Origin of the sequence: Pseudomonas neuropathica (genome assembly GCF_015461835.1) — a bacterium.
Lineage (GTDB): Bacteria > Pseudomonadota > Gammaproteobacteria > Pseudomonadales > Pseudomonadaceae > Aquipseudomonas > Aquipseudomonas neuropathica.
Genome location: NZ_JACOPX010000008.1, coordinates 226,442 through 330,557, shown reverse-complemented (window position 1 = coordinate 330,557; position 104,116 = coordinate 226,442). Strand labels below are relative to the sequence as shown.

General features: G+C 59.9%; 81 protein-coding genes and 9 tRNA genes. 66 read left to right on the top strand and 24 right to left on the bottom strand.

Annotation, left to right across the window (positions count from 1 at the left end):
• Positions 1 to 171 precede the first annotated feature (171 nt).
• The 5 genes from H8F23_RS14235 to pvdM all read right to left on the bottom strand — a co-directional run bounded on the left by H8F23_RS14235 (position 172) and on the right by pvdM (position 8,104).
• Entirely contained in the window at positions 172 to 2,652 is a 2,481-nt protein-coding gene (locus tag H8F23_RS14235; protein ID WP_194934782.1) for a TonB-dependent siderophore receptor, read from the bottom strand.
• Positions 2,653 to 2,766: 114 nt separating this feature from the next.
• Complete coding sequence (locus H8F23_RS14230; RefSeq protein WP_194934781.1) at positions 2,767 to 4,416, bottom strand: cyclic peptide export ABC transporter; 1,650 nt, start codon at positions 4,414 to 4,416, stop codon at positions 2,767 to 2,769.
• A 109-nt stretch (positions 4,417 to 4,525) separates the two neighbouring features.
• Positions 4,526 to 5,413: a dihydropyoverdine dehydrogenase gene (pvdO, locus tag H8F23_RS14225; RefSeq protein ID WP_194934780.1), complete on the bottom strand. Its 888-nt coding sequence runs from the start codon at positions 5,411 to 5,413 to the stop codon at positions 4,526 to 4,528.
• Between the two features lie 37 nt (positions 5,414 to 5,450).
• Positions 5,451 to 6,737 carry a pyoverdine-tailoring periplasmic protein PvdN gene (gene pvdN, locus H8F23_RS14220; protein ID WP_194934779.1) on the bottom strand — a complete coding sequence of 429 codons (1,287 nt, stop codon included), beginning with the start codon at positions 6,735 to 6,737 and terminating at the stop codon, positions 5,451 to 5,453.
• A complete protein-coding gene (gene pvdM / locus H8F23_RS14215) occupies positions 6,734 to 8,104 on the bottom strand; it encodes a pyoverdine-tailoring dipeptidase-like protein PvdM (RefSeq protein ID WP_194934778.1) in 1,371 nt (456 codons plus the stop codon). Before pvdM ends, pvdN begins: the two co-directional genes overlap by 4 nt.
• A 207-nt stretch (positions 8,105 to 8,311) precedes the next feature.
• Here pvdM and pvdP point away from each other — a divergent pair, with 207 nt between their 5' ends.
• On the top strand, positions 8,312 to 9,937 hold the full coding sequence (pvdP, locus tag H8F23_RS14210; protein ID WP_194934777.1) for a pyoverdine maturation tyrosinase PvdP: 1,626 nt from the start codon (positions 8,312 to 8,314) through the stop codon (positions 9,935 to 9,937).
• 180 nt (positions 9,938 to 10,117) lie between these two features.
• On the opposite strand, the gene H8F23_RS14205 is transcribed toward pvdP, so the two are convergent.
• From H8F23_RS14205 to H8F23_RS14195, 3 genes are read right to left on the bottom strand one after another with little or no spacing between them, the layout of a single operon-like run.
• Entirely contained in the window at positions 10,118 to 11,512 is a 1,395-nt protein-coding gene (locus H8F23_RS14205; protein ID WP_194934776.1) for an efflux transporter outer membrane subunit, read from the bottom strand.
• Between the two features lie 7 nt (positions 11,513 to 11,519).
• Positions 11,520 to 13,493, bottom strand: a complete 1,974-nt coding sequence (locus H8F23_RS14200) for a MacB family efflux pump subunit (protein ID WP_194934775.1) — start codon at positions 13,491 to 13,493, stop codon at positions 11,520 to 11,522.
• Positions 13,494 to 14,657, bottom strand: a complete 1,164-nt coding sequence (locus tag H8F23_RS14195) for an efflux RND transporter periplasmic adaptor subunit (protein ID WP_194934774.1) — start codon at positions 14,655 to 14,657, stop codon at positions 13,494 to 13,496.
• A gap of 322 nt (positions 14,658 to 14,979) precedes the next feature.
• On the opposite strand from H8F23_RS14195, the gene H8F23_RS14190 reads away from it, so the two are divergent.
• The 19 genes from H8F23_RS14190 (at position 14,980) to H8F23_RS14100 (ending at position 42,080) form a co-directional block, all read left to right on the top strand.
• The gene (locus H8F23_RS14190) at positions 14,980 to 15,462 is read left to right on the top strand and encodes a sigma-70 family RNA polymerase sigma factor (protein ID WP_267464098.1); all 483 of its coding nucleotides are present in this window, start codon (positions 14,980 to 14,982) and stop codon (positions 15,460 to 15,462) included.
• A gap of 131 nt (positions 15,463 to 15,593) precedes the next feature.
• Positions 15,594 to 16,928 carry a lysine N(6)-hydroxylase/L-ornithine N(5)-oxygenase family protein gene (locus tag H8F23_RS14185; RefSeq protein ID WP_194934773.1) on the top strand — a complete coding sequence of 445 codons (1,335 nt, stop codon included), beginning with the start codon at positions 15,594 to 15,596 and terminating at the stop codon, positions 16,926 to 16,928.
• A gap of 593 nt (positions 16,929 to 17,521) precedes the next feature.
• Positions 17,522 to 20,221 (top strand): magnesium-translocating P-type ATPase, encoded by a 2,700-nt coding sequence (mgtA, locus tag H8F23_RS14180; RefSeq protein ID WP_194934772.1) that lies wholly within the window; start codon positions 17,522 to 17,524, stop codon positions 20,219 to 20,221.
• Between the two features lie 135 nt (positions 20,222 to 20,356).
• Positions 20,357 to 21,073 (top strand): MgtC/SapB family protein, encoded by a 717-nt coding sequence (locus H8F23_RS14175; RefSeq protein ID WP_007913384.1) that lies wholly within the window; start codon positions 20,357 to 20,359, stop codon positions 21,071 to 21,073.
• Positions 21,074 to 21,386: 313 nt separating this feature from the next.
• Complete coding sequence (locus H8F23_RS14170) at positions 21,387 to 21,920, top strand: fimbrial protein (RefSeq protein ID WP_194934771.1); 534 nt, start codon at positions 21,387 to 21,389, stop codon at positions 21,918 to 21,920.
• Between the two features lie 147 nt (positions 21,921 to 22,067).
• Positions 22,068 to 24,449, top strand: coding sequence for a fimbria/pilus outer membrane usher protein (locus H8F23_RS14165; protein ID WP_324187887.1), 2,382 nt, complete (start codon positions 22,068 to 22,070; stop codon positions 24,447 to 24,449).
• 29 nt (positions 24,450 to 24,478) lie between these two features.
• Positions 24,479 to 25,213 (top strand): fimbrial biogenesis chaperone, encoded by a 735-nt coding sequence (locus H8F23_RS14160; protein ID WP_194934770.1) that lies wholly within the window; start codon positions 24,479 to 24,481, stop codon positions 25,211 to 25,213.
• Positions 25,210 to 26,232, top strand: a complete 1,023-nt coding sequence (locus H8F23_RS14155; protein ID WP_324187886.1) for a fimbrial protein — start codon at positions 25,210 to 25,212, stop codon at positions 26,230 to 26,232. The genes H8F23_RS14160 and H8F23_RS14155 overlap by 4 nt, the downstream gene beginning before the upstream one ends.
• Positions 26,233 to 26,347: 115 nt before the next feature.
• The gene (locus tag H8F23_RS14150; RefSeq protein ID WP_194934769.1) at positions 26,348 to 27,535 is read left to right on the top strand and encodes an EAL domain-containing response regulator; all 1,188 of its coding nucleotides are present in this window, start codon (positions 26,348 to 26,350) and stop codon (positions 27,533 to 27,535) included.
• A 149-nt stretch (positions 27,536 to 27,684) separates the two neighbouring features.
• On the top strand, positions 27,685 to 28,311 hold the full coding sequence (locus H8F23_RS14145; protein ID WP_194934768.1) for a response regulator transcription factor: 627 nt from the start codon (positions 27,685 to 27,687) through the stop codon (positions 28,309 to 28,311).
• A complete protein-coding gene (locus tag H8F23_RS14140; protein WP_228759229.1) occupies positions 28,312 to 31,947 on the top strand; it encodes a transporter substrate-binding domain-containing protein in 3,636 nt (1,211 codons plus the stop codon).
• Positions 31,948 to 32,077: 130 nt separating this feature from the next.
• Complete coding sequence (locus H8F23_RS14135) at positions 32,078 to 32,491, top strand: DUF4398 domain-containing protein (protein ID WP_225919925.1); 414 nt, start codon at positions 32,078 to 32,080, stop codon at positions 32,489 to 32,491.
• A 10-nt stretch (positions 32,492 to 32,501) separates the two neighbouring features.
• Complete coding sequence (locus tag H8F23_RS14130; RefSeq protein WP_095124838.1) at positions 32,502 to 33,275, top strand: OmpA family protein; 774 nt, start codon at positions 32,502 to 32,504, stop codon at positions 33,273 to 33,275.
• A gap of 229 nt (positions 33,276 to 33,504) precedes the next feature.
• Positions 33,505 to 35,697, top strand: coding sequence for an autotransporter outer membrane beta-barrel domain-containing protein (locus H8F23_RS14125; protein ID WP_194934767.1), 2,193 nt, complete (start codon positions 33,505 to 33,507; stop codon positions 35,695 to 35,697).
• 166 nt (positions 35,698 to 35,863) lie between these two features.
• Positions 35,864 to 36,274 carry a hypothetical protein gene (locus H8F23_RS14120; RefSeq protein ID WP_194934766.1) on the top strand — a complete coding sequence of 137 codons (411 nt, stop codon included), beginning with the start codon at positions 35,864 to 35,866 and terminating at the stop codon, positions 36,272 to 36,274.
• Between the two features lie 73 nt (positions 36,275 to 36,347).
• Entirely contained in the window at positions 36,348 to 37,556 is a 1,209-nt protein-coding gene (locus H8F23_RS14115; RefSeq protein WP_194934788.1) for an EAL domain-containing response regulator, read from the top strand.
• Between the two features lie 89 nt (positions 37,557 to 37,645).
• Positions 37,646 to 38,089: a chemotaxis protein CheY gene (locus H8F23_RS14110; RefSeq protein WP_194934765.1), complete on the top strand. Its 444-nt coding sequence runs from the start codon at positions 37,646 to 37,648 to the stop codon at positions 38,087 to 38,089.
• 135 nt (positions 38,090 to 38,224) lie between these two features.
• Complete coding sequence (locus H8F23_RS14105) at positions 38,225 to 38,851, top strand: response regulator transcription factor (RefSeq protein ID WP_194934764.1); 627 nt, start codon at positions 38,225 to 38,227, stop codon at positions 38,849 to 38,851.
• A 10-nt stretch (positions 38,852 to 38,861) separates the two neighbouring features.
• Positions 38,862 to 42,080: a transporter substrate-binding domain-containing protein gene (locus tag H8F23_RS14100; protein ID WP_194934763.1), complete on the top strand. Its 3,219-nt coding sequence runs from the start codon at positions 38,862 to 38,864 to the stop codon at positions 42,078 to 42,080.
• Positions 42,081 to 42,091: 11 nt separating this feature from the next.
• Here the strand turns inward: H8F23_RS14100 and dkgB are convergent, their stop codons facing one another.
• Positions 42,092 to 42,895 carry a 2,5-didehydrogluconate reductase DkgB gene (gene dkgB, locus H8F23_RS14095; protein ID WP_194934762.1) on the bottom strand — a complete coding sequence of 268 codons (804 nt, stop codon included), beginning with the start codon at positions 42,893 to 42,895 and terminating at the stop codon, positions 42,092 to 42,094.
• Between the two features lie 156 nt (positions 42,896 to 43,051).
• The gene (locus H8F23_RS14090; RefSeq protein WP_116255277.1) at positions 43,052 to 43,960 is read right to left on the bottom strand and encodes a LysR substrate-binding domain-containing protein; all 909 of its coding nucleotides are present in this window, start codon (positions 43,958 to 43,960) and stop codon (positions 43,052 to 43,054) included.
• Positions 43,961 to 44,064: 104 nt separating this feature from the next.
• Here H8F23_RS14090 and H8F23_RS14085 point away from each other — a divergent pair, with 104 nt between their 5' ends.
• The 3 genes from H8F23_RS14085 to H8F23_RS14075 all read left to right on the top strand — a co-directional run bounded on the left by H8F23_RS14085 (position 44,065) and on the right by H8F23_RS14075 (position 47,527).
• The gene (locus H8F23_RS14085; RefSeq protein ID WP_194934761.1) at positions 44,065 to 44,931 is read left to right on the top strand and encodes a pirin family protein; all 867 of its coding nucleotides are present in this window, start codon (positions 44,065 to 44,067) and stop codon (positions 44,929 to 44,931) included.
• A gap of 317 nt (positions 44,932 to 45,248) precedes the next feature.
• Positions 45,249 to 45,875 carry an isochorismate family cysteine hydrolase YcaC gene (ycaC, locus tag H8F23_RS14080; protein WP_194934760.1) on the top strand — a complete coding sequence of 209 codons (627 nt, stop codon included), beginning with the start codon at positions 45,249 to 45,251 and terminating at the stop codon, positions 45,873 to 45,875.
• Positions 45,876 to 46,084: 209 nt separating this feature from the next.
• Positions 46,085 to 47,527 carry a mechanosensitive ion channel family protein gene (locus H8F23_RS14075; protein ID WP_194934759.1) on the top strand — a complete coding sequence of 481 codons (1,443 nt, stop codon included), beginning with the start codon at positions 46,085 to 46,087 and terminating at the stop codon, positions 47,525 to 47,527.
• A 4-nt stretch (positions 47,528 to 47,531) separates the two neighbouring features.
• Here H8F23_RS14075 and H8F23_RS14070 read toward each other — a convergent pair whose 3' ends face one another.
• Positions 47,532 to 48,107 (bottom strand): GNAT family N-acetyltransferase, encoded by a 576-nt coding sequence (locus H8F23_RS14070; protein WP_194934758.1) that lies wholly within the window; start codon positions 48,105 to 48,107, stop codon positions 47,532 to 47,534.
• Between the two features lie 129 nt (positions 48,108 to 48,236).
• On the opposite strand from H8F23_RS14070, the gene xth reads away from it, so the two are divergent.
• Positions 48,237 to 49,031 (top strand): exodeoxyribonuclease III, encoded by a 795-nt coding sequence (gene xth, locus H8F23_RS14065; protein WP_194934757.1) that lies wholly within the window; start codon positions 48,237 to 48,239, stop codon positions 49,029 to 49,031.
• 102 nt (positions 49,032 to 49,133) lie between these two features.
• Complete coding sequence (locus H8F23_RS14060) at positions 49,134 to 49,967, top strand: arylamine N-acetyltransferase family protein (RefSeq protein ID WP_194934756.1); 834 nt, start codon at positions 49,134 to 49,136, stop codon at positions 49,965 to 49,967.
• Here H8F23_RS14060 and H8F23_RS14055 read toward each other — a convergent pair.
• Positions 49,964 to 50,284 (bottom strand): BrnA antitoxin family protein, encoded by a 321-nt coding sequence (locus H8F23_RS14055; RefSeq protein WP_194934755.1) that lies wholly within the window; start codon positions 50,282 to 50,284, stop codon positions 49,964 to 49,966. The two genes, H8F23_RS14060 and H8F23_RS14055, sit on opposite strands and share 4 nt — an antisense overlap.
• A 3-nt stretch (positions 50,285 to 50,287) precedes the next feature.
• The gene (locus tag H8F23_RS14050; protein ID WP_194934754.1) at positions 50,288 to 50,572 is read right to left on the bottom strand and encodes a BrnT family toxin; all 285 of its coding nucleotides are present in this window, start codon (positions 50,570 to 50,572) and stop codon (positions 50,288 to 50,290) included.
• A gap of 254 nt (positions 50,573 to 50,826) precedes the next feature.
• On the opposite strand from H8F23_RS14050, the gene H8F23_RS14045 reads away from it, so the two are divergent.
• Entirely contained in the window at positions 50,827 to 52,350 is a 1,524-nt protein-coding gene (locus tag H8F23_RS14045) for a nucleobase:cation symporter-2 family protein (RefSeq protein ID WP_007913403.1), read from the top strand.
• Between the two features lie 228 nt (positions 52,351 to 52,578).
• Here the strand turns inward: H8F23_RS14045 and H8F23_RS14040 are convergent.
• Positions 52,579 to 52,654, bottom strand: a tRNA-Asn gene (locus H8F23_RS14040).
• 10 nt (positions 52,655 to 52,664) lie between these two features.
• On the opposite strand from H8F23_RS14040, the gene H8F23_RS14035 reads away from it, so the two are divergent.
• Positions 52,665 to 52,877, top strand: coding sequence for a hypothetical protein (locus H8F23_RS14035; protein ID WP_194934792.1), 213 nt, complete (start codon positions 52,665 to 52,667; stop codon positions 52,875 to 52,877).
• Positions 52,874 to 53,104, top strand: coding sequence for a hypothetical protein (locus H8F23_RS14030; RefSeq protein WP_194934753.1), 231 nt, complete (start codon positions 52,874 to 52,876; stop codon positions 53,102 to 53,104). Before H8F23_RS14035 ends, H8F23_RS14030 begins: the two co-directional genes overlap by 4 nt.
• On the opposite strand, the gene H8F23_RS14025 is transcribed toward H8F23_RS14030, so the two are convergent.
• Together H8F23_RS14025 and H8F23_RS14020 are read right to left on the bottom strand one after the other, a co-directional pair.
• Entirely contained in the window at positions 53,101 to 53,301 is a 201-nt protein-coding gene (locus H8F23_RS14025; protein WP_095047664.1) for a hypothetical protein, read from the bottom strand. The two genes, H8F23_RS14030 and H8F23_RS14025, sit on opposite strands and share 4 nt — an antisense overlap.
• A gap of 226 nt (positions 53,302 to 53,527) precedes the next feature.
• A complete protein-coding gene (locus tag H8F23_RS14020; RefSeq protein ID WP_194934752.1) occupies positions 53,528 to 54,724 on the bottom strand; it encodes an amino acid aminotransferase in 1,197 nt (398 codons plus the stop codon).
• Positions 54,725 to 55,061: 337 nt separating this feature from the next.
• Between H8F23_RS14020 and uvrB the strand changes: the two genes are divergently transcribed.
• A complete protein-coding gene (gene uvrB / locus H8F23_RS14015; RefSeq protein ID WP_007913411.1) occupies positions 55,062 to 57,077 on the top strand; it encodes an excinuclease ABC subunit UvrB in 2,016 nt (671 codons plus the stop codon).
• A gap of 113 nt (positions 57,078 to 57,190) precedes the next feature.
• On the opposite strand, the gene H8F23_RS14010 is transcribed toward uvrB, so the two are convergent.
• Positions 57,191 to 58,681: an MDR family MFS transporter gene (locus H8F23_RS14010; protein ID WP_186624677.1), complete on the bottom strand. Its 1,491-nt coding sequence runs from the start codon at positions 58,679 to 58,681 to the stop codon at positions 57,191 to 57,193.
• Positions 58,682 to 58,730: 49 nt separating this feature from the next.
• Positions 58,731 to 59,780, bottom strand: a complete 1,050-nt coding sequence (locus H8F23_RS14005; RefSeq protein WP_194934751.1) for an HlyD family secretion protein — start codon at positions 59,778 to 59,780, stop codon at positions 58,731 to 58,733.
• Positions 59,781 to 60,008: 228 nt separating this feature from the next.
• On the opposite strand from H8F23_RS14005, the gene gltX reads away from it, so the two are divergent.
• The 12 genes from gltX to H8F23_RS13945 all read left to right on the top strand — a co-directional run bounded on the left by gltX (position 60,009) and on the right by H8F23_RS13945 (position 69,612).
• Complete coding sequence (gltX, locus tag H8F23_RS14000; protein WP_194934750.1) at positions 60,009 to 61,490, top strand: glutamate--tRNA ligase; 1,482 nt, start codon at positions 60,009 to 60,011, stop codon at positions 61,488 to 61,490.
• Positions 61,491 to 61,745: 255 nt separating this feature from the next.
• Positions 61,746 to 61,821: transfer RNA gene (locus H8F23_RS13995), tRNA-Ala, on the top strand.
• 79 nt (positions 61,822 to 61,900) lie between these two features.
• Positions 61,901 to 61,976: transfer RNA gene (locus tag H8F23_RS13990), tRNA-Glu, on the top strand.
• 53 nt (positions 61,977 to 62,029) lie between these two features.
• Positions 62,030 to 62,105: transfer RNA gene (locus H8F23_RS13985), tRNA-Ala, on the top strand.
• Between the two features lie 80 nt (positions 62,106 to 62,185).
• A tRNA-Glu gene (locus H8F23_RS13980) sits at positions 62,186 to 62,261 on the top strand.
• A gap of 182 nt (positions 62,262 to 62,443) precedes the next feature.
• Positions 62,444 to 62,983: a TetR/AcrR family transcriptional regulator gene (locus tag H8F23_RS13975; protein WP_007913421.1), complete on the top strand. Its 540-nt coding sequence runs from the start codon at positions 62,444 to 62,446 to the stop codon at positions 62,981 to 62,983.
• 30 nt (positions 62,984 to 63,013) lie between these two features.
• Positions 63,014 to 63,847: an alpha/beta fold hydrolase gene (locus H8F23_RS13970; protein ID WP_194934749.1), complete on the top strand. Its 834-nt coding sequence runs from the start codon at positions 63,014 to 63,016 to the stop codon at positions 63,845 to 63,847.
• 46 nt (positions 63,848 to 63,893) lie between these two features.
• Positions 63,894 to 64,343, top strand: coding sequence for an acyl-CoA thioesterase (locus H8F23_RS13965; protein ID WP_194934748.1), 450 nt, complete (start codon positions 63,894 to 63,896; stop codon positions 64,341 to 64,343).
• Positions 64,344 to 64,501: 158 nt separating this feature from the next.
• Positions 64,502 to 65,461, top strand: a complete 960-nt coding sequence (locus H8F23_RS13960; RefSeq protein ID WP_194934747.1) for a tRNA dihydrouridine synthase — start codon at positions 64,502 to 64,504, stop codon at positions 65,459 to 65,461.
• A 121-nt stretch (positions 65,462 to 65,582) separates the two neighbouring features.
• A complete protein-coding gene (locus tag H8F23_RS13955; protein ID WP_007913433.1) occupies positions 65,583 to 66,029 on the top strand; it encodes an Hsp20 family protein in 447 nt (148 codons plus the stop codon).
• A 188-nt stretch (positions 66,030 to 66,217) separates the two neighbouring features.
• Positions 66,218 to 66,913, top strand: coding sequence for a DUF1266 domain-containing protein (locus H8F23_RS13950; protein ID WP_194934746.1), 696 nt, complete (start codon positions 66,218 to 66,220; stop codon positions 66,911 to 66,913).
• A complete protein-coding gene (locus H8F23_RS13945) occupies positions 66,910 to 69,612 on the top strand; it encodes a J domain-containing protein (protein ID WP_194934745.1) in 2,703 nt (900 codons plus the stop codon). Before H8F23_RS13950 ends, H8F23_RS13945 begins: the two co-directional genes overlap by 4 nt.
• Here the strand turns inward: H8F23_RS13945 and H8F23_RS13940 are convergent.
• From H8F23_RS13940 to H8F23_RS13930, 3 genes are all read right to left on the bottom strand, one after another.
• The gene (locus H8F23_RS13940; protein WP_194934744.1) at positions 69,609 to 71,300 is read right to left on the bottom strand and encodes a molecular chaperone HscC; all 1,692 of its coding nucleotides are present in this window, start codon (positions 71,298 to 71,300) and stop codon (positions 69,609 to 69,611) included. The genes H8F23_RS13945 and H8F23_RS13940 overlap by 4 nt on opposite strands.
• An 86-nt stretch (positions 71,301 to 71,386) precedes the next feature.
• Positions 71,387 to 74,665, bottom strand: a complete 3,279-nt coding sequence (locus H8F23_RS13935) for a sensor domain-containing protein (RefSeq protein ID WP_194934743.1) — start codon at positions 74,663 to 74,665, stop codon at positions 71,387 to 71,389.
• A 74-nt stretch (positions 74,666 to 74,739) separates the two neighbouring features.
• Positions 74,740 to 75,624 carry a LysR family transcriptional regulator gene (locus H8F23_RS13930; RefSeq protein WP_093432075.1) on the bottom strand — a complete coding sequence of 295 codons (885 nt, stop codon included), beginning with the start codon at positions 75,622 to 75,624 and terminating at the stop codon, positions 74,740 to 74,742.
• Positions 75,625 to 75,764: 140 nt separating this feature from the next.
• On the opposite strand from H8F23_RS13930, the gene leuC reads away from it, so the two are divergent.
• The 23 genes from leuC to H8F23_RS13815 all read left to right on the top strand — a co-directional run bounded on the left by leuC (position 75,765) and on the right by H8F23_RS13815 (position 100,946).
• Positions 75,765 to 77,183: a 3-isopropylmalate dehydratase large subunit gene (gene leuC / locus H8F23_RS13925; RefSeq protein ID WP_016984527.1), complete on the top strand. Its 1,419-nt coding sequence runs from the start codon at positions 75,765 to 75,767 to the stop codon at positions 77,181 to 77,183.
• Positions 77,184 to 77,194: 11 nt separating this feature from the next.
• On the top strand, positions 77,195 to 77,839 hold the full coding sequence (leuD, locus tag H8F23_RS13920; RefSeq protein WP_007913445.1) for a 3-isopropylmalate dehydratase small subunit: 645 nt from the start codon (positions 77,195 to 77,197) through the stop codon (positions 77,837 to 77,839).
• 135 nt (positions 77,840 to 77,974) lie between these two features.
• A complete protein-coding gene (locus tag H8F23_RS13915; protein ID WP_194934742.1) occupies positions 77,975 to 78,742 on the top strand; it encodes a class I SAM-dependent methyltransferase in 768 nt (255 codons plus the stop codon).
• Between the two features lie 54 nt (positions 78,743 to 78,796).
• Complete coding sequence (gene leuB / locus H8F23_RS13910) at positions 78,797 to 79,879, top strand: 3-isopropylmalate dehydrogenase (RefSeq protein ID WP_003226430.1); 1,083 nt, start codon at positions 78,797 to 78,799, stop codon at positions 79,877 to 79,879.
• Between the two features lie 66 nt (positions 79,880 to 79,945).
• Positions 79,946 to 81,058 (top strand): aspartate-semialdehyde dehydrogenase, encoded by a 1,113-nt coding sequence (gene asd / locus H8F23_RS13905; RefSeq protein WP_007913448.1) that lies wholly within the window; start codon positions 79,946 to 79,948, stop codon positions 81,056 to 81,058.
• 248 nt (positions 81,059 to 81,306) lie between these two features.
• On the top strand, positions 81,307 to 82,317 hold the full coding sequence (locus H8F23_RS13900; RefSeq protein WP_194934741.1) for an aspartate-semialdehyde dehydrogenase: 1,011 nt from the start codon (positions 81,307 to 81,309) through the stop codon (positions 82,315 to 82,317).
• 208 nt (positions 82,318 to 82,525) lie between these two features.
• On the top strand, positions 82,526 to 85,168 hold the full coding sequence (locus H8F23_RS13895) for a FimV family protein (RefSeq protein ID WP_194934740.1): 2,643 nt from the start codon (positions 82,526 to 82,528) through the stop codon (positions 85,166 to 85,168).
• Between the two features lie 267 nt (positions 85,169 to 85,435).
• A complete protein-coding gene (gene truA, locus H8F23_RS13890) occupies positions 85,436 to 86,260 on the top strand; it encodes a tRNA pseudouridine(38-40) synthase TruA (RefSeq protein WP_034152768.1) in 825 nt (274 codons plus the stop codon).
• Positions 86,261 to 86,325: 65 nt separating this feature from the next.
• Positions 86,326 to 86,952 carry a phosphoribosylanthranilate isomerase gene (locus H8F23_RS13885; protein WP_194934739.1) on the top strand — a complete coding sequence of 209 codons (627 nt, stop codon included), beginning with the start codon at positions 86,326 to 86,328 and terminating at the stop codon, positions 86,950 to 86,952.
• Positions 86,953 to 87,156: 204 nt separating this feature from the next.
• The gene (accD, locus tag H8F23_RS13880; protein ID WP_007913458.1) at positions 87,157 to 88,077 is read left to right on the top strand and encodes an acetyl-CoA carboxylase, carboxyltransferase subunit beta; all 921 of its coding nucleotides are present in this window, start codon (positions 87,157 to 87,159) and stop codon (positions 88,075 to 88,077) included.
• Entirely contained in the window at positions 88,074 to 89,381 is a 1,308-nt protein-coding gene (gene folC / locus H8F23_RS13875; protein ID WP_194934738.1) for a bifunctional tetrahydrofolate synthase/dihydrofolate synthase, read from the top strand. The genes accD and folC overlap by 4 nt, the downstream gene beginning before the upstream one ends.
• Complete coding sequence (locus H8F23_RS13870) at positions 89,365 to 90,015, top strand: SPOR domain-containing protein (RefSeq protein WP_194934737.1); 651 nt, start codon at positions 89,365 to 89,367, stop codon at positions 90,013 to 90,015. The genes folC and H8F23_RS13870 overlap by 17 nt, the downstream gene beginning before the upstream one ends.
• A 98-nt stretch (positions 90,016 to 90,113) precedes the next feature.
• Positions 90,114 to 90,674, top strand: coding sequence for a CvpA family protein (locus tag H8F23_RS13865; RefSeq protein ID WP_007913461.1), 561 nt, complete (start codon positions 90,114 to 90,116; stop codon positions 90,672 to 90,674).
• A gap of 41 nt (positions 90,675 to 90,715) precedes the next feature.
• Positions 90,716 to 92,221 (top strand): amidophosphoribosyltransferase, encoded by a 1,506-nt coding sequence (purF, locus tag H8F23_RS13860; RefSeq protein ID WP_016984539.1) that lies wholly within the window; start codon positions 90,716 to 90,718, stop codon positions 92,219 to 92,221.
• A gap of 73 nt (positions 92,222 to 92,294) precedes the next feature.
• The gene (locus H8F23_RS13855; RefSeq protein WP_194934736.1) at positions 92,295 to 93,506 is read left to right on the top strand and encodes an O-succinylhomoserine sulfhydrylase; all 1,212 of its coding nucleotides are present in this window, start codon (positions 92,295 to 92,297) and stop codon (positions 93,504 to 93,506) included.
• Positions 93,503 to 94,279 (top strand): SDR family oxidoreductase, encoded by a 777-nt coding sequence (locus H8F23_RS13850; protein ID WP_194934735.1) that lies wholly within the window; start codon positions 93,503 to 93,505, stop codon positions 94,277 to 94,279. Before H8F23_RS13855 ends, H8F23_RS13850 begins: the two co-directional genes overlap by 4 nt.
• Before the next feature lie 216 nt (positions 94,280 to 94,495).
• A tRNA-Val gene (locus H8F23_RS13845) sits at positions 94,496 to 94,571 on the top strand.
• Positions 94,572 to 94,627: 56 nt separating this feature from the next.
• Positions 94,628 to 94,704 (top strand) — tRNA-Asp (locus H8F23_RS13840).
• Positions 94,705 to 94,797: 93 nt separating this feature from the next.
• Positions 94,798 to 94,874: transfer RNA gene (locus tag H8F23_RS13835), tRNA-Asp, on the top strand.
• A 497-nt stretch (positions 94,875 to 95,371) separates the two neighbouring features.
• Positions 95,372 to 98,203, top strand: a complete 2,832-nt coding sequence (locus tag H8F23_RS13830; RefSeq protein ID WP_194934734.1) for a xanthine dehydrogenase family protein molybdopterin-binding subunit — start codon at positions 95,372 to 95,374, stop codon at positions 98,201 to 98,203.
• The gene (locus tag H8F23_RS13825) at positions 98,196 to 98,735 is read left to right on the top strand and encodes a (2Fe-2S)-binding protein (RefSeq protein ID WP_038369461.1); all 540 of its coding nucleotides are present in this window, start codon (positions 98,196 to 98,198) and stop codon (positions 98,733 to 98,735) included. Before H8F23_RS13830 ends, H8F23_RS13825 begins: the two co-directional genes overlap by 8 nt.
• A 2-nt stretch (positions 98,736 to 98,737) precedes the next feature.
• Complete coding sequence (locus H8F23_RS13820; RefSeq protein WP_194934733.1) at positions 98,738 to 99,973, top strand: c-type cytochrome; 1,236 nt, start codon at positions 98,738 to 98,740, stop codon at positions 99,971 to 99,973.
• A gap of 1 nt (position 99,974) precedes the next feature.
• Positions 99,975 to 100,946, top strand: a complete 972-nt coding sequence (locus H8F23_RS13815; protein WP_194934732.1) for an XdhC family protein — start codon at positions 99,975 to 99,977, stop codon at positions 100,944 to 100,946.
• Positions 100,947 to 100,993: 47 nt separating this feature from the next.
• Here the strand turns inward: H8F23_RS13815 and H8F23_RS13810 are convergent, their stop codons facing one another.
• Entirely contained in the window at positions 100,994 to 102,277 is a 1,284-nt protein-coding gene (locus tag H8F23_RS13810) for an NAD(P)/FAD-dependent oxidoreductase (RefSeq protein ID WP_093432114.1), read from the bottom strand.
• Between the two features lie 183 nt (positions 102,278 to 102,460).
• On the opposite strand from H8F23_RS13810, the gene H8F23_RS13805 reads away from it, so the two are divergent.
• Positions 102,461 to 102,537, top strand: a tRNA-Val gene (locus tag H8F23_RS13805).
• A gap of 415 nt (positions 102,538 to 102,952) precedes the next feature.
• On the opposite strand, the gene H8F23_RS13800 is transcribed toward H8F23_RS13805, so the two are convergent.
• Complete coding sequence (locus H8F23_RS13800; RefSeq protein ID WP_194934731.1) at positions 102,953 to 103,165, bottom strand: hypothetical protein; 213 nt, start codon at positions 103,163 to 103,165, stop codon at positions 102,953 to 102,955.
• Between H8F23_RS13800 and H8F23_RS13795 the strand changes: the two genes are divergently transcribed.
• Positions 103,154 to 103,609: a DUF2214 family protein gene (locus H8F23_RS13795; protein ID WP_194934730.1), complete on the top strand. Its 456-nt coding sequence runs from the start codon at positions 103,154 to 103,156 to the stop codon at positions 103,607 to 103,609. The two genes, H8F23_RS13800 and H8F23_RS13795, sit on opposite strands and share 12 nt — an antisense overlap.
• A 224-nt stretch (positions 103,610 to 103,833) precedes the next feature.
• Here H8F23_RS13795 and csrA read toward each other — a convergent pair whose 3' ends face one another.
• Positions 103,834 to 104,028, bottom strand: a complete 195-nt coding sequence (csrA, locus tag H8F23_RS13790; RefSeq protein WP_003179932.1) for a carbon storage regulator CsrA — start codon at positions 104,026 to 104,028, stop codon at positions 103,834 to 103,836.
• Between the last annotated feature and the right edge of the window lie 88 nt (positions 104,029 to 104,116).

Sequence of the window (104,116 nt, the reverse complement as noted above, 5' to 3'; positions counted from 1 at the left end):
CCCTTGCCTCTGGCTAACACTTCCCCTTGCCGGGTGTGTAGAGGACTTCCACCTCCAAGTCACCAGCGTGGCCACCACAGCCAAGCTGGTTGCGCTTGCGCGCAACGCGCCATGCCTGGCGCACCCAAAAAAAAACCCCGCCAAAGCGGGGCTCTCTCACAACACACCCAATCAGAAGTCAGCCTTGACCGACATCACGAAGTTACGCGGATCACCATAGAAGTTACCGAACCCTTCGGTACCAATGGTCGAGTAGTAACGCTTGTCAAACAGGTTGTTCCCGTTAAGCGCCACCGACCAAGTGTCATCGATACGGTAGCCAATGCGACCGTTCCAGACCGCATAACCGGCACCGTCAATGTTGTCACCGCCCAAAGGCGAAGTGCGGTAGTTGCCCGTCTGCGCGTTGACACCCGCACCGATCGTCACGCGATCCAGCGGCCCGCTCAGGCTGTAGTCACCCCAGACACGCAGCAAATGGCGCGGCACGTAGGAGTTGTAGACCACGCCATCCTGCGTGGCGTCGGCATCTTCCAGCACCTTGGTCTGGGTGTAGGTGTAACCGGCGAGCAATTGCAGGCGATCAATCACCTCACCGCTGACTTCAGCTTCGAAGCCCTGCGCGCGAACCTTGCCGGAGTTGATCGAGCAAGAACTGTCTTCGCAGCGCGGGTCATCCTGGGCGGCATCTTTCTGGATGGTGCGGAACAGGTTGAAGGAGCTGTTCAGACGACCGTCGAACCACTCACCCTTGATCCCCAGCTCGTAGCTCTGGCCAACCAGTGGCTTGAGGGTGCTGCCATCGATGGTCTTGTAAGCGCCTTGCGGGGTGAAGATGTCGGTGTAGCTGGCGTAGGCGGTCAGGTTGTCGTTGAGGTCGAACAGCACACCGGCGAACGGCGTGACCTGGCCGGTTTCGGTGGACTTGGTGTCGACCTGGGTACCTTCGCCACGGAAGTACTGCACCGAATCGGTGTCGGACTTGTACCAGCTGACACGGCTGCCCAGTACCAGGGTCAGCGGATCAGCCAGTTTCAGGCGGGCGATGGAGTAAGCGCCGTATTGTTTGATGTGCATGTCCACCGGGCCGCCACGGGAGGCGTTGGCCAGGTAGTAGCTTTCGTCCGGTTGCGGGATGTGGTGGTTGGGGTCGAGCACGTTCTGCCGTTGGGGCAGGGCGGCGACGGCGTAGAAGTCATCCTTGTGCGAGCGGCTGGCGTTGGCGCCGATGGTCAGCTCGTGTTGCTGACCGAAGGCGTCGAATTTGCCGTCGACATAGGCATCGAAGCCGTAGTCGCGCTGGTCGTAGTCGTAAATACTGCCCAGCATCAGGGTGTTGGTGGCGGTGGCACCGACCGGCACGGCGCCGCTCGGGAAGGCGTATTCCATGTCCTGGGTGTTGCGCGAGTACACCCCGGCGACCTTCAGCGACCAGTCGTCGTTGAACTGGTGTTTCAGGTCGGCGAAGTAGGTGGCGCGTTTGCTGCGCTGGTTGTTCCACGCGGTGTTCAGGCAGGTGGAGCGCTTGAGGTGCAGGTCGGAGCCGTCGGCGTAACGCGGCAGACCGCCCCAGCATGGCGTGGCGTCGACGTCTTCCCAGGCGAAACCCAGCCCCAGGGTGGTGTCGGGGCTGAGGTCGAAGTCCAGGGCGCCGTAGTAGATCTGGTCCTTGCGGCTGGCCACGTCATAGAAATATTGACGGGTCTGTTCGGTGACCACGGCGCGACCACGGATGGTGCCGGAATCGTTGAGCGGGCCGCCGGTATCGACCTGGCCACGATAGTTGTCCCAGGTGCCTGCCGACAATGAGAGCTGCGTGTGCGCAGTGTCCTGGCCGCGTTTGCGTACGAAGTTGACGCCACCGGCGGTACCGCCTGCGCCTTTCATCATGCCGGCTGCGCCACGCAGAACTTCCACGCGGTCATAAATGGCCATGTCGCTGTTGAAGCTGTCGGCCTGCACGTAGCTGCTGCCGATATCCAGCGGCACGCCGTCGTACTGGTATTGGCCAGTCATACGGAAACCACGGGAGTAGAAATACTTGCCGCCCATGGGCGAGTCATACACGGTGATGCCCGGGGTCTTCTCCATCACCTGTTCGATGGTGTTGAGGTTCTGGTCATCGAGCATCTTGCGGGTCATCACCGTGACCGACTGCGGGGTTTCCTTCAGCGAGTGCACGCCCTTGCCAATGGTCACGCCGCCGGTGGTGTAGGAGTTGCTGCCCTCAGTGGTGGCGCCCAAGCGGCTGGCATTGACGTTGGTCGGGGCCAGTTCCATCGCGCTGCCGGTGGCCGGGCCGAGCACGGTCACGGTGTTGCCGTCACGCTGGTAGCGGATGCCGGTACCGTTGAGCATCGCCTTGAGCGATTCATCATCCTGGTAGCGGCCGTTGAGCGCGCTGGAGCGCAGACCTTGCAGGTTTTCCGGGCTGTAGATGATTTGCAGACTGGTCTGCTGGCCGAGGGTTTGCAGCGCCTGCGCCAGTGGCTGCGACGGGATGTTCAGGGTCCATTCCTGGGCCTGGACATACGGGGCTGCCGTGAGTGTCAGTGCCAGACCAAGGCCGGTGCCGGCCAGTCGAGTGCGTGTCGCGCCGTGCATCAGCAGGGCTCGAGTCAGAGGGCGAAGCATGAAACGGGATGCGGACATGAGGTTAAGACCTTGGCAGGTATAGTTGTTAATGGTTCTTATTCATCTCATTAAGACGAGGAAGCCGCGGCAAACCGGAAAATTATTTTTCCGGCCTGGCCGCGGCCTCGTCGATCAAGCGGTTTGCAGTTCGCTTCTGACCTTGCCGGCCTCCATGCGCACCAGTTGATCGGCGACGTCGAAGTAACGGTCATCGTGGGAAATGACGATGATGGTCTTGCCCAGACGTTTGAGGTCAGGCAGCAACTCGGTGTAGAAAATCCGCCGGAACGTCGGGTCCTGATCGGCCGCCCATTCATCGAACACCAACACCGGCCGCTCTTCGAGCCAGGCGTTGACCAGGGCCAGGCGCTTGCGCTGACCGGTGGACAAATCGGTGGTGCTGAACGCGCCGTCGCGCACGCTGACCTTGTGCGCAATCTCCAGGCGTTCGAGGTAGCGGGTCGCGTCCTGCGGGACTTCGCGGTCGCCCTGAATCAGATCGTCGAACAGGTAGTAGTCGGCAAAAATCGTGGTGAAATTCTGCCGGTAGTCATCGCGGTTGAGCGCGGTGATCGGTTGATCGTTGACGCGGATTTCGCCTTCGGTTGGCGCGTACAAGCCCAGCAGCAGTTTGATCAGCGTGGTCTTGCCGCAACCGTTTTCACCGACGATAAACACGATGTCGCCCTGTTCGATGCGCAGGTTGACCGGCCCCAGACGGAACGGTTCGCTGCCTTCCACGGGTGGGAAGGCGTAACGCACGTTGTGCAGTTCCAGGCTGTTGACCGCACCGGGTTTCTTGCCTTGGTCTTCCAGCAGCAGATGCGGTTCGGGCGAGGAGAATTGCTCGCTCAGTTCGGCGATGCGGCGGAAGGCAATCTGCGCACGGCTGATGATCGGCAAGGTGCTGACCAGGTGCTCCAGCGGCCCCTTCATGTACAGCAGCACCAGGACGAATCCGCTCATCACCGCTTTGTCGCCGCTGGGCCAGAAGGATTGCAGGGCCAGGGCCATGCCGATGACCACGAAGAACAGCATCGAGCCGAAGGACTTGGCGATCACAAAAGTGTTGATGGATTTGATCTGGGTGTCGCAGATCTTCTCGGCGGTTTTCTGAATACCGGCGACAAACATGCGCTGGCGACGCGGACGGTGAATGCGCAGTTCCTTGGCGCCCTCGGCAATCGCGTTGTAGTGCTTTTGCAGTTCATCCTCAGAGTCGCGTGCAGCGTAGAAACCGCGCATGCCCTTGGCCCGGGCAATCGCCTGAATGGTCGTACCGATCGCAATCGCCACCAGCATCATCAGGAACATCGGCCAGGACAGCAGCGCCAGATAGCCGAGGCAGCCGAGAGTGACAGTCATGGAAATCGCCAGCGGGGCAAAGGCGAAGGCGAAGTCGCTGATGGTGTCGACGTCGTGGGTCAGCACCGGGATCAACCGATGGCTGCGGTAGCGTTCGATCTGGTCGATCGGCGCCGACAGGACCTTCTCCCCCAGCTCTTTGCGCAATTTGGCGATGATGTGCTGGCCGACGTAGTTGGTGCCGATGTCGGACAAAATCGTCGTCAACAAGGCCAACGCACAGAGGCCAGCGAAGATCATTACCACGGTGCGAGTCAGGCCGTCGTCGGAATGCAGGGCGTTGTTGATGGTCGCCAGCAGCACGGTGACGCTCAGGCCGCCGATCATGCCGAGCACGATGGACACAGAGACGATCAGGCGGAAGGGCTTGAGCAAGGCGAACAATTCGTTGATCGCCCCACGCGTAGGCTTGGTCATGGAGGATTCCTGCTTCGGTGCGGAGGGAGTGCCGGTACTTAAGGAAAACGAATGGTCACGGACTTTCTTTAAACGACCGCAGGCGGGGCTGCGGTCGTGGCGGGCAGGATCAGAGGTCGCGCACTACGCGAAACCCGAGCCAGTCGCCTTTGCTGGTCGGCCAGCTGCTGTTGCGGTTGCCGGAGCGCGAGAACACCGGCGCCTCGCCCCAATCGTTACCGCGCATGACCTGACGCTCGCAGTTTTCCTGGGTCCACGGGCGACCGTCGTTGGGTACGCCAGAGTAGTCCTTGTGATAACAGTCGGCGGTCCATTCGTAGACGTTGCCGTGGGCGTCGTAAACGCCGAAGGCATTGGCCGGGAAGGTGCCGGCAGGGGAGGTGAAGTTGTAGCCGTCGGCGGCGCCATAGGTGTTGGCGTGTTTGGAGATCTGGTAGTTGTTGCCTTCATCGAACGGGAAAGGGAAGGGCCCGGTGCTGCCGCCGCGTGCGGCGTACTCGCGGATCGATTCGCTTTGCAGGCGATAGGCATGACCGGTTTTTTTCGACAACCAATCGATGTACCCCTGGGCTTCGGCGACGTTCATGCACACGGCCGGGTCGCGGGCGGTCTGTTTGAATTCCGGTTTGCCTGCGGTGCAGCGGCGACCCGGGCGATCATCGAAGTCGTAAGGCTTGTTGCCGGTTTCGCGCACATACGCGTCCCACTCGCCGACCAGCACCTGAAAGCGGCTGATGGCGAAGGGTTTGCTGAAGGTCACTGCGTGGCGCGGACCTTCGTCCGGTTCGCGGCCGACTTCGTCATCCGGAGTGCCCATGGTGAAGGTGCCGGTCGGCAGCACGACCATTTCCGGGCAGTCTTTGCAGTCCTTGAACACTTTGCCCGGCGCCGGCGCTGTCGCCGCTTGAGCTGCACCGGGCAACAGGCCGGCGCACAGCGCGGTCAGGGCCAGCGCGGGCAAGGCCTTGAAGGTGAAACAGGCGTGAGGCTTTTTCATGAGTCGTCTCTGTGAAAGGAAAACGGGAGGCGAAGGATCAGGCGCGCAGTTTTTTGCCGAGGATGGCTATGAAACGGTCCACTTCGGCTTCGTTGTTTAGCAGGCCGGGCGCGGTGCGAATCACCGGGCCGACATCACGGCTGACCGCATCGCAGATCACCCGGTTTTGCATCAGGTAGGCGGCGACTGCATCACTGTCCTGACCCTTGACCCGGAAGAACGTGAAACCGGCGGAAAACTGCGGATCGAGCGGGGTCACCAGTTCGATGTTCGCGTGTTCGCGCAGGCGCTGCTTCAGGTAGCTGTTGAGCTGATGAATGCGCGCCTGAACGTCAGCCTTGCCCAGTTGCAGGTGCAACTTGAACGCTTCGTCCACCGCCCAGCGATGCTCGAAAGCGTGATAACCGCCCGGGGTCATGATCGTGGCGAAAGAGGTGGCTTCGGAGAACGTCGGCACGCTCGGGCTGACGTATTTCAGCTCTTCGCTGCGGCTGCACACGATGCCGGTGCCGCGCGGGCCGAACATCCACTTGTGGGTGCCGGCGATAAAGAAGTCGCAGTTCATCTGCGGGAAACTCAGGTCGTCGACACCGAAACCGTGCACGCCGTCGACCACGTAAATCAGCCGATCCTTGTCGTCGCGTTGACGGTTGTGTTCATCGACCAGCCGCGAGATAGCGCTGATCGGCAATTTCACACCACTGCCCGAATGCACCCAGGTCATGCCGAGTACGCGGGTCTCAGGGCGAATGTTGCGGTTGATGGTGTCGAGCACCTGATCCAGGGAAATGCTTTGCGGGTTGTCGAACAGCCTGAGTTTACGCACCCGCGTGCCATCGCGGCGGCTGCGGAAATCGAGGATGTTGCGGGTGGAATAGTGCTCGTGTTCGGTGGTGAGGATTTCCTGATCCGCGCGCACTTGCACGCTGCCGTAAATCATCGCCAGGCCTTCGGTGGTGCTGCCGGTGAGGGCGATCTGGCCGGGCCTGGCTTGCAGGTATTGGCCGGCCCAGACTCGCACGTTCTGCTGCAATTGTTCGTTGCTGCCCAGGTCCCAATCCATCGCCAGTCCCGGATTGCGGTCGAGCGTCGCACGATGGCGTTCGATGGCTTCGCGCACGGGTTTTGGGTGGGAGGTGATCAGGAAGTTGGCGAAGTGGATCGCCTGCGGGTCCTGATCGAACAACTGGCGCAATTGCGTCCATTTGTTCGCAGAAGCCACTGGCGAAGTCGTGGCCATTGCCGGCGCCGCGAGGCTGGCGCCGAATGGCAGGGCAGCCGCCATCACACCGGCCTGTTTCAGAAAAGTCCGGCGGTCAGTCATGGCTTGGCAGTGTCCTGACGGGAAATCAGTGCCGGTTTTGCGGCTTTTTGCACCTGATCCCAGACGCGCATGAAGTTGCCGCCCCACAGCTTGGCGATGTCCGCTTCGGAGTAGCCGCGCTGGATCAGTTCGGCGGTGACGTTGCGGATTTCGCCAACGTTTTCCCAACCCTTGATGCCGCCGCCGTCGTTGAAGTCGGACGAGATGCCAACATGGTCGATACCGATTTTGCGCACGGTGTAATCGATGGCGTCGCCGAGATCCTTGAGGGTGGCTTTCGGCTCTTCTTCAAGGATGCCGTAGAGGCCGCTGGCGTACTGACCGAGTTTCTGTTCCGACCAGGCCGTGATGATCGGATCGCCCGGCATCAGCGCCATGGCCAGGTTTGGCAGTGGCGGCAGATCGAAGCGTGCGCGCAGGGCATTGAGTTTGTCCTGCGTGCCCTGAGTCAGCGGTTTGAGGTACTGCGAGAAACCAACCACCTGGACCACGCCGCCGCTGTTCTTGATCAGCTGCAGTTCCTTGTCGCTGAGGTTGCGCGGAATATCCACCGCCGCACGCGGCGCCGAGTGCGAGGCCACCAACGGTGTGCGGCTCAGCTGTGCAACCTGTTCCAGGCCTTTGGTCGACATCTGCGAAACGTCGATGATCACGCCCAGGTCGTTCAAGCGCTGTACGGCTTGCTTGCCGATATCGGAGAGACCGTCGAGGGCGTCCGGCGAGTCATTGAAGAACGGCAGCGGGCGCGAGGAGTCCGCCCAGCTGTTGTTGCCGATGTAGCTGAAGCCGAACATGCGCATGCCGCGCCCGGCCCACAGGTCCAGTTTGCTCAGGTCGTTGCCCAGCGGATAGGCGTTGAGCATGCTGATGAAAATTGCAAACTTGCCTTCGCCATGCAGGCGGCGGAAATCATCCGGGGTGTAGGCGATGCCGACCTGATTGGGGAAGTCGCGGACCATGCCGGTGATGATCTTGTAACGGACTTCCTGTTGGTTGCGGGCTTCTTCGACAAAACCTTCGGTGGGGCGATGCGGAGCGTTCGGGCCGTTCCACATTTCCGGCCAGCCGAACACCGTCAGCGCAGCGCCCGACAAGCGCCCGCGATTGGCCTTGATCAGGTCGAACTGGCCGGAGCCGTCCTTGTCGGCTTCGTTGCCGTGGGCACCGAAACTCAGCGGTACGGTGATGTGGCTGTCGAAGGAGAGAATGCGATCCTGGAACTCGGTCGCCTGTTTCATCACTTTTACCGGGTAGCCAGGGTTGTCCCGAAACCAGTAATCCCAAGCCAGAAACCCTGCGCCGGCGCTGATCGCCAAGGCCAGCGGCAGGCCGATAAATAGAGCCTTTTTCGAACGCGGTTTTGTCATTGCCATCTCATTCAGGTTCGCCGTCGAGGTGCAGGCGCAGGGGCCTTTGCTATCTGGGAAGAACGAGTGGCCGGGCGGGTAATTTAGTCGCGCGCAGGAAAAGCGCTGACGGCGCGCAGCGATCTTTTGCCGGGGCCGTAAATTTCCCCGGCGAGCAAACGTTCTAGCTTGGATAAAGCCTGCTTCATGGCTGACACAGGTAGGGCAATGACGATCTCTCGACGCTGGTTCATGGCGGGCATGGCACTCACGGGCGCCGCGCTGCCTGCCGCTTTTTATGCACATCGTGAGCTGACCCGCGAGGAGTTTCCGATCACCCCGGGCGAGGCCACGGTCGATCTGGCTGATACGGCTGGTCAACAGTTGGCGGACAACCTGCGCGGCGTCTGGGATATCCGTTTCAGTGGATCTGTGGCCGGGCTTGATGGCTTGCCACGCGACGGCCTCGAGTTGTTTCTCGACATTGCCCACCGGGGGCGCGGTTTGCGCGGGTTTCTCGATACCGGTGCCAACCTGCGCTCTGAAGCGCCTGCGCGTTACCAAGTGATCGGCGATCTGGCACCAGGCAACGGCGCCGAAATGTACTGGCGTCTGCTGCGCACCGATGCGCCGCACGCGCCGCCGGTCTACGAATTCAAAGTCAAACTCGACGAAGTCTGGGCGGCGTTCGGCAATGCCGGCAGCGGCACGTTCACCGGACAAGTGTTGCGCCTGGACCGGCCCCTGGCGCTGCCCGAACTGGACAATCATTTCATCGCCATCAAGCGGCGTTTTCCCGAAGCCCGCGAGCGCACCGGTTTGAACCCGACGCTGTTGGCGTGGCTGGTGGCGCCGGAACATCGCCTGTTCCACCAGCTCTGGCACGCCAGCCGCGACAAGTGGCACAAGCTCTCGGAGAAAAAACGCGACGCCCTGCGCGGTATTGGCTGGCAACCCGGCCCCCGTGACAAGGAGCGCGATGCCCGTGGGCCCAGCAAGGATCGTAACGGCTCTGGCATCGATTTTTTCTTCATGCACCGGCACATGCTAGGCAAGGCCCGTTCGATGCAGGATCTGCCGTCATGGCAGGCCTTCCCGATGCCGCAGCCGGAGCTGGAACGCGACCGCCAGGGCTTCGCCCGCTACTTCGACAATCACGACGGCGATGCACTGCCACCGACGTGGCTGACCGAAGGTGATGACGAATACACCAAGTGGGTCAGCGATATCAAAGCGGCCGAGACCTATCACAGCAATTTCCAGGTCTGGGAATCGCAGTACCGCGACCCGCGCTACTTGGCGAAACTCAGCCTCGGCCAGTTCGGCTCGGAAGTCGAACTGGGCCTGCACGACTGGTTGCACATGCGCTGGGCGTCGGTGGCGCGGGATCCGTCCAACGACATTCCGGTGCCGATGGCGCGCGATCAGGCGGATTTTGCCGCGCGTTGGTATGCCCCGGAAAACGACTTTCTCGGCGACCCGTTTTCCTCCCATGTGAACCCGGTGTTCTGGCGTTTCCACGGCTGGATCGATGATCGCATCGAAGACTGGTTCCGCGCCCACGAGCGTTTTCATCCGGGCGAGGTCAGCCGGCTGGAGGTCAACGGCGTGCCGTGGTTTGCGCCGGGGCGCTGGGTTGAGGTCGATGACCCGTGGCTGGGGCCGGACACCCATGGCTGCAGCACCGTGCCGGGGTTGCAGATCGGACGCTCGGTGGAGATGGATCCTGAGACGATGAAGCTGGCGTTGCGCATCACCTTTGGCGATGAAGACAACATGGCCGACCTGTTCCGCAAAGTGCCGCAGCGACCGTGGTACGCGCGGCATCTGAAAGTGAAAGGGCGGCAACTCTGAGCGCAAAAAAATCGCAGCCCGGTGCTGCGATTTTTTTTGCCCCGAGAATTCAATCAGTCACGACACGATCCCCGTGTAGGAGCTGCCGAAGGCTGCGATCTTTTGATCTTGACTCTTAAAAGCAAGATCAAAAGATCGCAGCCTCGTTGCACTCGCCAGCTCCTGCAGGAGATGTTGCTGTCAGATAACCTGCCAACCCCCGCCCAGCGCCTTGTACAGAGCAATGCTGGCCTGCAGTCGCGACAAGCGCAATTGCACATTCATATCCTGCGCCGCATACAAGGTGCGCTGGGTTTGCAGCACCGTCAGCAAGTCTTCGGCACCGGCCTGATAACGGCTCTGGGCGATGTCGAACGCGGTCTGCGCCTGGCTCAGTTCTTCGCTTTGCCACTGGCGTTGTTCATCGAGGCCGCGAATGCTGCTCAGGGCTTTTTCCACGTCGGCAAAGCCATTGATGATCGCCCCTCGATAGGTTTCCAGCAGTTCGTCCTGACGCGCGTTGGCCTTGTCACGCTCGGCGCTCAGGCGACCGTTGTTGAAGATTGGCGCGGTCAAGCCGGAAGACAGATTGTAGAACGTTGTGCGCATCAGGTCCGCCGCCAGATCGGCGCCGGTGCCGAGGCTGGCGGTCAGGGTGATTTTCGGCAGCATGGCGGCGCGGGCCACGCTGACGTCAGCCTGTGCCGCTGCCAGTTTGGCTTCGGCGCTGGCGATGTCCGGGCGCCGGCTCAGCAGATCGCTGGGCACGCCACTGGCGATGTTCGGCCATTGCAACTGTTCGAACGACTGTTGCGGTGCGGACAATGCCTGCACCGGTTGGCCGAGCAGGGCGGCGAGGGTGATCAAGGCTTCGCGGGCCTGTTGCTGCACCAGCGGCAGTTTGCGCTGTTGTTCGGCGACCAGGCTTTTTTGCTGGGCCAGTTCCAGTGCGGTGGCGCTGCCGGCGTCGAAACGGGTTTGCACCAGGTGCAGGACGTTCTGCGCGTTGGCCAGATTGAGCTCGGCAATGCGTGCCTGTTCGCGCAACGCCAAGGTTTGGGTGTAGCTGCTGGCCACGCCGCTTTGCAGGGTCAGTTCGACGGTGGCGCGGTCGAATTCGCTGGCCTGTACGCCGAACACGGCGCTGTCGCGGGCCGCGCGTTTGCCGCCCCAGAAGTCGATTTCGTAACTGGCGCTCAGCTCGGCGTCGTAATAATCCAGCGAGCGATTATCCGGGCTGACATCGAGTTGGCTGTAGCCTTTGCCGTGCAACAGTTTCTGCCGATTGGCATTGAGACCGGCCTTGATTTCGGGGAGCAGCGGGGCGCCGGCAATCGTCGCGCTGGCCTGGGCTTGCCTGACCCGCGCAACAGCGGCGCCGAGGTCATGGCTGCCCAGTCGCGCCTGTTCGACCAGTCGATCCAGCTCGGGGCTGCCGAACTGCGTCCACCACTGGCGGTTGTTCTGCACGGCGCCGGGATGGTCCGGTGATTGCCAGGCGGCCGGTGGCTGCACACCGCTGTCGGGGCGTGGCGCAGGGCTGTTGCAGGCTGCCAGCAACAGGCTGGCGGCAAGGATGGTCAGTGGCGCTTTCATAGGTCGATCATTCACTGGTAAGGGCCGTGACCGGGTCGAGCCGGGCAGCCTTGCGGGCAGGCATGAAGCCGAAGAGGACGCCGGTGGCCAGCGCGCAGGCGAACGCACCGATCACGGCCAGCCATTGAAACGCGATCGCCACGCCGCTGAACAACAGCACGCCGCCGACCAGCATCGCCAGGCTGATGCCGGCAATGCCGCCGACCACCGAGAGCATCACCGCTTCAGTGAGGAACTGGCGCAGGATGTCGCGCTGTCGTGCACCCGTGGCCATGCGGATACCGATTTCCCGGGTGCGTTCGCGCACGGTCATGAGCATGATGTTCATCACGCCGATACCGCCGACCAGCAAAGAGATTGCAGCAATGGCGCCGAGCATCAGCGACAGCGTGCCTTGCGTGCGTGCTTCGGCCTGAATCATTGCGGCGTTGTTGGTCAGTTCGAAATCCTTCTTGCCGTTGTGGCGCCGCAGCATCGCCTGTTCGATCGCCTGCTCGGCGTCTTTGACCTTGCGTGCGTCCTTGGCGGCGATCACCACGTATTCCGGATTACGGCTGCCGAACAGGCGCGTGCTGGCCGCCGAGTAGGGCACGGCGATGCGGTTGTCGCTGTCGGAATCGCCGGAGCTCGAGCCCTTTTCCGCCAGAACACCGAGCACTTGAAACGGTACGTTTTCGATCAGGATGTATTGGCCGATCGGGTCGGCGACATCCTTGAGCAGCTTGTCGCGCACCTTGGTGCCGATCACCGCCACGGCGGCGGCGCTGTCTTCATCGGCCTGGGTGAAGTAGCTGCCCTGAACCACTGGCCAGTTGAAAATGCTTGGAAAATTGGTGTCGTTGCCACCGACGTAACTGCTGTGGTCGGCATTGCCGAAACGCACGCCGGCGGTCGAGCCGTTGACCGGCATGATCCGCTCGACTTGGGGCAGGGCAGCCAGTTCGGCGACGTCGTCGAGGGTGATGATGCCCGGTGGCGTGCGCGGATTGGGTGCGGCGCCGCTGAGGTAAATGATGTTGGAGCCGAAGGCGCCCATTTGCGCCATCACCTGGCGTTTGCTGCCTTCGCCCACCGCGAGCATCACCACCACCGAGGCCACGCCGATGACGATCCCGAGCAGGGTCAGCGCGGTGCGAAAACGATTGATCCACATGACCCGCCACGCCGCTTGCACGGCGTCGACCAGTTCACCTTTCCAGGCGCCGGTCTGGGTGCTGCCGCTGCTCAGGCGCTGGCGCAGATCCACCGCTTGCAGGGCGCCGGGATTGGCGCTGCGCGGTGGGGCTGACGGCTGTTCGGCGGTGTCGCTGATGATCAGGCCGTCACGGATTTCGATGATGCGCTTGGCTCGTTGTGCGACTTCGCGGTCGTGGGTGATGAGAATCACCACATGGCCCTGACCGGCGAGCTCGTCGAGCAGGGTCATGACCTCGGCGCCGCTGTGGCTGTCGAGGGCGCCGGTGGGTTCGTCGGCGAGGATGATGTGGCCGCCGTTCATCAGCGCCCGGGCAATCGACACCCGTTGTTGCTGACCACCGGAAAGCTGATGCGGACGGTTGCCGGTGCGGCTGCCCAGGCCGAGCCGCTCCAGCAAGGCACTGGCGCGGGCGTGGCGTTCGGCGGCCGGGGTGCCGGCGTAGATAGCCGGCATTTCGACGTTTTCCTGGGCGGAACCGGACGGAATCAGGTGATAACCCTGGAACACAAAACCGAACGCTTCGCGGCGCAGCCAGGCCAGCTCATCGGTGTCGAGTCGGGCGACGTCTTCTCCGGCGAAGCGGTATTCGCCGCTGGTAGGGCGGTCGAGGCAGCCGAGGATATTCATCAATGTCGACTTGCCGGAGCCGGACGCCCCGACGATGGCGACGAACTCACCGGCATGAATCGACAGATCAATGCCGCGTAATACTTCCACCAGCGGGCTGTCATTGCCGCCATAGGATTTGCGGATCTGCCGCAGGTCAATCAGAGGGGTTTGCATTCAGCCTCCGCTGCCGGTGGCCGGCGCGCTGAGGATGTGATCGCCTTCGGCCAGGCCTTCAAGCACTTGGGTGCGCAAGCGGTCGCTGATGCCGGTGCGCACTTCGCGGGACTGGATTTCGCCATTGGCGGCGACGATCTGCGCCCGTTGCCATTGTGGGCGTGAGCCGGGTTGCAGGGCGGCGCTGGGCACGGTGAGGGTGTCTTGCGCCTGTTGCGCCACAAAGAACACCTGCGCAGTCATGTCGGTCATCAGGCTGTTGTCGGCGTTGTCGACGTCGAGCAACACGGTGTAGAGCACCACGCGTTCGCTGCCGCTGCGACCGCTGGTGGGGCTGCCACCCTGATTCTGTTCGAGCGGGCGCGGCGGCACCGGCAGAATTTGCCGGACGGTGCTGCTCCAGCGCCGACTGCCGCCGCTGAGCGTGGTGAAGTAGGCGGTCATGCCGGGTTTGACGTGGCCGATGTCCGCTTCGGAAACCTCGGCCCACACGGTCATCGGTGAGAGCCGGGCGATGCGCAGAATCAGCGGGGTTTGCTGTTGCGCATTGAGCGTCTGGCCTTCGCGGGCGCCGACGGCCACGACGGTGCCGCTCATCGGTGCATAAATGCGTGTGTAGCCGAGCTCCGCTTCATCACTGCGCAGGCTGGCCTGAGCCTGACGGATCTGCGCCTGGAACATGTCGATGCGTGCCTGGGTCGCGCGGACTTCGGCGCGGGCGGTCTGCACGTCTTCCTCACGGGTGGCGCCACCGGCGGCGAGTTTCTGCTGGCGTTGGTATTTCTGCTGCGCGAGGTCGTGCTGGGCGCGTTGCTCCTGCAACTGCGCCTTGAGGTTTTCGATGGAAAACCGCCCGGCATCCAGTTTGGCCTTTTGCGTGGACGGATCGATCTCTACCAGTAACTGGCCTTCCTTGACCGTGTCGCCAGCCTCGACATGAATCTTCTGGATCTGCCCGGACGCCTGCGCACCGACGTCCACATAACGGCGTGGCTGCAGCGTGCCCAGTGCGGTCACGCTGTTTTCGATACTGCTGCGGGTCACCTGCACCGTGGCGAGGGCGTCGCGCCCGGGCGGCAGGACTTGCCACGCGGCAACGGCGATCACGGGAATCAGGCAAAGGGCGGCGAACAGAGCGCGTCGGGCGGGGCGGGGACGTTTCATGCAGGGTTCCGGCCAGTGGAATCGGCCCGTCATTCGGCCAGTACACAGGCGTGCAGAGGCGCTGAACGCTGTCGCATGGCACGACAGATACGGGGAGCTGTCCTGTAAACGATGAATGCACAAGGGAATTTAAGCGCCGTACACATCAAGTAACAGGTAGCCAGACGCGACTATTTGGGGCGGATGTGGAAACAGCGCTTTAAATCTATATGAGAATTACTATAAATTACGCACCTCACGTTGCCACTATCTTGCTACTGCGTTTGCGGCGGCTGGATCAGTGTGCTCAAGGACAGGAACTGCATCGATGCGGTCGGGAGTCATGTTGGAAAACTACTATCGCGAGCTGGTGTGTTTCCTTAACGCCAAGCTGGGTAACCGTCAGGTGGCCGAAGATGTGGTGCATGACGCTTATGTGCGGGTACTGGAGCGTTCCAGCGACACACCGATCGAACAACCGCGGGCCTTTCTTTATCGCACGGCATTGAACCTGGTCATCGATGATCATCGGCGCAACGCCTTGCGCCAGGTCGAATCGCTCGATGTGCTGGACAGCGAAGAGCGCTATTTCACCCCGTCGCCCCACGGCACCCTCGACCACGGTCAACGTCTGGAGATGCTTCAGCGCGCGTTGGCCGAGTTGCCGCCGCGCTGCCGGGAAAGTTTTCTGCTGCGCAAGATCGAAGGTCTGTCCCACCCGGAAATTGCCGAGCACCTCGGGATTTCCAAGGCGTTGGTGGAAAAGCACATCGTCAACGCCATGAAACATTGCCGCATGCGCATCAAACAATGGGATGCCCATTGATCCTTCCTCGTTAAATTTCCTTTCATCGTCCTCGTTCCTACTCAACAGACGACCTGCTGACCTGATTCAGGCCGGTCAGGCCACCCAGGCTTTATCCCCGCGTTGAGGGGTTCATCCAGAGGACACTGGAAATGACACAGGCAATTGCATCGCCCATCGTTCACGACCTGATCGGCGTCGGTTTCGGCCCTTCGAACCTGGCGCTGGCCATCGCTCTGCAAGAGCGCGGCCCGACCCAGGGTGAACTGGATGTGCTGTTCCTCGACAAGCAGGCCAACTACAGCTGGCACGGCAACACCTTGTCGACGCAGAGCGAGCTGCAGATTTCCTTCCTCAAGGATCTGGTGACCCTGCGCAATCCGACCAGCCCGTACTCGTTCGTCAATTACCTCAAGTACCACGGTCGTCTGGTCGACTTCATCAACCTCGGCACCTTCTATCCGTGTCGCATGGAGTACAACGACTACCTGCGCTGGGTCGCCGGGCAGTTCACCGGGCAGAGTCGCTACGGCGAAGAAGTGCTGACCATCGAGCCCGTGCTGCACAACCACCAGGTTGAAGCGCTGCGGGTAATTTCCCGCGATAGCCAGGGCCTGCAACATGTACGCACCACCCGTTCGGTGGTGGTCAGCGCCGGTGGCACACCGCGTATTCCGGAGGCGTTCAAAGCGCTGAAGGGCGATAGCCGCGTGTTCCACCACTCGCAATACCTCTCGCAAATGGCCAAGCAGCCGTGCGTGAACAATCAGCCGATGAGCATCGCGATCATCGGTGGTGGGCAGAGTGCGGCGGAAGCCTTTATCGATCTGAACGATTCGTTCCCGTCGGTGCAGGTCGACATGATCCTGCGCGGCTCGGCCTTGAAGCCTGCTGACGACAGCCCGTTCGTCAACGAAGTGTTCTCGCCGGAGTTCACTGATCTGGTGTTCCAGCAGAACAGCGTCGAGCGTGAGCGTCTGGTCAACGAGTACCACAACACCAACTATTCGGTGGTCGACATCGACCTGATCGAGCGCATCTACGGCATCTTCTATCGGCAGAAAGTCTCGGGTGTTGCCCGCCACGCGTTCCGTACCCTGACCACCATCGAGAAAGCCACCGCCACCGAAAACGGTATCGAACTGGCCGTGCGCAACAACGCCACCGGCGAAGTCACTGTACGCAATTACGACGCGGTTGTTCTGGCCACCGGTTACGAGCGGCAGATGCATCGCAAACTGCTGGCGCCGCTGGAAGAATACCTGGGCGACTTCGAGGTTGATCGCAATTACAAACTGATCACCGACGAACGCTGCCAGGCCGGCATCTACATGCAGGGCTTCTGCCAGGCCAGCCATGGTCTGAGCGATACGCTGCTGTCGGTGCTGCCGATTCGTGCGGACGAGATTGCCGGCTCGCTGTATGACCATGGCAAGAACCGTGGGCATCGGTCGATGGCGGATCTGCTGTTGGCGACTGCCAGCTGATTTTTTAGCGCCTCACATATCGCTTTCGCGAGCAAGCTCGCTCCCACAGGGGATTTTCAGTGAACACAGATTTTGTGTCAGATGAAGATCCAATGTGGGAGCGAGCTTGCTCGCGAAGGGGCCATCAAAAGCGCCACACATTCTGTTCCTGAACCCTTCCTGAACATCCCCCACATTCCCCGACACACTGCCTTTTGCGGGTTTACTCTCCAGACATCGGGGCGTAAGCTTCGCGCGTTTTCATCAATAGCGGAGACCCACAGTGGGTACTTGTTCGAGTGACAGTTGTCGGCCGGTCTCGGTAACCGGCAGATTCTCGGCAAGATAACGCGCAGCCTTTCTCTGCCGTTGTCTCGCCGTAACAGCGAGCAGCGGCATCCCGTGCATGACCCGTCCTGGGCCATGTCTGGACGTTCCTTCTCTTCGACGCTGAACAGAGCGTGATTTCGACTGCACAGTCGTGATCGCAGCCCTATCGACACGCCTGTCGTTTCTGACCGGCGCGCCAGGCCTTGCCGTGCCGGTTGTACCGGTGGACGAGGCGCGGCCGTACCTGCTTGACGGTTTCCCGGCTGACCATAGGGGCAACAGCCATGAAACTTACGCTCAAGGAATTCTTCGCAGGTTTTCTGCGGACCCGCCACATCGCCCGGCACTTCCGTCGCCTGGCGCTGCTGGAATCGATCAACGACACCACGGTCAGCCGTGAGGTCCCGCCCACGCTGGCCAACACGTTGGTCGATGCCGCGCATTGCGACAGCGGCGTATTGCTGTCGTCACTCGGCACTCATTCCGATGGCCTCACCGATTTCGAAGTCGATGCGCTGCGTGCGCAATACGGCCTCAACGAAGTCGAACACGAGCAGCCGCTGCCATGGTGGATTCACCTGTGGCACTGCTACAAAAACCCGTTCAACTTGCTGCTGACGTTGTTGGCGGTGATCTCGTGGCTGACCGAAGACCTCAAGGCCGCCGTGGTGATTTTTTCCATGGTGGTGCTGTCGACGCTGCTGCGTTTCTGGCAGGAAAGCAAATCCAACCAGGCCGCCGATGCGCTGAAAGCCATGGTCAGCAACACCGCCACGGTGATGCGCCGTGACGCGCCGCGCAGCGAATTGCCGATCAAACAACTGGTGCCGGGCGATCTGATCGTGCTCTCGGCCGGCGACATGATTCCCGCTGATTGCCGGGTGCTCAGCGCCAAGGATCTGTTCGTCAGCCAAGCCGCAATGACCGGCGAATCGATGCCGGTGGAGAAATTTCCACGGCAGGCTGATCGCGACACGCGCAATCCGCTGGAGCTGGACAACATCCTGTTCATGGGCACCAACGTCGTCTCCGGCACGGCGGTGGCGGTGATACTCACCACGGGCAACAGCACCTATTTCGGTGCGCTGGCCCAGCGAGTTGGCGCAACCGATCGCGCGGTGACTTCGTTCCAGCAAGGCGTCAACAAAGTCAGCTGGCTGTTGATCCGTTTCATGTTCGTCATGGCGCCGCTGGTGCTGTTCATCAACGGTTTCACCAAGGGTGACTGGACCGAAGCACTGTTGTTCGCGCTGTCGATTGCCGTCGGTCTGACCCCGGAAATGCTGCCGATGATCGTCACCTCGACGCTGGCCAAAGGCGCGGTGTTCCTGTCGCGTAAAAAAGTCATCGTCAAACGCCTCGATGCGATCCAGAACTTCGGCGCCATGGACGTGCTGTGCACCGACAAGACTGGCACGCTGACCCAGGACAAAATCTTCCTCGCGCGCAATGTCGACGTCTGGGGCGAAGACTCTGACGACGTGCTGGAAATGGCCTATCTGAACAGCTACTACCAGACCGGCCTGAAAAACCTGCTCGATGTCGCGGTGCTGGAGCACGTGGAAATCCACCGTGAACTGAAAGTCGGCACGACGTTTCGCAAGGTCGATGAGATCCCGTTCGACTTCAATCGCCGACGCATGTCAGTGGTGGTCGAAGGACGTGGCCAGCCACATCAGTTGATCTGCAAGGGTGCCGTGGAAGAAGTCCTGGCGGTGTGCAGCCGCGTGCGTCACGGCGACGTCGATGAAGCCTTGAGCGATGAATTGCTGACCCGGATTCGTCAGGTCACCGCAGCATTCAACGCTGAAGGCTTGCGCGTGGTGGCGGTGGCCGCCCGCTCGATGCCTGAAGGTCGCGAGATTTACAGCCTGGCCGATGAACAGGAACTGACACTGATCGGTTACGTGGCGTTCCTCGATCCACCGAAGGAAAGCACTGCACCAGCGCTCAAAGCCTTGGCCGAACATGGCGTGGCGGTGAAAGTGCTGACCGGCGACAACGAACTGGTGACCGCGAAAATCTGCCGCGAAGTCGGCCTCGCGCAACAAGGCTTGCTGCTGGGCAACGACGTCGAGCGCATGAGCGATGCCGAACTGGCGGTTGCCGTAGAGACCACCAACGTCTTCGCCAAACTGACACCGTCGCACAAGGAGCGCATCGTGCGCGTCCTCAAAGGCAACGGTCACGTGGTCGGCTTCATGGGTGACGGCATCAACGATGCGCCCGCGCTGCGCACCGCCGATATCGGTATTTCCGTGGACAGCGCGGTGGACATCGCCAAGGAAGCGGCCGACATCATCCTCCTGGAAAAGAGCCTGATGGTGCTGGAGGAGGGCGTGCTCGAAGGGCGGCGCACCTTCGCCAACATGCTCAAGTACATCAAGATGACCGCCAGCTCCAACTTCGGCAACGTGTTCTCGGTGCTGGTCGCCAGTGCGTTCATTCCGTTCCTGCCGATGCTGCCGATGCACCTGCTGGTGCAGAACCTGCTCTACGACATTTCGCAGATCGCCATTCCGTTCGATAACGTCGATGAGGAAATGCTGAAGAAACCACAACGCTGGCAGCCGGGTGACGTCGGGCGCTTCATGCTGTTCTTCGGCCCGATCAGTTCGATCTTTGACATCACCACGTTCGCCTTGATGTGGTACGTATTCGATGCCAATACCCCGGATCACCAGACCCTGTTTCAGTCCGGCTGGTTCGTGGTCGGGTTGCTGACCCAGACGCTGATCGTGCACATGATCCGCACGCCGAAGATTCCGTTCCTGCAAAGCCGCGCCGCCATGCCGCTGCTGGTGATGACCGGAATCATCATGGCGGTCGGCATCTTCCTCCCGATGGGGCCGCTGGCGCACTACTTCAAATTGCAGGCGCTGCCATCGATGTATTTCGTGTTCCTGCCGGTGATCCTGCTGGCGTACATGGCGCTGACCCAGGCAGTGAAAGGTTTTTACATCCGCCGGTTCGGCTGGCAATAACCGCAGGATTGCTCTCCCCTGTAGGAGCTACCGCAGGCTGCGATCTTTTGATCTTGTCTTTTAAAAACAAAATCAAAAGATCGCAGCCTGCGGCAGCTCCTACAGGGGGATTTGTGTGTATTCAGGGAAATTACTATGCAAGCCATCAACAACCTCAACCTCGATTCGCTGCTCGACACCCTCGTCAGCCTCAGTGCCGCCTTCATCCTCGGTGGCCTGATCGGTTTCGAACGTCAGTACCGGCAACGCACCGCCGGCCTGCGCACCAACGTGCTGGTCGCGGTCGGCGCGGCGATATTCGTCGACATGGCCAACCGTCTCGCCGGTGCCGAAGGCGCGGTGCGCGTGGTCGCCTACGTGGTGTCCGGCATCGGTTTTCTCGGCGCCGGGGTGATCATGCGCGAAGAGGGCAATGTGCGCGGCCTCAATACCGCCGCGACCCTGTGGACCTCCGCAGCGGTGGGCGCCTGCGCCGGTGCCGACCTGCTCGCCGAAGCCGTGCTCGGCACATTGTTCATCCTCGCCGCCAACACCCTGCTGCGGCCGATCGTCAATAACATCAACCGCCAGCCACTGGACGTGGTCTCGGCGGAAGTCACCAACATCGTCTACGTCATCGCCCGACGCTCACAGCAAACCGCCGTGTTCGCCTTGCTTGAAGCCGAGCTTGAGCGCAGCAACTACCCGGCCAGTGATGTTGATGTGCATGCGTTTGGCGCCGATGAAATCGAGATTGAAGCGACGCTGGCGACAACCTCGGTCGATGGTGATGAACTCGACGCACTGGTTGCGCGGATTTCCACATCGGCGCTGGTGGTGCAGGCGTTCTGGAGTCCGAGTACCACGGAATGATCATTCTCGGTTGCTGAGAATTGTCCTACAAGGCAGCAAGAAAGAACTTACATTTTCACCCTTGGGTCTCGATCACTATTTGTTCCGGAGCAGAGATGCCCGGCGTTCTGATTACTTGTTACGGATTTACGGCTGTGCAACGGATACCTGGAAAGTTCGGCAAGGAATGGCCGGATATATGGGGGGGACCATTGGTTGCAGAGTCCGTGATGAAGTTTGTTCGCTAAGACCAACAAACCTATTGCCGTTCATGAGTGATTTGGGAAGCCAGGCCGCTGGGCCGAATAAATAACTATCCCAAGAGATGTAAAAAATGAAAAAGATCGTCGCTGTTACCGCCGCTACCGTTGTCATGGGTCTCGCTTCTTTCGCTAACGCTGCGACGCCAGCATCCGGCAACCCCGGCACCGTTCGCTTCATCGGTGAAATCGTTTCCGGCGCCTGCGGTATCGACGCCAGTTCGCTGGACCAGACCGTTTCCCTGGGGCAGGTGCCATCGAACCAGTTCAAGGCGATCGGTGATCGTTCGACGCCGACCAAGTTCGACATCATCCTGACCGAGTGCGACACCACCACCCAGAAGAACGCGCGCTTCACCTTCAGTGGTGTCCAGGATCCGGCCGTTCCCGGCCTGTTTGCCACCACCGGTCTGGCGCAGAACGTCGGCATCCGCCTGCAGGCCAGCGCCGGCGAAATGCTCGACAACGGTACTGAGCAGGTTGCCCCGGTTGTGCTGCAAGACGGCAACAACACTGTGACGTTTGCTGCCATGTATGAAGCCACCGCCGCGACCGTCACCACTGGTGAAGCGGACAGCGTCGCTAACTTCACCGTGGCCTACAACTGATACCCGCGTATCGCCAGGTGTAAGAAAAAGGGGTGAAAACCCCTTTTTTCTTTTCCGTCAAAGTTCTGATAAAGGCTATTTCCCGTGTACGGCCGAAAACTTTTCGTGTCTTGCGTGTTGATCTCCTGTGCGCGTTATTCAAACGCTGTGGAGTTTAATTCGGAGTTCCTGAATATCGATAAAAACGACGATATCAGTCTCGGACAGTTTGCCCACGCCCAATACACTGTGCCCGGTCGTTACTTGCTGGATATCACCGTCAATCAGCGTTATTTCGGCTCACGTTCGATCGAGTTCAAGAGCGGCGCCAACCCGGAAGAAAGTTACGCTTGTCTGCCCGAAGACCTGGTGGCGACCTTTGGTCTCAAGCCTGCGTTGCTCAAAAGCCTGCCGCGTCTGGCTGAGGGGCAATGCGTGGATTTGCGTGGCATTGAAAATGCCTCGATCAAGTACATGAAAAACCTTGGACGTCTGTCGATCAGCCTGCCGCAAGCCTCGTTCGAGTATGACGATCCCAACTACATTCCGCCTGCCGCCTGGAGCGACGGGCTCAACGGCGCGTTGCTTGATTACCGAGTGATCGCCAACAGCCGTGAAACCAATACGCCGTCCGGCGATTCGCGGTCATTGCAAAGCTATGGCACGGCCGGGGTCAACCTCGATGCCTGGCGCATCCGCGCCGATTATCAGGCGCGGCAAGAGTCAGGTAGCCAGAATAATGATCCCCACGGCGAAGCGTTCCAGTTGAACCGCTTGTACGCCTATCGCGCGTTGCCATCGATACGTTCGAAGCTGTCGGTAGGAGAGGATTATCTGAACTCCGATGTGTTCGACACCTTCGCCTTGCGCGGTGCGACCCTGAGCAGCGACGACCGCATGTTGCCGCCGAACCTGCGCGGTTATGCGCCGCTGATCAGTGGCGTGGCGCGTACCAACGCGACCGTCACCGTGTCCCAGCAGGGCCGTGTGTTGTACTCGACCACGGTGACGCCGGGCGCGTTCAGCCTTCAGGATCTCAACAGCAGCGTGCAAGGCACACTGGACGTGACCGTGCGCGAAGAGGATGGCAGCGAACAAACGTTTACCGTAGCCACCGCCGCAGTTCCGTTTCTGTCCCGTGAAGGCGAGTTGCGTTACAAGGTTTCCGCCGGCCAGCCGCGCCTGACCGGTAACGGCGGCACTGAGCCTGAGTTTGTCGCCTCGGAAGCGGCCTATGGTCTGCCAAGGGACTGGACGATCTACGGTGGCGTGCTGGCTGCCTCGGGTTATCAGTCGAATGCCATCGGTATCGGCAAGGACCTTGGCGTATTCGGCGCAGTGTCTGGTGATGTCACCACGTCTCGGGCGAAGCTGCGCTGGAACGGCGAAACCGTGGCCGGCAACTCTTACAGAATCAACTATTCCAAGCGTTTTGACGCCATTGGCACCGACCTGCGGTTTTTGGGTTATCGCTTTTCCGACAAGACCTTCACCAACTTTTCGCAGTTTGTCGGCGATGCCGATTCCTATGCGATGAACTCGGGCAAGCAACGTTATTCGGTGACCCTGGCCAAGCATTTTTCCTGGTTATCGACGAGTTTTTCCTATGACCATTCGACTTATTGGGATGCGCCGGCAGCCGATCGTTTCGGCATGACCGTGGCGCGCAGTTTTTCTCTTGGCAACGTCAGGAATATCACCGCAAACCTGTCGGCTTACCAGACGCAAAACAGTCGGCAGAATGACTCGCAGATCTACCTCGGTGTGACGGTGCCACTGGGGGGCAATTCGATGGCCTCCAGTAACCTGCAGCGCTCGGGCTCCGGCGATTCGTCCGCCAGTGTCGGCTACAGCCATGACGACGGCGAAGGCGTGAACTATCAGGTGTATGGCGGCGTTGGCGACAACCGCTACGTCAACGCCTATGTCGGTAAACGCGCTTCGAGTTACCGCGCCAATGCGTCGGCCTCCACCGATGGCAGCACCTATCGCTCGCTGACCGGCGAACTCGACAGCTCGCTGGTCGCGACCCGGTATGGCGTGTCGGCCCATGCCAATGGCACCAGCGGCGATACGCGTCTGCTGGTGTCTACCGATGGCGTGCCGGGCGTGGCCTTCACCGGGCAGACCCGCACCAACCGAGACGGTTATGCGGTGATGGATGGTTTGCCTTCGTTTCAGGCGTACGAAGCGCGGGTCAACGTCGAAAAACTGCCGCTCAACACCGAAGTGTCCAACCCGATCCAGCGTCTGGCGCTGACCGAGGGGGCCATCGGCTACGTCAATTTCGCCACGGGGCAGGGCCGCAACGCATTTGTCGTATTGACCCGCAACGACGGTAAACCGGTGCCTTTCGGCGCATCGGTGCAGGACAAGAATACCAACCGGGAGGTGGGCATCGTCGGCGAGGCGGGCGTCACTTATCTGTTGGGCATCAAGGTCGGGGCTGAACTGGTAGCGCGTTGGGATGACGCCGGCCAATGCAGTCTGGCCAAACTCCCTGAGGAGGACGTGGTGAGCAATATCGCCAAGCCTGCCCAGTGTCTGTAACCGCGTCTTCCAATAAACCCGGAGTCATCATGTCTCGTTTTGCCTTGTTTACTGCTCACCGTCTGTTTCTGGCCGCGGCCCTTGGTCTGCCGCTGTTGGCCAGCGCCGCTGTGGTGCCGGATCGCACCCGTCTGGTGTTCGAGGAAAGTGCACCATCGGTCAGCGTCACAGTCAGCAACAAAAACCCGCAACTGCCGTTCATTGTGCAGTCATGGATCGAGAACGAGAGTGGCCAGAAAGTCACCTCGCCTTTCATGGTCCTGCCACCGTTGCAGCGCATCGAACCGAATGAAAGCAGTGTGCTGCGTATCGTGAAACTGCCCGAACTGGCGCTCCCGGCTGATCGTGAGTCAGTGTTTTATCTGAACATTCGCGAGATCCCGCCGAAAAGCCAGGCGGTCAATTCGATGCAGATTGCTTTGCAGTCAAAGATCAAGCTGTTCTATCGCCCGGCAGCGGTGAAGCGTGAGCGTGGCGAAGACCTCGCGCTGGGCCTGAACCTGAAAATCGACCCGGCGGCGAAACAACTCATTGTCGATAACCCGACACCGTTTCACATCACCGTGGTCGGCCTGTTGGCCGGCCCGGAAAAAACCAGAATGCCGATCGATACCGTGATGATCGCGCCACGCGGCAATGTGCGGTTTGCCCTGAGCAACACCGCGTTCAGCACCTTGCGGGTGTCGAACATGAATGACTTCGGTGGCCAGTCCGATACGTTGTTCAACTGCGTGGCGAACGTCTGCAAAGGCGTGAAACCGTGAACCTGTTTACTGCACTGACTCGACTGGCCGCAGTCGCGGTGCTGATGGCTGTGTCGCAGTTGGCTTCGGCGATGGTCTGCAAGTCGCTGGACGGCGGCAGTTACCTGAGCGAATACATTGGTCCAGTGTCGGTGCCGGACACCGTGCCGGACGGTACGATCATCTGGCGCTCGAAAACCCATGTGGTGCCAGCCGACTGCTGGAAACTCTTCGACATCCATTTCAGGGAAGACGACCCGATCTACTTCTACGGCAATCCGGCCGGACTCAATGCCACCCCGTGGGGCATCGAATTCGGTCTGGTGTATCGCGGCGTGACAGCCTGGGACGGCGACTGGAGTTCCAACCCGACCCAGGGCGTGAACAGCGGATTCGTATCTCGTGGTTGCCCGGACGCAACCAGCGGCGCCGACATGCTCAGCTGTTCGCGGGTGACCCCAAGCATTGCGTTTCAGGTGGTGATCCGCAAACGCGGATTGCTACCGTTGCAGCGCCCTTCGCAAGACACCTACGACGTGTTCCAGTTCGACGGTCTCTATGGCTTGAACGGCGGGCCGAGCAACCCGGCGGGCAACTTCCGTTTTCAACTCACCGGGTTGCAGAACATTGTCGGCACTGCGTGCACGGTCGACGTCACGGTGACGCCGGAGCCGGGCATTGTCGATTTTGGCGTGATCCAGAAAACCACCACCGGTTTTTCCCCGCCCAATCCGACGCGTCCCTTCAGCCTGGCCCTGGAGAAAAAGTGCAGCAGCGCGATCAACATCGGTGCGACGTTCGTGACCGGCAATCAGCAGGGTCTCTACAACATCCTGCCTTCCGCCGGCAGCCAGTTCGGCATTCAGGTGCGCGATGCCCACAACAATCTGGTGCAGATCAACGAGCCTTTCCCTCTGGCGAATTTTCCGGCGGACGTCAGCCATATCGATGTGCCGTTCAGTGCATCGGTGGTGTCGCTGGGCAATCCCGAGGTCGGACCGTTCGAAGCGATCATGGTTGTGCAGATCGTTTACTACTGATGACGCATTATTCTCTGGGAAATTTCCTACATTGAGGCAGGATAAGTCCTGCGTTCAACCCTGCTGGCGCAGTCCACTATCCGGTCTCCCGGGTCAATTGAGTGATTAAAGGAAAATGACCTCTCCACGTATTCTGGTGCTGGAAAATCATGAGTTTGCCCGCAACGTGCTGGTCAGGATGTTGCAACGCCTGAGCGTGCGTGACGTGCTGCAAGCACCCGATGCCGAGCAGGCCATGGTGCAGATGCACCTGCAGGGCGGGGTCGATATCGTGATCTGCGACCTCACTGACCGGGGCCTCGATTGTCTGGAGTTTTTGCGTGTTGCCTGCCACAGCGGCATGGTGCGCGGGGTACTGCTGTGCTGCGAGTTACCTCCGGAGCTGACGCGCGCCCTGGGGCAAATGGCCTCGCTGGCAGGTTTGCAATTGCTCGGGGTGCTGAGCCGGCCGGTTCAACTGCGTTCGTTGAACCGCCTGTTGTATCGCTATAAACGCGGGCGGATACCTCCCTTGCTGACACCGTTAAGCAATGAACTGCCGGGTGAAGATGAAGTGCGTCGCGGGCTGGCGCTGGGGGAGTTTAGGGCGTGGTTCCAGCCGCAATTTCAATTGCATGGCGGCGCGGTGATCGGTGTCGAGGCGCTGGTCCGTTGGCAGCACCCGGCGCGCGGTACGTTACTGCCCTGTGACTTTCTCGCCGCTGTGCTGGCATATGACCTGACCGATCAGATGTTCAAGCAGTTGCTCGAACAGGGCCTGAGCCTGCTGGGCATTTTGCGCCATCGCGGCATGACTCTGCAGTTGGCGTTCAACCTGCACGCTTCACAACTGACTGACAGTGCATTGGTGGAACATATCAAACGGGCGCTGGAGCGGCACGGGTTCAACGGATCGGTTCTGATGCTTGAATTGGCGGAGAACGGTTTGCTCGATTGCCCGCCCGGCACTCAGGAGAACCTGGTGCGTTTGCGCCTGCTCGGCTGCGGATTAGCGGTCGACGATTTCGGTGTCGGGTTTTCCTCGTTGAAGCTTATGTGTCAGTTGCCGTTCACCCAGATAAAACTCGACGGACGTTTTGTCCAGCACCTCGACCGTCAACGCAACCGGACGATGGTCGCCAGTACGAGGGTGCTGGCTCGTTCGTTAGGAATGGATCTGGTGATCGAAGGCATCAGCAGCCCGAAGGTGCTTGAGCATGTGCGCGAGCTGGAGTGCGAAATGGGTCAGGGTTATTACCTGGCCCGCCCCATGAACGGACATGACCTGCTGCAGTGGCTGGAGAAGCCGGAGGGCGGGCGCTGATCGTTTGTGCGGCGCCGTACGGTTTTTCAAGAATTTTCCTACACTCCTGTGGTGCTCGTGTATGTTCGACACGTGAATCATCTGGACTGCTGTCCCATTGTTGTTTGTGGCGTTGCCAAGTAGTTGATCAACGTCTTACAGGGGTTCTTATGTATAAAGCGATCATCGTGGACGATCACCCGTTCATTCGCTCTGCGGTCAGGATGCTATTGAAACACGAACATTTCGAGGTCGTCGCGGAAGCGGACAATGGTGCCGATGCTGTGCAGCTGGCCCGCGAACATACCCCCGACCTGATCATTCTGGACATCGCCATGCCCAAGCTCGACGGCCTGGAGGTGATCTCGCGTATCCGCGCGCTGAACCTGTCTTGCAAGGTCCTCGTGCTGACGTCGCAGTCGGCACAGTTCTATTCCATGCGCTGCATGAAGGCTGGCGCAGCCGGCTACATGTCGAAAACCAACGACCTCGACGAGTTGGTCAAAGCCATCAAGGTGGTGATGGACGGCTATACCTTCTTCCCCAATCTGGCCAGCAGTTCGGTGCGCCGCAGCGATGCCCAGGCCACCGATCTGGAACTGATCCAGAGCCTGTCGGATCGCGAGTTGACGATCCTGCAGCAACTGGCCAAAGGTTTGAGCAACAAGGAAATCGGCGAAGCGATGCTGTTGAGCAACAAAACCGTCAGCACCTACAAGACGCGTCTGATCGAGAAACTCAACGTCAAGTCGGTGGTGTACCTCGCCGATTTTGCCAAGCGCAACAACCTGCTCTAGATGATTACTTTCGTCAGAAATTGCCTCGCCGCTCTGGCACTGTTCGGCTCAATGTCGTTGCTGCAGGCCATGGCCGCGACGCAGCCCGATACATTGCAATTGCTCGGTCGATCGGATGTCGACGAGTACGCCGTGCCACTCGATGAGCCGGACTGGAGCTGGTTGCGCCGCAAGGGGCGTCTGTTGCTCGGCGACAGCAGCCCTGATTACGCGCCTTTTGCGATCACCGGCAACGGCAATGATTACGAAGGCCTGACGGCCGATTACGCGCAACTGGTCGAGCAACTGCTGCACGTCAAGGTCGAAGTGCGGCGTTACGCTTCGCGTGGGGATTTGCTGGCGGCGCTGAAGAGCGGTCAGATCGATATGATCGGCACCGCCAACGGTTTTGAAGCAGCGGATCCCGACCTGGCGATTTCTGCGCCTTACGCCGACGATAACCCGACCCTGGTGACGCGCATTGAAGAGAGTCACAACCTGCCGGAAGACCTGGCGGGCAAACGGGTGGCAATGCTTTATCACTACCTGCCACCGGAAACGGTCAAGGCGTTTTACCCTAATGCCAGTGTGCAACTGTATCCCTCGACACTGTCGGCAATCGGTGCCGTGGCATTCGGTCAGGCTGACGTCTATCTGGGCGACCTGCTCAGCTCCAATTACCTGGTCAAGAAGAACTACCTCAACAACGTTCAGCTCAGCGATTTTTCGCGCATGGAGACCCAGCCCTTCAGTTTTGCCGTGACTCGGGACAACACCCGGTTGTTGCGTATTCTCGATGCGGCATTGAACGTGATTCCTGCTGAGGAACGCATGAGCATCCGACGGCGCTGGAGCGTCGGCGGGGTGGCCATTCCCGGCCAGCACCGGCTGCATTTCAGCGTCAACGAACAGCGATGGCTGGATCACCATCCGCGCATCAAAGTCGCGATCAACGAGAACTTTCTGCCGTTGACCTTTGTCGATGAAGCGGGAAAGTTTCGTGGCATCAGTGCTGATGTGCTGGCCAAGATCAGCCTGCGCACGGGCTTGCAATTCGATATGCAGCGCGTTGATTCGGTGGGCGACCTGATCGGTGAGGTCACCAGCGGCAAGGCCGACATGCTCGCAGCCTTCACTCCAAGCACTGAACGCGAAGGCGAATTGCGTTTCACCCGGCCGTACCTGATCAACCCGTTTGTGCTGGTCACGCGCCGTGACAGCGAGCCTAAGACGCTCGATCAACTGTCCGGCAAACGCCTGGCGCTGATCCGTGGCAACGTCTTGCGCGAGTACCTCATCGAACAATTTCCCACCGTGCAATTGGTGCCGGCAGGTAATGCTGCCGAAGCCATGGAAATGGTCGCGGTGGGCAAAGTTGATGGTGCGATCAACTCGCTGGTCAGTGCCCGCTATATGATCTCTCGTCAATACAGAGACACATTGCAGGTCACCAGCACCGTTGGCACTCAGCCGGCACGTATTGCACTGGCGACCAATCGCGGTGCGTTGGAGCTGTACTCGATTCTCGACAAGGCCTTGTTGAGCATCAGCCCGGAAGAAATGGACGAGCTGACCAACCGCTGGCGCAGTGAAGTGGTGGTGGATGACAGTTATTGGCTGCGCAATCGCGGCATGATCATTCAGGGCTTCGTGATTGCCGGCGTGTTGTTGCTGGTGGCGTTGGGCTGGATTGCCTATCTGCGTCAGTTGATGCGCAAGCGCCGTCAGGCGGAAATCGCGTTGAACGATCAGATGGAATTCATGCGCGTGCTGATCGACGGTACGCCGCATCCGATCTACGTGCGCGATCGCGAAGGTCGCCTGGTGATCTGCAACAGTGGTTATCTGCAAGTGTTTGGTACCGAGCGCGAAGCGGTCATCGGCAAGTTGGTCACGGACGGCGTGCTCAGCGATATGCAGCAGGCACAGACGTTTCAGGATGATTATCTACGGGTGATGGAGGACGGCTTGCCGAGCATCCAGGACCGTAGCCTGAATCTGGCGGACGGCCGCGCGCTGACCATCTACCACTGGATGCTGCCGTATCGTGGCAGCGACGGTGCAGTCAACGGCATGATCGCTGGCTGGATCGATGTCAGCGAGCGCCAGCATTTGTTGCAGGAACTGCAGATCGCCAAAGACGTGGCCGATGACGCCAACCGCGCCAAGACCACTTTCCTGGCAACCATGAGCCATGAGATCCGCACACCGATGAACGCCATCATCGGCATGCTCGAACTGGCACTGAAAAAAGCCGATCAAGGTGTGCTGGATCGCTTCGCCGTTGAAGTGGCCTCGGGTGCGGCGCGGAGCTTGCTGGATCTGATTGGCGACATTCTCGACATTGCGCGGATCGAGTCCGGACGCCTGTCGCTGGCTCCGGAGCGCGCCAATCTGCGTGAACTGGTGGAATCGGTCGCGCGCATTTTTGAAGGCTTGGCGCGGCAGAAACAGCTGCGTCTGCAACTGGATCTGGACGCCCTGAGCAATGTCGATGTGTTGATCGATCCGCTGCGCTTCAAACAAGTGCTGTCGAACCTGTTGAGCAATGCAATCAAGTTCACGGACGCAGGGCACGTAATGTTGAGTGTGCAGGTCGAAACCGGCAGCGATGAGCGACTGAGTCTTTGCCTGCGCGTAAAGGACAGCGGTCGCGGCATCTCGCTGGCAGATCAAGCGCAGTTGTTCACGCCGTTTTCCCAGGCGGGTAATCATGGCCAGTCCGTCCAGGGCGGTTCCGGATTAGGCCTGATGATCAGTCGCACGCTGTGCGAGATGATGGGCGGCAGCCTCACGCTGACCAGCGAGTTGGGGCAGGGTACACAGATCGAGGTGCGGTTGAATCTACCGACACTCGACCCTCTGGACGCCGCGCCGGTCGACGAAAACCAGGCACTGCGGGCCAGTCACTGTCTGAATATTCTGGTGATCGACGACTACCCGGCCAACCGCCTGCTGTTGTCACAACAGTTGAGTTATCTGGGCCATCGGGTGACGGATGCCGAGGACGGCGCCCATGGCCTGCGTGCCTGGCGCAACCAGACGTTCGACGTGGTCATCACCGACTGCAACATGCCGATCATGAATGGCTACGAACTGGCACGGGCGATCCGCGATGAAGAGGCCGCGCGAGGTTTGCCGCGCAGTCTGGTTTTGGGGTTCACCGCCAATGCGCTGGCCGAAGAGAAGGATCGTTGCGCCGAGGCCGGCATGGACGACTGCCTGTTCAAGCCGATCAGCCTCAAGGATCTGAACCTGCGTCTGGCGGCCGTCGTTCCACGACCGCGTTCGCCCACCGAAGAACACGGCGAGGGGGCTGTTACCGGTGACATCGATCTGGGCAGCCTCGAACAACTGACGCGCGGTGATCCTGCGTCGATCAACAGTCTGTTGAGCGATCTGGCCACGAGCAATGCACAGGACATGGCCAAACTGATGCGCCTGTTTACCCAGCACGATATGCCCGGGCTCGCCAATCTGGCCCACCGGGTCAAGGGCGGCGCACGCATTATCAAGGCGCACTCACTGATCCAGGCTTGTGAAGCGCTGGAAGTTGCCAGCGAAGGTCTCGACACGCAGGTTCTGACCGAAGCGGTGGATGCCTTGCAGCAATCGATGGAGCGTTTGGCGGCACAACTGGATGAGCGTCTGGCGTAGCAACCTATTTCCATTTTCCCTGTCGTTCTTGCGAATTTTCCTACATTCGTCACTGGCCCTCTGTCGCTAACGTGCGGTGGTCTCGGCATACAGCCGAGCTCACTTCACTGGTTAACATTTGGAGCTGTTGATGACCCTTCCACGTATGTCTTCCCGTGCACGATTGGCCGTCTGTGGACTGGCCGTTGCTGCGGCGTTGAGTGCCTGCGCCAGCGCGCCGCTGCCAGAGCAACAGATCAGCTTGTCCAAGGACGCGGTCAACCGTGCGGTGTCGGCCGAAGCAACCCAATACGCACCTTTGGAAATGAAGGCAGCGCAAGACAAGATGTTCCAGATGGAACGCGCCCTCGGTGAGAAAAACTACCCGCAAGCCAAGTTGTTGGCCGAACAGATCGAAGCCGATGCCAACCTTGCCGAACGTAAATCGCGCGCTGTGAAATGGCAGAAACAACTGGCTGACGCGCGCAATGGCATTCAGGTGCTCAAGCAGGAAATGCTGCAAGACCCGGTCACCGGTTTCAATCCGCCAGCCAGCGCTCAATAAGGACTTGTTCATGTCGAATTTCAAACTGTTGCCCATCGCTTCGCTGATCGCTCTGACACTGGCCGGTTGCGCCACGCCGCCTGAAAACCCGCAACTGCTGCAAGCCCGCGAACAGTTCGCGGCGCTGCAAAACAAGCCGGAAGCCAACACCCTCGCAGCTATTGAAACCAAGTCTGCCTTTACGGCGTTGAACGCAGCCGACCAGGCGTCGCAGAAGGACCGTCAGGCACCGCAAGTCGATCAATTGGCCTATCTGGCCAGCCAGAAAATCGCCCTGGCCGAGCAGACCATTGCCGGCCGCCAGGCCGAGGCGGGTCTGAAGAAAATCGACGCCGAGCGTACTCAGGTGCAACTCGACGTGCGCACTCAGCAGCTCAAGGCGCTGCAAGCGATGAAAGCGCAGAAAACCCAGCGCGGGGAAGTCGTGACCTTCGGCGACGTGTTGTTCGACACCGGCAAGGCCGATCTCAAGTACGGCAGCCAGCGCAACTTCGAACAACTGGCGCAGTATCTGGCGGCCAACCCTGAACGCAAGGTGCGCATCGAAGGGTTTACCGACGATGTCGGCGGTGACGATTTCAATCAGCGTCTGTCGGAGCGGCGCGCAGACGCCGTGGCTTTCGCGCTCAAGCAAATGGGCATCGGCGCTGATCGGCTGATCACCAAAGGCTACGGCAAGCAATTTCCGATTGCCGATAACGGCAATGCCCGCTCCCGTCAGCTCAACCGTCGGGTGGAGGTCATCATCTCTTACGGTTCAAGCGTGGTCGGTGCACGCGGCTGATGACCGATCAAGCGAGCCTGCAACGGGCTCGCTTTCTTGCATCTGAGCATGGGTCAATACCGATCAATGCTCTTGGGAAATTTCCTACAAAGACAAGGAAAAATCCTACTCAGAAAATCCCTTCGCTTCTCTAAATTACCGGTTCCCCGAGTGCGAACCGGTTCCCTCAAGGTTCTGACTCAACTCGATTTACGCCGTTGCCCAAGAGGGCGCACGTGAGGTTCTGTTGATGAAAACCTGTTCCCCGTTGTTCCAGCGCCACCCTGTCGCCGTTGCCGTCGCCGTTGCGTTTTTGCTGCCACTGCATGCCAGTGCCTATACCCCCTTAGTCAATGGCGGGGCGGTGATTTATGACGAAAGCGTCACCACAGGCCTTCAATCGATCGGAACCAACGGCACAGCCCATCGCACCACGGTCAGCGGTAGTGGGACGCAGAGCGTATTTCAGAACGGTGTGACCTACGACACCGTGGTGGACGGTGCGACACAGAACGTTTCCAGTGGCGTCAGTCATGGCACGGTGGTCAATAACGGCGGCACACAACTGGTGGGCACCAGCGGAATCGCCAATGACACCGTACTCAATGCCAGTCAGCAGACCGTCACGCGTTCCACGGCCAACCGCACGCTGATCAATGCGGGCAGCGTACAGACGCTGGATGTCATGGCGATTGCCAACGATAGCCAGGTCGGCGCCGGCGGCACACAAAACCTGATCAATATGGCGGTGGCCAACGGCAGCGTGATTGGAGCTGGCGGTGAGCAAACCCTGCGCCGCGGCTTGCTCGGTGGGGCGGTGGCCAACGACACGCGCGTTCTAGGCGGTACGCAAAGTGTTTACGACACCGGCACGGCCAACAACAGCACGGTCAGCAATGGCGGTCAGGTCAATCTCTACACGGGCGCCCGTGCCAGCGGCTTGGTAGCAGACGCAGGTGGCACGGTGAATGTCATGGAGAACGGCGTGAACACGGTGGACTCGCTGACCCTCAATGGCGGGCGTCTGGCGTTCGCGCCGGGCAGCGACGGTACGTTCAAGACGCTTACGGTCAATGCTCTTGCCGGTAGCGGCAGCATTTTGATGAATACCGATATCGCCAATCAGCGTGATGATTTGCTGATCGTGCAAGGCGCCGGCATGGCCAGTGGTAATCACACGCTGATCGTCGGCGATAGCGGTAATGAACCGACGACCTCCGATGGCCGCTTGCTGTTGGTCGATACGAACGGCGGCAGCGCGAAATTCGCCCTGTATGGCGGCCACGTCGATGCGGGTGCATTCCGCTATACCTTGCGCCAACAGGGTGATGACTGGGTACTGGCGAGCGGGGGAGCGATTCCGGTTGATCCGGTAACGCCAGTTGATCCCGGCAATCCGGTGGATCCGGTAACGCCAGTTGATCCCGGCAATCCGGTGGATCCAGTGACGCCAGTTGATCCGGTCAATCCCGTGGATCCGGTTAGCCCTGTGACGCCGCCACCGCGCCCGATCGACCCGGCGCCGGAAAACCTGTCCAAAGGGGCCAACGCCGCCATTGCCGCGCACACCGCCGGCGCCAGCCTGTGGAACGCGCAGATGAACGCTTTGGTCAAGCGCCTCGGCGAGTTGCGCATGGGCGAGGATGACGGTGGTCTGTGGACCCGCGCCATCGGCAAGCGTTTCGATGTCAGCGAGCATTCCAGCCGCGCCTATTCCCAGGACGTCAGCGGTCTGGAAATCGGTGCCGACAAGGCTTTCGCAGTGGACAGCGGCAAGATTTATGTCGGTGGCATGGTCGGTACTGCGCGTTCCGATCTGGGTTTCGGCGAAGGGGCGTCGGGCGATATCGACAGCCGCATGTTCGGCATTTACGCCACCTACCTCAATGACAATGGCGTCTACGTTGACAGCGTCTTGAAGTACAGCCGTTTCGATACGGACATCAAAACGCCGAACAATCTGGGGCAAGCGGTAAAAGGTTCCTACAGCACTAATGGTGTCGGTGCTGATATCGAGGTTGGCAAGCGCATCAATCTGAAGGATGGCTGGTTCGTCGAGCCGCAACTGGAAATCACTGCGACCCGCACCCAAGGGGCTAGTTACACCGCCAGCAACGGTCTGCGCGTCAAGTCCGATGATCTGGATTCACTGCAAAGCCGTGTCGGTTCGCTGTTCGGTCGCAGCCTGGAGCTAAGCAATGGCATGAAGGCCCAGCCGTATGTCAAAGCGTCGTACATCACCGAGCATGCCGGCAGTAGCAAGGTCAGCGTCAATGGCAACAAACTCGATGCCGAGCTGCCGGGCAACCGCGTCGAACTCGGCTTCGGCGGCGTATTGCAGGTCAGTGAGAAAAGCAAGATATCGCTGGATGCCGAGTACGCCAAGGGCAATGGCATCGAACAGCCATTCGGAGTGAGCCTGGGGTATCGCTACCTTTGGTGAGGCGGGTTGCCACGTCGGATCTTCCGACGTGGCGTTGTTCTTCAAAGGGCGTCGGAGATTTCTTGGTATTTTTTCAGACTCGTCCTACATGCTTTGACGACTGTTTTGCCTAGTGTGTCGCCTCTTACGCCGCGAGCGGCGACCTTTTCTACCTCTGTCGAAACCAATGTCCTACAAAAGCTGGCGAATTCTGATTGCCGACGAGCAGCCTGCGTTGCACGCCCGAATCAGCAAGACCTTTAAAGAACTGGGCTGTCGCGAACTGACGCGGGTGCACTCCTTTCGTGAGCTGTTGGGCGTGACCCATTACTCCAGCGAGCCCTTCCAGCACTTTGACCTGATGATCATCAACGCTGGGTTGATCGCCGCCGCTGGCGTGGATTGGGTGCGGTTCTTTGCAAGCAATGCACAGATTCGCCACGGCGTGATTCATGACACCGTTCGCGGCCAGCCGCAGGCTCAGACAATTTTTGCCAACCACCGACGACAGTTGATGCTGATCCGTACCCCGGACCGGCAAACCCTTGGCCCTTTGCTGGAGCACCTCGATGTTCAGGAACAATCCCACAACCGTTGAGACCTCTGCTGGCGAGTCGAATACGCGATTGGCCACGACACAGCGTGCTCCCGGCATCGACGACTCAATCGCCGTGCCTGCTCTGCCGCTGCGTGTGTTGGTGTTGGAAGACCATGCGTTCCAGCGCTCGGTGGCGGTCAACATGCTGCGTACGCTGGGTTGTCGCGAAATCTTCGAGGCCAGTGACGGAGCTCAGGCGCTGGCGCTCTTGCAGGAAGTCGGCACCGTCGATGTCGCCCTGTGCGATTTGCAGATGGAGGGGATGGACGGGCTGGAGTTTCTGCAGCGGGTGGGGGCCTCGGGGCAGGTCAAGTCGGTGATCATCAGTAGTTCGCTGTCGGCAGACCTGCGTCGTGCGGTGCATCAGATGGTGGCGTTGCTTGGCCTCGATCTGCTGGGCGATGTGGGCAAGCCGCTGCATGTTCAGGTACTGGCGAATCTGCTGGACAAATACCTCGACAGACCCGCTCTGGCACAGCCAACGACCGCTGCCGTGACGCTGGCCAGTGAGGCGGCGGTTCGCCAGGCGTTGGCGCAGCAGCAATTGCAGGCCTGGTATCAGCCCAAATTCAACCTGCAGACCGGTGAGGTCTGTGGCGTAGAGGTGCTATGCCGCTGGCTTCACCCGATTCACGGCATCCTTTCACCCGCGCTGTTCATGCCTGTGCTGGAGCGTTGCGGGTTGCTCGACGAATTGCTGTTCACGCAGATCGAGCAGGCACTGGGTGTACAACGAAGTGCCCACGCGCAGGGGGTTACCCTGAATGTTGCGTTCAATCTGCAGGCTGTTCAATTGGCCAATGCTCAGCTCACCGCCACGCTGAAAAGCCTGCTTGCGGAGCAGGGCGCTTGTGGCTCGGGCCTTACATTCGAATTGACCGAAAGCGGCCTGCTCGAGGCCCCGGCCACTAGCCTGGAAAGCCTCGTCCGCCTGCGAATGATGGGCTGTCGTCTATCGATCGATGACTTCGGCGCCGGCTTCTCATCTTTGCAGCGCTTGTGTCAGTTGCCGTTCAACGAGATCAAGCTCGACGCCGAATTCATCCGCAATCTTGAGCACGAACCGCGATGCCGGGCGGCGATCAGCAGCACGCTGGCGTTGGGAGAAACCCTCGGCATGAGCGTGGTGATCGAAGGGATCGAGACCGATGCACAGCGCCGTGAACTGTTGGCATTGGGCTGTTCCCAAGGGCAGGGCTATTGGTATGCGCGGCCGATGTCGGGGGCTGATTTGTTGCTTTGGTTGCAGCAGCACGGTGATCGGCGTGACTCGGATAAGTGAACCTTCTTTTAGGAAAAGTCCTACAGAACCTGTCGTGTGGCTTGCGTAGTCTTGCCGCACCCAGAAACCGTGACACCGGGAGATTGAACATGATCAATAAAGCCCTGCGCATCCTGATTGCAGACTCGCAGCATTTCCATCGGATGAAAATCGAGCGTCTGTTCAACAGCCTCGATTACTACCGCGTGGCCCCGGTGCAAAGCCTCACTGAACTGTTGACGCTGGTGGACTACGGTTGTGAGCCGTTCGATGTGGTGGTCATCAACGCCGAGCTGGCGGCGCGTTCGCTGGATCTGCTGGGGTTTTTCCTTGATAACCCGCAGATTCGTCAGGCGTTGATCTACAACGAAGGCACGGCGCCGTTGCAACAGACCTCGGGGTTCGCTCAGGAGAATGTGCAGATCAGTCATTTGATGTTGCCTTCAAAGCAGTCGATCAGTCAGTTGATGGCGCTGGTCGATGTGCCCGCAAAGCCAGGTAAACCGGTCGCTCACAAGCCACACCCGGTGATGCAGTACGTTGCGCATGCATAAAAAGTCCCCGGCCGCAACTGTCAGACCTGACAGGTGCTTTGCTCCCCGTTCCATGCAACAGTCCCTGTGCAGCCACTGAGTCTGGATCAGCCCCCATCGGTGGCCTGACCGTCAGTCTTTGCACCGGGAGTGGCCATGAAGTTAGCGCTGATCGTCGACGATCATCCGGTGGTGCGTGCTGCCATCCGGATCGTGTTGCAAGCCGAAGGATTCAAGCAGATATACGAGGCGTCCCAAGGCAACGAGGTGATCTCGCTTATTCGTGAACACAAGCCTCAATTGGTGATCCTCGACCTGAATCTGCCAGTGCTCGACGGGCTGGAGGTGCTGGCCCGGATCAAGGCCAATGATCTTCATTGCCGAGTGCTGGTGTTCAGTACACACGAGCCGATGTTCTATCAGGAACGCTGTGTGCGCGCCGGGGCCATGGCCTACGTGACCAAAACCAATCAGCTGGAGCAGTTGCGCAATGCCATCCGGGCGGTGGTGTCGGGGCATACCTTTTTCTCTGCGCTCCCGGACCATTTCAGTACGCTGAATGCCGTACAGATCACGGAAAAACAGATGATCGAGCAGCTCTCCGACCGAGAGTTGAGCATTTTCGCGCGACTGGGGCGGGGCAAGTCCAACAAGGCGATCGCTGAGGACATGCACCTGAGTCACAAAACCGTCAGCACCTATAAGACCCGTCTGATGAAAAAACTCGGGGTGAACTCAGCGGTACACTTGCGCGATTTCGCCAAGCGCAATCATGTGATCTGAGCGGACAGACATGAGGCAGGGGCGCCGGATTGTCTGGCTGTGGCTGGCGCTGATGACCACCTGTTGGGCAAGCGACACGCCGCAGGTGCTGCAAGTGCTGACCCGTACCGGACTGGAAAATGTCCAGCTGCGCCTGGATGAACAGGACCGGCAATGGCTGCGTCAGCACCCGGTGTTGCGCATGGGCATTTCCGGGCCGGATTACCCGCCGTTCGAGATCACCCGTAATCAACAGGAACTCGAAGGGCTGACTGCCGATTACGCCGACCTGCTGGGGCAGTTGCTCGGCGTGCGCATCGAAGTCCGCCGTTTCGCCAACCGCGATGCCGTGATGGCGGCACTCAGAAACGGCGATCTCGATCTGCTGGGGACCTCCAACAGTTTTGAAGCCGCCGACCCGGCCCTCATCCTGTCTCGTGCCTACGCCGAAGATCAGCCGATGCTGGTGACTCGACTCGATGAACAATTGCCCACCGATCTGGCCGGCAAGCGCCTGGCCATGGTCGAGGACTATCTGCCTCTGGCCAGCGTGCAGGCGTTTTATCCCCGGGCAAGTGTGCAGCGTTACCCGTCGGCGATGGATGCGCTCGGTGCGGTGGCCTTCGGCGCGGACGATGTTTATCTGGGCGACTTCATCAGTGCCAACTACCTGATCAACACCAATTATCGTAACGACCTGCAATTGGCCGGTCCGGCCGGGCTGGACGCTAATTCGTTCGGCTTCGCGCTGTTGCGCAGCGATGGGCGCCTCAAACGCATCGTCGACAAGGCATTGACGGCCATCCCCATGGAGCGGCGCCAGCGCATCGAGCTACGCTGGAGCGTCGGCCTCGCCGATATGGCTGAACAGTCGCGGGTGCAGCTCAGTGCGAATGAGCAGGAGTGGCTGGACCAGCATCCAGTTGTCCGGGTCGGAGCCATCGAAGATTTCGCGCCGCTGACATTTTTTGATGCCGATGGCCGTTTCAGCGGACTGTCGGCGCAACTGCTGAGTCTGATCAGCCAGCGCAGCGGGTTGAACTTCGAGATCGTGCGCGGGGCGTCGCTGGATCGGCAGATCGAACAGCTCAAGGCCGGTGAGCTGGATGTATTGCCGGTGGTGACACCGAGCAGCGAGCGCGAAGCCGAACTGCAGTTTACCCGCGCCTACCTGAATAATCCGTTTGTGCTGGTCAGCGCAATCACCGCGCAGGGACCGCTCAACCTCGATGATCTGGCCGATAAACGGCTGGCGATTTATCGCGGCCATCCGTTACGTGCTTACCTGTTGAGCCGCGTGCCGCGAATCCGTCTGGTCGAAGTCAAAAGTCCCGCTGAAGGCATGGCGTTGATTGCCAAGGGGCAGGTCGATGCCACGGTGAGTTCATTGCTGGTGGCGCGCTTTCTGATCGCACGTCACTACCGTGAGCGTCTGCGCATTACCGGCACCATCGGCGATCAACCGGCGCGCATTGCGTTGGCGACGGCACCGCAGATGCCGGCATTGCATTCGATCCTGAACAAGGCGCTGTTGAGCATCGCCCCGCCACAGATGGACGAACTGGTGGAGCGCTGGAGCCACGATGTGGTGGTGGAAGACAGTTATTGGTTACGCCATCGTCGCGAGATTCTCCTCGGTTTTGCCGGTGCGGCGGTGTTGCTGGCGCTTGCGCTGGCCTGGATCGTTTTCCAGCGCCAACAGATTCGCCGGCGCCAGCAATGGTTGCAGCAATTGCAGGAAGCCAAGGACGCGGCAGACGATGCCAATCGCGCCAAGACCACGTTTCTGGCGACCATGAGCCATGAAATCCGCACGCCAATGAACGCCTTGATCGGCATGCTCGAACTGGCCTTGAAGCGCGCCGAGGAGGGCGTTACCGATCGCTTGGCGATTCAGGTGGCATCCAACGCAGGGCAACAGTTGCTGGCGTTGATCGGCGACATTCTCGACATCGCGCGGATCGAGACCGGGTATCTGTCCCTCGTCCCCGAACGCGCCAACCTGCGCGAGCTGGTGGTGTCGGTGTCTCGGGTGTTTGAAGGGCTGGCGCGGCAGAAGCGCTTGTTGTGGCACATCGAACTTGATGCCCGCAGCAACGTTGACGTGCTGATTGATCCGACGCGCTTCAAACAAGTGCTGTCGAATCTGTTGAGCAACGCGATCAAGTTCACCGAGGAGGGCGAGGTCAGTCTACGGCTGACGGTGACCACCGCGACGGCGGAACGCCTGAGTGTGAAAGTGCTTATTGAAGACAGCGGGGTGGGGATTAACGCCGACGACCGACGACGGCTGTTCAACCCTTTCGTGCAGGCGAGCCATGACTCGCAATCAGCACGCAGTGGTTCCGGGCTGGGGCTGGTCATCAGTCGCAACCTCTGTGAAATGATGGGCGGTACGCTGCGGCTTGACAGTGCACCGGGTGAAGGCACACGCGTCGAAGTCAGTCTTGAACTGCCGTTGTTGGCTGCTCTGGCTCGCGCGCCAAGTGCTCCGCAAGCAGCGCTTGCGGTAACGGCTTCACTGAGTGTTCTGGTGGTGGACGATCATCCGGTGAACCGATTGCTGTTGTGCTGGCAGTTGAGTGAACTCGGCCATCGCACCGTCGACACCGAGAACGGTGATGAAGGCCTGAAGCAGTGGCGGGCGCAGGCGTTCGATGTGGTGATCACCGATTGCAACATGCCGCGGCGCAACGGTTACCAACTGGCGCGGGCCATCCGCGATGCCGAGTCGCATGCCGGCCGCAAGCCTTGTCTGATCCTCGGCTTTACCGCCAATGCGCAAGCTGAGGAAAGGACGCGCTGCCTGAATGCCGGCATGGACGAATGCCTGTTCAAACCGATCCGCTTGCACGACCTGGCGCAGGCGTTGACGGCTGCCAGTCATTTCGAGAAGACGTTGGACCCCGGCGAGGTGCCCGCGCTGACGGAAATCGACCTGAGCACGCTGGAGCAAATGGCTGGGGATGATCGTGCCTTGATCGAACAGTTGCGCAAGGAAGTGTTGAACAGCGTGCGCCTCGATCTGCAACGTCTGCAGGTTTTGCAGCAGGAGCAGAATCGCGCAGGGCTGCGCGAGCTGGCGCATCACATCAAGGGTGGGGCGCAGATGGTCGGCGCGGCACGGGTGGTGGCGGCATGTGTAGCGCTCGAGCAGGCGTGTCGCGAGACGCACGCGGCGCCGCTGGACGTGGCAAGCGAGACGTTGCGCGAGGCCATGGCCGGACTCGCGCAACGCTTGCAAATCTGACGGGCGCCGGCTCAGTCCCAGTGCGGCGCGATGCCTTTCGGACTGGTCAGGCGATGGCCGCGATCAAGCGTGGCAATCAGCGCCATATCGGCGTCGCTCAGTGTCAGCGCCATAGCGGCAAGGTTGCTTTGCAGGTTGGCGCGCTTGGTCGACGACGGAATCACCGCGTAGCCAGACTGCATGGCCCAGGCCAGGGTCACTTGCGCCGGGGTGGCTTGCAGGCGCTGGGCGATCTGCTGGATCAGCGGATCTTGCAGCACTTCGCCGTAGGCGAGGGTCATGTACGAGGTGATCTGGATGCCTTGGCTCTGGGCGAACTCGACCACTTTGCGGTTTTGCAGGTAGGGGTGCAGTTCAATCTGATTAGTGGCGATGTTGTCGGCACCGACCGTCGCGATTGCCTGTTGCATCAGTTCGATGGTGAAGTTGGAAACACCGATCTGTCGGGTCAGGCCCAGACGCTTGGCTTCGAGCAGGGCGCCCATGAACTCTTCGACCGGTACCTGGTTTTCCGGCGACGGCCAGTGAATCAGCGTCAGGTCGAGGTAATCGGTCTGCAGTTTTTGCAGGCTTGTCTTGAGGCTGTCGATCAAGCGATCCCGGGCGAAGTTGGCGACCCAGATCTTGCTGGTGATGAACAGCTCTTCGCGCTGTATGCCGCTGGCTGCGATGGCCTCGCCGACGTCGGCTTCGTTTTCGTAGATTTGCGCGGTGTCGATGGCCCGGTAGCCGAGTTCGAGAGCGGTGCTCACTGAATCAATGACGACCTGGCCTTGCAGGCGAAATGTACCCAGACCGAAAGCGGGAACAGACATGAAAAACTCCAGGGTTGCAGTGGGAATGGGCAGGAGTATCCGCATCCGGATGGTTGAGAAAAACCGTTGGTGGGACAAAGCACTGTTGATCAGAAGTCATGAAACATTTTCAGGATTTGTGTTGTCCGGGCTGGCCTCTTCGCGAGCACCACCCATTCAGGCAATGTCACTGTGGGCAAATTCCTCGCCGAGAAAATCAATCAACGTGCGCACCGACGGCAATAACCCGCGCCGCGAAGGGAAAATCGCATGCACCAACCCGCACTTCGGCGCCCAACCGGGAATCAACTCCACTACACGGCCGGCCGCAATGTCCTCACGCACCACTACACTCGGCAAATGCGCCACGCCAACGCCGGCAATCACCGCCTGGCGCAAGGCAATCAAATCATCAGTGACCATGCGTGGCGTATGGCGAATCAGTGCCGTGTTGTCATTCGGCCCGAGCAGCTCCCATTGATATTCGCGCTGCGCCGCGCCCCAGTGCAGGCTCGGCAAGCCGTTGAGGTCGGCAGGTGAGGGCGGTGAAGACAGGCGTTCGACAAACTGCGGGCTGCCGACCACTGACTGCGTGCTGTTGCCCAGCACCTTCATGACCATGTCGGTGTTCTCCAACGGCGGAAAGCGCACGCGCAGGGCGATGTCGAAGCCTTCGTGCAGCAGATCGACGCGGCGATTGGTGCTCTCGATGAACAACTCCACCAGCGGATATTTGAGCATGTAACGGGTGAGCATCGGCCCGACCCACGAGTTGAGCAGCGCTGTCGGGCAACTCAGGCGCACCAGCCCCTGCGGTTCGGAGCGGTTGCGTTCGATCAGCTCGGCCGCGCTTTCCGCCTCAACCCGCATGGCCAGGCAGCGCTGGTAGTACGCCTGACCGATTTCGGTCAACGAGCAATGGCGGCTGGTGCGGTGCAGCAGGCGCACCCCGAGGCGTTCTTCCAGTTCGGAAATCCGTCGGCTGAGTTTCGATTTGGGCATGTCCAGTGCGCGCCCGGCGGCGGCAAAACCATGATGTTCGACCACTTGGGTGAAGTAGTAGAGGGTGTTGAGGTCTTCCACCATCGTTCTCCATATAGAACGCTAAGGCTGATTTTTGCAGTCTAGTGCATTAATGGGTACGGATTTAAGCTTAATCCATCGCATCACTCACCCCATTGGAGACAACCATGAAAAACATCATCGGTATCTACACCAGCCCGCGCGGCCATTGGGTCGGCGATGGCTTCCCGGTTCGCACGCTGTTTTCCTACGACAATCTGGGCAAACACATCAGCCCGTTCCTGCTGCTCGATCACGCCGGCCCGGCCGATTTCACCCCGACCACCGAACGCCGTGGCGTTGGTCAGCATCCGCACCGTGGTTTCGAAACCGTGACTATCGTTTATGAGGGCGAAGTGCAGCACCGCGACTCGACCGGTAGTGGCGGCGTGATCGGCCCGGGCGATGTGCAATGGATGACCGCCGCTTCCGGGATCCTCCACGAGGAATTCCACTCGGAAAACTTCGCCAGGACAGGTGGCAAACTGGAAATGGTTCAGTTGTGGGTCAACCTGCCGGCCAAGGACAAAATGGCCGCGCCGGGTTACCAGACCATTCTCGACAGCGACATCCCGAGCATCGCGCTCAAGGACAACGCGGGCAGCCTGCGCCTGATCGCCGGTGAATTCGATGGCCACACCGGCCCGTCGCGGACTTTCACACCGATTGATGTGTGGGATCTGCGCCTGAACGCCGGCAAGTTGCTGACGCTGGATCTGCACGAAGGCCGCAATACCGCGCTGGTGGTGCTGAAAGGCTCGGTGCAGGTCAACGGTGTGGAATCGGTGCGTGAAGGGCAGTTGGCGCTGTTCGAACGTGACGGCCATCAGATGACACTCGAAGCCAGCCAGGACGCGGTGGTGTTGTTGCTCAGCGGCGAGCCGATCGACGAACCGATCGTCGGCCACGGCCCGTTCGTGATGAACACCGAGCAGGAAATCCACCAGGCCTTCGCCGACTTCCAGTCCGGCCGCTTCGGCCAGATGCACGCTTAACGCACAACCACTGCGCTCTACACAGGACGCGTAGGCCGGTTCGCAGGCCAGGGATGGCTGTTGCCTGCAGAAAAGCGACAACTGCGAGGTTACTCGCCGTGTTCGATGCATCCGGCAATCAAGCCAGACCGGCCGCTGATCCGACAGTTGCCCGTCTGTCCCGGGCCTGGGTGGTGCCGGTCGTCATAATGGCTACGCTTTCCGGGCTGCAAGGCTCGACATGTCGCGAACGAACACGAAGCGGCGGAATTCCGGCGCTGACCGTTTCCCCCACGCCGATCAAAAGTCGGCTTCGACAACACGCGAGGATTACTGCAATGACCACTCAATACAAACGTCTGGACAAGAACAACGCTGCGGTGCTGCTGGTTGACCATCAGGCCGGGCTGCTGTCGCTGGTGCGCGACATTGAACCGGACAAATTCAAGAATAACGTGCTGGCGCTGGCCGATCTGGCCAAGTACTTCAAGCTGCCGACGATCCTCACCACCAGTTTTGAAACCGGCCCCAACGGCCCGCTGGTGCCGGAGCTGAAAGCACTGTTCCCGGACGCGCCGTATATCGCCCGTCCGGGCCAGATCAACGCCTGGGACAACGAAGATTTCGTCAAGGCGATCAAGGCCACTGGCAAGAAGCAATTGATCATTGCCGGCGTGGTGACTGAAGTTTGCGTGGCGTTCCCGGCGCTGTCGGCGCTGGAAGAGGGCTTCGATGTGTTCGTGGTGACGGACGCCTCTGGCACGTTCAACGAACTGACCCGTGAATCGGCGTGGAACCGCATGTCCAGCGCTGGCGCGCAATTGATGACCTGGTTCGGTCTGGCCTGCGAGCTGCACCGCGACTGGCGCAACGACATCGAAGGGTTGGGCACGTTGTTCTCCAACCACATCCCGGACTACCGCAACCTGTTCACCAGCTACAACAGCCTGACTAACGACAAATAATCTGTCACTCCGTAAACCTGTGTAGGAGCTGCCGCAGGCTGCGATCTTTTGATGTTGTTTTTTAAAGATCAAAAGATCGCAGCCTGCGGCAGCTCCTACAAGGGTTTTGCGGTGTTTTTGCGCGGGCGTTCATCCTCTGAAATCAATTGCTCCTACACTTGCTCAATCTGTGCGATCTTCTCGCGATTGGCCCCCGTCGGAGTTGTTTGATGCTGTCTCTGCTCACCGAACATCCGTTGTTCTGCGCGTTGATCCTGATCCTCCTCGATCTGGGGTTATGGCGTCTGATCAGTTCCCATGGCAGCGAGTGGAAACTGCTGGTGCGGGTGCTGATTTTCAGCCTGTTCAGCGTTCTGCTGTTCAACGAAGGCCTCAATCCGATGGAGCCGGCGCCGTGGGCCGACAACGTGCCGCTGCACCTGGCGGCGACTGGCCTGCAGATTGGCTGGTGGCTGTTCGGTGCGCGCACCCTGACGGTGTTGATCGGTGCGGTAATGATGCAGCGGGTCGGCCACACCGGGCGGTTGTTGCAGGACTTGCTCGGCGCGGTGATTTTCCTCATCGCGATCATCGCGGCGCTGGCCTATGTGCTGGATCTGCCGGTCAAAGGCGTACTGGCGACCTCCGGGGCGTTGGCGATCATTGTCGGTCTGGCCTTGCAGAGCACGCTCAGCGATGTGTTTTCCGGGATCGTCCTCAACACCACCAAGCCTTATCAACTCGATGACTGGATTTCCATCGACGGCACCGAAGGCCGCGTCACCGATATCGACTGGCGCGCCACGCGCTTGCAAACCAGTCAGGGCAGCATGGCGGTGATCCCCAACTCGCTGGCGGCCAAGGCCAAGATCATCAATTTCAGTCGGCCGAGCAATATGTTCGGCGTCGCGGTCAGCGTGCAAGTCAGCCCGCATGCGCGGCCCAGTTCGGTGATCGATGCGCTGGAGCGGGCGATGCAGGGCTGTCGCCAGTTGCTCGACACACCTGCGCCGAGCGTCGCACTGAAAAGCTCCGGCAGCAGTGGCGCGGAATACGAGATCAGCGGGTTCGTCGCCTCAATGGGCGAGAAGCGCGTGGTGCGCAATCAGCTGTTCGATCTGGCCTATCGGCACTTGCAGGCCTCCGGGGTCAATCTGCTGTCGAGCGATGAAAGTGCTGCGCCGACCAACCTGTCGCGGCCCCGGGCGTTGCTCGACAGTTCGCCGATTTTCTCCACCCTGCGCCAGGAAGAGAAGGACACCTTCAGCCAGAACATGAGTCTGCAAACCTTCCGTGCCGGCGAAGTCATTCTGGCGGGTGGGGAGGTCAGCGATCACTTGTTCATTATCGAGTCCGGTGTGGTGTCGGTGACGTTGAAGCGCCACGGCACACCGTTCGAATCCGGGCGCATGGGGCCGGGCGAGGTGATTGGCGAGGCCGGGATCTTGTCCGATTCCGCATTGCCGGCAGACTTTTCGGCGAAGACCTTTTGCGCGTTGTATCGCATCGAGAAGTCCTACCTCAAGCCGTGCCTCGATGCGCGTCATGATATCCACGACGCGATGCAGACGCTGCTCGACTACCGCTTGCACAAGGCGCAGTCCCTGACCGAGGAAGCGCCGGCGGTGGTACCGAAAAGAGGCTTTCTGCAGTGGCTGCGCAATCGCGCCTGAAAGGTCAGGCGCCGAGTTTCTGCTCCAGGTGCAGACGCACCTGTGGCCATTCGTCATCGATGATGCTGAAGCGCACCGAGTTGCGCTTGCGTCCATCCGGCATGATCCGCTCATGCCGGACGATGCCTTCCTGCTGCGCACCAAGGCGCAAGATCGCATTACGTGATTTCTGGTTGTTCTCGTCGGTGGTGAACTGCACGCGCACGCAGTTGAGCGCTTCGAAGGCGTGGCGCAACATCAGGTATTTGGCTTCGGTGTTGACGAAGGATTTCTGCCAGCTCGCGGAGATCCAGCTGCTGCCGATTTCCAGCTTGCGATTGAGCGGGTCGATCTTCCAGAAACGTGTAGAGCCGATCACTTCGCCAGTGTCTTTGAGCACAATGACAAACGGCATCACCGTGCCGGCATCACGGCCATCGAGGGCTTTTTTCAGATAACTGTCGACAGTGCTGGACGAAGGCACCACGGTGACGGTGAGGTTCCACAATTCGCCGTCAGCGGCAGCGTGGAGCAGGGCGTCGGCATCTGAATACTGAAGCGGGCGCAAGAGAATGCGCTGACCTTGCAGCGTGGTTTGCATGGGATTCCGGTCTCGGCAGTGCGGGCGAATGGCGAGCGCCCATTACGCCGCACGAGACTGATCCGATGCAACCGGCGCGATGATCACGGGGTCACAATTTTTACAACCCTTGGGCAGGAGCCTCAGCCGATGAAAAACCTGCGAATCGCCACTTACAACGTCAACGGTTTACGCGCACGTTTGCCGAACCTGCTGGATTGGCTCAAGCGCGAGCAGCCGGATATCGCCTGCCTGCAAGAACTCAAATCCGTCGACACGGCGTTTCCCGCAGCAGAACTGGAAGCCGCCGGTTACGGCGCGATCTGGCAGGGCCAGGCCTCCTGGAACGGTGTAGCAATTCTCGCCCGCGATGCGCAGCCGCTGGAGAGCCGACGCGGTCTTCCGGGTGATCCCGATGACAAGCACAGTCGTTATCTGGAAGCGGCGGTGCACGGCGTGCTGGTCGGCTGCCTGTACCTGCCCAACGGCAACCCGCAGCCGGGGCCAAAATTTGACTACAAACTAGCGTGGTTCGAGCGGCTGATCAGCTATGCAAAAGACCTGCAAAGCAGCGATCACCCGGTGGTGCTGGCCGGCGACTACAACGTCGTGCCCACCGACAGGGACATCTACAACACCCGCTCGTGGCTCAAGGATGCGCTGCTGCAACCCGAGAGCCGCGAGTGTTATCAGCGCTTGCTTGATCAGGGCTGGACCGATTCGCTGCGGCATCTGTATCCCGAGGATCGGCTCTATACGTTTTGGGATTACTTTCGGCAGCATTGGCAAACCAACTCCGGTCTGCGCATCGATCATCTATTGCTCAACCCGGCGCTGAGTCCGTATTTGCATGAGGCCGGGGTCGACGCCTGGGTGCGCAACGAACCGCACGCCAGTGACCATGCGCCCACGTGGATTCGGATCGGTTCCCGCAAGAAACGCTAGCGGGCGATTGGCTAAATCAATTGTCGAAAACAGTGCCTGATCCCGTATACATGGCGACCATCAACGCAGTGACCTGCGGCCCCCATGCATAAGGATCGAGCAATGAGTGAGCCACGCCTGACGAATCTGAAGCTGTACCTGCAACGTCTGGGTTTTGAAACGCCACCGCAACCGACACTGGACACCCTGCGCTTGCTGCAACTGCGCCATACCGGTGTGTTCCCTTTCGAGAATCTGGCGACGATTACCGGAGCGCCAGTGCTGATCGATCTGCCATCGATTGAAGAGAAAGTTCTGCTCGGCGGTCGCGGTGGCTACTGCTACGAGCTGAATAATCTGTTCTTCAACCTGTTGCTGGAACTGGGTTTCGACGCTCGCGCCATCAGCGGGCGCGTGGTGATGAATCAGCCGGAAGGCAGTTGGGCGGCGCGCACGCACCGCTTGAGTCTGGTCACGCTAGACGGTGTGCGCTACATCACCGACGTAGGCTTCGGCGGCATGGTGCCGACTGCGCCGCTGCTTCTCGATACCGAAGCCGAACAAACCACACCGCACGAACCCTATCGCATCGAAAAGCAAGCTGATGGCTACATGCTGCGCGCCAATGTCGCGGGCGAGTGGCGGTCGATGTATCTGTTCGATTTGCAACGCCAGGAAGACATCGATTTCACCATTGGCAACTGGTACGTCTCGGCCCATCCCGACTCTCCGTTTACCCAACGCCTGATGGCGGCGCGTACCGGTGATGGCTGGCGCAAAACTCTCAACAACGGCAGTTTCGCCCTTCATCGCATGGGCGCAAGCAGCGAGCGGCGGGAAGTCACCGAAGTTGCGGCATTGATCGAACTGTTGAAGCAGGAATTCGGCATTCACCTGCCGGACGTGCCGCCTACACGGCATTCCCTGGAACGAATGATCGTACCGGCCAAGGCTTAAGGCTTGGCATCCGGTTCCAGCACCCGGCGAATTTCCCCGGCCGCTGCCGACAATTTTTTCTCAAGGCTCTTGAGGTCGGCGGCGGTGATGCCTTTGCTGAACTGCACCGGTTCGTCCTGATCTTGCTTTTCAGCATCGAGCAAGGCATGGCGCAGCGTGTTGTTGATCACCGTCTGATAACCAAACCCCTCGTTCTCCGCCACCGTGCGCGCGGCGTCGATGACAGCATCGTCGAGCATGATGGTGATGCGCGTTTTGCCTTTGGTGGACGCCACAGCGCCGCGTTTGCCCTGAGAGAAGTCATATTCGTCTTTCATTGGTCATGCCTCCAGAAAATAGTCACAGCGTTCGCTCGGTGTGGCGACGCGTGCAGAAATGATTCGAACCACATTTGGCTCGCGATAGCTGTATGCAACGACCAGCAAGCGTCCCTTGGCGTCGAGACCGAGAGTGATCCAGCGTTGTTCGTCATGGTCGTTGTCTTCAACAGTTATTGCTCGTTCGTCGTAGAAGACCGCTTCGGTCTCGGTGAGGCTGACGCCCCTGTGCTTGAGTTTGTTGGCTGCGTTCTTGCTTTTGTCGAACTGAATATCAATTAACTGCATTATGCATACTTTATATGTATTAAAAAGACTGCGACTGCACCGTCGGTCGCCGTGAACACTTCAGCGTAGTGGCGGCAGGCGAGGGCACTGGAGAGGAAGTGTTGCCGGATTTGTGGGGGATGGGAGCAGCGGGCTAGAAGCTTGGGTGGCTACCTATCCATTATGTGACTGATAAGTTGTATACAACTCTATGGACATTTGTCACGAGTATTGAATACAGTGTGCGCATAACAAAAACCAGGGAACCCCCCACCATGAAAACGCCCCATGTTTCACACCAACGGCCCGAGGACGAAAATCTCGGGGTCGGCGCGAATATGGCTTACGGCCTGCAACATGTTCTGACCATGTACGGCGGTATCGTTGCGGTGCCACTGATCATCGGCCAGGCGGCCGGCCTTTCGCCGGCGGACATTGGTTTGCTGATTGCTGCTTCATTGTTTGCGGGGGGGCTGGCGACGCTGCTGCAAACCCTGGGTCTACCGTTTTTTGGCTGTCAGTTGCCGCTGGTACAGGGCGTGTCGTTCTCCGGTGTGGCGACCATGGTCGCGATCGTCAGCAGTGGCGGGGAGGGCGGCTTTCAGTCGGTGCTTGGCGCAGTGATTGCCGCGTCCTTGATCGGCTTGTTGATCACACCGGTGTTCTCGCGCATCACCAAGTTCTTCCCGCCGCTGGTCACCGGCATCGTGATCACCACCATCGGCTTGACGCTGATGCCGGTGGCCGCACGCTGGGCCATGGGCGGCAACAGCCATGCGCCGGACTTCGGCAGCATGCAGAACATCGGGCTGGCGGCAGTCACGCTGGTGCTGGTGTTGCTGCTGAGCAAGGTCGGCAGCTCGACCATCTCGCGTCTGTCGATCCTGTTGGCCATGGTGATCGGCACAGTGCTGGCGGTGTTCCTTGGCATGGCGGATTTCTCCAGCGTCACCACGGGGCCGATGTTTGGCTTCCCGACGCCGTTCCATTTCGGCATGCCGACCTTCCACTTCGCCGCAATTCTGTCGATGTGCATCGTGGTCATGGTGACCCTGGTGGAAACTTCGGCGGACATCCTTGCGGTCGGTGAAATCATCGGCACCAAGGTCGATTCCAAACGTCTGGGCAATGGTCTGCGGGCAGACATGCTGTCCAGCATGTTTGCGCCGATTTTCGGTTCGTTCACCCAGAGCGCTTTCGCCCAGAACGTCGGGCTGGTGGCGGTTACCGGGATCAAGAGCCGTTACGTGGTCGCTACTGGCGGTATTTTCCTGGTAATCCTTGGTCTGCTGCCGTTCATGGGCCGGGTCATCGCAGCAGTGCCGACGTCGGTACTCGGCGGCGCCGGTATCGTGCTGTTCGGTACGGTGGCGGCGAGCGGTATCCGTACGCTGTCCAAGGTTGATTATCGCAACAACGTCAACCTGATCATCGTCGCCACTTCGATCGGTTTCGGCATGATCCCGATAGCCGCACCGAACTTCTACGATCACTTCCCAAGCTGGTTCGCGACCATTTTCCACTCGGGCATCAGCTCGTCGGCGATCATGGCGATCCTGCTCAACCTGGCGTTCAACCACTTCACCGCCGGTAACTCGGATCAGCAATCGGTATTTGCGGCAGCGGAAGAGCGAACCCTGCGCTATCGCGATCTGGCGGCGCTGCGTGAAGGCGATTACTTCAGCGACGGCAAGCTGCATGACTGCGATGGCAAGGAAGTGCCGGTCATCGAGCCTGATGATCACGATCATGGGCACGGTGCGCCGAAGGTGCAGGTGAAGAGCAGCGAACACGTCTGACGGCTGTCTCTAAACAAAAAGGGCCGATCTGTTAAACACAGATCGGCCCTTTTTCATTTCAAGATCAAAAGATCGCAGCCTTCGGCAGCTCCTACACAGATCTCATACTCCGCCGATTCTGCGGATGAACGCTGAATCTGTAGGAGCTGCCGAAGGCTGCGATCTTTTGATCTTTTCGAGCGCCCACAAAAAAGCCCCTGAATCTTTCGATTCAGGGGCTTTGCTATTTGGCTCCACAACCTGGACTCGAACCAGGGACCCAATGATTAACAGTCATTTGCTCTACCAACTGAGCTATTGCGGAATTGGTGCGTATGTTACTGATTCAAAAAGAGAAGTCAAGCATCGGTTGGAAAATGAGTGAATTCTCGGGGCGGACGGTGGTTTGTCAGCGATTGGCGGTTACCAGAACTGCAGCAGAGGTCTACCATGGGCGCCCGGAAGTGGTCACACGCGCTGCCGGCCATTCGCCGAAAAAGGTCTGCGTCATGAACCATTTAACCCGCAACAGCGAGGTGTTCGCATGAGCATCGCGCAAATCAGCCTGCCCAAGGGCATTGGCCCTCACGCCGAAAAACTTTTTGATGCCATCACCCAGGCCAGCACCGCTGAGGAATTGAACCGCGCCGGTGGCAAGGCCGAAGGCTTCGTCCTGGGTCTTGAAAGCACCAAGGCGATCAAGAGTCAGATCGCCGAATCGCTGTACGTCGTTTATGACGACGCCGCGAGTCAGCGTGCGATCGAACTGGCTTAACTGCCGAAGGTGATGGTGCCCATCATCAGTTTGGCGTAAGCCGCAGTGGCGGCCAGTTGAACCAGCCACAGGACCAGGCCACCCAGGAACACCCCGGCGGCGACTTGCAGCACCAGGCTCTTTTCGCGCTTGGCCGATGCGCGGGGGATGAAATCATCCAGATCGTCACGGTCGGCGCGCAGGTTGTCGTTTTTCATTTAGGGTCTCTTCAGAAATCTCGGGTGTACACAAAACCTGTAGGCCTTCGCCTGCTCGCGATAGCGTCGTGTCAGTCGAAGCTTCATTACCTGACATGCCGCTATCGCGAGCAGGCTCGCTCCCACAATTTTGATTTGTGTGCAGTCTAGAGGGTATGGGGCGTTATCCGGGACAAATAAAAAACGGGAAGCCCCAAGGCTTCCCGTTTTTCATTACAGTGCGAAATCAGATGACCTGAACAATCGCATCCGTTACCGCCTTGATGTTGTTCTGGTTCAGCGCAGCCACGCAGATGCGGCCGGTGTCCAGGGCGTAGATGCCGAACTCGTTACGCAGGCGATGCACTTGTTCAGTGGTCAGGCCCGAGTAGGAGAACATGCCGCGCTGACGACCGACGAAGCTGAAGTCGCGGCCCGGGGCTTTCTCTGCCAGCAGGGCAACCATCTGCTCGCGCATGCCGCGAATGCGCAGACGCATCTCCGCCAACTCGGCTTCCCATTGTGCACGCAGTTCCGGGCTGTTCAATACAGCTGCAACGATGCTTGCGCCGTGGGTCGGCGGGTTGGAGTAGTTGGTGCGGATCACACGCTTGACCTGCGACAGCACGCGCGCGCTTTCTTCTTTCGATTCGCTGATGATCGACAGCGCCCCAACGCGCTCGCCGTACAGCGAGAACGATTTGGAGAACGAGCTCGAAACGAAGAAGGTCAGGCCGGACTCAGCGAACAGGCGCACAGCTGCGGCGTCTTCGTCGATGCCGTCGCCGAAGCCTTGATAAGCCATGTCGAGGAATGGCACGTGACCTTTGGCGCGGACCACTTCCAGCACGTTGTTCCAGTCCGCCGGGGTCAGGTCGACGCCGGTCGGGTTGTGGCAGCAGGCGTGCAGGACAACGATCGAGCCGTTCGGCAGGGCGTTGAGGTCGTCGAGCATGCCAGCACGATTCACATCGTGGCTGGCTGCGTCGTAGTAACGGTAGTTCTGCACCGGGAAACCGGCGGTTTCGAACAGGGCACGGTGGTTTTCCCAGCTTGGGTCACTGATCGCCACGACGGCGTTCGGCAGCAGTTGCTTGAGGAAGTCGGCACCGATCTTCAGTGCGCCGGTCCCGCCGACGGCCTGAGTGGTGATGACGCGACCGGCGCTGATCAGCGGCGAGTCGTTGCCGAACAGCAGCTTTTGCACGGCCTGGTCGTAGGCGGCGATACCATCGATCGGCAGGTAGCCGCGCGAAGCGTGCTGAGCTGCGCGAACGGTTTCAGCTTCGATCACGGCGCGCAGAAGTGGAATTCGCCCCTCTTCGTTGCAGTAAACACCCACGCCCAGGTTGACCTTGGTGGTCCGGGTATCGGCGTTGAATGCTTCGTTGAGGCCCAGGATTGGATCGCGGGGTGCCATTTCGACAGCGGAGAACAGGCTCATTATTGCGGCGGCTCTGAATGGAGAATGGAGGGACGTGTCGCGCTCCAGCCGGATGCACTAGAGCGGTGCACAAACGGGGAGCTAGTATAGAGGCCATTACGGAACAATGGCGACAGGCGATTCGGCTTTTAGGGTAAGTTTTTCCGATTATTTCTTGACCGTTAGTCGACTGCACGTGTCAGAGTCTTTACCGGATGTAGGACGTTTGCCTTGAAAGGTGAGGCAATCGCCACCACATTGAGCACAATCCAGGTTTTTTCTTGCGCGACACCGGTCGTTTGCGGTTGTCCCCGTGGTGCTCCGCTTTGCTCGGAATGCCGCGATCCCAGAGGTGTATATGTCCGAATTCCAGCTCGTCACCCGCTTTGAGCCTGCCGGCGATCAGCCGGAAGCCATTCGCCAACTGGTGGAGGGCATCGAGGCCGGGCTGGCGCACCAGACGCTGCTCGGTGTGACCGGCTCGGGCAAGACGTTCAGCATCGCCAATGTCATCTCGCAGATTCAGCGTCCGACCCTGGTGCTGGCGCCGAACAAAACTCTCGCCGCGCAGTTGTACGGTGAGTTCAAGGCGTTTTTCCCGAACAACGCCGTCGAGTATTTCGTTTCCTACTACGACTACTACCAGCCCGAAGCCTATGTGCCGTCGTCCGACACCTTCATCGAGAAGGATGCGTCGATCAACGACCACATCGAGCAAATGCGCCTGTCCGCGACCAAAGCGTTGCTGGAGCGCAAGGACGCGATCATCGTCACCACGGTGTCGTGTATCTACGGTCTGGGCAGTCCTGAAACCTATTTGAAGATGGTGCTGCACGTCGATCGCGGCGACAAACTCGATCAGCGCGCACTGCTGCGGCGCTTGGCCGACCTGCAATACACCCGCAACGACATGGACTTTGCCCGCGCGACTTTCCGTGTACGCGGCGATGTGATCGACATCTACCCGGCGGAATCCGATCTGGAAGCGATCCGCATCGAGCTGTTCGATGACGAGGTCGAAAGCATTTCCGCGTTCGACCCGTTGACCGGCGAAGTCATCCGCAAGATGCCGCGCTTCACCTTCTACCCGAAGAGCCACTATGTAACGCCACGGGAAACCCTGCTCGACGCCATCGAACACATCAAAGTCGAACTGCAGGAACGCCTCGAATACCTGCGCAGCAACAACAAACTGGTCGAAGCCCAGCGTCTTGAACAGCGCACCCGTTTCGACCTGGAAATGATCCTCGAGCTGGGTTATTGCAACGGCATCGAGAACTACTCGCGCTACCTGTCCGGTCGCCCGGCCGGTGCCGCGCCACCAACCCTTTACGATTATTTGCCGGCTGATGCCTTGCTGGTGATCGACGAATCCCACGTCAGCGTGCCGCAGGTCGGCGCGATGTATAAGGGCGACCGTTCGCGTAAGGAAACCCTCGTTGAATACGGCTTCCGTTTGCCCTCGGCGCTGGATAACCGACCGATGCGTTTCGACGAGTGGGAAGGGGTCAGCCCGCAGACCATTTTCGTCTCGGCAACGCCGGGCAACTACGAAGCCGAACACGCCGGTCGCGTGGTCGAACAAGTAGTGCGGCCGACCGGTCTGGTCGACCCGCAGGTTGAAGTGCGTCCGGCGCTGACGCAGGTCGATGATCTGCTCTCGGAAATCAGCAAGCGTGTGGCAGTCGAGGAGCGGGTGCTGGTCACCACGCTGACCAAACGCATGGCCGAAGACCTGACCGATTACCTTGCTGATCACGGCGTGCGTGTGCGTTATCTGCACTCGGATATCGACACCGTTGAGCGCGTGGAAATCATCCGTGATCTGCGCCTCGGCACCTTTGATGTGCTGGTGGGGATCAACCTCCTGCGTGAAGGCCTGGACATGCCGGAAGTGTCGCTGGTGGCGATTCTTGATGCCGACAAGGAAGGTTTCCTGCGTTCCGAGCGATCGCTGATTCAGACCATTGGTCGCGCCGCACGTAACCTCAATGGCCGGGCGATTCTCTATGCCGATCGCATGACCGGTTCGATGGAGCGGGCGATTGGCGAGACCGAGCGGCGTCGCGACAAGCAGATAGCGTTCAACCTGGAAAACGGCATCACCCCGCGCGGGGTGATCAAGGATGTCGCCGACATCATGGAAGGCGCCACCGTGCCGGGCTCGCGCAGCAAGAAGCGCAAAGGCATGGCCAAGGCCGCCGAAGAAAACGCCAAGTACGAAGCCGAATTGCGTTCGCCGAGCGAGATCACCAAGCGCATTCGTGCGCTGGAAGAGAAGATGTATCAGCTGGCGCGGGATCTGGAGTTTGAAGCGGCGGCGCAGATGCGCGACGAGATTGCCAAACTGCGCGAGCGGCTTTTGGCTGTTTGATCTTCATCGCCTGAGTGGGCCTCTTCGCGAGCAGGCTCACTCCCACACAGGAATTGTGTCGTTCACAAATCCCCTGTGGGAGCGAGCTTGCTCGCGAATGGAGCGCCGCGGTCTTAATGAGACTCCCCAGCCTTCAGCCCCTCTGGCAATTTCTTGGTCAGCAAAATCGCCAACATGCTGATCCCCAGCGCAATCCCGACAAAATGAAACGCATCGTTGTACGCCATGATCGCCGCCTGCTGATGGACAATTTCACTCAACTTGCCCAACGCCGCCGTGTCACTGCCAAACCGGTCGGTCATCGACGCCAAACGCTCGGCCACCTGCGGATTGGTCGGCACCACCGCCTCGCGCAAATAATCGAAGTAAGTCTTGGTGCGCGCATCCAACAGTGTCGCGAGCAGGGCAATACCAATCGCGCCGCCCAGATTTCGCAGGATATTGAACAGGCTCGACGCCGACCCCGCATCCTGCGGCAAAATGTAAGCCGTGGCGATCAGTGAAATGGTCACCATGATCAGCGGCTGCCCCAGCGCACGAATGATCTGGATCTGATTGAACTGCGGCCCGGCAAAATCCGGGTTGAGCACCCCCGAAGAAAAACTCGCTAGCCCGAACAATCCAAAGCCGATCGTGCACAGCCATTTCGGCGAAACAAACTTCATCAGTTTCGGCACTAGCGGAATCAGAAACAGCTGCGGCACGCCCATCCACATGATCACTTCGCCGATTTGCAGGGCGTTGTAGTTCTGGATCTGCGCCAGATACAGCGGCAGCAGATAGATTGAACCGTACAACCCGACACCCATGCCCAGACTGGAAATACTCGACAGACCGAAATTGCGATTACGCAGGATGCCCAGATTGATCAGCGGATTCGGTTTGGAGATCTGCACGATCACAAAGGTAATCAGGCTGAGCAGGGCAATGCTGCCCAGGGTCACGATCAGACTCGACTCCAGCCAATCCTTGCGATGGCCTTCTTCAAGGAATACCTGCAGACAACCGAGGCCAATCCCTAGCGTTAGGATGCCGGTGTAGTCGGTGCTTTTCAGCAGTTCCCAGTGCGCTTCTTTCTTCTCCAGCCCGTACATCAGGCCGGCAATCATGATCAGGCCCGGCGGAATGTTGATGTAGAAAATGTATTCCCAACCCCAGTTTTCCGTGAGCCAGCCGCCCAGCGTCGGGCCGATGGACGGGGCGAACGTGGCGGTCATGGCGAACATCGCCATGCCTTTGGCGCGGTGGTGTTCGGGGAGTTTGATCAGAGTCAGGGTGAACGCCAGCGGGATCAACGCGCCGCCAGTAAACCCCTGCATGGCACGAAAGACGATCATGCTCTCCAGGCTCCAGGCCATCGAGCACAGCAGCGAGGAAACCAGAAAGCCCAGCGACACCCACACCGCCAAACGTCGCGCCGACAGCAACTGCACCAGCCACGCGGTCAGCGGAATCATGATGATTTCCGCGACCAGATAAGAAGTGGAAATCCACGAGCCTTCTTCCAGCGTCGCCGACAACGCACCCTGAATATCTTTCAGCGACGAGTTGGTGATCTGGATGTCGAGCACCGCCATAAAGGCGCCGAGCATCACGCTCATCACCGCAATCCAATCGCGCCGGGTCGGTTCGCCGACCGGGCGGATCAGCGAATCACCGGCCATTGTCCGGGGCGTCTTTGATGTTCACGGTGGCGGTGACGGACATGCCCGGGCGGATCTTGCCGTGCAGCGGGTTGTCGGTTTTGAAGGTCAGTTTTACCGGAATCCGTTGCACGACTTTGGTGAAGTTGCCGGTAGCGTTGTCCGGCGGCAGCAGGCTGAATTGCGCGCCGGAGGCGGCGAACAGGCTATCGACCCGTGCTTCGATCGGCGTGTCGCTGTAGGCATCGAAGGTCAGCTCGGCTTTTTGCCCGGGCTGCATGCGGCCGATCTGGGTTTCCTTGAAATTGGCCTGTACCCAGATGTCTTCATCCGGGACGATCGACAGCAGATAAGCGCCAGCCTGCACCACTTGGCCGTTACGGGCGGCGCGCTGGCCGACCAGACCACTGATTGGCGCGTGGATTTCGCTGCGGGTCAGGTTGAGTTCGGCTTGCGCGAGATCGGCGCGGGCGTTGGCGATCTGTGCGTCGAGGCGTTTGATTTCTGCGTTCAGAGCGTTGACCTGCTGACGCTGACCTTGCGCATCGGCCTGCGCCTTGGCCACTTGCGAACGGGCGATATGAGCGTCAGCGGAGAGGGTGGTCACGCGTTCTTCGGACACGTAACCGGGCTTGCGCAGGGTTTCGGCACGTGACAAATCCATTTGCGAGCGGCCCAGCGTTGCTTGGGTGGTTGCCACTTGTGCGTCGCTGGAAGCAATCAGACTGGCTTGCTGAGTCAATTTGCTTTGCGCTTGCAGGCGCTCGGCTTCGCGGGTGGCGAGGGCGGCATTGGCGCGATCGATGGCCAGACGGAAATCATTCGGTTCGAGGCGCACCAGCAACTGGCCTTTTTCCACGTGTTGATTGTCCTGCACCAGCACTTCATCGATGCGCGCGCTCAATTGGCTCGAGACGCGGGTGATTTCGCCCTGGACATAAGCGTTGTCGGTGCTTTCATAAAAACGCCCCTTGAAAAACCAATGGGCGAAAAAGCCCCCGGCAATCAGCAGGACGAGCAGCAGGAAAATCAACAGGCGACGCTTGAGTTGGGCAGGCATGGGCAAACTGTAGTCGATGAATTGTAAGGAAAGTTATCAGCAGGCGAATCTGGCATACAGCCGATAAACGGTAAATGCCATCCGCTGATATTTGCCCATTCACCACGGCTTACGGGCGTTCCAGACGCAAACTTGGCTTAAATGCCCTGCCCGCTGGAGCGGGGCGGGTGTCGCCTGTTACCATTCGCCGCTTGATTGTTTTGCTTTTCATTCTTTTCGAGACATGCCATGACCACCGTCCGCACTCGCATCGCGCCATCGCCTACCGGGGACCCCCACGTAGGTACCGCTTACATCGCATTGTTCAACTACTGCTTTGCCAAGCAGCATGGCGGTGAGTTCATCCTGCGGATCGAAGACACTGACCAGTTGCGTTCGACCCGCGAGTCCGAGCAGCAGATCTTCGACGCCCTGCGCTGGCTGGGGATCGACTGGAGCGAAGGCCCGGACGTTGGCGGCCCGCACGGCCCGTATCGCCAGAGTGAGCGCGGCGAGATTTATCAGAAGTACTGCCAGCAACTGGTCGACATGGGCCACGCGTTCCCGTGCTTCTGCACCGCTGAAGAGCTGGATCAGATGCGCGCCGAGCAAATGGCTCGCGGCGAAACCCCACGCTATGACGGCCGCGCGCTGCTGCTGTCGAAGGAAGAAGTTGCCGCTCGTCTGGCCGCTGGCGAACCCCACGTGATCCGCATGAAAGTGCCGAGCGAAGGCGTTTGCGTGGTGCCGGACATGCTCCGTGGTGATGTCGAGATCCCGTGGGATCGCATGGACATGCAAGTGCTGATGAAGACCGACGGCCTGCCGACGTACTTCCTCGCCAACGTCGTCGACGATCACCTGATGGGCATCACCCACGTGCTGCGTGGCGAAGAGTGGCTGCCATCGGCGCCGAAACTGATTCTGCTGTACGAATACTTCGGCTGGGAGCAACCAGAGCTGTGCTACATGCCGCTGCTGCGTAACCCGGACAAGAGCAAGCTGTCCAAGCGCAAGAACCCGACCTCGGTGACGTTCTACGAGCGCATGGGCTTCATGCCGGAAGCGATGCTCAATTACCTCGGCCGCATGGGCTGGTCGATGCCGGACGAGCGCGAGAAGTTCTCGCTGCAGGAAATGGTCGACAACTTCGACCTCAAGCGTGTCTCGCTGGGCGGGCCGATCTTCGACATCGAGAAGCTGTCGTGGCTCAACGGCCAGTGGCTGCGTGATCTGCCGGTGGAAGAGTTCGCCAGCCGTTTGCAGACCTGGGCGTTGAACCCGGAATACATGATGAAGATCGCACCGCTGGTGCAGGGCCGCGTTGAAACCTTCAGCCAGGTTGCACCGCTGGGCGGGTTCTTCTTCGCCGGTGGCGTTAACCCGGATGCCAAGCTCTTCGAGTCGAAAAAGCTTTCGGGCGATCAGGTTCGTCAGTTGATGCAGTTGATCCTGTGGAAGCTGGAAAGCCTGCGTCAGTGGGAGAAGGACAACATCACCGCGACGATTCAGGCTGTGGTCGAATCGCTGGAGTTGAAACTGCGCGATGCGATGCCGCTGATGTTTGCTGCGATCACCGGTCAGGCGAGTTCGGTCTCGGTGCTCGATGCCATGGAAATCCTTGGCCCGGATCTGACCCGTTATCGTCTGCGGCAGGCGATTGACCTGCTGGGTGGCGTGTCGAAGAAAGAAAACAAAGAGTGGGAAAAGCTCCTGGCCGCTATCGCCTAATCGCTTCGCCTCTTGTAGGAGCTGCCGCAGGCTGCGATCTTTTGATCTTGTTTTCAAAAGATAAAGTCAAAAGATCGCAGCCTGCGGCAGCTCCTACAGGGGCGTACGTTATCCCGAGTCCCGAATTTACGGGGGGAGGGCGGTAAGTGATTGTTATGCCGACGAAAAATTTTGAAATTTTTCAAAAATAAGTTTGACAGGCTTTCGATACGCCCTTAAGATTCGCCCCGTCCTCAGCGATGACATCAACGATGAGGGGCTATAGCTCAGCTGGGAGAGCGCTTGCATGGCATGCAAGAGGTCGACGGTTCGATCCCGTCTAGCTCCACCAATTTACACTTCGAAGCCTGGCCACACCGGCTCCGAAGCGATCAGCACTCAGCGTTGATCAGTTGTATAGAAGGGTTTGCGTCCCCTTCGTCTAGTGGCCTAGGACACCGCCCTTTCACGGCGGTAACAGGGGTTCGAGTCCCCTAGGGGACGCCAGTTTTACAGAAGCGATGTTGCAAGATGTCGCTCCGCCGCGAGGCGAAAAATCCGGGGCTTTAGCTCAGCTGGGAGAGCGCCTGCATGGCATGCAGGAGGTCAGCGGTTCGATCCCGCTAAGCTCCACCAATTTTACAAGTTCAAGGTCTGGCCACACCGGCCTTGAATCGATCAGTTCTCAGCGCTGATCAGTTGTATAGAAGGTTTGTGTCCCCTTCGTCTAGTGGCCTAGGACACCGCCCTTTCACGGCGGTAACAGGGGTTCGAGTCCCCTAGGGGACGCCACGATTACCCGCTCTGCGGGATTTTATAAGGGTCATTCAATTATTGAATGGCCCTTTTGTTTGTCTGGCGTTTGGCCAATTCTCCTTTTTCCTTACACTGTGCATCAGACCAGCGGTCATATCCTTGACTTGCAGAATATTATTATGCGAATAATATTCTAGTCGTAATATTCGGAGGCAACGATGAACGATAAAAAAGCTCAAACCCGCGAACGCATCCTCAAGGCTGCCAGCGCCGCACTGATTCAGCGTGGCCCGGCCGATCCTAGCGTGGGCGAAGTGATGGGCGCAGCCGGCCTCACCGTCGGTGGCTTCTATGCGCACTTCGAAAGCAAGGACGCGATGATGCTCGAAGCGTTCAAGCAGCTTCTCGGCCGCCGCCGCGACCTGATTGCCGACATGGATGCCGAGCTGACCGGTGAAGAGCGTCGAGCCTTGGTCGCCGCGTTTTACCTGTCGCGCAAGCATCGTGATTCCAGCGACGCGGCATGCCCGATTCCAGCGTCGATCGGCGAGCTGGGTCGCTTGCCGGAATCGTTCCGCATCGCGCTCAACGAACACTTGGAATTGATGATTGCGCAGTTGGCGTCCAGCCCTGAGGACACCGACAAAGCCCTGGCCGACGTGGCCTTGATGGTGGGTGGTCTGGCACTCGCAAGAGCGCTCGGCCCGGGAGACTTATCCGATCGATTGCTGCGCGCTGCCAAGTCGGCGGTGCGTTGACCTGAAGGCAACTCGCCTGAGGAGAGAGCGATGAACACGTTGAAGTGGGTTCGTGGCGTTAATGGCACCTTGGGCTGGATTGCACCGAAACGCGTGGCGAGCAAAATGCGTCTGGCATTCATGACGCCACGTTCGCTGCCTCTTCGTGATTGGGAATTGCCGCTGCTGACCAGCTCCGAACGGATCACTTTGCGCTTCGGCCTCTCGGCGCTGCGCTGGGGTCAGGGCCCGACGGTGTTGCTGATGCACGGTTGGGAAGGGCGGCCAACCCAGTTCGCCGCGCTGATCACCGCACTGGTTGACGCCGGTTATACCGTCGTCGCGCTCGATGGTCCGGCCCACGGTCGCTCGCCGGGGCGGGAAGCCAATGTCGTGTTGTTCGCTCGGGCGATGCTTGAAGCCGCTGCCGAGTTGCCGCCGCTGCAAGCGGTCATCGGCCACTCGATGGGCGGCGCCAGCGCCATGCTCGCCGTGCAATTGGGCTTGCGCACCGAAACCCTTGTCAGCATTGCCGCGCCTGCGCGCATTCTTGGCGTACTGCGCGGTTTCGCCCGCTACGTTGGTATGCCGCCGCGAGCGCGCTCCGCCTTCATCCGTCAGGTCGAGCAGGATGTCGGTATGCGCGCCGCCACACTGGACGTTGCCCACTATCAACTGGATATGCCCGGCCTCATCGTGCATGCCGAGGACGACAACTTCGTCTCGGTCAAGGAGTCGCAACTGATTCACGAATCCTGGTTCGACAGTCGCCTGTTGCGCCTTGAAGGCGGCGGTCATCAGCGTGTGCTGGCCGACCCTCGAGTGATTGATGGTGTGTTATCACTACTGGCCGGCCGCAGCCTTCAAGCGCGCCAATCGGCGTGAGCTCCGTTACACTGCCCCGGTTGAATACATTGACCGGGAGTGGGGCATGGGCTGGGATCGGGCAACGCCGTTTACCATTGATCTGCAGGTAGGCGCTGAGGATATCGACGGGCTGGGCCACGCGAATAACGCGGTGTACGTGACCTGGCTCGAGCGTTGCGCCTGGCGCCACTCGCAGCGTCTGGGCCTGGATCTGGTTGAATACCGGCGACTGGATCGGGCGATGGCTGTAGTGCGCCACGAGATCGATTATCTGGCCGCAGCCTATGAAGGCGACGAACTGCAACTGGCGACGTGGATTGTCGATTGGGATCAGCGCCTGAAAATGACCCGGCATTTCCAGCTCAAGCGCCCGAGCGACAATGCCACGCTGTTGCGCGCGCAGACCACGTTTGTCTGCATTGAGCTGTCCACGGGTAAGCCGAAGCGCATGCCGGCTGAGTTCATCGAAGGTTATGGCCCGGCGATCCTGCTCTCGGAGTCTGCGCAAATCTAAATTGTAGGAGTGAGCCTGCTCGCGATAGCGGTGTACCAGTCGATGCAGATGTGACTGACACACCGTTATCGCGAGCAGGCTCACTCCTACAAGGTTTCTGCGGATTTGTGCGTAATCCAGTAAACTGCCGCACGTTTTTACTCAAGTAGTGTTTCCTCATGCAAATTGCTCTGGCGCCCATGGAGGGGTTGGTCGACGACATCCTCCGCGACGTGCTGACCCGTGTTGGCGGCATCGACTGGTGCGTGACCGAATTCATCCGGGTCAACGATCAGTTGCTCACGCCGGCCTATTTCCACAAGTTCGGCCCGGAGTTGCTCAACGGTGCCCGCACCGCCTCCGGTGTGCCATTGCGCGTGCAATTGCTCGGTTCCGACCCGGTGTGCCTGGCGGAAAACGCTGCACTGGCCTGCGAGCTCGGCTCCGAAGTGATCGACCTCAACTTCGGCTGCCCGGCGAAGACTGTCAACAAGTCCCGTGGCGGCGCGGTGCTGCTCAAAGAACCGGAACTGCTCAACCAGATCGTCGAACACGTGCGCCGCGCTGTACCCGCGCACATTCCCGTCACCGCAAAAATGCGCCTGGGCTTCGACAGTCCCGACGGTTCGCTGGTCTGCGCCACAGCGCTGGCTGAAGGCGGTGCCGAGCACATCGTGGTTCACGCCCGTACGAAAATGGACGGCTACAAGCCGCCGGCGCATTGGGAGTGGATTCCGCGCGTGCAGGAGGTGGTCAAAGTCCCGGTGTTCGCCAATGGCGATATCTGGAGCGTCGAAGACTGGCGCCGCTGCCGCGAAATCAGCGGCGTCGAAGACATCATGCTCGGTCGCGGTCTGGTGTCGCGCCCGGATCTGGCCAGGCAGATCGCTGCCGCCCGCGCCGGTGAAGAAGTGGTCGAGATGAGCTGGGCCGAGCTGATGCCGCTGATTCAGGACTTCTGGCTGCAAGCCAAAGCGCAGATGACTGCACGCCAATCGCCAGGCCGTTTGAAGCAATGGCTGGCCATGCTGACGCGCAATTATCCTGAGGCTGCCGAGCTGTTCACCGTCCTGCGCCGTGAGACCGAACCGGATCATGTCTCGCGTCTGCTCGGCCTGCCAGTCGCTGAAGCGGCCTGAAAAAAATCTGCAAATAATCTCTTGAAATCATTTCAGCGGTCCCTATCTAAGGGTTACGCGATGCCGAATTCGGGTCGCGGAGTCAAAAAACCTTGCTGATTGTTTTCAGGAGATTTGAACCATGAGTACTGCATTTTCCCTCGCGCCACTGTTCCGTTCCTCGGTAGGTTTCGACCGTTTCAATGACCTGTTCGAAACCGCCCTGCGCAACGAGCCAGGCAGCAGCTACCCACCTTACAACGTCGAAAAACACGGTGATGACCAATACCGCATCGTCGTAGCGGCCGCCGGTTTCCAGGAAGAAGACCTGGAACTGCAAGTCGAAAAAGGTGTGCTGACCATCAGTGGTGGCAAGCGTGATGCCAACGAAGGCGTGACCTTCCTGCATCAGGGCATCGCCCAACGTGCTTTCAAGCTGTCCTTCCGCCTGGCCGATCACATCGAGATCAAGGCGGCGGATCTGAGCAACGGTCTGCTGAGCATCGACCTGCTGCGCGTGATCCCGGAAGAAGCGAAAGCCAAACGCATCCCGATCAACGGGACGCAAAAGCCGGCGCTGCAGCACTGAGTCATGTGCCGCAACACAATCGTCTGAACGGACGATGAGCCGCTGAATGAAGGCCCCGATACGTCGGGGCCTTTTTTGTGCGCGCAAGAAAACCGTTGTTCGACTTTGCCGCTGGCGGTGGTTTCTCTACAATCCGCGGCAGTTTTGCCGACCCCCATTTCTCACCGGTCGGCCTGGAGCCTTTTTTCATGGACGAGATTCAACAGCGCTGGCTGTGCGCTTTGTCTGCGCCAATGGCGGCGATCAATACCGGCGCCAGCTACGACGACCCCGCGTTTTGCGATGATCGCTACATCGACCTGAAAGACAGCTGGGGTATCGATGACCGTGGGCAATTGTTCGATATGCTCGAACGGATGACCGACGACGGCCATGCCAAGCACCTCAGCGCGGCCTATCTGGCGTGGCAGCGTTGTCTGCCGAGTGAATGGCAGGCCTTGCTCGACGACCTGAGTCCCCGCGAACGCATCCTGCATGAATTCGCCAGCCGCACCTTCGGCAGTTGCGGGCCGGGTGGGATATTGTCCTGGGACTATGGGCGCATGGGTTTTCTCTTGCGCTGTGCGGTGCGCAATCAGTGGGTCGACCTGGACGAAAGCAACTGGCTGCACAGTCGTTTGGCCCTCAGAGCGCAATTTCACTACGGTAGCTGGATGGCTTATTTCGATGGCTTTGTGGTGGGCCGGACGTTTTGGTCCTGCCTGAGTGCCAGCGACGATGAACTGGCGCGCGAACTCGATCGACAAGGCGCCAGCGCCCTTAACGTGCGGATTGCCCGTGGGCTTGCCGAGAACATTCCTCAGTTCCTTGCTGATTTGCCGTGGCACATGGAAATTGATTTGCCGCCACGTCCGGCATCGCTCAAGGAGTTCGACTGGTCATGAGTTGCTGGATCCGCCTGGGCATCGAGCCTACTAACGACGAAACCCTGATTCGCAACGCCTACCGCGCACGCTTGCCGGCACATCACCCGGAGACTGACCCGCAAGGCTTCCAGGCGCTGCGCATGGCCTACGAAAACGCCCTGCGTCTGGCTCGTGAAGACGAGGAAGAGGAGCCCGAGCACGAGTACGAGTCCCAAGTCTCAGAACAGACTGTCGTTGAGGTCCCTCCAGTGTTCGGGGAGTTCTGCGAGCTGCTGGATGATCCCGCGCGCCGGTTCAGTTTCGCCGCGTGGCAGGCCTTTATTCGAAGGCTGGATGAGCTGTCGCTGGACGTGCTCGATGAACTCAGCTGGCCGCTTTACCACCGGATGGCCGACGCCGGTCCGTTGTCGTACCGTTGCGCGAATCTGTTGGCCAAGCGTATGGCCTGGGATCAACAGTTGCTGGATCTGGGCTTCGACGACGCGCATCAGGTGGGCTTCTTTCTCCAGCGAATCGAAACGCCGGACCCGTTCGATACGGATCTGATGTGCACATGGTCAGAGGCCGCCCAGACTGAATCGCTGTGGTACGCCCGCAGTCTCGACTTCATCTTCAACCAGCGTCCACTGCCTGAGTTCGCCGACTTCGCCAGTCAGCACACCTGCCTGCCGTTGCCGGAGGATGCCGTGTTCCTCAAGCGTCTGCTGGTGCAGTTCACTCAGGCAGGTATTGGCGGGCCGACGTTTTTGCTGTGCTGTATCGAGCAGCAGCTTGCTGCACCGGACGATGTCGACTGGCTTTACCTGTTGGCGTGTCAGAGCAGTCTGCTGGGGCGCGACGATCAGGCATTGCCGTGCTGGATCCGGCTGTGGAACGAGCACCGCCATCCGATGGCGGAAAGTCGTCTGCTGGAGTTGTGTGCCAAGCGCCAGCCGACTTTTCTGCCCTTGCTGATTCAGGCATTCGATCGTCTGCAGGGCATTTCTGCCTGGCCAGAGGATCTTGCCGATGACGCCCAGGTGTATGGCTGTCCGTCACAACATCCCGAGACGCTGAACCGTTGGCTGGGTGTCGGGCGGTTAAAGCTTGAGAGCCTTGCGCAAAGCTTTGTCGATTGGCGCATGAGCGGTGATGAGCTGCCATTGCTCGCGCAATTGCTGGGCGAAAATGCCGACAGCCGATTGCTGCATCTGTATCGCCACGCCTGGGCGCTGCATCGCGGTGATGCGGCGTTGTTGCAGCAGATCGTGGATGCACCGCTGCCGATCGATGCCCTCGAAAGCCTGGTGATGAGCGGGTTCAAATATCAGGCTGAGCAACACCTGCGCTGGTTGCGCAGGGCGCCGATTGCACTGGCCATGGGCGCTTTCAGTGACGCGGATTCAAGTGCGCGGCCCTTGCCGCAGGTACTGACGCAAGGCGAGCCGCACAAGGTCTGTCGTCTATGGTTGCGCCGCTTGCGGCCTTACAGCGACGCTGCGCTGGAAAGACTGGCAGACGCGTTCAAGCTGGCCGCGGTCAAAGATGATTGCGACTTGTCCGAACTCGATTTGATTCTGCAGTTGAGCCGTCGCGGGATTCAGTTGTCGCCGTTCGGGCTGGGTGAGGCCGCTTGGGAGTGGCACGCGCAGACCCTGTTTTTGCTGGCATTGCTGGAACAACCCGAACGCTGGCTGCAAATGATTGATGGGCAGTGCGTGGAGCGCCTGCCTTTCAATCCGGCCCATCCGTTGAGTCGCCTGCAACCGTTGTTACGGCGCTTGCAGCGTGAGCAAGGCAGTTGTGATGGTTTGCTCGGATGGTTGCAAGGCAATGACCCGGTGCACGGCTTGTTGGTGCAGCAATTGTTCAGCGTACAGCAGGCACTCGACAGTGCCCGGTTGCCGGCCAATAGCCTGCTTTACACCTGCCTCGAAAGCGATCGTGCTGCCTGCGGCGATGATCTGCTGGGGTTGATGATGTTCTGGGGCGTGCTCTATCACGATCCGAGCCTGAGTGCTGAGCAGCATCGCGCATTGTTGCAGTCGATTGCGGCGATCAGTTGTGAGGACGATTGGTTCGAAGGCTTCCGCGACGGTTTGATCAAAGGCGAGCCGGTGTGGCCGCCGCGCAAAGTGCTGACCGATTTTGGCGTCGACAAACTGTTGGCGTATGAAGCGCTGGATGCGCTCAAGGGCCTGATTCGCTATGGCGCTGCTGGCGTGCCGAAAACGCGCGTCCTGCGCCAACTGCAACAGGGCAAGGACGATGTGCAGAACAGCATCGGGCTGCGCCTGGCTCTGTGCGCGATATTGTCCTGGTCGGAACGATTATTGCTGGCGAAAAGCGATGCTCAGCCGGTACCGGCGACAGCGATCTGGCGTCTGGGATCGCGGTTGGGGCGCAAGGCTTTTATCGCTCAGGTCTTGGCCTGCGTGGTGATTGCGCCGGTGGCAGGGCTGGTCAGTGGCACCACGGGTGCTGGCATTCTTATCCTGATACTCGGAGTTCTGCTGGTATTTGGCGCGATTTTGCGTCGCTTGCACGACATGGGCCGGGGCATCCCGACCTTGTTGATCTTCATGACGCTGACACCGATGTTGCCATTCCTGCCGTTGCTGCTGTTCGGCTTTCCCGGTGACAAGTTGCCCAACCGCTATGGTGTGCCGCCGGACAGCGGCGATAGCGAGATGCTGTCCGGCGGCCTGCAGGCTGCCTTGCGGCGGCTCAACGGCTAGAGGCGCAGTTGATCCAGTGCCTTGTTCAGCTCGGTGCGATGGCTGGCGATCTCCGCTGATTGCTGGCCACCGAGCACCGTGGTGAAGCTGTGCAGCCACTCGGCTATGTGCTCGCGTTGCGTGCCGAGGCTCTGCATCCATGCCCGCTCCAGACGGGCCAGCAATGTGCGGTTGGGCAGTGCATCGCGTGGATGGACCTTCAGCGTCGACAGCCGGTTATGGCTGTCGCGGCGCGCTTGCTCGTCCAGACCGGTGGGGCTGCGATCAATGCTGTGACTGTGACGCTCGCCGGTTTCGAGCAGGGTGACGTCGACTTCGAGCAAACCGTTGATGTCATAGCTGAAGCGCACGTCCAGTTCCTGGATGTGTTGAGTAGGCGTCAACGTGACTTCGAAAGCATCAATCAGAATGTTGTCGCACACCCACGGCCGTTCACCCTGATAGACGGCGATGCGCAGCACTGTTTGCTTAGGTTGGGTGGTGTAATAGCGCTCCACCCTTGACGTCGGAATGATGGTGTTACGTTCGATGATGGGCGAGAAGGCACCTTTGATGTCTTCTCCACGCATGGTCGCAATCCCCAGCGTATACGGGCAGACATCCGTCAGAATCAACTCTTCAACCGCCCCGTCACGCGCCTTGCACGCCGCTTGCGTCGCCGCCCCCAGCGCAACAATGGTGTCCGGATCAAGATGCCGGTAAGGCAGGCGCCCGAACAACGTCGCGACCATCTGCTGCACCGCCGGCATGCGCGTGGCGCCGCCGACCAGCACCAGGCTGTCGAGGTCACGGGGCTTGAGTCGGGCATCGCGCAGCGCTTGTTCGATTGGTGCACGCAAACGGGCCAGTAGCGGCTCCCAGATTTTCACCGCAGCGGCTTCGTCCAGCGACCACTCGAACGTTTTGTCCCCATGGCGCCAGCTCAGCGGCTGAACACCTTCAGCGAGTTTGCATTTCAGTTGCTCCAAGGCATCACCGAGGCTGGCCATGCTTTGCGCATCGACCATGGCCGCGGTCAGTTGCCAGTGTTTCAGGCAGGCCTGCAACAGCGCAGCGGTGAAGTCTTCGCCGCCGAGAAAGTTGTCGCCAGTGGAGGCGTGCACTTCGATCAGGGGCAAAGCGTATTCCAGCACCGTGACATCAAAGGTGCCGCCGCCCAGATCGAAGATCAGCGTGCGTTCGAATTTCTGTTCATGCAGCCCGTAAGCCATCGCGGCGGCGGTTGGCTCGTTGATCAGGCGTGTCACCGAGAGCCCGGCCAGTTCGGCGGCAAACAGCGTGCGTTTGCGTTGTTCGTCGCTGAAATACGCCGGGACGGAAATCACCGCTTCCGATACCGCGTGGCCGAGAAAGGCTTCGGCGTCCTGCTTGAGTGAGCCGAGTACCAGCGCCGACAACTCTTCCGGACTGAACAGGCGCGTACCGAGCTGGACTTGCTTATCGCTGCCCATGAAGCGCTTGAATGCTGCAGCGCTGCGCTCCGGGTGCGTGGTCAGGCGCGCGCGGGCGGCTTTGCCGACCAGAATCGTGTCGTCTTCATCGAGGCTGACCACCGAGGGTGTCAGCACATCGCCCAGGGCGTTGGGAATCAGGCGGGCCTGACCGTCCTGCCAGACGGCGATCAGACTGTTGGTGGTGCCAAGGTCGATGCCCAGCAGAGCCGGGCGGGGGAGGGTTGCATCCTGCATGACAGATCTCGAAACGGCGCAAAAAACGCGACCCTACAGGTTGCTGCAAATCGTGGCAATTGTGCGTCTGTTGCAACGTGCACCGGTTATGGCAGGAGCTTTTTCAGATCCTCGAGCGCAACCGGTCGACTATGCAGATAGCCTTGATACAAATGGCAGCCCAAACCCTGCAGGAACGCCAGTTGTTCGGGAGTTTCCACGCCCTCGGCAATCACCTCCAGCTCGAGGCTGCGCGCCATGGCGACAATCGCGCGAATGATCTCGGCATCGTTCGGGTCGGTCGTCGCATCGCGGATAAACGACTGATCGATTTTCAGCGTGTCCACCGGCAGGCGCTTGAGGTAAGTCAGCGACGAATAGCCGGTGCCGAAGTCATCCATCGCAAAGCTCACGCCGAGTTTTTTCAGCCTGCGCATTTTGCTGATGGTGTCTTCCAGATTCTGGATGACGATGCCTTCGGTGATCTCCAGTTTCAGTAGCGAGCAGGGCAGGCCATGGCTGCTCATGCTGTGTTCGATGCGCTCGACGAAATCGTTCTGGCGGAACTGTCGCGGGCTGATGTTCACGCACAGGCTGAACTTCAGCGGGTCGACCAGCCTCTGTGCGATCAGTTGTTTGAACGCATTGCAGGCCTCATCAAGAATCCACGTACCGACTTCGAGAATCAGGCCGCTGTCTTCCAGTACTTTGATGAATTCGGTGGGTGACTGCGCGCCCAGCTCCGGGTGATTCCAGCGCACCAGGGCTTCGGCGCCGATGATGCGGTTGTCGCGGGCATCGACCTGCGGCTGAAAGTGCACGTTGAATTCACCGCGAGACAGCGCCAGACGCAAGTCGGTTTCCATGCGCAGCCGCTCGCTGGCGGCCTTCTGCATGGTGTTGTGATACATCTGCGTGGTGTTGCGCCCGGAATCCTTGGCCCGGTACAGGGCAATGTCGGCGCGTTTGAGCAGGTCGGTCGGCGTCGAGCCGTGATCGGGGATCAGTGCCACGCCAATGCTTGGCGTGACTTGCAGGCGCTGGCCGTCGAGGAACATCGGTTCCGAGAGCAATTCGCGCAGGGTGTCGGCCAGATTGCGCACTTGCGCGCTGACCTCATTGCGCGAGCCTTCGAGGCCGCTGAGCAGCACGACAAACTCGTCGCCACCGAGGCGCGCGACGGTATCTTCCATGCGCACACTGGCTTCGAGCCGCGCCGTGATGATTTTCAGCACGGTGTCGCCGACCGGGTGGCCGAGAGAGTCGTTGATGTGCTTGAAGTGATCGAGGTCGAGAAACAGCAAGGCGCCGCGCAGATTGTGGCGCTTGAGCAGGGCGATCTGCTGGCTCAGGCGATCCATCAGCAGGGCGCGATTGGGCAGGTTGGTCAGCGGGTCGTGATAGGCCAGATGCCGGATCTGTGCTTCGGCGTTTTTCAGCAGGCTGACGTCTCGGGCAGTCAGCAGCAAGCACGCGGTTTCATTGAGGGTGATCGGCTCGACCGAGACCTCCACCGTCAGCATTTCCCCGCGTTTGTTGCGCCCGAGCATTTCCTGATGGTGCACGCGGCCCTTGATCTGCAACTCGGCGAGTAACGCCGAACGCTGTTTCTCTTCAGCCCAAATACCCACCTGATAAACCGTTTTGCCCACGACCTCTTCGGCACGATAGCCAGTGAGACGGCAAAAACCGTCGTTGACCTCCAGATAACGCCCGGTGTCGCGCTCGGTAATGGTGATTGCGTCGGGACTGGAGTGGAACGCCTTGGCGAATTTCTCCTCACTGGCTTTCAGCGCCGCTTCCGAGCGCTGCTGCTGGGTGATGTCGCGCAGGGTGGTGACGATACAAGGCTGATCGCCGACGCTGATCTGCCGGCTGGAAATCACACAGGTCAGCGACTGGCCGTCCTTGTGCTGGACGATGATCGCGACATTGCTCAAGCCCTGTTCGCGGATGACCCGTTCGATGCGTTGCAGGCTTTTTGCCGAGGCATCCCACAAACCGATTTCTTCGGCGGTGTGGCCGATGACGTCGGCGGCGCTCCAGCCGAACGTCTGGGTAAAACTGTTATTGATTTCGATGAACTCGCCACTGTCCTGGCGGGTGACGCAGATCGGGTCCGGGCTGACCTGGAACAGCGTGGCGAATTTCTCTTCCGAGGCCACCAGCCGCTGTTCACGCTCGACCTGATCGGTGATGTCGAGCAGGGTGCCGGCCATGCGCAGCGGTGCGCCGTTGTCGTCGCGGTAGAGGCGGGCGCGGCTTTCCAGATAGCGCGAACTGCCGTCCGGCAATTGCACGCGATAAGTCAGTTGATAATTGCCCGCCGGGCCTTCGCGCAGGCTGCGGTAGGCGTCGCGCATGCTGTCGCGCTCCTCACCGGGGACGCCTTCGAAAAACTCTTCGAACGACTCATGAAACGGTTTCGGCTCCAGCCCGTGCAACTGCGCGGCGCGCGCCGAGCCGTAAAGCATGCCGCTGGGAATGTGCCAGTCCCAGGTGCCGAGTTGTGCCGAATCCAGTGCCAGATCGAGACGTTCCTGGCTGTCCTTCAAGGCGTGTTCGGCGGCTTTGCGTTCGGTGGTGTCGAGGAACGTGCTGAGCAGATACGGCTGGCCTTCGAGTTCGACTTTCTGCGCACTGAGAATGCCGTCGTGGATCTGCCCGTTGCTGGCGCGAAACTGCACTTCCATGGCGATCAGCTCGCCTTTGGCTTTGGTTTTTTTCACCAGTTCTGCGCGCTGCTCCGGGTGCACCCACAGGCCCAGCTCCAGCGTGGTGCGGCCGATGGCGCTCTGCACCGGCCAGCCGAACAGGCTTTCAAAGTACTGATTGGCCTCGCTGATCAAGCCGTCTTCCTGACGGGTCAGCAGGACCATGTTCGGGCACAGATGAAACAGTGTCGCGAAACGTTTTTCCGAACTGCTCAGCGCCTGCTCGCGCTGGCGCTGGTGGGTGATTTCGCGAATCACCCCGATCATTCGGGGGCGGCCGTTTTTATCCGGCAGCAGGCTGCCGCTGATCTCCAGCCAGTGCAGGCTGCCGTCAGGCCAACGGATGCGGTGGTGCATCGCTTGTTCCAGCGGCGCCCCGGCAATTACCGCGTGGAAGGCGCGAACCGTTTTCGCGCGGTCTTCCGGGGGCAGCAGATCAAGGTATTCAAGGTCTGCCGGCAGCGGCTGGCGCGGGTCGAAACCGAACAAGGCCTGGGTGCCACGCGACCAACTGATCTGCCCGCGCTCGATGTCCCAGTACCAGGCGCCGAGCCGCGCGCCGTTGAGCGCCGCCAGCAATTGCGGCGCGCTCTCCCAGCTCTGCTCGGAATGTCGCGGGTCAATCGCCTGAATACGCGGCATCGGCGGAATTCGGTCAACAGATTTCGGCATCGTGGACAAGCCTTGAGCTGAGGGTGACGTTAGGCACAGGGGCAGCGGCTCTTTAGGAGTAGCACAAGATGGCCTCAAGTCCCTGGCAGATCGATTTGTGCATCCAGTAAGGCCATAAAGGCCCGCGCCGCATTCGAGAGCGTCCGTTCAGTGTGCAGGATATAGCCTAGCTGGCGACTGAGCTGTATGCCCGGCAATACGATGCTTGCCACCTGCTCGTCGAGCATGGTGCGCGGCAAAACGCTCCAGGCCAGGCCGATCGAGACCATCATCTTGATGGTTTCCAGGTAGTTGGTACTCATGGCGATGTTCGGCGTCAGGCTCTGGGCCTCGAATAACCGTTGGACAATGTGGTGCGTGAAGGTGTTGCCACCGGGGAAAACCGCCGGATGACCGGCAATGTCCGCCAGAGTGACGGGGCCATTGCTGATCAGCGAATGCTCCGGGGCGACCACGAAATCCAGCGGGTCATCCCAGACCGGCGTGGCTTTGACCAGTGCGTGAGGCTCCGGCGCCAGGGTGATGACCGCCAGTTCAGCGCGGCCATGGAGAATTTCTTCATAGGCCACTTCCGAATCGAGGAACTGAATATCCAGCGCCACCTCTGGGTAGCGGCGGGTGAATTCGCGCAAAAGCGGTGGCAAGCGGTGCAAGCCGATGTGGTGACTGGTGGCCAGGGTCAAACGCCCGCTGACTTCGCCGGTGAGGTTGGTCAGGGCGCGGCGGGTGTCATCCAGCACGTTGAGAATCTGATAAGCCCGTGGCAGCAGGGCGCGGCCGGCCTCGGTCAGGCCGACTTCACGACCCAGCCGATCGAACAGGCGCACCTTCAATTGTTGCTCCAGCCCGGCGATGCGTTTGCTGATCGCCGGCTGTGTCAGGTGCAGCCGTTCGCCGGCGCCGGAGAAGCTGCCGGTCTCGGCAATCGCGATAAAAGCATTGAGGTTGGCCAGATCCATGTTCGTATTCCAGTTGGTTATCCAAAGCATAAAAAATATGAATTTGAGTTATTTAATCTAACCCCATAGGATCGGCCTCACAAGCCAAAGGGTTATTGATAAGCCCAGGGCATAGAAACAAGCTGATGAGGAACCGTCTGATGGCCGGCAAAACGCTCTACGACAAGCTCTGGGATTCGCATTTGGTCAAGCAGCGCGACGATGGCTCGGCGCTGATCTATATCGATCGTCACATCATTCACGAAGTGACTTCGCCGCAAGCCTTTGAAGGCCTGCGTCTGGCCGGGCGCAAGCCTTGGCGCATCGATGCCAACATCGCGACCCCGGACCACAACGTACCAACGACTCCAGAGCGCAAGGGCGGCATCGAAGCCATTGCCGATCAGGTCTCGCGTTTGCAGGTTCAGACCCTCGATGACAACTGCGATGAATACGGCATCGTCGAGTTCAAGATGAACGACGTCCGCCAAGGCATCGTTCACGTGATCAGCCCGGAGCAGGGCGCGACCTTGCCGGGCATGACCGTGGTCTGCGGCGACTCGCACACCTCGACCCACGGCGCGTTCGGCGCTCTGGCTCACGGTATCGGCACTTCCGAGGTCGAGCATGTGCTCGCCACCCAGTGCCTGGTCGCCAAGAAAATGAAAAACATGCTGGTGCGCGTTGAAGGGCAATTGCCGTTCGGCGTGACCGCCAAGGACATCGTCCTCGCGGTGATCGGCAAGATCGGCACCGCCGGCGGTAACGGCCATGCCATCGAGTTCGCCGGCAGCGCGATCCGCGACTTGTCCGTTGAAGGCCGCATGACCATCTGCAACATGTCCATCGAAGCCGGCGCCCGCGTTGGCCTGGTGGCAGCGGACCAGAAGACTGTCGACTACGTGAAGGGCCGTCCTTTTGCACCGAAAGGCGCCGAATGGGACATGGCCGTCGAGGCCTGGAAAGACCTGGTCTCCGACGCCGACGCCAAGTTCGACACTGTGGTTGAACTCGACGCTGCGCAGATCAAGCCGCAAGTCAGCTGGGGCACTTCGCCGGAAATGGTTTTGGCCGTTGATCAGAACGTGCCGGACCCAGCCAAAGAGATGGATCTGGTCAAGCGCGACTCGATCGTCCGTGCCTTGAAATACATGGGTTTGACCGCCAATCAGGCGATCACCGACATTCAGCTGGATCGCGTGTTTATCGGTTCCTGCACCAACTCGCGGATCGAAGATTTGCGCGCTGCGGCGGTGATCGCCAAGGGTCGCAAGGTCGCTTCGACCATCAAGCAAGCGATCGTGGTGCCGGGTTCGGGTCTGGTGAAGGCTCAGGCTGAAGCCGAAGGTCTGGACAAGATTTTCCTCGAAGCCGGTTTCGAATGGCGTGAGCCGGGTTGCTCGATGTGCCTGGCGATGAACCCGGATCGTTTGGAGTCCGGCGAGCATTGCGCCTCGACCTCCAACCGTAACTTCGAAGGCCGTCAGGGCGCCGGTGGCCGTACCCACCTCGTCAGTCCGGCCATGGCGGCTGCGGCAGCGGTGAACGGTCGTTTCATCGACGTTCGTGAATTGATCTAAAGGAGCGCAGCATGAAAGCTTTTACCCAGCACACTGGTCTTGTCGCGCCTCTGGATCGTGCCAACGTCGACACCGACCAGATCATTCCGAAGCAGTTCTTGAAGTCGATCAAGCGCACCGGTTTCGGCCCGAACCTGTTCGACGAGTGGCGCTACCTCGATGTCGGCCAGCCGTATCAGGACAACTCCAAACGCCCACTGAACAAGGACTTCGTGCTCAACGCCGAGCGTTATCAAGGCGCCAGCGTGTTGCTGGCCCGTGAGAACTTCGGTTGCGGGTCCAGCCGTGAGCACGCGCCGTGGGCGCTGGAAGAATACGGTTTCCGCAGCATCATCGCGCCGAGCTACGCCGACATCTTCTTCAACAACAGCTTCAAGAACGGTTTGTTGCCGATCATCTTGAGCGACGCGGAAGTCGACGAGTTGTTCAAGCAGGTCGAGGCTGAGCCGGGCTATCAATTGCAGGTCGATCTGCAAGCGCAGACCGTGACTCGCCCGGATGGCAAGGTGTACAGCTTTGAGATTGATGCGTTCCGCAAGCATTGCCTGTTGAATGGTCTGGACGATATCGGTTTGACCTTGCAGGACGGTGATGCGATTGCCACGTTTGAGGCCAAGCATCGTGTGAGCCAGCCGTGGTTGTTCCGCGACGCGTGATTTGCGTATGGCGAATGGCGCCATCGCGAGCAGGCGAAGGCCTACATTTGAAATGCGTTCCCCTGTAGGAGTGAGCCTGCTCGCGATGAGGCCCTCAAAAGCACCACAAGACTCACCCTAAAAAGGAAGTCCCTCATGACCAGCACCGCCCAGCACACTCAGGTCGTACAAAAGCAATTCGGTGAACAGGCCGCCGCCTACCTGAGCAGCGCCGTTCACGCTCAAGGCACCGAGTTCGCACTGCTACAGGCTGAGCTGAAAGGGCAGGGCAGCGCCCGGGTGCTGGATCTGGGTTGCGGCGCCGGACACGTCAGTTTTCACGTCGCACCACTGGTCAGGGAAGTGGTCGCCTACGACCTGTCGCAGCAAATGCTCGACGTGGTCGCCGCCGCTGCCGTTGAACGCGGCATGAGCAACATTGCCACGGTCAACGGCGCCGCCGAGCGTCTGCCGTTTGCCGATGGCGAGTTCGACTTCGTGTTCAGCCGTTATTCGGCGCATCACTGGAGCGATCTCGGTTTGGCTCTGCGCGAAGTGCGTCGGGTGTTGAAGCCGGGCGGTGTGGCGGCGTTCGTTGACGTGTTGTCACCGGGCAGTCCGTTGTTCGACACTTACCTGCAAAGCGTCGAGGTGCTGCGTGACACCAGCCATGTGCGCGATTATTCCGCCGCCGAATGGCTGCGTCAGGTCAGCGAGGCCGGTTTGCATGTACGCAGTACCACGCGTCAGCGCCTGCGTCTGGAGTACACCAGTTGGGTTGAACGCATGCGCACGCCTGAAGTGATGCGCGTCGCGATCCGCCAGTTGCAGCAGTCGATGGGCCACGAAGTGCGTGAATATTTTGAGATTGATGCCGACGGCTCGTTCAGTACAGATGTAATCGTGCTGATGGCTGAGCGATAAGAATTTTTCCGGGCGCGCTTAAGATGGCGCACCGACTGAAGACACGAGGAAAGCATGAGCAAGCAGATTCTGATTCTCCCAGGTGACGGTATTGGTCCGGAAATCATGGCCGAAGCGGTCAAGGTGCTGGAACTGGCCAACGACAAATACAGCCTGGGCTTCGAGCTGAGCCATGACGTGATCGGTGGCGCCGCCATCGACAAGCACGGCGTGCCGCTGGCCGATGAAACCCTCGACCGCGCTCGCGCTGCCGACGCTGTGCTGTTGGGCGCCGTCGGTGGGCCGAAATGGGACACCATCGAGCGTGACATCCGCCCTGAGCGTGGCCTGCTGAAAATCCGTGCCCAACTGGGCCTGTTCGGCAACCTGCGTCCGGCGATTCTGTACCCGCAACTGGCCGATGCTTCGAGCTTGAAGCCGGAAATCGTTGCCGGTCTGGACATCCTCATCGTCCGTGAGCTGACCGGTGGCATCTACTTCGGCGCGCCGCGCGGCACCCGTACTCTGGAAAACGGCGAGCGTCAGTCCTACGACACGCTGCCGTACAGCGAAAGCGAAATCCGCCGCATCGCCCGTGTCGGTTTCGACATGGCCATGGTCCGTGGCAAAAAGCTCTGCTCGGTGGACAAGGCCAACGTGCTGGCGTCCAGCCAATTGTGGCGTGAAGTGGTCGAGCAAGTGGCCAAGGACTATCCAGAAGTCGAACTGAGCCACATGTACGTCGACAACGCCGCCATGCAACTGGTGCGCGCGCCGAAGCAGTTCGACGTGATCGTCACCGACAACATGTTCGGCGACATCCTCTCCGACGAAGCGTCGATGCTCACCGGTTCCATCGGCATGCTGCCGTCGGCCTCGCTGGATTCCAACAACAAGGGCATGTATGAGCCTTGCCATGGTTCCGCTCCGGACATCGCTGGCAAAGGCATCGCCAACCCGTTGGCGACCATTCTGTCGGTGTCGATGATGCTGCGTTACAGCTTCAATCTGCATGACGCGGCCGATGCCATCGAGAAAGCCGTCAGCGTGGTGCTGGATCAAGGCCTGCGTACTGGCGACATCTATTCGGCCGGTTGCACCAAAGTCGGTACGCAGGAAATGGGCGACGCAGTAGTCGCCGCGCTGCGGAATCTGTAATCTCTCGGGCCCGCTGCGAAATTCAATACAAAGCAGCGGCCCACTTTTCAAGAAGGTGTAGTTGCGATGAAACGTGTAGGTCTGATCGGTTGGCGCGGGATGGTCGGTTCCGTGCTCATGCAGCGGATGCTGGAAGAGCAGGATTTCGATCTAATCGAGCCGGTGTTTTTCACCACGTCCAACGTCGGTGGCCAAGGCCCGTCCGTGGGCAAGGACATTGCTCCGCTCAAGGATGCTTACAGCATTGACGAGCTGAAGACCCTCGACGTGATTCTGACCTGCCAGGGCGGCGACTACACCAGCGAAGTGTTCCCCAAGCTGCGCGAAGCCGGCTGGCAGGGTTACTGGATCGACGCGGCCTCGAGTCTGCGCATGAACGATGACGCGGTGATCATTCTTGATCCGGTCAACCGCAAGGTCATCGACCAGCAGCTCGACGCGGGCACCAAGAACTACATCGGCGGCAACTGCACCGTCAGCCTGATGCTGATGGGCCTGGGTGGTCTGTTCGAAGCCGGTCTGGTCGAGTGGATGAGCGCCATGACCTATCAGGCGGCCTCGGGTGCCGGCGCGCAGAACATGCGTGAACTGATCAAGCAAATGGGCGCGACCCACGCCGCTGTCGCCGATCAACTGGCTGATCCGGCCAGCGCGATCCTCGACATCGACCGTCGCGTTGCCGACGCCATGCGCAGCGAAGCGTACCCGACCGAAAACTTCGGCGTACCGCTGGCCGGCAGCCTGATCCCGTGGATCGACAAGGAACTGCCAAACGGCCAGAGCCGCGAAGAGTGGAAGGCTCAGGCCGAGACCAACAAGATCCTCGGCCGCTTCAAGAGCCCGATCCCGGTCGACGGCATCTGCGTGCGCATTGGCGCTATGCGTTGCCACAGCCAGGCGCTGACCATCAAGCTGAACAAAGACGTGCCGATCGCCGATATCGAAGGGCTGATCAGCCAGCACAACCCTTGGGTCAAACTGGTACCGAACCAGCGCGAAATCAGCATGCAGGAGCTGAGCCCGACCAAGGTCACCGGCACCCTGAATGTGCCGGTGGGTCGTCTGCGCAAGCTGAACATGGGTTCGCAGTTCGTCGGTGCCTTCACCGTCGGCGACCAACTGCTGTGGGGCGCGGCCGAACCGCTGCGTCGCATGCTGCGGATTTTGCTTGAGCGTTGATCGCTTGAAGCAATGAAAGAACCCGCGCCTTGTAAGAGGTGCGGGTTTTTTTATGCCTGAGGGTTCTCGGTTGCCGGGTCTGGCCCCTTCGCGAGCAAGCTCGCTCCCACAGGGGAATGCATTTCAAATGTGGGAGCGAGCTTGCTCGCGAAGGGGCCGGCGCAGTCGCCGCAAATCCCGCAGAAATTGCCTGTGCGCCAGTCACCCGGTAAAGTGCCGCTCCCCCCGTTTCGCCAGAGGCTCGCACCATGACCCAGACCCTAGATATTGCCGTGATCGGCGCCACCGGTACTGTCGGCGAAACCCTCGTACAGATTCTCGAAGAACGCGACTTCCCGGTCGGCACCCTGCACCTGCTGGCGAGCAGCGAATCCGCCGGCAGCTCGGTGCTGTACCGCAACAAGAACGTGCGCGTTCGCGAAGTCGACGAGTTCGATTTCAGCAAGGTCAAACTGGTGTTTTTCGCCGCAGGCCCGGCGATTACCCTGAGCTACGCCGCCCGTGCCCACGCCGCCGGTTGCTCGCTGATCGACCTGTCCGGCGCGCTGCCGGCCGATCAGGCGCCGCAAGTAGTACCCGAAGCCAACCCCGAAGTGCTCGCTGGTTTGAAAGCACCGTTCCAGGTCAGCAGCCCAAGCCCGTCGGCCACTTCGCTGGCCGTGGTGCTGGCGCCGCTGCTCGATCTGATCGATCTGCAATATGTGAATGTCACGGCCAATCTGGCCGTTTCCGCTCAGGGGCGCGAAGCCGTGACCGAGCTGGCGCGGCAGACCGCCGAGCTGCTGAACATGCGCCCATTGGAGCCGACGTTCTTTGATCGGCAGATGGCCTTCAACCTGCTGGCCCAGGTCGGCACGCCCGACGCGCAGGGGCATACGCTGCTGGAAAAACGTCTGGTGCGCGAGTTGCGTCAGGTGCTGGCGAAGCCTTTATTAAAGATTTCCGCAACTTGCGTTCAAGCCCCGGTGTTTTTTGGCGATAGCCTTAGCGTGACCTTGCAGTCAACGTCGGCTGTCGACCTGGCAAAAGTCAACGCTGCACTCGAAGATGCGCCGGGTATCGAGCTGGTCGAGGCCGGTGACTACCCGACTGCGGTCGGTGACGCGGTGGGGCAGGATGTGGTTTATGTCGGTCGCGTGCGCAGCGGTGTCGACGATCCGGCGGAACTAAATCTGTGGCTGACGTCAGATAACGTACGCAAAGGCGCGGCCCTTAACGCTGTGCAGGTGGCTGAATTGTTGATAAAAGACCTGCTGTAAAAGATACTTGGCAACAATTTGTCGACTGATTCTAGGTGAGCGCTATGCTTGCCCAGATCGCTTGATAACGTGTCACCCTCCGGGACTTTCCGGGGCATCAAAGAAATGATCGCGCGCGACATCTGTCGTCGTCGCGCGCAATGCCTTACGGCAGCGGTATTCAACATCTTCTCGCTGGCCGAGGAACGTTCAAACAAAGGATGAGGCTATGGTTCAAGTTCGCAAACTGGTGTTAGCAATAGCGGCCGCCTCGGCGCTGTCCTCCGGTATGGCGCATGCCCTCGGGCTCGGGGAGCTGACCCTGAAGTCGACCCTGAACCAGCCGCTGGTGGCTGAAATCGAGCTGCTCGACGTCAAGGATCTCACCGCTGCCGAAGTGGTGCCGAGCCTGGCTTCACCTGAAGATTTTGCCAAGGCCGGCGTCGACCGCCAGGCCTTCCTCAATGATCTGACCTTCACCCCGGTGCTCAACGCCAGCGGCAAAAGCGTGCTGCGCGTAACGTCGAGCAAGCCGCTGTCGGAGCCGATGGTCAAATTCCTCGTGCAGGTGATGTGGCCGAACGGCCGTCTGCTGCGCGATTACAGCGTGCTGCTGGATCCGTCGAAGTTCTCGCCACAGACCGCTGACGCCGCCGCACAACCAGCGCCGTCGCAGACCATCGCCGCGCCGACCACTGGCGCCACGCATCCGACGCAATACACCACCACGCCGCGCGATACCCTCTGGGAAATCGCTGCGAAGGCGCGTACCGGCGGCTCGGTGCAACAGACCATGCTCGCCATTCAAGCGCTGAACCCGGATGCGTTCATCGGTGGCAACATCAACCGTCTGAAAACCGGCCAGGTGTTGCGTCTGCCGGATGCGGTGCAAAGTACGGCGCTGCCGCAATCGAAAGCGATTGCCGAAGTGGCAGCGCAAAACGAAGCCTGGCGTCAGGGTCGTCGTTATGTGGCCAAGCCAGGCACTGGTCAGCAGCAGCTCGATGCGACCAATCGTGGTCGCGGCAACACCGGTGCAGCACAGAACGCTCAGGACAATCTGAGCCTGGTCTCCGCCGAAAGCACCAAGGCGCGCGGCAAAGGCCCGGCAGGTGATGCCAAGGCACTGAGCAACAAGCTCGCGGTCACTCAGGAAAGCCTCGACACGACCCGTCGTGACAACGAGGAACTGAAAAGCCGCATGTCCGATCTGCAGAGTCAGCTGGACAAGCTGCAAAAGCTGATCGAGCTGAAGAACAATCAGTTGGCAAAACTGCAAGCTGAAGGCGCGGGCCCTGCGCCGGCCACCAATCCTGCCGCACCGGCGGTGCCTGCAATCACGGCTGAGCTGGCCGCCACCCCGCCAGCTACTCCGGCAGACGCAGCGCCGACGCCAGAGTCCGCCATTGCGCCACCGGCTGAGACGCCAGTCGTCGAGCCAGTGGTCGCGCCGAAGCCGGTTGTCGAAGACGAGAAAACCTTCAACGAACTGCTGACCAACCCGATTCTGCTGGGTCTTGTGGGCGGCGGTGCTGTGGTTCTGCTGCTCCTGTTGTTGCTGCTGGCGCGTCGCCGCAAAGCGCAGCAAGAGGCCGAAAAACACATGCGCATGGCCCGCGCGCTGTCGGAAGAGCAAGAGTTCTCCGCCGAGCAGGATCTGCCGGAAAGCAGCTTCGAAGGTCTGGAAACCCCGGCGGCGAGCGTCAAGCTCAACACTCCGGCACCTGCACCCGTAGTGGCTCCGGTAGTCGCCCCGATCGTGATGGCTGAGCCGATTGCCGCGCCGCTGGTAGCTCCCGCCGCCGAGCGATCCGATGACGTGCTCGACAAGGCGCAGTCGCATATCAACGCCGGTCGCCTGAATCAGGCTGCCGCGCTGCTCGAAGAGGGCGTCAGCCTGGAGCCGCAGCGCAGTGATCTGCGTCTGAAGCTGATGGAAGTCTACGGTCAGCAGGGCGACCGCGACGCGTTCGTCGGTCAGGAGCGTCAGCTGGTGGCCAACGGCGACAACTTCGCCAAGGTCGAAGAACTGAAAAGCCGCTTCCCGGCCATGGCCGTCGTCGCTGCCAGTGGTCTGGCCGCTGCTGCCGTGGCTGCCGAGCTGGACGCGCAATACGTCAAGGATCTGCTGCTCGATGAGCCTGAAGCGCCGGCGCCTGCGCCAGTGGAAGACGACCTCGACAGCGCGTTTGATCTGAGCCTGGACGATCTCGACAACATCACGCCGGTAGAGCCTGCGCCGGTGATTGAGCCTGAAGCGCCGGTCGAGCTGGATGAATTTCCGGCGGACGACGACCTGAGCTTCGAATCGGTGCTGCAACAGCAGACCGACATCAAAGAGAATCTGGATGATCTGTCGGACTTCGACCTCGATCTGGACCTCGGTGCCGAGCCGGCAGCTCCAGCGGTTGATCTGGCGGACGATGACTTCCTGCTGGACCTGGACGAAGGCGTGAAGGATCTGCCGCCGGTCGAGGCGCCAGTGGTGGCTGACGTGCCACAAGATGATCTGGAGCTGCCGGCCGATTTCGATCTGTCGCTGGCCGACGAAATGGACAGCAATCCAGCGGCCGAACCGGATGCGTTCGCGGCTGAGCTGGATGACGTCAACGCCGAGCTGGATCGTCTGTCGCAAAGCATCGCCGAACCGACCTTCACCGAAGCCGATGCAATGAAGGGTGATGATCTGGGCGAAGATGATTTCGACTTCCTCGCCGGCACCGACGAAGCGGCGACCAAGCTCGATCTGGCTCAGGCCTACATCGACATGGGCGACAGCGACGGTGCGCGCGACATCCTCAACGAAGTCGTGAATGAGGGGAGCGAAGCGCAGAAAAAAGAAGCCCAGGAAATGCTTTCGAACTTGGCGTAAGTTCAGTGGTAAACAAAAACGGCAGCCCAGTGAGGCTGCCGTTTTTGTTTGGGCCGGATCCAGTGGTGTCTGAAGGATTGCTATCGCGAGCAGGCTCACTCCTGCATTTTGGAATGCGTTCCCCTGTAGGAGTGAGCCTGCTCGCGATAGGGCCAGAACTGCCAATAGAGAACTCTGGTATCCCTGGTCCACAGCCTTATAATGCCCGCCTTTGCACAAACAGCAGGCTGTCCCACCTTGGCAAACATAGATAACCCGGTCGCCGAAATGGCCCCCGACGGCTTTTACCGCGTCGCGCTGGGCGTTGAGTACAAAGGCTCGCGCTACAGCGGCTGGCAGCGTCAGTTGACGGGTGTGGCGACGGTGCAGGAAGAGCTCGAAAAAGCCCTGTCGAAAGTCGCCAATTCACCGGTTTCGCTGCAGTGCGCCGGACGCACCGACGCCGGCGTGCATGCCTGCGGGCAAGTGGTGCATTTCGATACGACCGTCGATCGTTCGCTGAAAGCCTGGGTCATGGGCGCCAACATCAATCTGCCCCATGACATCAGTGTCAGCTGGGCGCGGGTGATGCCAGCGCATTTCCATGCGCGCTTCAAAGCCATCGCCCGGCGCTATCGCTACGTGATCTACAACGATCAGATTCGGCCGGCGCATCTCAACGAAGAAATCACCTGGAACCACCGCCCGCTGGACGTCGAGCGCATGGCTGAGGCAGCGCAATACCTGATCGGTACTCACGATTTCAGTGCGTTCCGCGCCGGTCAGTGCCAGGCCAAGTCGCCGATCAAAAAGATGCATCACCTGCGCGTAACCCGTCACGGCAAGATGATCGTGCTAGATATTCGCGCCAATGCGTTCCTGCATCATATGGTGCGCAATATCGCTGGCGTGTTGATGACCATTGGTGCCGGCGAGCGTCCGGTCGAGTGGATGAAGGAAGTGTTGGAAAGTCGCGAGCGCCGTTCCGGTGGCGTTACGGCGCATCCGTACGGCTTGTATCTGGTGCAGGTCGAGTACCACGACGAATTCCCGTTGCCCGAGCGTTTTATCGGGCCACATTTCCTTACGGGTTTCTCCGAACTTGACGGCTGACGCCCTCGAGCGCTTTTGTTACCATCCGGGACTTTCCCGGATTTTGCCTCGGAGTTTTTCTCGATATGTCAGCCGTTCGCAGCAAGATCTGCGGGATTACCCGCATAGAAGATGCGCTGGCCGCCGTTGAGGCCGGGGCAGATGCGATCGGGTTCGTGTTCTATGCCAAGAGTCCGCGTGCGGTCACAGTGCAGCAGGCGCGAGCGATTATTCAGGCATTGCCGCCGTTCGTGACCACCGTGGGCCTGTTCGTCAACGCCAGTCGCTGCGAGTTGGGGGAAATCCTCGATGCCGTGCCGCTGGATCTGTTGCAGTTCCATGGTGATGAAGTCGCGGAAGATTGCGAAGGCTGGCATCGCCCGTACATCAAGGCGTTGCGGGTCAAGGCGGGTGATGATATTGCCGCAGCGGTGGATGCCTACCCGAGCGCCAGCGGTGTACTGCTCGACACTTATGTCGAAGGCGTACCGGGCGGAACCGGCGAGGCCTTCGACTGGTCATTGATTCCGCAAGGTTTGAGCAAGCCGTTGATTCTCGCGGGTGGTTTGACCCCAGAAAACGTCACAGAAGCCGTGGCTCGGGTAAAACCGTACGCGGTAGACGTCAGCGGTGGGGTAGAGGCGAGCAAAGGCATCAAGGATCACGCAAAGATTCGCGCGTTCATCAACGCAGTACGCAAAGCGCCATATTGATGTGACGGCTGGCAGTCTGCCGCCGTCCATCAATGCACTTGCACAAAGCAGGCGCGGCTGAGGGTTTCTGGATCGCACGCAGGTCATGTTTCGCGCTGACCGCGGCTGTCCACCAACCATCGCCACACACATGAATTTAGCTGAAGGGCATACGCGGGGCTGCGAACCAGAGCGTTCGGGCCGCCGGTACTGGAGAAAGAAAGCATGAGCAACTGGTTAGTAGACAAACTGATCCCTTCGATCATGCGTTCCGAGGTCAAGAAGAGCTCGGTCCCTGAAGGTCTGTGGCACAAATGCCCGTCTTGCGAGGCGGTGCTGTATCGTCCGGAGCTGGAAAAGACCCTGGACGTTTGCCCTAAATGCAACCACCACATGCGCATCGGCGCACGTGCGCGCATCGACATTTTCCTCGATGCCGAAGGTCGCAACGAACTGGGCGCCGATCTGGAGCCGGTTGACCGCCTGAAATTCCGCGACGGCAAGAAGTACAAGGATCGCCTGACCGCTGCCCAGAAGCAGACTGGCGAAAAAGACGCGCTGATCTCCGTCAGCGGCACCTTGCTGGGCATGCCAGTGGTGGTTTCGGCCTTTGAATTCGCCTTCATGGGCGGTTCCATGGGCGCCATCGTCGGTGAGCGCTTCGTTCGCGCCGCCAACTACGCGCTGGAAAACCGCTGCCCGATGATCTGCTTTGCCGCCTCCGGTGGTGCGCGCATGCAGGAAGCGCTGATCTCGCTGATGCAGATGGCCAAGACTTCGGCAGTGCTGGCGCGTCTGCGTGAAGAAGGCATTCCGTTCATCTCCGTGCTGACCGACCCGGTCTACGGCGGTGTTTCGGCGAGTCTGGCGATGCTTGGCGACGTGATCGTCGGTGAGCCGAAAGCCCTGATCGGCTTCGCTGGTCCGCGCGTTATCGAGCAAACCGTGCGTGAGAAGCTGCCGGAAGGCTTCCAGCGCAGCGAGTTCCTGCTGGAACACGGCGCGATCGACATGATCATCCATCGTCAGGAACTGCGCCCGCGTCTGGGTAACCTGCTGGCACAAATGACTGGCAAGCCGACGCCGAAGTTCGTTGCCGCGCCAATCGAGCCGATCGTGGTTCCACCGGTCCCTGCTGGCCTATGACCGAGCGCACCCTTGGCGAATGGCTCGCCTACCTTGAGCAGTTGCATCCTTCGGCCATCGACATGGGCCTGGAACGTTCACAACAGGTAGCGTCCCGCATGGGGCTGGGCCAGCCGGCGCCTCGGGTGATCACGGTCACCGGCACTAACGGCAAGGGTTCGACCTGCGCATTCGTGGCTTCATTGCTGCGGGCGCAGGGCCTGAGCGTCGGTGTCTACAATTCTCCGCACCTGCTGCGTTACAACGAGCGGGTGCAGCTCAATGGCGTCGAAGCCACTGACGCGCAGCTGTGCGAAGCCTTTGCAGCAGTCGAGGCCGGACGCGGCGACACTTCCCTGACTTACTTCGAAATGGGCACCCTCGCGGCGTTCTGGCTGTTTCAGCAGGCCGGGCTGGATGCGGTGGTGCTGGAAGTAGGGCTGGGCGGGCGGCTGGACACGGTCAACGTGGTCGATGCCGATATTGCGCTGGTCACCAGCATTGGCGTCGATCACGCCGATTATCTGGGCGATACCCGCGAATCGGTGGCTTTCGAGAAGGCCGGAATTTTCCGTCAGGGCAAACCTGCCCTGTGCGGCGATCTGAATCCTCCGCAACCGTTGCTCGATAAAGTGCGTGAGCTGGCCTGTCCGTTCTTCCTGCGCGGGCGTGATTTTGACCTCGGTATCACCGATCAGCACTGGCAGTGGCGCGGCACCGACGCGCGGGGGCAGGTTGTCGAATTGCGTGACTTGCCGCTGCTTGATCTGCCGATGGAGAACGCCGCGTTGGCGTTGCAGGCGTACTTGCTGCTCGGTTTGCCGTGGAATGCGCAGCAGATTGTGGCGGCGTTGCAGGCGACTCGTGTGGTCGGTCGACTGGATCGCCGCTCGTTCGATTGGAACGGCAAGCGCCTGAATCTCTTGCTGGATGTCGGGCATAACCCGCATGCCGCCGAGTATCTGGCTCGTCGTCTGGCCTCGCGACCGCCGGTCGGCAAGCGCCTGGCGGTGTTTGGTCTGTTGGCCGACAAGGATCTGGATGGTGTTGTCAGCGAATTGAATGCTAGTGTCGAGCATTGGGCGGTGGCGCCGCTGGATTCTCCGCGTGCCCGTCCTGTGGCTGAATTAAACGCTGCATTGCAGAACCTTGGTGCGTCGGTCACGTCTTACGACAGTGTCGCCGCTGCGCTGGAAGGGCAGTGCGCAGTAGCCACCAGTGACGACGAGATTCTGTTGTTCGGATCATTTTATTGTGTCGCCGAGGCCCTTGAATGGCTGGCCCGGCGCTCCACGGAGGAAGCGGCAAATGGCTTTGCTGGATAAAGCGTACAAGCAGCGCATGGTTGGCGCTTTGGTGCTGGTCGCGCTGGCAGTGATTTTCCTGCCGATGCTGTTTTCCCGTCAGGACGAGCAACGTCAGGTGACCGTCGAAGCACCTGCCGCGCCGCAAGCGCCTGTCGTGCCGCAAGTGCAGATGGAAACGGTGGCTGTTCCCGAGCCGCAAGCCTTGCCGCAGGAGCCAGTGCCAACGGATGAAGAAGTCGCCGAAGACACGGCGCCTGCTGCGCCCGTCGCCGCTACGCCGACGGCTCCCATCATGATCACCAAGCCTGTTGCGCCGCCGGCGGTGGCCAAGCCGATTCCGGCTCCTGCTCAGCCGATCACTGCGGCCTCGAGCAAGCCTGACACCACGCAAAGCCGCGTCGATGCCAATGGCCTGTCGGTGAGCTGGTCGGTGCAGCTGGCCAGTCTGTCGAGTCGCGCCAGTGCAGAGAGTTTGCAGAAAACCCTGCGCAGCCAAGGCTACAACGCCTATATCCGTTCGGCCGATGGCAAGAATCGGGTGTTTGTCGGTCCGCTGATCGAGCGTGCCGAAGCCGATCGTCTGCGTGATCTGTTGGGTCGTCAGCAGAACCTCAAGGGCTTTGTCGTGCGCTTCCAGCCCGAGCGTGGTTAAAAACTATCGCCTCGATTGAAATGCACTGACAATCGCAGCTTACCGAGAGGCATGCGCTCTGCTAAAATGCGCCGCCTTATCCGTCTGTAGGCTGCACTGTGCCATTTACCTGGGTTGACTGGGCGATCGTTGCAATCATCGCCATCTCCGCTTTGATCAGTTTGAGCCGCGGCTTCGTCAAGGAAGCATTATCGCTGGTGACCTGGATCATCGCAGGAGTCGTCGCCTGGATGTTCGGTGGCTCATTGTCCGAGTACCTCGCCGGATACATCGAAACCCCATCGGCTCGCGTGATCGCGGGCTGTGCCATCATGTTTGTCGCCACACTGATCGTGGGCGCAATGATCAATTATCTTATCGGCGAGTTGGTTCGCGTCACCGGGTTGTCCGGGACCGATCGATTCCTCGGCATGGCCTTTGGCGCAGCGCGTGGCGTGTTGCTGGTGGTCGTGGCGGTCGGGCTGTTGAGCCTGGGGCCGGTACAGCAGGACGGGTGGTGGAAAGAATCACAGCTCGTACCAAAATTTCTATTGGTCGCTGATTGGTCCAAAAACCTGATTCTCGGGTGGAGCAGTCAGTGGCTTGCCAGCGGAATCAGCGTACCCGCTGATATTCCGTTCAAGGAGCAACTCTTGCCGTCGGCGAAAACGCCTCAGTGAGTGTTGTTCAGTTCAGATCCATTAAGTAGGGGTTGCGTCGCATGTGTGGCATCGTCGGTATCGTCGGTAAGTCGAACGTCAATCAGGCGCTGTATGACGCGCTAACCGTGCTCCAGCACCGCGGCCAGGACGCTGCCGGTATCGTGACCAGCCATGATGGCCGGTTGTTCCTGCGCAAGGACAATGGCCTGGTGCGTGACGTCTTTCAACAGCGTCACATGCAGCGTCTGGTCGGCCACATGGGGATCGGCCACGTCCGTTACCCGACCGCGGGCAGCTCGACCTCGGCCGAAGCCCAACCGTTTTACGTCAACTCGCCTTACGGCATCACTCTGGCGCACAACGGTAACCTGACCAACGTTGAACAGTTGGCCAAAGAGATCTACGAATCCGATCTGCGTCACGTCAACACCAGTTCCGATTCGGAAGTGCTGCTCAACGTGTTCGCTCACGAGCTGGCCCAGCGCGGCAAACTGCAACCGACTGAAGAAGACGTGTTCGCCGCCGTAACCGACGTGCATAACCGTTGCGTCGGCGGTTACGCGGTAGTCGCCATGGTGACCGGTTACGGCATCGTCGGTTTCCGTGACCCGCACGGCATTCGTCCGATCGTGTTCGGTCAGCGTCACACTGACGAAGGCGTTGAATACATGATCGCCTCCGAAAGCGTTTCGCTGGACGTGCTCGGTTTCACCCTGATTCGCGACCTGGCGCCGGGCGAAGCGGTCTACATCACTGAGGACGGCAAGCTGCACACCCGTCAGTGCGCGACCAATCCGTCCCTGACCCCGTGCATTTTCGAACACGTCTACCTGGCGCGTCCGGACTCGATCATCGACGGCGTGTCGGTCTACAAGGCTCGCCTGCGCATGGGTGAGAAGCTCGCCGAGAAGATCCTGCGCGAGCGTCCAGAGCATGACATCGATGTGGTTATCCCGATTCCTGACACCAGCCGTACCGCGGCACTGGAGCTGGCCAACCACCTGGGCGTGAAATTCCGCGAAGGTTTCGTCAAGAACCGTTACATCGGTCGTACCTTCATCATGCCGGGCCAGGCGGCTCGCAAGAAGTCGGTTCGCCAGAAGCTCAACGCCATCGAGCTGGAATTCCGCGGCAAGAACGTGATGCTGGTCGACGACTCGATCGTGCGCGGCACCACGTGCAAGCAGATCATCCAGATGGCCCGCGAAGCTGGCGCGAAAAACGTCTACTTCTGCTCGGCAGCGCCAGCGGTACGCTTCCCGAACGTCTATGGCATCGACATGCCGAGTGCGCACGAACTGATCGCACACAACCGTTCGACTCAGGACGTGGCGGATCTGATCGGCGCTGACTGGCTGATCTATCAGGACCTGCCTGACTTGATCGAAGCGGTTGGCGGCGGCAAGATCAAGATCGAGAATTTCGATTGCGCGGTGTTCGACGGCAAGTATGTCACCGGTGATGTCGACGAGGCTTACCTGGACAAGATCGAGCAGGCACGCAACGATGCCTCGAAGGTCAAGACCCAGGCGGTCAGTGCGATCATCGATCTGTACAACAACTGAGTTATCACCGGCCCTGAGGGGCCGGTTTTGTATCTGACTTTCAATTTTCGAGAATACGGCAAGGAGTGACAGCATGAGTCAGGAATGGGATGCCGGTCGGCTGGACAGCGACCTCGAAGGCGTAGCGTTCGATACCCTGGCCGTACGTGCCGGTCAGCATCGTACGCCGGAAGGTGAGCACGGTGATCCGATGTTCTTCACCTCCAGCTATGTGTTCCGCACCGCTGCCGACGCGGCCGCACGGTTCGCCGGGGAAGTGCCGGGTAACGTTTACTCGCGTTATACCAACCCGACCGTGCGCGCGTTTGAAGAGCGCATCGCTGCGCTGGAGGGCGCCGAGCAAGCCGTTGCGACCGCAACCGGCATGGCCGCTATCATGGCGGTGGTGATGAGCCTGTGCAGTGCCGGCGACCATGTGTTGGTTTCGCGCAGCGTGTTCGGTTCGACCATCAGCCTGTTCGAGAAGTACTTCAAACGTTTCGGCGTTGAAGTCGATTACGTACCGTTGGCCGACCTGTCGGGTTGGGATGCGGCGATCAAGTCGAACACCAAACTGCTCTTCGTCGAATCACCATCCAATCCTTTGGCGGAACTGGTCGATATCACCGCACTGGCTGAAATCGCTCACGCCAAAAGCGCGATGCTGGTCGTCGATAACTGCTTCTGCACGCCAGCGTTGCAACAGCCGCTGAAAATGGGCGCAGACATCGTCGTGCACTCGGCAACCAAGTTCATCGACGGTCAGGGTCGTTGCATGGGCGGTGTGGTGGCCGGTCGCAGTGAGCAGATGAAAGAAGTCGTCGGCTTCCTGCGCACTGCCGGGCCGACCTTGAGTCCGTTCAACGCGTGGATCTTCCTCAAAGGTCTGGAAACCCTGAACCTGCGGATGAAGGCGCACTGCGCGAATGCTCAGGCGCTAGCCGAATGGCTGGAGCAGCAGGACGGCATTGAGAAGGTGCATTACGCTGGTCTCAAGAGCCATCCGCAGCACGAACTGGCCCAGCGTCAGCAGAAGGGTTTCGGTGCGGTTGTAAGCTTTGAGGTCAAGGGCGGCAAAGAGGGCGCGTGGCGCTTCATCGATGCGACCCGACTGATTTCGATTACCGCCAACCTCGGCGACAGCAAGACCACGATCACGCACCCAAGCACCACCTCTCACGGCCGTCTGGCGCCGCAAGAGCGTGAAGCGGCGGGCATCCGTGACAGCCTGATTCGCATCGCGGTCGGTCTGGAAGACGTCGCTGACCTGCAAGCCGACCTGGCGCGCGGTCTGGCCGCGTTGTGATCGAGTTGTCTACGCCGACATCAGGTACCCATGGCCGCGTTGCGCTGGTCACGGGTGCTGCGCGCGGTATCGGTCTGGGCATCGCTGCCTGGCTGATCAGTGAGGGCTGGCAAGTCGTGTTGACCGATCTGGATCGGGCGCGCGGTTCGAAAGTGGCGAAGGTGTTGGGCGAAAATGCCTGGTTCATTGCCATGGACGTTGCCGAGGAAAGTCAGGTGGCGCTCGGCGTGGCTGAGGTGCTGGGTCAGTTTGGTCGTCTCGATGCGCTGGTGTGCAACGCGGCGGTCGCTGATCCGCACAACATCACACTGGAAAGCCTCGATCTGGCTTACTGGAATCGCGTGCTGGCGGTAAACCTCAGCGGGCCGATGTTGCTGGCCAAGCACTGTGCGCCGTATCTGCGTGCGCACAACGGTTCGATCGTCAATCTGGCCTCTACTCGTGCGCGGCAGTCGGAAGCGGACTCCGAGGCGTATGCGGCGAGCAAGGGCGGTTTGTTGGCGCTGACGCATGCGCTGGCAATCAGTCTGGGGCCGGAGATTCGCGTCAACGCGGTCAGTCCAGGCTGGATCGACGCGCGTGATCCTTCTGCGCGTCGCGCCGAGCCGTTGGCCGATGCCGACCATGCTCAGCATCCTGCGGGCAGGGTAGGGACGGTCGAGGATGTGGCTGCGATGGTTGCCTGGTTGCTGTCGAGGAATGCCGGGTTTGTTACCGGACAGGAATTCGTCGTTGATGGCGGTATGACGAAAAAGATGATCTACAGCGAGTAGGTCGCCTTTTTCGCCTGAATTTGCGTTGAATGAACTGACGCCTTCGCGAGCAAGCTCGCTCCCGCATTTGGAATGCAATCCCCTGTGGAAGCGAGCTTGCTCGCGAAGGCGGTCTTGCAGGATCGAAACAATTTCGTCTTTTTCAGAAAAACTTCAATCCTGCTATTGACTTAGGTTCGCTACCTGCGTAAATTTCGCGGCCTCGGAGATGCAAACGGGTGATTAGCTCAGCTGGGAGAGCGTCTGCCTTACAAGCAGAATGTCGGCGGTTCGATCCCGTCATCACCCACCACTCCCCGAGAGACTTGCGTAAGCAAGAGCGTAGGCTGAAAGTGCCTGCACCGACGCGCAGCGGTAGTTCAGTCGGTTAGAATACCGGCCTGTCACGCCGGGGGTCGCGGGTTCGAGTCCCGTCCGCTGCGCCATATTTTACGAATCAGACTTGTCTGGTTCGCGATTGCAAGGCACCGAAGCCTGCAGTCAAAACGAGTTACTTGAGCGCAAGCTCAAAGCGATACGCAGCGGTAGTTCAGTCGGTTAGAATACCGGCCTGTCACGCCGGGGGTCGCGGGTTCGAGTCCCGTCCGCTGCGCCATATCTGCTCCAAGGACCACTGAACGCCTTGAAGCACCGAAAACAGTCATTGGCTGATTCGGAATCGATAGCAAAGACCCTGGTCGAAAGACCGGGGTTTTTTGTGTCTGCAATTTGGCTTTTCCCTCTGCTCCTTTCCCCTGATTCTGAATTCGACACAAATCCCCATGTGGGAGCGAGCCTGCTCGCGAATGCGGTGTATCAGCAAAAAATGCGCTGACTGACACTACGCCTTCGCGAGCGGGCTCGCTCCCACATGGGTCGTTGGTATGTTCAACGAGCTCCTGCGGTGCCACGTCGCATTGATTTTCTGATCCTTTAGTCAAATTTTTGTAACTGGTTGTTTGCTGCGAGCGCAGAAACCTTTAAAGTTAACCTTTCGGTCAGCTTTGCACTGTCATCACGCCTTTCGTTTAGCCAAGAAAGGCTTCTGCAAGACTCGAGATTCCCCAGTAGATAACCAGAAGGGCGGACACATAACCGCCCAGAGGATGATCCATGTCCAACCGTGAAATATCCCGGCGCTCGTTCCTCCAGGGCGGGCTGGTGGCGGGTGTGAGCGTCACGCTCACGCCGCTCAGCAGTCAGGCGCTGGCAGCCTTGATGGAAAACACCGTCACCGTGCCGTCCGAGAAATGGCTCGGCAACAACGGCAAGGCGCGTCAGCGCAACGATGCACTGTCCAAGGTCTGCGGCAGCAAAGTCTTTGCTCGCGACATCCGTTCCAAGGACATGCCGGGCTGGCCTGAGCAGCAAGGCCACGCCATGCTGCTGAAAACCATCAAGGCTGACCGAATCTACGACGGCTACGACCTGTCGTGGCTTGGCGCTGACTTGCAGCCTGACCGCATTGTCACTGCCGCTGATCTGGACAAGGACGGCATCGTCTTCCCCGAAGAGCATGCGCCGGACCCACTGCTGCCAGAAGGCAAAGTGCCGATGTTCATCGGTCACCCGGTAGCGATCCTGATCTGGAACGATTTCGAGCGTTTCCGTCAGGCGAAGAACAAACTCAAATTCAATGACAAAGCGATTCGTTACGGTGCCAAAGTGCCGTTCTACGAAGGCGACCCCTACGGCAGCTTCCGCTATGTGCGCGTCGGCGGCGCGACCTCGGCCGACGAAGACGAATTCGCCAGCCTCAAAGACTCGATCCTGTTCCCGATGCTGAAGAACCGTCGTCCGGTGTGGAATTCCCAGCCGAACCTGCACGGCAACCTGACCGAACGCGGCCTGTTCTACGCCGACCGCATGAAGCAAGAGATCGATACGCCACCGGACAACTGGCTGGTGTTCGACGAGCGCTACAAGACTCCGTCGATCGAGCCGGCCGCCATGGAGCCGGACAACGGCAACGGCTGGTATGACCCGAAAACCAAGACCCTGCATTTCGTCGTGGCCACCCAGTGCCCGCTGGAGGCAGCGACCGAAACCGCGAAGATGATCGCGCCGTCGCGTTTCGGCCTCGACAACCTGAACATGCACCCGGGTTACACCGTGGGTTACGGTTCCAAAGACCACAACATCTTCGTCTACTACGCAGCCCTGGCGGCGCTGTATGGCGCGGGTGTGCCGGTGCGCCTGGCCAACGACCGCTACGAGCAGTTCCAGAGTGGCATCAAGCGCCACCCGTTCGACATCCGCTACCAGTTGGCCGTGGACAAGAACGACTACAGCTTCAAGATTTTCCGCGCCGAAATGAGCGTCGACGGTGGTGGCCGGATCAACTACAGCCCGTCGGTAGCGGCCGTTGGTGCCACAGCGGCGCAGTCGATCTACTACATGCCGCAGAACGATCTGCAGGTCACCGCTTACCACTCGCGTGGTGTTGAGGCCGGTTCGATGCGTGGTTACGGCACCCTGCAAAGCATGGCGGCGACCGAGATGATGGTCGACGAAATCGCCAATCGCCTCGGTGTCGATGCGATCGATCTGCGTCGCAAGAACGCCCTGCGTTCCGGCATGAAAAACACCCAGGGCGCGATCCCGGCCGGTGCCTTGCGCCTGCACGAAATCCTCGACAAGGCCTCGGTACACGAAGTCTGGAAAAACCGCGACGCGATCAAGAAACAACGCGAAGCCGCAGACCCGGACAACTGGTACGGCGTCGGTTTTGCCATTTGCCAGAAAGACTTCGGCACCGGTTCTGAAGCGCCGATGGCCAGCATCGAATTCACGGCTGATGGTCGTATCACCCTGCGCCATATCGGCATTGAAATCGGTACCGGCATGTCCACCTCGCAGGCGCTGGTGGTGGCCGATTTCCTCGGTAGCCCGGCGCACGAAGTGAAGACCGGCGAAACCGAATGGAAGGAAATGCAGCTGATCACCAGCGGCAACCCTTACATCATGAGCCAGGCCGAGCAGGACAACCTGCTGCGCAACCCGCGTTGGGTGGGCAAATTGGCTTCGGCTTCGTCGGCGACCAACTCGGCGTACTACTTCAGTCACGCCACCCGTGAAGCGGCACGCGTGCTGTTCAATAACGGTCTGTGGCCGGCGGCCATGGAAATCTGGCGTCAGGGTCCTTACGGCGGTCAGGCCAACCCTTACGTTGTGCGTCGCGAAGATGCGCATTGGGTCGACGGCAAACTCACGGCTAACGGCATGCAGCCGCTGAGCTTCGAAGAGCTGGCCAAGCGCGCTCACGAGCGTGGTCTGGTGACTGGCGCTACCGTTCACGCATTTAACCGCTGGAGCTGGGCCGAGGCCGAATACAGCATCGACGGCGTGCGCGAGCGTCTGCCGCTCGATGGTCTGGCAGTGAAATATGGCGATGGCGCGCCGAAGGCGAAAAAAGCGCTGATGAACACGGCGGGTTTCCACCTGCTGGATCGCCAGAACATCAATTACCCGGTTGTGCAGTTGAACAACGCTGCCGTGACTTATTACAGCCCGGTCGCGACGCTGGTCGAACTGAAGGTCAACAAAGGCTCGGCGGAAGTCGAAGTGCTCAATCACCATTCGTGGGTCGAGTGCGGTCGTGTGCTGGTCGAAGAACTGGTCAAGGGCCAGCTCGAAGGCGGTATCGCCATGGGCATCGGCCACGCCTTGATGGAAGAAATGCCGCTGTATGAAGGTGGACCGGGGGAGGGTGACTGGAACTTCAACCGTTACCGTTTGCCGATGGCCCGTCACGTTGCCGTGTGGAAACAGACGTCGGAGATTCTGCCGGCACTGTCGCCAAGTGATCCGTCCAAAGGCATCGCCGAAGTGGTGATGATCCCGATCGTCGGTGCCATCGGCAACGCCGTGGCCCACGCCATCGGTAAACGTGTTCGCGACCTGCCAATCACTGCTGCGCGCATCAAGGAGGCCCTCAATGGCTAACCGTCCGCTTCAACTGACCCTCAATGGTCAATCCGTCGGCCCGGTGGACATCCCTGATGACCTGCCGATGATCGACTACCTGCACGAATACAAGAACCTCACCGGTTCGCGCCTGGGCTGCGGCCAAGGCATCTGCCACGCCTGCGTGGTGATCGTCGATAACCCGGACGGCACCAGCGAAGAAGTGCGCACTTGCATCACTGGCGCGCACTATTTCGAAGGCAAGAAAGTCCGCACCATCGAATCTCACGCCAAGCGTGACGAGAGCGGCCAGGTCACCGAGCTGAATCCGATCCAGCAACGCTTCGTCGACGAGTTCGCCTTCCAGTGCAGCTACTGCGCACCAGGCTTCGTCAACGCCGCTACCGTGCTGGTTGAAAAGCTGCAGCGCCAGCCGACCGTGCAAAGCAAGCTCGAACAAGTCATCGAGGACAGCCTCGGCCATCACGTCTGCCGTTGCACTGGGTATGTGCGTTACTACAACGCCACCCGCAACGTGCTGACCGATCTCGGCCTGGTCAAGGAGGGTTAAGCATGAAGCTTTTACTGACCCGCCTGACCCTGGCGGTCGGCCTCGCTGCGCCGCTGTTGTTTGCCCACGCCGATGATCAGGTCAAGCGCGGCGAGTACCTTGCCCGCGCTGCCGACTGCATGGCTTGCCACACTGCACCCGGTGGTGCGCCGTTCGCTGGTGGCCTGCCGATTGTGTCGCCGTTCGGCACGATCTACGGCACCAACATTACCCCGAGCAAGGAGCACGGCATCGGTTTGTACAACGATGATGAGTTCTTCGCTGCGCTGACCGAAGGCAAGCGTCGCGATGGCGCGAATTTGTATCCGGCGATGCCGTATACCTCGTATCACCTGATGCTGCGCGAAGACTCGGATGCGATCCATGCGTATCTGAAAACCATCGAGCCGATCGAGCGCGCAGCCCCGGTTACCAGTCTGAGCTTCCCGTTTAACGTGCGTCCGGGCCTGATCGGCTGGAACATGATGTACGGCAAAGCCCTGAAACTGGAGCCGGCCGAAGGCAAAAGCGAAGCCTGGCAGCGCGGCCAGTACATGGTCGAAGTGCTCGGTCATTGCGGCGAATGCCATACGCCGCGCGGCCTGCCGGGGGCGATGCAGCTGGATAAACGCCTCACCGGCGGCATCCTCAATGGTTACCTGGCGCCGAGCCTGCTGGCTACTGATCTGGCCGCGCGCGGCTGGAACGAGCAGGATCTGGGCACGTTCCTCAAGCACGGCATGAGCGCGCAAGGGACGATGTTCAACGAGATGTTCCCGGTGTTCCACAACAGCACTCAAGGCCTGAGCGATGCCGATCTGGCGGCGATGGCGACGTTCCTGCTCGGCGACAAACCGCCGGCAGCCAAAGCCCTCGTTGAAGTGCCAGTCGAGAAACTCGGCGCCAGCGCCCAGCGCGGCCAGCAGGAATACCTGAACGTCTGCGCCGGTTGCCATGCGGTCGGCGGCGAAGGCAAGCCGCATATCGCGGTGGCCATGCGCGGTAATACCACGTTGCGCCTGGAAGACCCACGCAACCTGTTGCGCGTGATCGAGGACGGTATCGGTGAGCAGAAGTTCTCCGGGTTCGAGCGCATGCAACCGATGCCGGGCTTCGCTGGCAAGCTCAGTCCTGAGCAACTGACCGATCTGCTCAACTACCTGCGTCAAGGTTGGGGTGGTCAGTCCGCTGAGTTGGCGGTGAGTGAAGTGCAGAAGCTGCAAGCCGACGCACCGTCCATCGAGCACAAGGCGCACTGACATGCAGCATCTTGATCTACAAGTGGTGCGCCGCGCGCTGGAGTGGTCGGTGGCGGGGCAGCGTATCTGGCTCTGCACCGTGCTGACGACTTATGGTTCGGCACCACGTGCGCCGGGTTCGCTGCTGGCGGTGAACGATGGCGGACAGTGGATCGGCTCGCTGTCCGGCGGTTGCGTCGAGGAAGATTTCCTTGAGCGCGTCGCCGAAGGGGCGTTTCTTGATGCGGTCAACGTCGTGCGATATGGGGAGGGTGATGATCCGCGCTCGCGGGTCAGCCTGCCTTGTGGCGGCATTCTCGATGTGCTGGTAGAGAAATTTGACGCCGACTGCGAGGTACAGGCGCATCTGCGTGAATTGGAGTCGGCGCTGCTCGGTCAGCGCCGCTTGATTCGCGAGGTCGATCTGGCCAGCGGTGCACGCAGTCTGTTCGCTGATCGCGAGCAGGGCGCGCGGATCGAGCGTGAGATTGATCGGGTGCGCGTTCGTGTCGGCGCGGCGCAGCGTTTGTTGCTCGCCGGGTATTCCAGTGTGGCGCAGGCGTGCGCCGAGTTTGCGGTCGGTCTCGGCTTTGAAGTGATTCTCTGCGATCCGCGTGACGAGGTGCTTGAAGGCGTGGTGCTGGATGGCGTGGAGATTCGTCGGCAGTTGCCGTCGGTGTTTATTGCTGACGGTGGCTGTCATCGTGATACCGCAGTCGTAGCGCTCACTCACGATCCGCGTATCGATGACCTGGCGATGATGGAAGCGGTGCGCACCGAAGCGTTCTACATTGGCGTGATGGGCTCGCTGCAGACGTCACAGAAGCGCTTCGAGCGTTTGCGTCGGATTGGCGGCTTGGGCGAGGCGGAGTTGGCGCGGATTCATGCGCCGATCGGTCTTAACCTCGGCAGCAAGACGCCAGCGGAAATTGCCTTGGCGGTGCTGGCGGATATCCTGCGAATCCGTAGCGGGATTGCCCGAGACCAACTCTGAATCCGTTCAGTGTTGAATAAGAAGGGCCGCTGTTCAGCGGCCCTTTTTTACATCCCGAATTTGTCGCGTAAGCCGTAATACCAAGCGCCCAACGCCGCAAATGGCGTGCGCAGCAACTGCCCGCCGGGGAACGGGTAGTGTGGCAAGTCGGCAAACGCATCGAAGCGCTCAGCCTGACCGCGTAGCGCTTCTGCCAGCACTTTGCCTGCCAGGTGCGTGTAGGTCACGCCGTGGCCGCTGCAACCTTGCGAATAATAGATGTTGTCGCCCAGGCGCCCGACCTGTGGCAAGCGCGACAAGGTCAGCAGGAAATTTCCCGTCCACGCGTAATCAATCTTCACATCCTTGAGCTGCGGGAAAGCCTTGAGCATTTTCGGGCGGATGATCGCTTCGATGTTCGCCGGGTCGCGCGCGCCATAGACCACGCCACCGCCGAAGATCAGGCGTTTGTCGCCTGTGAGGCGGTAGTAGTCGAGCAGGTAATTGCAGTCTTCAACGCAGTAGTCCTGCGGCAGCAGCGCTTTCGCCAGCTCGTCTCCCAGCGGCTCGGTGGTGATTACTTGCGTGCCGCACGGCATCGATTTGGCCGCAAGCTCCGGCACCAGATTACCGAGGTAGGCATTGCCCGCAACGATGATGAATTTGGCCCTGACCTTGCCCTGCGGCGTGTGCACCACCGGGTTGGCGCCGCGCTCGATGCGCACGGCGGGTGACTGTTCATGGATCGTGCCGCCGAGAGACTCGACCGCCGCCGCTTCGCCCAGCGCAAGGTTCAGCGGGTGGATGTGCCCACCGCTCATGTCGAGCATGCCGCCGACGTACTGATCGCACGCAACCACTTCGCGAATGCGGCGCTGATCGAGCAGTTCCAGTTGCGTATGACCGAAGCGCTCCCAGAGGCGCTTCTGCGATTCCAGGTGGCCCATCTGCTTGGCCGTCAGCGCGGCGAACACGCCGCCGTCCTTCAGGTCGCACTGGATGTTGTACTTGGCCACGCGCTCGCGAATGATCCGGCCACCTTCGAATGCCATCTGCCCGAGCAGTTGCGCCTGCTTCGGCCCGACGCTGCGTTCGATCACATCAATGTCACGGCTATAACTGTTAACGATCTGCCCGCCATTGCGCCCGGAGGCGCCGAACCCGACCTTGGCCGCCTCCAGCACGGTGACGCGAAAACCGTTCTCCAACAGGAACAGCGCTGAGGACAATCCGGTATACCCGGCGCCGATCACACAGACGTCCGTCTCCACATCATCCTGCAAGGCAGGGCGGGGCGGTACGGCATTGGCCGACGCAGCGTAATAAGACTCTGGGTAAGGGGTGTTCGCCATCCTGCAGCCTCTGTTTAATATATTTTACGAGTGCGTCGATCCTACCCGAGTTGAAAAACCTCCGCCAGCCACCGGAAAATCTGCGTCGGCGAGCCGAAATTAAATATTTTGCATATTCATAGGGTTAGGTGAAAAAAAGGTGTTGACACCCCTCCGGAATTCCGTAGAATGCCGCCTCACAGCAGGCACGTAGCTCAGTTGGTTAGAGCACCACCTTGACATGGTGGGGGTCGTTGGTTCGAGTCCAATCGCGCCTACCAAACAAAATCCGCTCTGCTGGGCGGTCTAGAAGGGCTCACCGAAAGGTGGGCCCTTTTTTGTTGTCTGCGATTTGCAAAACTTTTGCAAAACCCTCCTCAGGGCGCCAGCTGGACTTCGCGTTTAGTCGATCTCAGGGCATTCGAAATTCCATGCGAGGTCCGTTGATCCACTGCGCGTCGTGCTTCACCGTTTAGCGGTCCTTGCTGAATGGCGTGCGCAAGTCCTCGTCGTGCCTCCCGCCTCTGATCGAATTTCTGCGTCGTCGGGTCAGGCAGTTGGTGGGCGATTCACCGTTCGTCGCCAGCGCCCTTTGAAAAAGTGTGGATATTGAACAGGTTACGAGTGTTACTAACCAGCCAGTTATCAAAAAAATGTTGTTACTGTTCGTGGGATTAAGTAACATTCGTCCCGCGTTCACCACCACGGTTTATGCATTTTTAAATCCCAAGCTTCCATCAGCTGCTTGGGATTTTTTTTGCCTGCGATTTGCCTCAACTGGCTGAAATCTCTCCTTTCTATCTCTCCTGAAAGCCTGGCGACACCCCGCAGGCAGATCCTTATTTTTTCAACTACTACTGACTGGCCGATTTTCAACTCTGCGATGAGGGGGTATCGATGCTGGTTCATTGGTTTCTTGCAGCTGTTCATCTCTTGGCATTTGCCTTGGGTTTTTGGGCGGTACTGACGCGTGGGGCGGCGTTTAGTCGCCTTGCTGCCGGTTCAGGTGAGCCCCGGCGCGTTTTGCTGGCCGATAACCTATGGGGAATCTCTGCATTGGTTCTGCTGGTGACAGGCGGGATGCGGGCTTTTGGAGGCTTCGAAAAGGGCACTGACTATTATCTTCATCAGCCACTGTTTCATCTGAAGATGACGCTGTTTGTGCTGATCCTGATTGTAGAACTCGCCCCGATGATCACGTTGGTCAAGTGGCGGATCGCTTCCGCACGCGGCGCAGCAATCGATACCGGGCGCGCGAAGCTGTACGCGGGAATCAGCCATGTCGAGGCGTTGTTGCTGGTGCTGATGGTAATTGCGGCCACAGGCATGGCGCGTGGTGTGACATTCGGTTAGAGGGCGAATTCTCTGCGCTCTATCGGAAATGTCCGACAGCCAGTCTAAGGGATGGCAGGTAGTATCAGGCGGCAAGGGCGTAAGAAAGGGGGGGGGCGTGGGATTGCAATAAACGTGTCAGGCGCCGTGCCCAACAGAGTGGGGAGCGGATGGCAATACGGCGCGTGAATCTCTAGCCAGTCATTCCACAAGGTAAACGGACTGGCTACTGACTGCGATCTGGCTCAGGGAGTTTGTGGCTTGTCCGGGGCGGTCAGGCCAGCCTGAATGCGCTGGTAAATCTCTTCACGGTGCACTGCAACGTTTTTCGGAGCGTTGATGCCAATGCGGACCTGTTGGCCGCTTACGCCCAGAATGGTGATCGTAATGTCATCACCAATGTTTATGCTTTCACCGACTTTGCGGGTGAGTATCAGCATGGTCTTCTCCTTGATTGCTTTGTAGGGCACCTGATTCAGACAGTGCAGAGGTCGGTGTACGTATAGATTAGTGCGAAGTCTCACGGTT

What these genes read in the sequence shown, in the direction of transcription:
- H8F23_RS14070 (WP_194934758.1), bottom strand. Translation starts at nt 48,107, where the DNA reads ATGCAAACCACGCTGCAAGGTCAGCGCATTCTCTTGCGCCCGCTTCAG.
- H8F23_RS14160 (WP_194934770.1), top strand. Translation starts at nt 24,479, where the DNA reads ATGTCTCGTTTTGCCTTGTTTACTGCTCACCGTCTGTTTCTGGCCGCG.
- H8F23_RS14145 (WP_194934768.1), top strand. Translation starts at nt 27,685, where the DNA reads ATGTATAAAGCGATCATCGTGGACGATCACCCGTTCATTCGCTCTGCG.
- dkgB (WP_194934762.1), bottom strand. Translation starts at nt 42,895, where the DNA reads ATGTCTGTTCCCGCTTTCGGTCTGGGTACATTTCGCCTGCAAGGCCAG.
- H8F23_RS13915 (WP_194934742.1), top strand. Translation starts at nt 77,975, where the DNA reads ATGACCAGCACCGCCCAGCACACTCAGGTCGTACAAAAGCAATTCGGT.
- asd (WP_007913448.1), top strand. Translation starts at nt 79,946, where the DNA reads ATGAAACGTGTAGGTCTGATCGGTTGGCGCGGGATGGTCGGTTCCGTG.
- H8F23_RS13815 (WP_194934732.1), top strand. Translation starts at nt 99,975, where the DNA reads ATGCAGCATCTTGATCTACAAGTGGTGCGCCGCGCGCTGGAGTGGTCG.
- H8F23_RS14110 (WP_194934765.1), top strand. Translation starts at nt 37,646, where the DNA reads ATGATCAATAAAGCCCTGCGCATCCTGATTGCAGACTCGCAGCATTTC.
- H8F23_RS13830 (WP_194934734.1), top strand. Translation starts at nt 95,372, where the DNA reads ATGTCCAACCGTGAAATATCCCGGCGCTCGTTCCTCCAGGGCGGGCTG.
- csrA (WP_003179932.1), bottom strand. Translation starts at nt 104,028, where the DNA reads ATGCTGATACTCACCCGCAAAGTCGGTGAAAGCATAAACATTGGTGAT.
- pvdN (WP_194934779.1), bottom strand. Translation starts at nt 6,737, where the DNA reads ATGACTGACCGCCGGACTTTTCTGAAACAGGCCGGTGTGATGGCGGCT.
- H8F23_RS13810 (WP_093432114.1), bottom strand. Translation starts at nt 102,277, where the DNA reads ATGGCGAACACCCCTTACCCAGAGTCTTATTACGCTGCGTCGGCCAAT.
- H8F23_RS14125 (WP_194934767.1), top strand. Translation starts at nt 33,505, where the DNA reads ATGAAAACCTGTTCCCCGTTGTTCCAGCGCCACCCTGTCGCCGTTGCC.
- gltX (WP_194934750.1), top strand. Translation starts at nt 60,009, where the DNA reads ATGACCACCGTCCGCACTCGCATCGCGCCATCGCCTACCGGGGACCCC.
- H8F23_RS14105 (WP_194934764.1), top strand. Translation starts at nt 38,225, where the DNA reads ATGAAGTTAGCGCTGATCGTCGACGATCATCCGGTGGTGCGTGCTGCC.
- H8F23_RS14230 (WP_194934781.1), bottom strand. Translation starts at nt 4,416, where the DNA reads ATGACCAAGCCTACGCGTGGGGCGATCAACGAATTGTTCGCCTTGCTC.
- H8F23_RS13935 (WP_194934743.1), bottom strand. Translation starts at nt 74,665, where the DNA reads ATGCCGAAATCTGTTGACCGAATTCCGCCGATGCCGCGTATTCAGGCG.
- H8F23_RS14005 (WP_194934751.1), bottom strand. Translation starts at nt 59,780, where the DNA reads ATGCCTGCCCAACTCAAGCGTCGCCTGTTGATTTTCCTGCTGCTCGTC.
- H8F23_RS14060 (WP_194934756.1), top strand. Translation starts at nt 49,134, where the DNA reads ATGAGTGAGCCACGCCTGACGAATCTGAAGCTGTACCTGCAACGTCTG.
- H8F23_RS14170 (WP_194934771.1), top strand. Translation starts at nt 21,387, where the DNA reads ATGAAAAAGATCGTCGCTGTTACCGCCGCTACCGTTGTCATGGGTCTC.
- H8F23_RS13885 (WP_194934739.1), top strand. Translation starts at nt 86,326, where the DNA reads ATGTCAGCCGTTCGCAGCAAGATCTGCGGGATTACCCGCATAGAAGAT.
- H8F23_RS13960 (WP_194934747.1), top strand. Translation starts at nt 64,502, where the DNA reads ATGCAAATTGCTCTGGCGCCCATGGAGGGGTTGGTCGACGACATCCTC.
- H8F23_RS14185 (WP_194934773.1), top strand. Translation starts at nt 15,594, where the DNA reads ATGACACAGGCAATTGCATCGCCCATCGTTCACGACCTGATCGGCGTC.
- pvdM (WP_194934778.1), bottom strand. Translation starts at nt 8,104, where the DNA reads ATGACAAAACCGCGTTCGAAAAAGGCTCTATTTATCGGCCTGCCGCTG.
- H8F23_RS14075 (WP_194934759.1), top strand. Translation starts at nt 46,085, where the DNA reads ATGCTGTCTCTGCTCACCGAACATCCGTTGTTCTGCGCGTTGATCCTG.
- H8F23_RS14035 (WP_194934792.1), top strand. Translation starts at nt 52,665, where the DNA reads ATGTTACTGATTCAAAAAGAGAAGTCAAGCATCGGTTGGAAAATGAGT.
- H8F23_RS13895 (WP_194934740.1), top strand. Translation starts at nt 82,526, where the DNA reads ATGGTTCAAGTTCGCAAACTGGTGTTAGCAATAGCGGCCGCCTCGGCG.
- leuD (WP_007913445.1), top strand. Translation starts at nt 77,195, where the DNA reads ATGAAAGCTTTTACCCAGCACACTGGTCTTGTCGCGCCTCTGGATCGT.
- H8F23_RS13900 (WP_194934741.1), top strand. Translation starts at nt 81,307, where the DNA reads ATGACCCAGACCCTAGATATTGCCGTGATCGGCGCCACCGGTACTGTC.
- H8F23_RS13955 (WP_007913433.1), top strand. Translation starts at nt 65,583, where the DNA reads ATGAGTACTGCATTTTCCCTCGCGCCACTGTTCCGTTCCTCGGTAGGT.
- leuB (WP_003226430.1), top strand. Translation starts at nt 78,797, where the DNA reads ATGAGCAAGCAGATTCTGATTCTCCCAGGTGACGGTATTGGTCCGGAA.
- mgtA (WP_194934772.1), top strand. Translation starts at nt 17,522, where the DNA reads ATGAAACTTACGCTCAAGGAATTCTTCGCAGGTTTTCTGCGGACCCGC.
- H8F23_RS14175 (WP_007913384.1), top strand. Translation starts at nt 20,357, where the DNA reads ATGCAAGCCATCAACAACCTCAACCTCGATTCGCTGCTCGACACCCTC.
- H8F23_RS14055 (WP_194934755.1), bottom strand. Translation starts at nt 50,284, where the DNA reads ATGAAAGACGAATATGACTTCTCTCAGGGCAAACGCGGCGCTGTGGCG.
- H8F23_RS13970 (WP_194934749.1), top strand. Translation starts at nt 63,014, where the DNA reads ATGAACACGTTGAAGTGGGTTCGTGGCGTTAATGGCACCTTGGGCTGG.
- H8F23_RS14190 (WP_267464098.1), top strand. Translation starts at nt 14,980, where the DNA reads ATGTTGGAAAACTACTATCGCGAGCTGGTGTGTTTCCTTAACGCCAAG.
- H8F23_RS13820 (WP_194934733.1), top strand. Translation starts at nt 98,738, where the DNA reads ATGAAGCTTTTACTGACCCGCCTGACCCTGGCGGTCGGCCTCGCTGCG.
- H8F23_RS13975 (WP_007913421.1), top strand. Translation starts at nt 62,444, where the DNA reads ATGAACGATAAAAAAGCTCAAACCCGCGAACGCATCCTCAAGGCTGCC.
- pvdO (WP_194934780.1), bottom strand. Translation starts at nt 5,413, where the DNA reads ATGAAAAAGCCTCACGCCTGTTTCACCTTCAAGGCCTTGCCCGCGCTG.
- H8F23_RS14100 (WP_194934763.1), top strand. Translation starts at nt 38,862, where the DNA reads ATGAGGCAGGGGCGCCGGATTGTCTGGCTGTGGCTGGCGCTGATGACC.
- H8F23_RS14140 (WP_228759229.1), top strand. Translation starts at nt 28,312, where the DNA reads ATGATTACTTTCGTCAGAAATTGCCTCGCCGCTCTGGCACTGTTCGGC.
- xth (WP_194934757.1), top strand. Translation starts at nt 48,237, where the DNA reads ATGAAAAACCTGCGAATCGCCACTTACAACGTCAACGGTTTACGCGCA.
- H8F23_RS13930 (WP_093432075.1), bottom strand. Translation starts at nt 75,624, where the DNA reads ATGGATCTGGCCAACCTCAATGCTTTTATCGCGATTGCCGAGACCGGC.
- pvdP (WP_194934777.1), top strand. Translation starts at nt 8,312, where the DNA reads ATGACGATCTCTCGACGCTGGTTCATGGCGGGCATGGCACTCACGGGC.
- H8F23_RS14030 (WP_194934753.1), top strand. Translation starts at nt 52,874, where the DNA reads ATGAGCATCGCGCAAATCAGCCTGCCCAAGGGCATTGGCCCTCACGCC.
- truA (WP_034152768.1), top strand. Translation starts at nt 85,436, where the DNA reads ATGGCCCCCGACGGCTTTTACCGCGTCGCGCTGGGCGTTGAGTACAAA.
- H8F23_RS13945 (WP_194934745.1), top strand. Translation starts at nt 66,910, where the DNA reads ATGAGTTGCTGGATCCGCCTGGGCATCGAGCCTACTAACGACGAAACC.
- H8F23_RS13965 (WP_194934748.1), top strand. Translation starts at nt 63,894, where the DNA reads ATGGGCTGGGATCGGGCAACGCCGTTTACCATTGATCTGCAGGTAGGC.
- H8F23_RS14020 (WP_194934752.1), bottom strand. Translation starts at nt 54,724, where the DNA reads ATGAGCCTGTTCTCCGCTGTCGAAATGGCACCCCGCGATCCAATCCTG.
- H8F23_RS14130 (WP_095124838.1), top strand. Translation starts at nt 32,502, where the DNA reads ATGTCGAATTTCAAACTGTTGCCCATCGCTTCGCTGATCGCTCTGACA.
- H8F23_RS14045 (WP_007913403.1), top strand. Translation starts at nt 50,827, where the DNA reads ATGAAAACGCCCCATGTTTCACACCAACGGCCCGAGGACGAAAATCTC.
- H8F23_RS14150 (WP_194934769.1), top strand. Translation starts at nt 26,348, where the DNA reads ATGACCTCTCCACGTATTCTGGTGCTGGAAAATCATGAGTTTGCCCGC.
- H8F23_RS14025 (WP_095047664.1), bottom strand. Translation starts at nt 53,301, where the DNA reads ATGAAAAACGACAACCTGCGCGCCGACCGTGACGATCTGGATGATTTC.
- H8F23_RS14205 (WP_194934776.1), bottom strand. Translation starts at nt 11,512, where the DNA reads ATGAAAGCGCCACTGACCATCCTTGCCGCCAGCCTGTTGCTGGCAGCC.
- H8F23_RS14085 (WP_194934761.1), top strand. Translation starts at nt 44,065, where the DNA reads ATGAAAAACATCATCGGTATCTACACCAGCCCGCGCGGCCATTGGGTC.
- H8F23_RS13795 (WP_194934730.1), top strand. Translation starts at nt 103,154, where the DNA reads ATGCTGGTTCATTGGTTTCTTGCAGCTGTTCATCTCTTGGCATTTGCC.
- ycaC (WP_194934760.1), top strand. Translation starts at nt 45,249, where the DNA reads ATGACCACTCAATACAAACGTCTGGACAAGAACAACGCTGCGGTGCTG.
- accD (WP_007913458.1), top strand. Translation starts at nt 87,157, where the DNA reads ATGAGCAACTGGTTAGTAGACAAACTGATCCCTTCGATCATGCGTTCC.
- H8F23_RS13800 (WP_194934731.1), bottom strand. Translation starts at nt 103,165, where the DNA reads ATGAACCAGCATCGATACCCCCTCATCGCAGAGTTGAAAATCGGCCAG.
- H8F23_RS13940 (WP_194934744.1), bottom strand. Translation starts at nt 71,300, where the DNA reads ATGCAGGATGCAACCCTCCCCCGCCCGGCTCTGCTGGGCATCGACCTT.
- folC (WP_194934738.1), top strand. Translation starts at nt 88,074, where the DNA reads ATGACCGAGCGCACCCTTGGCGAATGGCTCGCCTACCTTGAGCAGTTG.
- H8F23_RS14235 (WP_194934782.1), bottom strand. Translation starts at nt 2,652, where the DNA reads ATGTCCGCATCCCGTTTCATGCTTCGCCCTCTGACTCGAGCCCTGCTG.
- H8F23_RS14195 (WP_194934774.1), bottom strand. Translation starts at nt 14,657, where the DNA reads ATGAAACGTCCCCGCCCCGCCCGACGCGCTCTGTTCGCCGCCCTTTGC.
- H8F23_RS13950 (WP_194934746.1), top strand. Translation starts at nt 66,218, where the DNA reads ATGGACGAGATTCAACAGCGCTGGCTGTGCGCTTTGTCTGCGCCAATG.
- H8F23_RS14050 (WP_194934754.1), bottom strand. Translation starts at nt 50,572, where the DNA reads ATGCAGTTAATTGATATTCAGTTCGACAAAAGCAAGAACGCAGCCAAC.
- H8F23_RS13870 (WP_194934737.1), top strand. Translation starts at nt 89,365, where the DNA reads ATGGCTTTGCTGGATAAAGCGTACAAGCAGCGCATGGTTGGCGCTTTG.
- uvrB (WP_007913411.1), top strand. Translation starts at nt 55,062, where the DNA reads ATGTCCGAATTCCAGCTCGTCACCCGCTTTGAGCCTGCCGGCGATCAG.
- purF (WP_016984539.1), top strand. Translation starts at nt 90,716, where the DNA reads ATGTGTGGCATCGTCGGTATCGTCGGTAAGTCGAACGTCAATCAGGCG.
- H8F23_RS14120 (WP_194934766.1), top strand. Translation starts at nt 35,864, where the DNA reads ATGTCCTACAAAAGCTGGCGAATTCTGATTGCCGACGAGCAGCCTGCG.
- H8F23_RS13825 (WP_038369461.1), top strand. Translation starts at nt 98,196, where the DNA reads ATGGCTAACCGTCCGCTTCAACTGACCCTCAATGGTCAATCCGTCGGC.
- H8F23_RS13855 (WP_194934736.1), top strand. Translation starts at nt 92,295, where the DNA reads ATGAGTCAGGAATGGGATGCCGGTCGGCTGGACAGCGACCTCGAAGGC.
- H8F23_RS14135 (WP_225919925.1), top strand. Translation starts at nt 32,078, where the DNA reads ATGACCCTTCCACGTATGTCTTCCCGTGCACGATTGGCCGTCTGTGGA.
- H8F23_RS14200 (WP_194934775.1), bottom strand. Translation starts at nt 13,493, where the DNA reads ATGCAAACCCCTCTGATTGACCTGCGGCAGATCCGCAAATCCTATGGC.
- leuC (WP_016984527.1), top strand. Translation starts at nt 75,765, where the DNA reads ATGGCCGGCAAAACGCTCTACGACAAGCTCTGGGATTCGCATTTGGTC.
- H8F23_RS14090 (WP_116255277.1), bottom strand. Translation starts at nt 43,960, where the DNA reads ATGGTGGAAGACCTCAACACCCTCTACTACTTCACCCAAGTGGTCGAA.